Source organism: Flavobacterium stagni (assembly GCF_004122105.1).
Classification (GTDB): Bacteria; Bacteroidota; Bacteroidia; order Flavobacteriales; family Flavobacteriaceae; genus Flavobacterium; species Flavobacterium stagni.
Window position 1 is genome coordinate 115344 of sequence record NZ_SBKN01000006.1, and the last position, 115343, is coordinate 230686.

The window sequence follows — 115343 nt, forward strand, 5'->3', positions numbered from 1 at the left end:
TGACCTTCCTAGGTTTATTGATGATCAGCAAACCTGCGGTTACCGAAACCCGATTTTAATATTGGTTCGTAGCCAAAAGCACTAAGGTACAGGCTACCTCAACCTGAATTTGATGTTGGATTAACTGAGCATAAAACGCCGGATTTTCTGTTCCCGGATTGAAAATAACTCGCCGTGGCTGCAACCCAATAATGTAGTCGTAATAGGCTTGTTGATGTATCGGATTTAGGTATAAGGTTACTGTATCAACATCCTTCAACTCGGGCAAACCTGTTTGAATGGAAACTTCATGAACAACTTCTTCTTTACGCCCAAGGGCAACTACTTCATGCTGGTGTTTTTGCAAACGCAGTAACGCTTGGTAGCTGTAGCGATCGGGATTGGAGGACGCGCCTAGAATTAAGGTTTTCATAAGTAACGGTTAATTTTTTCATACAAAAATACAACTAAAAGATCGTTCCCTTACCTTTGTCCCATGAGCGAATTCATTTTCTTACTAGCGGCCTTATTTTCGGTACTTAACCCCATCGGGACCGTTCCTATTTTTGTGGCTTTGACCCAAGATTATACCAAGGGCGAGCGTTCTACAGTATCCATGTGGACCGCCATCAATGTCTTTTTGATTTTAATCATCTCCTTTTTTGTGGGGCAATATGTGCTTACTTTCTTTGGTATTACGATTCCGGCTTTACGCATTGCAGGCGGTATTATCATTGCAAGTTCGGGATTTGGTTTACTCAATGGTAAATTTAGTCGCAACAAAGGATTGGACAAAAAAGCCGAAGAAGAAGCGCAACAACGCGACAGCATTGCACTCACACCCTTGGCCATGCCGATGTTGGCTGGACCCGGTTCGATTTCATTACTCATTGCCTACTACCAAGAACACCATAGCACCAATGATATCATCTCTTCGTGCCTAGCCATCTTGGCGGTCGCACTTTTGATTTTTATTATTTTACGCAGTGCGCACTATCTGGCTAAATATTTAGGGGCTTCCGGAATTGTGGCAATTTCACGCATTGTCGGTTTTTTAACCATTGCCATCGGTATTCAATACATCATCAATGCTTTAAAGGCAATCATTGGTGATTTATTTTAAATAAAAAATCCCAACTTCATTAGAAATTGGGATTTTTTATTGTTGATTTTATCCATTAATTCTTTGGCAAAAACACTTCTGCCATCATACAGCGAGCACTTCCACCACCACAAGCTTCAATGGTATCCAAACTCGAATGTAGGATAGTAACATGCTGTTCAATCTGTGCAATCTGCTTTTTGGTCAAGGCTTGATAGGCCGATGAACTCATTACCAAATAGCGTTTACCATCTGCCCCTTTCACTTCAAGCATGTTTCCAGCAAAATTATTTACTTGTTCTTCGGTAATTAAAATGATGTCTTTCTCATCACTGCGCAACGAGTCCAAGACCATTTTACGTTCTTTTTTATCATCAATACAATCTGCACAAATTACGGCAAATGTATCGCCAATACACATCATCACATTGGTGTGGTAAATGAGTTTTCGTTCACCACCCACCGTTTGAAATGCCTCAAAAATCACAGGAGTGTATTCGAAATCTTCACAGAATTCAATCATTAATTCTTCATCAGCACGCGGAGACAACGCACAATAGGCTTTGCCGTTTTGGCGATCGAGCAACAAACTTCCGGTTCCTTCCAGAAAAATATTGTCTTCTTCCGCTGAAGTATAATCCATGATGTCGTTCACCACAAATCCTTTTTCTTCCAAGATATCCAAAATATCTTCACGGCGCTCGGCACGACGGTTTTCCGCAAACATCGGATACAAAACCACATCCCCCGTTTCATGAAAAGAAATCCAATTGTTCGGAAAAATACTATCGGGCGTATTGGGCTCTAGGGTATCCTCAACCACAATTACATCAACCCCAGCCATCCGCAATTTTTGCACAAAAGCATCAAATTCTTCCTGCGCTTTTGCATTCACCGTTTCGGGCGATAAGCCGTCCAAAACTTTTTGGTAATAATTGTTCACCGCCGTCTGTTCGTTCATTCGAAACGCAACAGGACGAATCATTACAATGGAGTTAGTCGTTTGATTCATAGTGTATATTTTAGGGCTTCCCCGGATTTAAATTTAGATTTTAGAGTTTAGATTTTAGATTTTAGAATTTAGCCCCGAAACTTTGGGAGGAATTTAAAATATTGTAATTTAAAATTTAAAATTTCTCTCGGGCGTGCCCTTCGGGCCGGGCTATCCGCGGTGCACGGCACCTTGCTTCTATCCCTCACGCAAAAGTGCACCGCAACTTAATCCCTAATTAAAGGCAGGGTTGAGCAACGCAACAAGCCTTCTTGCTTCGCGATTTCTGCATAAGGAATTTCCTCAACAGTAAATCCTTTGCTGCGCAACCAGGTATTCAATCGGGTGAAATTGCGTTCGGATACCACTACATCTTCCGCAATAGAAAACACATTCGAATTCATATGATACATTTCATCGCGTGTGATGTGGAATAAATTTTCTTTCCCAAACATTTTCAACAAAAAGACATAATCGGCTTCTTCACGAAACCCACTTTTGTAAATGATACCTTTGTCTTTCCCCACCGGTTGAAAACAACAATCCAAATGCAAGGCATTGTCGCGGGCTTCTAATTTGGATTTTACCAAATCAAAGGCTCTCACCTTTTTATTAGGAAACAGACTTTGAATATACTCAACACCTTGTAAGTTAGTACGAGCCGTGATATAATCTTTATAATCAGAGCCTTTGTACGTTCCGATAAAAATATAATCGTTCCAAGGCATCACATCGCCACCTTCAATATGCACTTCTTCGGGTGGACGTTTTACTTTATTGGGATCCATTTGATCGATTACGTATTGAATCGCATCCAATTCACGCTCCCGATCGGGTAAAATATTGGCTTTGATAAAGGTATCTTCAATCACAAAACCGATGTCACGGGAAAAAATTTGGTTGTAATTTTCTATGATTTCAGGACGGTATACTTGAACGCCATACTTTTGAAATACGGCATGAAACGCTTCCATTTCATTGACCATATCAGCCTCTACAGGATAGGTTCCGGCTAAAATATGTTCCAACGATTTGGGATCATAAGCTTCTTCGGCAGTCGGTGTTGGTCCGTTACTTTTTGCGGTTCCCAACACCACGGCCCTCAAGCGTGACGTTTCATTTTTAATATTTAATTGTAGCATAAATTTGTTGTTGGCTTTGGACAAATATAAAAAAGCTCCGCCGAACGGCGAAGCTTTGTTAGTAAGTAACGAATACGTTTAATTTTTTATTAACTTCTCGGAAATCACATCGCCGTTGGCAAGGCTTATCGAGATAATGTAAACGCCATTGACATAAGCGCTCACATCAACTTTATGGCGGGTTGTTTCCGTCATATTTTGTTGCATCACAATTTTTCCGTCTATAGTTGTAATTGTAAATCCATTAAATTCCCCTTCATCTACTGCAATCTCAACCTCATTGTGGGCAGGATTAGGCACCAAGGTGAATCCGTTGCCGATGCGCACTAAATTGATTTCTTCTGGAATTAAATCTAATGCTGTAGTTTCTTCTTCTGGTTTGGTTTCATAAGGTGATGTTTTATACAAATAATTACCACTACACCCTTCCGGATACGCTGCAAAATGCGAACCGGTCATGGCTTCAAAACCAGGCAACAATTCCACAAAGTTACCGGCATGGTACACCACACCATTTCCAACACCATTATTCCCTTGAGAAATTACATTAGATGCCCGAATCCAATCCGAACGCTCTTTATGTTTATTGGCTAAAGGTCCGTTATTGCTAGTATCATCTGCAGGAGAAACCAAAGTCAGTGTGGGCAAACAACAGTTTTGAAAAGTCACATCGGGTCCGACAGCTGCCGATTCATCAGTGATCGTATAATAAAACGTGCCGGCGGGACAATTCACGCTAAATGTCGCTTCAATATGAAACTCAAAATCGCCTTGTGGATTGGTTCCAAAAATATTGGGTGGCAAGGTAAAACAGAAATTTCCTCCTGATTGTGTGGTAGGCGCATTAACCGTTCCTACTACGGTGTTTCCTTGCATTACTTGCAATACCAAAGTACTTAACGTAGCGTTCATCGGTGGACTGTACGTTCCACAAACTTGAATAGGATCAGATGGAGTGCTTGTTGGACAATTCAATTGTATCGGATTAATGTTTAAAGCACCTAAGGTTGGCGCCCCACAAATAATACCACATACATTATCGATATAAACCGTACCAAAGTGTGCCGAAGGCTGGCAGTCACTCACTGACAATTCTAAAATACCGGGTTGTCCTAAAAGTTCCCCCACATTCAATCGCGCACACACCCATCCCGTATACAAAACGCGACGATTGGAACTCACATTAATGCGGTTGAACAAACAGTTATCGGGATTGGCGATGATACAAAATTCATCCACAATGTTTCCATTAACATCTTTCACTCGTGCCCGAAAATAGGGTTGAATTTCTTGTTCATGATCCGGTTTATTATCCATAATCAATGAAAAATTGAAATCCAATGTGGCTTCATTGATTACCGGAAAATAACGAGAAACCGTCGATAAATCGGACGAACCCATACCGCCAGTGTTGTTGATTTTTATACAACGTGTTCCACCGTTATTATTTAGTGTAGGCACATTGACTCCTAATCCCGCCAATACCGGATCAAATTGTTGGTAATTGGCAGCATTACTATCAATCAATGTCGCACGTGAATTAAAATTATTTACCGTTGGCGTCAACACATTGGTTGTGGTTAAAGCTGTAGGTGTAGCACAGGATTGGAAAAAAGCGGTACCCGATTGCGGCTGCGGATGTAAATCCGCCCAAAAAGTATACCCCGCAGTACCGTCTTCAAAATCCCCATTTACGCAGGTTTGTTGCGCGCTTACTGGAATACTTCCTGCGCGGAAATACGCAGTTTTTTCAGGAAATTTGGTAAAAAACAACTTGCGTAATTCGTTGCGTTTGGCAGCAATTAATGCTTTTTCGATTTCTGCATCGGTAAAATCCTCGTGCGTTCTGAGCTCTTGAATGGTTTGCTCCGAAGTGATTTTTGATAACCGATATTTGGTAAAATTGGCTTCTACAAATTGTTCTACCTCACGTTCAATGCTAGTAGCCATTTGTATTCTTTTATTTTCATCGTCCAAGTATTCTTGAACTTGTGCCCGTCCGTATGAAGATTTCAGCAGCAGGGCACCTATCCCGAGGAGATACAGTACCTTTTTCATCTTACTTCATTTTTTGGATTAGCAATTCCACTTGAGCTTTTAAGGTCTCAATTTCTTTTTGTTGTTGGTTTAAAGTAGCCTGTTGTGTTTCAATTTTTTTATCTTGATCAATAATATAAAGAGTTAACTCTTCAATTTTTTCCATGTGTTTTGCTTGCATAGCAGCTAGGTCCAAACCTTCAGCAGCTAATTGATCTGCAGAAGCAACACCAGGTAAATGTTTGTTTTTTTCAATAAAAGAAGCAACTTCTTTTAATGGCATTAATTTATAATCTTTAGCGAAAACATAATCTGCCCAGTTGTTTGAGCTACGTAATGCCACTTTTACTTTTTCAGTCAAAATACCTCCTTCAACATATAATCTGTAATTTCCAGTTGTTGTAGGATATAAAGTAGTATTTCCGATATAAATTTTCCCATTAACTGTACTAGTCGATGTATTGAACCAAATATTTCTACTGTTCATATTCACTACACGATTTGTACCTGTAGTTGTTGCTTGGTTGATGCTTCCATTAGCAGAATACAAGCTTGTATCCGTTGATGAAATTAAATATGGAGTGGCTGCTGAACCATTCCCTGAAACAGAGATATTGGGTCCGCCTTGAATTACCGTTTGCGGCAAAGTCACAGTATTACCATTAGATATTGCCAATACATTTCCAGTTAAAGAAAGAGTTTGTGCATCGGTATCCGTATCGGTTGGCAAAGTAAAAGAACCACCTCCATTGGAAAGTGTAACAACATTTCCGTTTTGGGTTAAGGTTTGTAGTTCATTATTTGGATTAGAATCTCCATCGGCTGGCAAAGTAACTGAGTTTCCATTTGAAATAGACAAAACATTACCTGCTAAAGCCAAGGTTTGTGCATCGGTATCCGTATCGGTTGGCAAAGTAAAAGAACCACCTCCATTGGAAAGTGTAACAACATTTCCGTTTTGGGTTAAGTTTTGTAATTCATTGGTCGGATTGGAGTCTCCATCAGCTGGTAATGTTACTGAGTTTCCATTTGAAATGGACAAAACATTCCCTGTTAATGCTAAGGATTGCGCATCAGAATCAGAAGGGATTGGAATCGTAACGGGTGTACTTGCCACTCCGTTAACTATAGTAGTTAATTGATTATTTTCTGCAAAAATAGTGGCTACTGAATTCACAATAGGTGCATTGGATGACACCCCGTTTACGGTACTGGTCAATGTATTTTGATCGGACAATAAGGAATTTGTTGTTCCTACATTCTCTAAAACTACATCTCCTGATGCGTTTACAGTTAGAAATTTACGACTAACACTTGTAGCAGCTGGAACAAAAGCATTCGTTAGATTAGTAAAACGCAACCCTGAAAACCCATTTGTACCTTGGGTAATTTCTACTTTATTTCCAGGAGTTGAAGTACCAATTCCTACTCTTCCTTCAACGAGTAGACCATTTGCAGGGGCTGTTAATCCTGCCATCGGACTAGCATTTGAAACAAAACTTTTACCGATTACTACTCCGCCATTTACTTCAAGTCGGTTGGAGGATAACACATTATTCCCTAATCCAATACCCACATTACCTGTATTTGAAATCGTCATGCGTTGTGCTCCATAACCATCCGCTAGAATGATTGTTTTATCCGCATCGTTTCCTATTTGAACCTGTGAGGTAGCAAAAGGATTTACAATCACTTTTCCTAAAAAGACATTTCCGCTACCTCTTTCAAGGTTAACAGCAGTTTCTGTTCCAATGAATATGTTATGATGTCCTGAAACTAAATGTCTGGGTGAAAAATATCCCAATGCGATATTTCCGTCACCAGCATTGATTTTTAATGCTGAATATCCTAAAGCTGTGTTCATATTCCCAGGCTCAGACAAATCTCCCATGGTTCTATGTCCAATAGCTACATTAAAACTACCTGTTAAATTGTTTTCTAGAGTACGGGTTCCAAAGGCTGAATTAAGCGAACCGGTATCGTTAAATTTCATTGAACTTGCACCAAAGGCAGCATTAAAACCGCCTTTCGGACTCATTAAAGCTTGAATACCGAAACCAGTATTACTATTACCCCCATTATTCATTAAGGTGTTTACACCAAATCCACAACTAAAATTCCCAGAGTTGTTAATCCCAGAATTTTGTCCATAAAATGTGTTGTTGAAAGTTTGTGTAGTCGTTGTTGTTTGTGCGAAAAACATAAAAGGAGCACCTAAGGTCAGGCACAACCATACTAAAGTAGTTTTTTTCGTTTTCATAGGCGATAGTTTAGATTTGGGGACGGGTTAAGTTTTTGTAATTTTTTACATCTTAATTTATTAATTGAGTTTGACTTATAATGTGTGTGTTTTGAGTATAACAAAGTAACACAAAAAAACCCTACCGCGCACGATTAAATACGTGTTAAAATCGATGTATTACATTCTTTTTTATTTTTTATATTATTTTTCTTACAAATAAGAACGTATACAAAAAAAACTCCCCGAAGGGAGTTTTGTGTAATAAATTATCTATTTTTTATCTTTTATTGATATCAACAAAGGAACGTAAAGGATACCCCGTATAGACTTGACGAGGACGTCCAATTGGTTCTTTATTCACACGCATTTCTTTCCATTGGGCAATCCAGCCAGGTAAACGACCTATGGCAAACATTACAGTAAACATTTCCGTTGGAATTCCTAATGCACGGTATATAATCCCTGAGTAAAAATCAACGTTTGGATATAGATTACGTGATTTAAAGTAGTCATCTTCCAAGGCAACTTGCTCTAACTGTTTTGCGATAGACAATAAAGGGTCATTTACCCCCAATTTTGTCAACACTTCATCAGCCGCTTTTTTGATGATTTTTGCACGTGGATCAAAGTTTTTATACACACGGTGACCGAATCCCATCAAACGGAATGGATCATCTTTGTCTTTTGCTTTTAAAACATATTTGGCTACATCACCACCATTATTGTTTATTTCTTCAAGCATTTCTAAAACTGCCTGGTTAGCTCCACCATGTAGAGGTCCCCATAATGCCGAAACTCCGGCAGAAACAGAAGCAAATAAACCGGCATGAGAAGAACCTACAATTCGCACAGTAGAAGTTGAACAGTTTTGCTCGTGATCGGCATGAAGGATAAACAATTTATCCAAAGCATCAACGATTACAGGATCCGTAACATAGGGTCCAGTTGGCAATTCAAACATCAATCGCATGAAGTTTTCTACATATCCTTTTGTATTATCGTAATAATTTAAAGGATAACCCATTGATTTACGATAGGTCCATGTAGCAATTACAATGAATTTCGCCATTGTTTTACACACTGCGATGTACATTTCTTTTTCATTGTGTGGGTCCACCGATTTTGGATTAAATGCTGTTAATGCACTGGTCAATGAAGCAAGTACTCCCATTGGGTGTGCTGTTTTTGGAAAACCATCGATGATATTTTTCATCTCTTCATTCACCAAAGTATACTTGCGAATATCTTCTTCGAACTGATTTAACTGAGCCTGTGTTGGCAATTCTCCAAAAATCAACAAATAAGAAACTTCCAAGAAGCTCGCTTTCTCAGCTAGTTCTTCAATGGAATACCCACGGTAACGAAGAATTCCTTCTTCACCATCCAAAAAGGTAATTTTACTTTCGCAGGAACCTGAATTTTTGTATCCAGGATCAATAGTAATTGCACCTGTTAAGGCACGTAACTTTTCAATGTCGATGGCTGTTTCATTTTCACTCCCAACAATTACGGGGAACTCATATTTTTGGCCATCCAACTCTAATATTGCAGTTTTTGACATGATATAAATAGGAAATTAAATCTGATAAATAATAATTTAACAAATTTAGAGAATTAACATCGAATTAAAAAAGAAAGATTCTAACGATTTCGTTAAAAAAACAATAAATTTTGCAAGATTGCTATAGTTAAAAATTAAAGTTTGTCTAAACACCTCGAAAGTCAATATTGAATCAAGGTGTTTAGCAACCTACTTTTTATTCTTTAACTACTTTTTTCACAACCATGCCTTCAGCTGTATATATTTTTAAGAAGTACGTTCCTACTTTATACGTTGAGAAATCTAATTGAACTGTTGGCAAAGAATCAAAATGAATCTGAATTAATCGCCCTTGCACATCAAAAACTTCTACTTTATCAATCAATTGAGTGGCAACAATAGTTAAACTATTTATAATTGGATTCGGACTTACAGTACAAGTTACCGATTCTAATGGATTTTCCACCTTTAAATCTTGATAAACCGTTTGTGATATTCCAGTATCTACTGGATTACTATAATCGAAAAAGATATCGGCTCTTCCATTTACAAAATCCCCATTATTCAGATTGTCCTTGGAGCGCACTTTCATCAATACATTGCCATGACCGCCCGTATCGACTTGTAAGTTGGGAAAAAATATTTCCACAATATTATCTTTTTGACGGGTATAACTCGTGGCGGATGTTTCTAAAAGCTGAACAGAATCTACAGCATACTCGGCAGGATTAATATTTAATCGAACGACTACCTGTTGTGCCGATTGTGAACCTGTATTTTCAAAATTAACCATGTAATGTAAATAAGAACCGACTGCACTTAATGGCAATTGATTCCCTTCCAAACAAATAATATTATTGGGCTCGTAAGTTGCTACCGCAGTTTCTGTAAAAACTAAGGCATTATCCTGTGGTTGTGCATCTGCACTGGGTGTCATCCCCACTTCAAATTGTAATGAATCCCCCACATTGACTGCAGGAACTTGATTTGGAGAATTGACGTACACTTCTAACTCCACTAATCGGGACTCAAAGGGTTGTAAATCGGTGTAAACCCAAACCCATTGCCCTTGGGTTTGATTAGTAGGCGGAACTGTTGATGATAATAGGGTTACTTTACCCCATTCATAATTTAAGTAAAAAAGTCCGTTAAGTATTTGATTCCCTTTATTGCGAATTAATAACCGCATCGTAGAAGTATAACCGGGGCGCAATCGTAATTCAGGGGCAATTGTAATTTCACCATCAGGAAAATTTCCATTGGCACTAATGCAAAAATCTTGAGTACTCACTTGTCCATTGGGCTGTGAAAAACTCAAAGTGGCCACATTCGGATTAATCGAAAAATAGGAAGGATTTTCTAATTGTGGGAGTAATTGAATTGGAGCATTTGTTCCTGTGGGATAAAAAGTATATCCATTACCAACAGCGCTAAATGTTGTGCCATTTTCGTTTGTATTTTGAAAATTAATTTTCACCAACGAAGCCAAACTGTCAGCACTATCGCAACCATTTTGATCGCCATCGTAACGGAATACTCCTGTGATAGTATTGTAATTCCCTCCCGGTTGAATCGTACAATAATCATTTACTTGCGCATTGCTCCCTCCTATGCTAACGGCTTGCTGGAATTCAGCAATGGTCGCTTGGTCGGTACAAACATATTGCAGTGACGAAAGACTTTGTAATGAGAGCATTTGATAGAATGTTCTACCATTTTTAGCATTGATAAATTGTAATTGCGGTGCATTACTAATTTCCAGATAACTGAGCGCTGGCAAATCATCGACATTAACACTTTGCAACACATTACAATTGTTCAATGTCAATGTGTTTAATATAGGCAATGCAGGCAACACCAATTGTTGAAAGTCATTTTCACTTAAATCTACCAACAATAAGTTGCTATTGGTTGACAAATTAATAGTGGTCAACCCCATTCCTTTGGCTAAAAGTGTTTTTAAATTCACTAAAGGATTTAAATTGGGAACAAAAGCATTATCGGATATTTTCAAATAAATCAAATCAGGCACTTGATTTAAATCCAACCCCGTCAACTGACAACTTTGTAGCGATAATGTCGATAAATTGGAAACAAACTCCAAATTCACATTTTGCAACGGATTGAAGTCGGCTTTTAGTGATTCTAACAAACCTACCGGTTGCAAGTCTAATGCAGTCATTTGATTATTAGAACAATCCAAATCTTTTAATAGTGGTACTCCTGATAAATTTAAACTAGCAATTGAATTTTGATTAACTTTTAACAGCTCAAGATTGGGAAGTGAAAAGTTAAAACTAGACAAAGCATTATAACCCACCTGCATTTCTCTCAAATTATCAAAAGCTTCAATCCCGGTTAAATCGGCAATCGAAGTCGCATTGGGAAAGGATGTATTGTTGATTTTTAAACGTAGAACAGCTTGTGCTTCTACGACTTGGATTTCTCCGTCATCATTAGTATCTGCATCACCGTCATAAATCCCGTCATTATTAAAGTCAGCACACAATGTACTGGTCAATTTATTTTTAAAAATAGCATCCGGAATCACCACATTTTGTGCCGTAGCCGTAAGTCCCCCCCATAGAACCCAGAAAAGTAAAAGTTGCTTCATACGCCTGGATTTATAATGTTTTTGTTATCAATTCTTGTAACCTTTCTTTATTGCGTTGTGAAATGGGCAAATGCGTTTGATCCGCCATAATCACATAGCCTCCGTTTTTTTTGACATAACTTTTCAAAAATGTCAGGTTGATCAAGTGCGACTGGTGAATACGCACAAAACCATGATCACGGAGTAATTCTTCAAATTCTTTTAATGTACGAGACACTAAAACAGGTTTGTTATTTCGAATGTAAAAGGTTGTATAATTATCTTCACTTTCACAACGAATAATATCGGCAATTTCAAACAAATGGATTCCGTCAGAATTAGTCAACGCAATTCGTTTGAAGCTGTTGGTTTGTCGTTTAATATTTTCCAACAACAATTCTACATGGGAAATACCTGTAGCATCGTCTTGTGATTTTTTTACTTTTTCTATTACCGAACGTAAATCATCCGGATCAACAGGTTTTAGTAAATAATCCAACGCACTAAAACGGAAAGCTTTCACGGCATATTGTTCGTGAGCGGTAATGAACACAACCTGACTTTCCAATCGGGTAGTACTTTGGGTAAAATGTTCGAGCACATCAAAGCCAGTACCGTCATTCAATTGAATATCCAAAAAGATAAGCTGCGGTTTCCACTTTTCAATTGCGGCAATTCCGGATTGCACATCTTCGGCTTCGGCCACAATTTCAACTTCAGGAGCAACCATGGATAAAAGCCCTTTCATTCCACTGCGTAGAATTGGGTCGTCGTCGATTAAAAGTGCGGATATTCTCATCTTATTGCTCTAAAAATTGTAACGGAATAGAAAGAACAACCTCAGTTCCTAAAACTTCTCCGTTTTGTGTTAATTCATTAATAGCTATTCCAGCGGATTTCCCCGTAGTTGAGGCAATTTTTTCCAAACGCATTCGAATAATTTCGATGGCCATGGATTTATGTACAGAAACCGATTTTTCCTTAATTTTTTGTGAGGCAGTAATCCCTATTCCATTATCCGTCACATAACATTTTAATTGGTCATCGACGACATCAAATTGAATGGAAATTACACCCGAATGTTTTTTGGGGACAATTCCATGTAAAATCGCATTTTCTACAAAGGGTTGAATCAATAAAGGAGGCAATCCCATATTGTCTTCAATCTCCTCAGATTTTTCTATTGTGAACGTAAAAACTGCATTAAAACGCAATTGTTCTAATTCCAAATAATTTTGTAATGCATCGATTTCTTTGTCAATTGAAATCAGGGATTCCTTCGAGAACTCAAGTGTGAGACGCATTAATTTAGAAAACTTAGCCAAGTATTTAACGGCCGATTCTTTTCCATTATTTACAATAAAACTTGAAATCGAACCCAAACAATTGAATACAAAATGCGGATTCATCTGTAAATGTAAGGCCTTTTGTTCATATTCTGCGAGTTCTTTTTGCAAAGTGAGCGTTTTTTTAATCTGTAAACGATTGTACCACAGGAATCCAAGACCGAACAACAACACGGCAATCAACACCGAATATATTAATTGCAAGCGATTTCTTTTCGCTGATTCTTGAATTAATAAGTCCTTTTTCAACAAGGCTTCTTTTTGCAACAAATTGCGTTTATCAAATTCAAAATTCAACTCGGCTTCTACTCCTCTTCGAATGGACGCTTCATTTTGAATACTGTCTTTGAGTTGGGTATAAGCTTTATAATGCCGATACGATTCGTTTACATTGCCCTCTTTTTCGGCCAATTCGCTCAGCAACTTCTCTACCAACATTTGTTGTTCCAACACTTGATTGGTTTTCGCAAGCGTCAAGGTTTTTTGAGCAAAGGAACGAGAATTCGCGGTATTCCCTTTTGTTTTCCAATATTCCGCCAAATAATAATAGGTATCGGACAAACCAAATGTTTCACCAAATGTCGTAAACTCTTGTTCCGCATTTCGCCAAGCTTGTAAAGCGGCGGTATCGTTATGCAACTTTTGATGGAGTAAACCAAGGTTATTGTAGAGTTCGCCCAATCCTCGCTTATCTTCATTTTTCTCTAAAATCGCATTAGCTTTGGTATAATAGCCTTGTGCTTTTTCAAGCTGTCCTAACCCCATGTAAGAATTTCCAATATTGGTATATGTGACACCGAGTATGGGATCTTGCTTTTTCTTTAAAATTTTCTCTGTCTTGGCAAAATAAGACAAGGCCTTGTAATAGGATTTTTGGGATTGGTATAAAACGCCAATATTATTGAAAAGCTTAGCACAACGATCTTGATCGCCAATAGCTTCATAAATCGTTACCGATTTCAGATAGAATTCGAGGGCCTTGGTGTAATTACTTTGTTCTGAAAAAATAATTCCCAAACTCCCTAAAGATTTGGCTAAACCAATTTTCACCTCGGGATCGGACTGATTTTCAGTTTCGAAAATTTCTTTTGCTTTTTGAAATAATGTCAAAGCTTTTCGGTAATCGGATTGTAAAACAAAAGAATTCCCCAGGTTAATATAGGCGTCACCTTGTCCTTTTTTATCATCAATCTTTTGAGACAATTCTAACGCTTGTTGGCCAAATTGCCGCATCTTTTCAGGCATGCTAGGCTTAAAGGCATCGCTTAAGGCGTTTAAAAGATGAACCCGATTCACTTCATTATGTTCGGACTTCAAAATTTTCTGAATACTATCTGCTGCTCGGTTTTGTGCACATGCACTTCCGAGTCCAAAAAACAAGAGTATCCATAAGTAGGTTCGCATCATGAAAAAAATCTGGAGAATCAAAGATAAATAAATCCTTTAATCAGCCGCGAGTTAATGAGCATTTGCGGTCGAAAACCGAGAATTTGACGCATAAAAAAACCCTACTTGTTGAAAAGCAGGGTTTTTGCTATAATTTATGAGCTAAATTATTTTTGTTTGAATGCTTTTTCAGCTGGGAAATAAGCTGTATCAGCTAGTTCCTCTTCAATACGAAGTAACTGATTGTATTTAGCCATACGGTCAGAGCGAGAAGCCGAACCGGTTTTTATTTGACCACAATTTAATGCAACAGCCAAATCAGCGATGGTCGTATCTTCTGTTTCTCCAGAACGGTGCGACATTACGGAAGTATAACCCGCATTGTGTGCCATAGAAACGGCAGCAATGGTTTCTGTCAAGGTTCCAATTTGGTTTACTTTAACCAAGATTGAATTAGCGATTCCTTTTTCGATACCTGTAGACAAACGACTCACATTCGTTACAAACAAATCGTCACCCACTAATTGAACACGATCGCCAATTTTATCGGTTAACAATTTCCAACCTTCCCAATCGTCTTCGTACATACCATCCTCGATGGAAACGATTGGATATTTTGTGGCCAATTCTGCCAAATAATCCGCTTGCTCTGCAGAGGTACGCACTTTACCTTGAGCCCCTTCAAACTTGGTATAATCGTATTTACCGTCTACATAAAATTCTGATGCCGCGCAATCCAAAGCTACTTTTACATCTTCTCCAAAAGTATAACCTGCTTTTTCAACAGCTAATTTGATAGAATCCAAAGCATCTTCTGTTCCTCCGGCAAGATTGGGAGCAAAACCTCCTTCATCACCCACAGCAGTGGATAAATTTCTATCGTGTAATACTTTCTTTAGGTTATGGAAAATCTCAGTTCCCATTTGCATAGCGTGGGTAAAAGATTTTGCTTTTACAGGCATAATCATGAATTCTTGAAAAGCAATAGGCGCATCAGAATGTGAACCTCCGTTGATAATATTCATCATCGGAACCGGCAACGTATTGGCTGAAACTCCTCCTACATAGCGATATAAAGGCAATCCTAATTCATTGGCGGCCGCTTTTGCTACCGCTAAAGAAACACCTAAAATAGCGTTAGCACCTAAATTGGACTTATTGGCTGTACCGTCCAATTCAATCATCGCTTTATCGATAGCATTTTGTTCAAACACGGAAGTTCCTATAATTTCTGGAGCAATTTTAGTATTTACGTTTTCAACCGCATTTAATACCCCTTTACCCATATAACTTTTGCCGCCATCACGCAATTCAACAGCTTCATGTTCGCCAGTTGAAGCGCCACTTGGAACTGCAGCACGTCCTAACACTCCATTTTCTGTGATAACATCAACTTCAACAGTTGGATTTCCACGGGAATCCAAGATTTGACGCGCATGTACTTTAATAATAATACTCATTTTGTATGAATTTAATAGTTATTCGTTGTTTATTTCACAAATTTAATTAATCGAAAGTGACTAATTTATCAATTCATTAAAAACTTATAAACTCAAACGTTTTAGCTAAAATTTGACGGTAAAAAGCTGCAAGAAGGGAAAAACAAAATGTTTCATTTTTTATATGTTTTTTCTTACTTTTTAACTTCTTTAAACATTTACACCGATATAATTAAACTTTTTATCGATATTTTATTTGGTAGATTAATTAAAAATGATGTATTTTTACTCAACCAAATCAAAATCAAACAATTCAAGGAATGAAAAACCTACTAAAAATCATCGTTTTTACATGGATACTCTTTTGCAGTTCCATCCTTTTTGCTCAAAATTACCGCAATGCCAAAGCCTATATTAATGATTTTGGCAAGAATGAATTGTTTGTCAAAGAGTCGTTAATGGAATATTCAAAATCGATTATCGACTTTACACCCGACTCCCGTGTAAATACAACTTTGGAGCGAATCTATTTAAAGTTAGAGGACATCAATGAAAACCTACTTCGCAATGACAGAGGTGTTGATGGCGATATGACTTTGCGTGATGCCTTTATTCGTTTGAACAACAAAACCATAGAATTACTGAAAAATAAATCGTTAAAACTGAACGATTATCAACTTCAAAGTGGTCTAGACTATTCCGAAATTTTTAAAAATTTCGCGCACAAAGAATTGGAAATTTCAAAATATTATGCTGAAATCTTGGCTTATGAAACGGCCAAAAAAGAATTTGGTTTAAAACATAAAATCATTATTCGCAGTTTTAACAAGCGTAATGTTTTTGAATACAATGCCTATCAGAACTTAATTTTCTACAAAATCAATGTTTTGGATGACAAATTGGTCCAATTACTGAAATACCGTGACACAGATAAAGTTATGGAATGCATCAATTTCATGAGTGGAATAGCTCAAGAATCCTTAGTAAAAACCGACCTACTTAAAGACGATTACGAGGATCAATCTATGGTAGAAGCCAATATTGAATTTGTCAATTATATCATTCAACAAAACGAAACACTGCTGCCTTTATTTCAAAAATACGTTACGGTTTATGAAGATTTTCAAAAAATAAAAAAGCAATTTTTGGAAAGTAATACTCCGATTAAAGTAGAAGATTACAATGCTGAAGTACGCCGTTATAATGAAATAAAAAACACTTTTTTTGACGCGCTTTATGTAAATCAGGTCAAAAAAAGTGATTTGATAAAACGTTGGTACATTACCAACAGTCAATTCTTAAAAAACAATATCGAGTTTGAAGATCTGTACGAGAAATTCACCAATGTCGATTAAACGTTTACTGCTTTTGTCTCGTGCATAGCCACTACAAAATCGTCAAACAAATACGATGAATCGTGTGGTCCCGGACTTGCTTCAGGATGGTATTGCACTGAAAAACAAGATTTTGATTTCATTCGCATACCGGCAACTGTTTGATCATTCAAATGATAATGAGTGATTTCCAAATCGGGATGTTGTTCCAATTCTTCGCGATTTACTGCAAATCCATGATTTTGAGAAGTAATCTCACCCTTACCCGTTTTAATATTCATTACTGGATGATTGATACCACGGTGACCGTTAAACATTTTGTAAGTGCTTATTCCATTGGCTAATGCAATAATTTGGTGACCAAGACAAATACCGAATACGGGTTTGTCTGAAGCAATCATTTGACGTGCGGTCTCTTGGACTTGCGTTAACGGGTCAGGATCGCCAGGACCATTGGACAAAAAATAACCATCGGGATTAATAGCAGCTAGTTTTTCAAATGGAGTATCGTAGGGAAATACTTGAATATAACAATTTCTTTTTGCCAAATTGCGCAGAATATTCTTTTTGATTCCTAAATCGAGTGCAGCTATTTTATACGACGCCTTTTCATCTCCGAACGAATACATTTCTTGAGTAGAGACTTTAGAAGCTAATTCCAATCCTTTCATGTCTGGAATTAGAGCCAATTGTTTTTTCAATTCTTCAATTGGGGTGCCATCAGAACAAATTACCGCATTTTGTGCACCGTGATCTCTAATATAGCTTACTAAAGCTCGGGTATCAACATCGGCAATGGCTACACGATTTTGTTGGATAAAATACGACAACAAATCACCTTCTGAATCGGGACGAGAATGCGTAAAACTAAAATTTTTACACACCAATCCAGCAATTCTAATTTGATCCGATTCCGTTTCTTGATTATTCACCCCATAATTACCAATATGTGCATTGGTGGTCACCATAATTTGACCAAAATAAGAAGGGTCTGTAAATACTTCTTGGTAACCGGTCATTCCGGTATTGAAGCAAACTTCACCAAAAGTAGTTCCTGAGATTCCAATGGATTTGCCATAAAAAATGGTTCCATCGGCCAATAATAAAAGTGCCTGAGGACGTGTAGTATATTTCATGAATGTTGTGTTGTTGGTTGCAAAATTAGGTTTTAGAATTTGGACTCAAAAATTCTTTTGTAAAACTTTATAAACAAAAAAAAAGGATAAACTCGAAAGCTTATCCTTTATATTTAAAGTGATGAATTCATTATTCTGCACTTTCAGTAGTTTCTTCAGAAGAAGTTTCAGGTGTTTCAGGAGCAGCCTCAGCAGCTGGAGCAGCAGTTTCCGCTTTTTTAGCTTTACCACCACGACGGCTTTTTGCTTTTTTCTCTTCTTTCTTACCACCGTTGTACAGTTCGTTGAAATCAACTAACTCGATCATTGCCATATCAGCGTTATCTCCCAAACGATTACCCAATTTAATAATACGAGTATATCCACCTGGACGATCACCTACTTTTGCAGCTACTTCTCTGAACAATTCAGAAACTGCATATTTATTTCTTAAGTAAGCGAAAACGATACGTCTGTTATGCGTAGAATCTTCTTTTGATTTAGTGATAAGAGGCTCTACAAATACTTTTAGAGCTTTAGCTTTAGCAACAGTAGTGTTAATACGTTTGTGCTCAATAAGAGAACAAGCCATATTTGCTAACATTGACTTTCTGTGTCCGCTCTGTCTGCTTAAGTGATTTACTTTTTTACCGTGTCTCATTTTAAAATCTTTTTATTCAATAAAGAAACTAGTCTTTATCTAATTTATACTTTGACAAATCCATTCCGAACGTAAGGTTTTTGTTAGCAACCAATTCGTCCAATTCGGTTAATGATTTTTTACCGAAGTTGCGGAATTTCATCAAATCGTGTTTGTTAAAAGAAACCAAATCGCCAAGTGTTTCCACTTCAGCTGCTTTTAAGCAGTTCAAGGCTCTCACAGATAAATCCATGTCAACCAATTTGGTTTTTAGCAACTGTCTCATATGAAGTGATTCTTCATCGTAGGTATCCGTTTGTGCAATTTCGTCTGCTTCAAGCGTGATTCTTTCGTCAGAGAAAAGCATAAAGTGGTGGATCAAAACTTTAGCTGCTTCAGTCAGAGCATCTTTAGGATTGATAGAGCCGTCGGTTTTGATTTCGAATACCAACTTTTCGTAGTCAGTTTTCTGTTCCACACGGAAGTTTTCGATGGCATATTTCACATTGATTACCGGAGTAAAGATGGAATCAATGTAGATCGTACCGAATGGAGCATTTTGTTTTTTATTCTCTTCAGCGGGAACGTAACCTCTACCTTTTTCAATAGTCAATTCAATGTTGAAGTTCACTTTTGAATCAAGGTTACAAATTACCAATTCAGGGTTCAATACTTGAAAACCTGAGATGAACTTTTGGAAGTCACCCGCAGTAATCTGATCTTTACCGGATAAAGAAACGGTTACTGATTCGTTATCAATTTCTTCGATTTGACGTTTGAAACGTACTTGTTTCAAATTCAAAACGATTTCAGTTACGTCTTCTACAACACCAGAGATAGTTGAAAACTCATGCTCAACACCCTCGATTCTTACAGAAGTAATTGCGTAACCTTCTAAAGCTGATAACATTACTCGACGTAACGCGTTACCAACGGTCAATCCATATCCGGGTTCTAAAGGTCTGAATTCAAACTTACCTTCAAAATCGGTTGAATCGATCATGATTACTTTGTCTGGTTTTTGAAAATTAAATAATGCCATAATTTCGACAGGTGTCAGTTATTATTTGTTGTACAACTCTACGATCAATTGTTCTTTGATATTTTCAGGAATTTGAATTCTGGCAGGGACAGAAACAAAAGTTCCTTCTTTTGTATCATTGTTCCAAGTAATCCACTCATAAACTGAAGATGAATTAGCTAAAGAACGCTCAATTGATTCTAGAGATTTTGATTTCTCACGAACGGCAATTTTATCGCCTGGTTTCAAATGGTAAGAAGGGACATTTACCACTTCACCATTAACGGTAATATGACGGTGAGATACGATTTGTCTAGCGGCTCTTCTTGAAGAAGCGATACCCATACGGTAAACCACGTTATCTAAACGTGCTTCACACAATTGTAAAAGGATTTCACCCGTTACTCCAGAAGCAGCAGATGCTTTTTCGTAAAGATTTCTAAATTGTTTTTCTAAGATACCGTACGTGTACTTCGCTTTTTGCTTTTCCATTAATTGTACTGCGTATTCTGATTTTTTACCTCTCTTTTTAGCCAAACCATGTTGTCCTGGAGGGTAATTTCTTTTTTCGAAGGCTTTATCGTCTCCGAAGATTGCTTCGCCGAATTTACGAGCGATTTTTGTTTTTGGACCAGTATATCTTGCCATTTTTGTTTTAATTTGGGATAGAGATTATGAATTCAGGTCAAATCCTCCGATAATCTGGAATCTATCCGAGTTATACTTTAAAATTATACGCGACGTCTTTTTGGAGGACGACAACCATTGTGAGGCATTGGAGTTACGTCAATGATTTCAGTAACTTCGATACCACCGTTATGAATTGAACGGATGGCAGATTCTCTACCGTTACCTGGACCTTTAACATACACCTTTACTTTCTTAAGTCCGGCTTCCAAAGCCACTTTTGAACAATCTTCAGCAGCCATCTGCGCAGCATAAGGAGTGTTCTTTTTAGAACCTCTGAATCCCATTTTACCTGCAGAAGACCAAGAGATTACTTCACCTTTCTTGTTAGTCAAAGAAATGATGATGTTGTTAAAAGTAGCATTAATATGAGCCTCACCAGAAGATTCAACAATAACTTTACGTTTTTTTGTATTTGCTTTAGCCATACTACTTATTATTTAGTTGCTTTTTTCTTGTTAGCAACAGTTTTTCTCTTACCTTTTCTAGTTCTTGAGTTGTTTTTTGTTCTTTGACCACGTAATGGAAGACCCGCTCTGTGACGGATACCACGGTAACAACCGATGTCCATTAAACGTTTGATGTTCAAAGAAGTTTCAGAACGTAATTCCCCTTCAATTTTGTAGTAAGATACTGCATCACGGATCGCTCCGATTTCAGTGTCATTCCACTCTTGAACTTTTTTATCTTCGCTAACGTTAGCTTTCGCTAAGATTTCGCTAGCTCTGCTTTTACCTACACCGTAGATGTAAGTTAAAGCAATTACCCCTCTTTTATTTTTAGGTATATCTACCCCTGCTATTCTTGCCATAATTATCCTTGTCTTTGTTTAAATCTAGGATTCTTTTTGTTAATAACGTATAATCTTCCTTTACGACGCACAATGATACATTCTGCGCTTCTTTTTTTAACTGATGCTCTTACTTTCATTTTTTAATAACTTTAGTATCTGTAAGTGATTCTTGCTTTAGACAAATCGTAAGGGCTCATTTCCAGTTTCACTTTGTCGCCAGGCAACAATTTGATGTAATGCATACGCATTTTTCCAGAGATATGAGCAATTACTACGTGCCCGTTTTCTAATTCCACACGGAACATCGCATTGGATAATGCTTCAATGATGGAACCGTCTTGTTCTATTGCTGATTGTTTTGCCATAAAAATTAAGCTACTGCTTTTCTATTTTTACCACTTTTCATCAAACTGTCATAATGTTGATTCAATAAATACGTATTGATTTGTTGAATCGTATCAATTGCAACACCCACCATGATGATCAACGAAGTACCTCCGTAAAACATCGCCCATGATTGTTGTACATCCACACTAACAACAATCGCAGGAAAAATAGCAATAAGTGCTAAGAATAACGAACCTGGGAAAGTTATTAATGACATGATTTTATCAAGGTAGTCTGAAGTTTCAACTCCGGGTTTAATTCCGGGAATGAATCCACCACTACGTTTTAAATCGTCTGCCATTTTGTTTGTTGGAACTGTAATTGCAGTATAGAAATAAGTAAAAATGATGATTAGTAATGCAAAAACAACATTATACCACAAACCAAAAATGTTACTGAAAGCACCAGCAATGGATTGTGACGTATCTGATTTTGACAAACCTGCCACAACACCAGGAATGAACATAATTGCCTGAGCAAAGATGATTGGCATAACTCCGGAAGCATTTAATTTTAAAGGAATCCATTGTCTGTTGCCACCTGTAGCATCCTGTTCAAATTCACCGGCAGTAGTTCTGCGAGCATATTGTACAGGAATTTTTCTAACAGCCATTACTAACAGTACACATGCAATGATTACCAATAACCAAACAACAATTTCGAAAACCAAAAGCATTGGTCCACCGTTGTTGTTTGTCACACGAGATGAAAACTCTTGGAAAAGAGCTTGAGGTAATCGGGCTAAAATTCCGACCATGATTAACAGGGAGATCCCGTTTCCAATACCTTTATCCGTAATTTTTTCTCCTAACCACATGGCAAAAATGGTACCTGTAGTTAAAATTAAAACGGATGAAAATAAGAATGCAAACGAATCAAAACCTAATAAAAAGGCACTTGAAGGAATGGTTTGGTATAGGTTATAAATGTAACCAGGACCTTGTAACAAGGTAATACCGATGGTTAACCAGCGGGTGATCTGATTTAATTTCTTCCTCCCGCTTTCTCCATCCTTCTGTAACTTTTGAAGATAAGGAATTGCAATCCCCATTAATTGAACTACAATCGAAGCAGAAATGTAAGGCATGATACCCAAAGCAAATACAGAAGCTTTTGAGAAGGCTCCACCTGTAAACATATCTAGGATTGAACCTAAACCTTTATCAGTTTGACCTGCTAAACTAGCTAATTGATTTGCGTCGATACCGGGAAGAGTTACGTGAGCGCCAAAACGATACACCAATAGTAAACCTAAAGTGAAAACGATTCGGTTTTTCAACTCTTCGATTCTCCAAACACTCTTAATTGATTCAATAAAATTCTTCATAAAGTCAGAATATTATAAAGTTACCGCTTCTCCACCAGCAGCTTCAATAGCCGCTTTTGCAGTTGCAGTAAATTTGTGTGCAGTTACTTTTAATTTTGCTTTCAATTCACCTCTACCTAAAACTTTTACAAGTTCGTTTTTAGTAGCTAAACGGTTTTCTACCAAAACTGTGAAATCTACAGTGTCAGTTACAAGTCCGTTGTCTACTAAAGCTTGAAGTGTATCAAGATTTACACCTTGATATTCTACTCTATTGATGTTTTTGAAACCAAACTTAGGAACACGTCTTTGAAGCGGCATCTGACCTCCTTCAAAACCAATTTTCTTAGAGTAACCTGAACGTGACTTAGCTCCTTTGTGACCTCTTGTAGAAGTACCTCCTTTTCCGGAACCTTCACCACGACCAACTCTTTTGTTTTGGTTATGCGTAGAACCTGCAGCAGGTTGTAAGTTACTTAAATTCATAACGTATCGTGTTATTTAACTTCCTCAACGGAAACTAAGTGTTTAACTTTATTTATCATTCCAAGGATAGCTGGGTTAGACTCATGCTCCACAACTTGTCCTATTCTACGAAGACCTAAAGCAACTAAACCTCTTTTTTGAGATTGAGGACAGTTGATCTGACTTCTTACTTGTTTTACTAATAACTTTGCCATAGCGGATTATCCTTTAAAAACTTTATCCAAAGATACTCCTCTTTGCTTAGCTACAGTAGCCGCGCTTCTCATTTGTAATAAAGCATCAAAAGTTGCTTTTACTACGTTATGAGGGTTGGATGATCCTTGGGACTTAGACAATACATCGTGAATTCCTACTGATTCTAATACGGCACGAACGGCACCACCGGCAATTACTCCGGTACCATGAGAAGCAGGCATTAAATAAACGCGAGCTCCACCAAATTTACCTTTTTGTTCGTGTGGTACAGATTGACCACTCAAAGGAATTCTAACTAAGTTTTTCTTTGCATCTTCAACTGCTTTCGCAATCGCTTCAGAAACATCTTTAGATTTTCCTAATCCGTGTCCTACCACGCCGTTTTCGTCACCAACTACTACGATAGCAGAGAAACCAAACGCTCTACCTCCTTTAGTAACTTTAGTTACACGATTAACACTTACCAAACGGTCTTTCAACTCTAGTCCGCTGGGTTTTACTAGTTCGATATTTTTGTACTTGTACATAAATTAGAATTTTAGTCCAGCAGCTCTAGCGCCTTCTGCCAATGATTTAACACGTCCATGGTATAAATAACCTCCACGATCGAAAGTTATCGTATCGATTCCGGCTTTCAACGCTTTTTCACCTACAAGTTTTCCAACTTGTTCTGCGATTTCAACGTTAGTACCTTTAAAATCTACTCCCTTATCTCTAGATGAAGCAGCTAATAAAGTAACACCATTTACATCGTCTATGAGCTGTGCATAGATTTCTTTATTACTTCTGAATACAGAAAGTCTTGGTTGGGTAGCAGTACCTTTCACAATCTTTCTGATTCTGAACTGAATTCTTTGTCTTCTTTCAGATTTTGATAATGACATAACCTTTATTTTTAAGCTGATTTACCTGCTTTTCTTCTTAATACTTCACCTACAAACTTGATACCTTTTCCTTTGTATGGTTCAGGCTTACGGAATCCTCGGATTTTCGCAGTTACCTGACCTAAAAGTTGTTTATCAAAAGAAGTAAGTTTTACGATAGGGTTTTTACCTTTTTCAGAGATTGTTTCAACAACTACTTCAGGAGCAATTTCTAAAACAATATTATGAGAGTAACCTAAAGCTAAGTCTAATTTTTGACCTGCGTTAGAAGCTCTGTATCCAACCCCTACTAGTTCCAATTCATTGGTAAAACCGGTTGACACACCTGTAACCATGTTACTGATTAACGCGCGGTATAAACCGTGTTTTGATCTTTGATCTTTGTAGTCAGATGATCTTTCAACTGTGATTTGATCACCTTCAACTTTTACAGTTACGTCCGAAAACTCCTGTGTAAGTTGACCTAATTTTCCTTTTACTGTAATCACACCTTCGCCTAGAGTTACCTCTACACCCGCTGGGATTGTAATTGGGCTTTTACCTATTCTTGACATCGTTTCCCCTTTTTATTAGTATACGTAACAAATAACTTCACCACCAACATTAAGCTGTCTTGCTTGTTTTCCGGTCATCAAACCTTTTGATGTAGAAACAATAGCAATACCTAAACCGTTTAAGATTCGAGGTAATTTAGCAGCACCGGCATATTTACGTAAACCTGGTTTACTAATTCTTTGGATATCTCTAATTACGGACTCTTTAGTGTCTTTGTCATACTTAAGAGCGATCTTGATGGTACCCTGAACGGTATTGTCCTCAAATTTGTAACTAAGGATATATCCTTGATCAAATAAAATTTTTGTGATTTCTTTCTTCATATTAGAAGCAGGAATTTCAACCACTTTGTGGTTGGCCTTTGCTGCATTTCTAATTCTCGTAAGAAAATCGGCAATTGGATCTGTATACATATTGATTTATTTGCGGTTATGGTTTTCGCAGAACCCTCAGTTCTGCGAACCTTTAACCAATTAAACTATTTTTTACCAACTAGCTTTTTTCACCCCTGGAATTAATCCTTGGTTGGCCATTTCACGGAATGTTACACGTGAAATACCGAATTGACGCATGTACCCTCTTGGACGTCCAGTTAATTTACAACGGTTGTGTAAACGAACAGGAGATGCATTTTTAGGTAACTTTTGCAATCCTTCATAATCGCCAGCTTCCAAAAGAGCTTTTCTTTTCTCAGCATATTTCGCAACGGTTTTTTGTCTTTTAACCTCGCGGGCTTTCATTGATTCTTTAGCCATATCTTAATTCTTTTTAAAAGGTAAACCTAATTCAGCTAATAATGATTTTGCTTCTTTATCTGTAGCAGCAGATGTTACAAAAGTAATATCCATTCCGGCAATTTTATTTACTTTATCAATATCAATTTCTGGGAAAATGATTTGTTCAGTAACACCTAAATTGTAATTACCTCTACCGTCGAATCCGTTAGCTTTGATTCCACCAAAGTCACGTACACGTGGTAATGCAGAAGTGATCAAACGATCTAAAAACTCATACATTTTTTCACCACGTAAAGTTACTTTAGCACCAATTGGCATTCCTTTTCTTAATTTAAAAGAAGCAACGTCTTTTTTAGACAAAGTTGCTAATGCCTTTTGACCTGTGATTTTAGTTAACTCTTCAACAGCGTGATCTACTAATTTTTTATCAGATACAGCTGCACCTACTCCACGGCTTACAACAATTTTTTCAAGTTTAGGAACTTGCATTACATTTTTGTATCCGAATTCTTCTTTAAGAGCAGCGACTACGCGACTCTTATATTCTTGCTTTAGTCTTGGAATATATGCCATAACTATAATACTTGATTAGATTTTTTTGAAAATCTTACTTTCTTATCTCCTTCAGCTTTGAATCCAACTTTAGTAGCTTCTTTTGATTTTGGATCAACTAAAGCTAAGTTAGAAATGTGAATAGGAGCTTCTTTCTTAACAATTCCGCCTTGAGGATTTTTAGCACTTGGTTTAGTGTGTTTGGAAACCATGTTCACACCTTCAACAATTGCTTTATTATCTTCACGGATAACACGTACCACTTTACCTTCAGCACCTTTATGGTCACCTGCGATAACTTTTACTACGTCTCCTGATTTAATTTTAATCTTTGTCATCATCAATCGAATTAAAGCACTTCAGGTGCCAATGATACAATTTTCATGAATTGCTTCTCACGAAGCTCTCTGGCAACCGGACCAAAAACACGCGTACCTCTCATCTCACCAGCAGCATTTAACAATACACATGCGTTATCGTCAAATCTGATGTAAGAACCATCGGCTCTGCGTACTTCTTTTTTGGTACGTACAACAACTGCAGTAGAAACCGCACCTTTTTTCACGTTTCCGTTTGGTGTGGCGTCTTTAATAGAAACTACAATTTTATCTCCAACAGAGGCATAACGACGTTTCGTTCCTCCTAACACGCGGATAGTTAGTACTTCTTTAGCACCTGTGTTATCCGCAACTTTTAATCTACTTTCCTGTTGTACCATGATTACTTCGCTCTTTCAATGATTTCAACTAATCTCCAACATTTGGTTTTACTTAATGGACGAGTCTCCATAATTCTTACTGTATCACCAATGTTACAGTCATTTTTCTCGTCGTGTGCAACATATTTCTTTGTTTTTAACACGAACTTACCATATAAAGGGTGTTTTACTTTTTTAGTTTCAGCAACAACAATGGATTTCGCCATTTTGTTACTAGTAACCACACCAACTCTTTCTTTTCTTAAATTTCTTTTTTCCATCGTTCAGCGGATATTACAATTATTGTAACTCTCTTTTGCTTAATTCAGTTGCCAATCGTGCCACTGCTCTTCTCATCGAACGGATTTGGAGCGGGTTTTGGATTGGAGAAATAGCGTGTGCTATTCTTAAATCAGCATAAGACTTTTTCAATTCACCAAGTTTTGCTTGCAACTCAGCTGTAGACAGATTGATAATTTCTGATTGTTTCATAATAAAATTACTTGATTATGCTTCGAAATCTCTTGCAACAACAAACTTAGTTTTCACAGGAAGTTTCTGAGCAGCTAAACGTAAAGCTTCTTTGGCTACTGACAGAGGCACCCCTCCTACTTCAAACATGATTCTGCCTGGTTTTACAACGGCAGCCCAGTATTCAACGGCACCTTTACCTTTACCCATACGTACTTCAAGTGGTTTTTTGGTAATTGGTTTATCCGGGAAGATCTTAATCCATAACTGTCCTTCACGCTTCATGTAACGGGTAGCAGCGATACGAGCAGCCTCGATTTGACGGGATGTTAAAAATGCTGAATCCATAGATTTGATACCAAACATTCCGTTAGAAAGTACGTGACCTCTTTGAGACACCCCTTTCATTTTACCTTTCTGTACCTTGCGGTATTTTGTTCTTTTAGGCTGTAACATTTTTCTTTAGTTTAAAAAATTACTTTCTTTTACGGGCACCTCCCGATTTACCTGATTTACCATTTCTTGGCGCATCACCTTTTCCTCCGGCAGCTTGTTTTTTGTCCATGCCTACTAATGGAGATAAATCGCGTTTTCCGTAAACTTCACCTTTCATGATCCATACTTTGATACCCATTCTACCGTAAGTAGTATGTGATTCTGCCAAAGCATAATCAATATCGGCTCTGAAAGTGGATAGAGGAATACGTCCTTCTTTGAAATTCTCAGAACGTGCCATTTCAGCACCATTCAAACGACCTGAAATCATAACTTTGATTCCTTCCGCGTTCATACGCATTGCAGCGGCAATAGCCATCTTGATCGCTCTACGGTATGAAATACGGCTCTCGATTTGACGAGCAATACTAGAAGCCACTAAAAAGGCATCTAATTCTGGTCTTTTGATTTCAAAGATGTTAATTTGAACCTCTTTGTCCGTAATTTTCTTAAGTTCTTCTTTTAACTTGTCTACCTCTTGACCGCCTTTACCAATGATGATACCTGGACGAGCCGTAGTGATAGTAACGGTTACAAGCTTCAAAGTTCTCTCGATGATTACTTTTGATACACTAGCTTTTGATAAACGAGCATGGATATACTTTCTGATTTTATAATCTTCAGCGATTTTATCGCCGTAATCATTTCCACCATACCAGTTTGAATCCCATCCTCTGATGATACCAAGGCGATTTCCAATTGGATTTGTCTTTTGTCCCATACTGTTTATTAATTACTTTGTGTGTTATCTACTTGTCCTAACACGATTGTTACGTGATTTGAACGTTTTCTGATTCTGTGTGCGCGACCTTGTGGAGCTGGACGTAATCTTTTTAACATTACACCACCGTCAACTTTGATCTCTTTTACAAATAAGCCTGCTTCAGCTACATTGCCTTCACTGTTTTTCTGCTCCCAGTTGTTGATTGCAGATAATAACAATTTTTCCAATTTTCTTGAAGCTTCTTTTGAGCTGAATCTTAGGATACTAAGTGCTCTTTCCACTTTCTGACCTCTTACCAAGTCTGCTACTAAGCGCATTTTTCTAGGTGAAGTAGGGCAGTTATTTAACTTAGCAAAAGCCAAAGACTTATTCGCCTCTTTTCTTGCGTCTGCTGTATTTCTTTTACGAACTCCCATTTCTTCTTATTTTTTACCTTTATTTTTAGCTCCAGCATGACCTCTAAAAGATCTTGTTGGTGAAAATTCTCCTAACTTATGACCTACCATGTTCTCAGTTACATATACTGGAACGAACTGGCGACCATTGTGAACTGCGATTGTTTGTCCAACGAAGTCTGGGGTAATCATTGAGGCTCTTGACCAAGTCTTCACCACATTTTTATTCCCGTTCTCAGCGTTTTCTAAAACTTTCTTTTCTAATTTATAGTGAACGTAAGGTCCTTTCTTTAATGAACGTGCCATGTCTATCTAATTATTTCTTTCTGCGTTCAACAATATACTTGTTACTTGGATTAACTAAAGAACGTGTTCTATATCCTTTAGCTGGTAGACCTTTTCTAGAACGTGGGTGACCTCCTGAAGAACGTCCTTCACCACCTCCCATTGGGTGATCAACTGGGTTCATCGCTACTGGTCTTGTTCTTGGTCTTCTACCTAACCATCTGCTTCTACCTGCTTTACCAGATACAATCAACTGGTGGTCAGAGTTAGAAACTGCTCCAATTGTAGCCATACAAGTCAACAAGATTAAACGTGTTTCACCAGAAGGCATTTTAATAGTAGCATATTTACCGTCTCTCGCCATTAATTGAGCGAAAGTACCTGCAGAACGAGCAATGATAGCTCCTTGACCTGGACGTAATTCAATACATGAAATTACAGTACCAAGTGGAATTTTACTTAACGGTAAAGTGTTTCCGATCTCAGGAGCAGCATTTTCTCCTGAAGTTACTGTCTGACCTACTTGAAGACCATTTTGAGCAATGATGTAGGTTTTCTCTCCATCTGCATAAGCTAATAATGCGATAAAGGCTGTTCTGTTTGGATCGTACTCAATCGACTTAACGGTTGCAGGGATACCAAACTTAGTTCTTTTGAAATCGATAATACGATATCTTTGCTTGTGACCACCGCCTGTATAACGCATGGTCATTTTTCCTTGACTATTTCTACCTCCTGAGCTTTTTTTCGGTGCGATCAACGAACGCTCCGGCTTATCAGTTGTGATGGCGTCAAAACCATTCACGACTCTAAAACGCTGGCCAGGGGTAATAGGTTTTAATTTTCTAACTGACATTGTTTAATTAGATATTAGAATAAAAATCAATTGTTTCACCTTCCTGTACTTGAACGATTGCTTTCTTATAAGAAGCAGTTTTTCCTTGGATCAATCCACTTTTTGTGTATTTAGTAGAACGATCAGGACGTACATTCATCGTATTTACTTCAACAACGGTAACGCCATAAGCAGCCTCAACAGCTTTCTTAATCTCAACTTTGTTGGCTTTCTTATCTACAACGAAACCAAAACGATTGAAAAGCTCACCATCTTTGGTCACTTTTTCGGTAATAATAGGTTTAATTATGATACTCATGGCTCTGTTATTTACTTAAATTTTCTACAATTCCCTCTACTGAACCCTCAGTAAGCACTAAACTATTAGCATTTAAAATGCTGTAAGTACTTAATTCTGAAGAAGTTACAACCTTAGAGGCTTTTAAATTGCGTGACGACAAATATACATTTTTATTTGAATCACCCAACACGAACAAGGATTTTTTACCCTCTAACCCTAAAGCATTCAATACACTAAGGAAATTTTTAGTGCTTGGTGCATCAAAGTTGAAATCCTCAACAACGATCAAATTCGACTCTTTTGCTTTCAAAGACAATGCTGATTTACGAGCTAATCTTTTTAAACCTTTGTTCAATTTGAACGAATAACTTCTTGGTCTTGGTCCGAAGATAGTTCCCCCTCCAACAAAAACTGGAGATTTAGCACTACCTGCACGAGCCGTACCGGTACCTTTTTGTTTTTTAATTTTGCGTGTACTTCCAGCAACCTCATTACGCTCTTTCGCTTTGTGAGTTCCCTGTCTTTGGTTAGCAAGGTATTGCTTAACATCAAGATATACCGCATGATTGTTTGGCTCAACACCAAATACAGCGTCAGAAAGTTGTACTTTTCTGCCTGTATCTTTTCCGTTAATATCTAAAACTTTTACTTCCATTACTTCTGAATGATTACATACGAGTTTTTGTGTCCAGGAATCGCACCTTTAACCACCAATAGGTTTTTGTCAGCTACGACTTTCAAAACTCTAAGATTTTGTACTTTAACATTTTGACCACCCATTCTTCCAGCCATACGCATTCCTTTGAAAACACGTGATGGATACGAAGATGCACCTACAGAACCTGGCGCTCTTAAACGGTTGTGCTGTCCGTGTGTAGACTGACCTACCCCACCGAATCCATGACGTTTTACAACCCCTTGGAATCCTTTTCCTTTAGACACTCCCTGTACATCCACAAACTCTCCTTCGCTGAATACATCAACAGTGATGTTGTCACCAAGTTTGTACTCTGTTTCGAAACCTTGGAATTCAACGACTTTTTTCTTAGCAGAAGTTCCCGCTTTTTTAAAGTGACCTACAGCCGCTTTAGTTGCGTGTTTTTCTGTTTTGTCATCGAAACCAAGTTGCAACGCTTCATACCCGTCAACCTCTTTGGTTCTGACTTGGGTAACGACACATGGTCCAGCTTCGATTACAGTACAAGGAATGTTTTTCCCGTTCTCGTCGAAGATGCTGGTCATGCCGATTTTTCTTCCAATTAACCCAGACATAAAATTTATTAATTAATTAAACATTTATTAGCAATGGCAACTAGCCATTTTTTTGAGCGTGCAAATATAGAGATTAGAATTCATCAATCAAAATAATCTAAGTAATTATTTTTCAGCAAGTAATCCACAATTTTTTATAGCTCAGAATTGATTATTAGTTAAAAACTCAATCAATCCCTAAAACCTAGTGATAGCAAGACTTTAGAGAAAAAACAATCTGTAATTTAAACAATTAGATAGCCTTGTTTTTTAAAAAAATAGTTATCAACAAAATGCAACTCAACCCTTTCATCAGTTTTTTTATCTCAAAAAAAAGCGCTAAGACTGTCTGATAAATACAAAAAAAATGACCGACTAAATAGCCGGTCATTCTATCTTTAAGAAGTGATCTATCACACTTTGATTTCAACTTCAACACCACTAGGCAATTCTAACTTCATTAAAGCATCAATCGTTTTTGAAGAAGAACTATAGATGTCTAATAAACGTTTGTAAGAACTAACCTCGAACTGCTCACGTGATTTTTTGTTTACGTGAGGAGAACGCAATACGGTGAAGATTTTCTTGTGTGTAGGAAGTGGAATTGGACCCGTTACTACAGCACCTGTGCTTTTCACTGTTTTTACGATCTTCTCAGCAGACTTGTCTACCAACATGTGATCGTAAGATTTCAATTTTATTCTGATTTTTTGACTCATTTTTTCTAAGATTAAGCGTTACCTTTTGCTTTTTTGATTACCTCTTCAGAGATGTTAGAAGGAGTTTGCTCGTAGTGAGAGAATTCCATAGTGGAAGTTGCTCTACCTGAAGACAATGTTCTCAAAGTGGTTACGTAACCAAACATTTCTGATAATGGCACGTGTGCTTTGATAACTTTAGATCCCGCACGGTCACCCATGTCGTTCACTTGTCCTCTTCTACGGTTAAGGTCACCTACGATATCCCCCATGTTTTCTTCTGGAGTAATCACTTCAATTTTCATGATCGGCTCAAGGATTACAGCACCTGCTGCTTTCGCAACTTCTTTGTAACCTAACTTAGCTGCCATTTCGAATGAAAGTGCATCCGAGTCAACAGGGTGGTATGAACCATCCAATAACGTTACTTTTAAGCTATCCACAGTATAACCTGCTAAAGGCCCTTGTTTCATTGCTTCTTTGAATCCTTTTTCAACAGCAGGAACATACTCTTTTGGTACGTTACCCCCTTTTACTTCGTTCACAAACTGAAGACCCACAAAACCTTCTTCGGCTGGCTCCAAACGGAAAACGATATCCCCGAATTTACCACGACCCCCTGATTGTTTCTTGTACACTTCACGGTGTTGAGCCGTTTTAGTGAAAGCTTCTTTGTACTCTACCTGAGGCTCACCTTGGTTTACTTCAACCTTGAACTCACGTTTCATACGGTCTACTAAGATATCCAAGTGCAACTCACCCATACCCGAGATAATCGTTTGTCCTGAAGCCTCGTCTGTACGTACAGTAAACGTTGGATCTTCTTCAGCCAATTTAGCTAAAGCCATACCCATTTTATCTACGTCCGCTTTTGTTTTAGGCTCAATAGCGATACCAATTACTGGATCAGGGAATTTCATCGATTCAAGGATGATTGGGTGTTTTTCATCACACATAGTGTCACCTGTTTTGATATCCTTGAAACCTACTGCCGCTCCAATATCACCTGCCTCGATATATTCGATTGGGTTTTGTTTGTTTGCGTGCATTTGGTAGATACGAGAAATACGCTCTTTATTACCTGAACGCGTGTTCAAAATATATGAACCTGCATCCAAACGACCTGAATACGCTCTAAAGAATGCCAAACGACCTACATAAGGATCGGTTGCAATTTTGAAAGCCAAAGCCGCGAATGGCTCCGTTACATCAGGACGACGTAAAATTTTTGTTTGCTCTTCTTCTGGAAGATCAGCATCATCAGGGTGGATACCTTGAATACCGTCTTTATCTACTGGAGAAGGTAAGTATTTACATACTGCATCCAACATGAATTGAACTCCTTTATTTTTGAAAGAAGAACCACACATCATTGGGATAATCGCCATATCGATGGTAGCTGCACGTAATGCATTGTTAATTTCTTCTTCAGTAATAGAAGTTTCATCTTCCATGTATTTATCAAGTAGATTTTCATCGTACTCAGCCACTGCCTCGATCAAAGTTGAACGGTACTGACGTACTTCATCAACCATATCAGCAGGAATATCAATGATATCAAAAGTAGCTCCTTGTGTATCCTCATGCCATACAATAGCTTGATTTTTCACTAAGTCAACTACTCCTTTGAAATCTGCTTCTTCACCGATTGGCAAAGTAATCGCTACTGCGTTTGATTTCAACATGTCGCGAACTTGCTGACAAACAGCCAAGAAGTTAGATCCTTGACGGTCCATTTTGTTCACGAATCCCATACGTGGAACACGGTACTGGTCTGCTAATCTCCAGTTGGTTTCTGACTGAGGCTCAACTCCGTCTACCGCTGAAAATAAGAAAACCAATCCGTCCAATACACGTAATGAACGGTTTACCTCTACGGTAAAGTCAACGTGTCCGGGAGTATCGATAATATTAAAGTGATACCCTTTCGTATCTGCTAAGTTCTTTCCTTGTTCTGTTGGGAAATTCCAAGTACAAGTAGTTGCTGCAGAAGTAATGGTAATACCACGCTCTTGCTCTTGTGCCATCCAGTCCATAGTTGCTGCACCGTCGTGTACCTCACCAATTTTGTGTGATTTACCGGTGTAGAACAAAATACGTTCTGTGGTTGTCGTCTTTCCAGCGTCAATGTGCGCTGCAATACCGATGTTTCTGGTGTATTTTAAATCTCTTGCCATCGCTTAAATATTAAAATCTAAAGTGAGAGAATGCTTTATTTGCTTCAGCCATTTTGTGAGTATCCATTCTCTTTTTCACTGCAGCACCTTCTTCTTTAGCCGCAGCTAAAATTTCAGACGCTAAACGTGCAGCCATGGATTTCTCATTTCTTTTACGGGCATAAAGAATTAACCATTTCATCGCCATAGAGATTTTACGGTCTGGACGAATTTGCATTGGGATTTGGAAGGTAGCACCACCTACACGACGAGAACGAACCTCAACGTGTGGCATAACATTCGTTAATGCATCTTTCCAAATTTCTAAAGCAGATTTCTCTGCATCTTGTTTCTTAGTTTCTACGATGTCTAAAGCAGCGTAAAAAACGTTGAAAGCAATTGATTTTTTACCATCCCACATTAAGTTGTTCACAAAACGTGTTACCAATTGATCATTGAATTTTGGATCTGGTAAAAGAGGTCTTTTTTTGGCCTGTCTTTTTCTCATTTCTTCTGATTAAAAGTTCTTAATTACTTTTTGTCTTTTGGGCGTTTAGCACCGTACTTAGATCTTCTTTGTAGACGACCGTTAACACCAGCCGTGTCTAATGCACCACGTACAATGTGGTATCTAACTCCCGGTAAATCTTTTACCCTTCCACCTCTCACTAATACTATCGAGTGCTCTTGTAGGTTGTGTCCTTCTCCAGGGATGTATGCATTCACCTCATTACCATTAGTCAAACGTACACGCGCAACTTTACGCATTGCAGAGTTTGGTTTTTTTGGTGTAGTGGTGTAAACACGCGTACAAACCCCTCTTCTTTGAGGACAAGAATCCAAAGCAGCCGATTTACTCTTCTTAGTGATTTTGGCTCTTCCAGTTCTTACTAATTGTTGAATTGTTGGCATAATTTAAATAATAAATTTACTTATGTTTACTTTTACCCGCATTTTACGGGGTTGCAAATGTACTAATTAATTTCAATAAAAAAAATGTTGATAAATTATTTTTTACAACCATTAATTTACTGACTGTTAACCGACTATCAACCCCTGTAATTTTCTTTTTTTTTCAACGTTGTACACCAGAGAAAAATCTCAAAATTTATTTTTTTCCGCTACTTTTACATCAAATCCATGTTATGAATAAGCTCTTTGCGCTACTATTTACACTTGCTTCTTTCCTTTCAAACGGACAAGAATGGCTATTAAACATGGAAGGGAGTGAACCCAACGACCGCCAACTCCTACTTAACTTTCCGTATAAAAAGACTTTTGAATCGGAAAAAGAGTTAGCAAAGTACACCCAACAATTTTTAACCACTTTACACCAAGCCGGATTTGCCTCGGCCTTTTATCAATCCATTCAAAAAAACAGCCCAAATAACTACACCTATCATATCCACTTCGGCAATGCCATTCGGCAACTATATATTAAGGAGTACAAATCATCCGCTACCACTACTTTTGCTTTTATACCTAAAGAAAATATAATTCCCTTCTCCAAAAGTGAGCAATACCTAAATCAACTCATACAAAACTTTGAAAAATCAGGCTATGCTTTTGCGAAAATTCAACTGACACAACTTCAAGTTCAACAAGACACCCTTTACACTACTCTTACCTATGAGCCCGGTGCCAAAAGAAATGTCAATGCAATTGTCATCAATGGTTATGACAAATTTCCGGATAGCCATAAAAAAGAATTGGAACGACTTTTTCGCAACAAAACCCTAAACCAAGAAACAATTGAAAAACTGCACAAGACAATCAATCAGTTTCGATTCGTTCGGTCTGTAAAATATCCCGAAATTCTATTTACTAAAGAAGCCACCCAAATTTTTACCTACATAGAAAAAATAAAAGCAAATACCTTTGACGGCTACATCGGATTTACCAACAACGAAAATGGAAAACTCATTTTTAACGGTTATGTTGATGGCAGCTTACTCAATGCGTTAAACAACGGAGAAAAAATTAATGTGTATTGGAAAAGCAACGGTCAATCCCAACGCACCTTCAATTTACTTTGGGAACAACCCTATATTTTTAAATCGCCCTTAGCCCTAAAGGCACAATTGAATATTTTTAAACAAGATAGCACCTTTCAAAACACCCAAACCAATTTTGACCTAGGGTATTGCCTTTCTTTTAATTCCCGAATTTACCTCGGGTATCAATCGGCCGAATCCAGTGACATCAAAAATGCAAATACCGCTAACTTAAAAGATTTTAAAAACAATTTTCTCACTGCCCAATGGAATTGGAATGTGAAAAATGACCAAGAAGATGCTTCTCTTTTTCCAGAACGGACACTTTTTAATTTCAAAATAGGAACAGGGAAAAGAAAAACGAGCACTTTAACCAATTCGCAATTCTTGGCACAACTCGCCATTCAACATCAATTTTACTTCAATCGGCGCAATAGTATCCAATTAAAAAACCAATCGTTCCTTCTCCAGAGCGAACACTACTTAACCAATGAATTGTTTCGTTTTGGCGGAATAAACTCAGTGCGCGGATTCAATGAAAACACATTACAAGCCAATTTCCTTTCTGTCTTATGCAGTGAATACCGCTACACTCTATCCGATAATTTATACCTACATAGCGTTATCGATTATGGCTATTTTCAAGACAAAACCACGCAAACTTCGGGTAACTTGCTCGGACTCGGATTCGGATTTGGATTATTGAACAAAAACGGATTACTCAATTTTGTGTATGCCAATGGTTCTACCAACAATCAAGCTGTTAAACTATCAAACTCTATTGTACAAATTAGCTTGAAAACTTCTTTTTAATAGAATTCCTATTAATTACGACACTAACAATTTGATTTACAGTCAACACAAAATAGTAAAGTTCAATCAAAACTCTTAAATACACATGAATTTTATCGAATAATCACCCAAATGTTTGTGGTATTGGTTTTTTTTTAAGAATTTTAACTTATTATTAACTATACCAAACAAAATAATGAAAAGAAAACTACACCATTTTCTGGTCCTATTTGCAGTATTTATGCTGCAAAGTGCATTTGCACAAAGGACGGTCAGCGGTACAATTACCGATGACAGTGGGCTCCCAATCCCAGGAGCCAATGTTTTGATTAAAGAAACCAAAGCGGGCGTTCAAACAGACGTGGATGGAAAATTTTCCATCAAAGCAGAGGCAAATCAAACATTAGTTGTGAGTTTCATCGGCTACATAACCAAAGAAGTAGCTGCCAGTGAAACCAATTTAAAAATCAAACTCAAATCAGATGCCGTTGGCCTTGATGAAGTTGTAGTTACCGCACAAGGGATCAAGCGCGACAAAAAATCGTTGGGTTATGCATCACAACAAATTGCTGGTGGCGACTTAAACGGCGGGGCAACTGATGCCAATGTTTCCAATTTACTTTCAGGTAAAATTGCAGGGGTAGAAATCCGACGCAACAATAACATGGGTGGTTCTACCAACGTTGTAATTCGCGGAAGCAAATCTTTAACAGGAAACAACCAAGCACTTTGGGTTATTGATGGTGTGCCAATTGACAATTCCAACACGAACTTTACCAGTCAACAACAAGGAAGTTCAGGGTACGACTATGGTAACACCGCTTCGGACATTAATCAGGAAGACATTGAAAGCATTAACGTATTAAAAGGTGCTGCTGCAACTGCATTATATGGATCGCGCGCAGCCAATGGTGTTGTTTTAATTACCACAAAAAAAGGCCGTAGTAAAGACAAAGGAATTGGCGTTACTTTCAATTCAAGCTATACTGTAGGCACAATTGACCGTTCTACTTTTCCAAAATACCAAGACAAATACGGAGCGGGTTACGGAATGTATTATGGAGACCCTTCAGGCTATTTCGATTATTTTGACGTAAACGGCGACGGTATCGATGATTTAGTGGCACCTACTTATGAAGATGCCTCATACGGAGCTCCCTTTCAAGGACAGTCGGTTTACCAATGGACTTCTTTCACACCCTATTCAAGCAATTATGGCCAACCTACTCCTTGGAGAGCCGCTGCTAACGGACCTATTTCATTTTTCAACAAATCCATCATTTCAAACAATAGCGTAACATTAGAAACAGCTAATGATAAAAGTTCGCTTTTAATGACGTTGACGAATTACGATGAAAAAGGGATTATGCCCAATAGTAATTTGAAGAAAAATCAAATCAGTAGCCGTTTTAGCCATAAAGTTACCGATAAATTTACCGTAAACTCTTATGCTTCTGTTACATTACAAAAAACAACAGGACGTAACTCAACCGGTTATAACGACAACATTATGTCCAATTTCCGTCAATGGTGGGAAACTAATGTGGACATCAAAGACTTGGAACAAGTCTACAATAATTCAGGAGGACAAAACATCACTTGGAACTTTGCTGATGTATCAAGCCCTGATGGATTAGTGCCTATTTTCTGGGATAATCCCTATTTTACGCGCTACAAAAACTACTCTAGTGACCGCAGAAATCGTTTAATCGGTTACATTTCTGGTACGTATGAAATTGCGAAATGGTTGAATGCTACTGGACGTATTTCTTTGGATACTTACAATCAATTACAAGAAGAACGCCGCGCTATTGGTTCTATTCCAACTGGTTTCGGACTTTCTCCAGTAGATGAAGGATCAGGTTACCAACGTTACACCAAAGGATTCACTGAAATCAATTACGATTTCATGTTGAATTTCAATAAAAAATTTGGACAAAACATTAGTCTTACCGGAGTACTAGGAACCAACGTACGTCGTCAAAATCTAGATGGTGTTTTGGCTTCTACAATCGGAGGCTTAGTTGTTCCTGAATTGTATGCTTTATCCAATTCAATGTATGAATTACCTTTCCCTGTGGAAACCAAATACCACTGGGGTGTTAACGGTATTTATGCGCAAGGAAGTTTAGGATATAAAGACACCTATTTTATGGAAGCTTCATTACGTAGAGATGCCTCTTCAACACTTCCTGTAGGACAAAATGTATATTATTATCCCGCCTTATCTGGTTCGGTTATTTTATCTAACTTATTAAAAGTTGATGCTTTGAATTTTGCCAAATTTAGAGCCAACTATGCGGAAGTAGGAAATGACGCTCCGCCATTAAGTTTGGTGAACACGTTCCAACGCGATTTGAATTTCCATGGGAATCCTGTATATACTTTACCAAACACCAACAAAAACCCACAATTAAAACCTGAAAGAACAAAATCATTTGAGCTTGGTTTAGAAGCGAGTTTCTTGAAAAAACGTTTAGGTTTTGATGTGAGTTTCTACAACAACCGCTCGGTTGACCAAATCGTATCTGGTGCAGTTTCATCAGCATCTGGTGTAACCAATGCCGTTGTGAATGGTGGAGAAATCCAAAATAGAGGTTTGGAATTACAATTAACAGGTACGCCAATTAAAACGGATGACTTCCAATGGAATGTTACCGTTAACTGGTCAAGAAACCGAAACAAAGTAATTTCATTACCTGCTGGATTAGAAAACTTACAACTAGGTAGTTTCCAAGGAGGGATTACCATCAACGCTGCTCCAGGCGAACCGTATGGAGCTATTAAAGGAACTGATTTTATTTATCATCCTAACGGACAACCCATCATTGATCAAAGTACAGGTCGTTATTTGGAAACTACAACTTCAGACAATATTATTGGTAATATCAACCCTGATTGGATTGGAGGTATTCGAAATAATATTTCCTATAAAAATTTGGCTTTGAGTTTCTTAATCGATATGCAAAAAGGCGGCGATATCTTCTCATTAGATATGTATTATGGTTTAGCCACAGGTCTATATCCTGAAACAGCTGATAATGGTGTTCGTGAAACTGGGGTAATTCTACCAGGTGTGGCACCAAACGGTAGTCCGAATACCGTGTATACTGTAGCACCAGAATATTATGGAAACAATTACGGTTACCGTCGTACTCCAGACAAAGCGTTTGTTTATGATGCTTCATTCATCAAATTACGTGAGGTTTCGTTAACGTACAATTTCAATAAAAAAATCTTGAAAAATGCATTTATTAAAGATGCTAAGGTGAGTTTAGTAGGAACCAACTTGTGGATTATTCACAAAAATCTTCCTTACGCAGATCCAGAAAGTGGTTTAACCTCAGGTAACCTTTCACGCGGTTACTCTGTTGGTTCATTACCCACCACTCGTAACATTGGTGTTAACTTAACTTTAAAATTCTAGCCATGAAAAAGATCTATTTATTTTTGGGGCTTTCCCTTATGCTGACATCCTGTTCCGACAATATGGAAACGTTGAACAATGATGACAAGAACCCTTCTGTAGTTCCAGCAAGTACTTTGTTTACAAGTGCAGAACGAACATTGAGCGATCAAATGATTAACTCAAACGTGAATCGAAATATTTTCCGTTTGCTTTCCCAACAATGGACAGAAACTACCTATACCGATGAATCCAACTATGATTTTGTTACTCGAAAAATCTCAGATAACCATTGGAACGAATTGTATGCAGGTGTTTTAGCCGATTTATACAAAGCAAAAGAATATGTGACTGCAGAGACAATCCCTGCAAATGACCCTGCTTTTGCTGAAAAAACAGCCATCAAGAACAATAAGTTAGCGCAAATTGATATACTGATTGTTTACACGTACCAAGTTTTGGTGGACACTTTTGGTGATATCCCCTACACACAAGCTTTGTTAGGAAATGCCAACTATCTTCCGAAATACGACAAAGCTATCGACATCTACAAAGATTTGATTACTCGAATTTCTAATGATGTCAATCTAATGGATAGTACCTATGCTGGTTTTGATAGCGCTGATGTGATGTACCATGGAAACATGGATAGCTGGATGTATTTCGCCAATTCAATCAAATTAAAATTAGGCGTAAATCTATTAGCATCTGGTCAAGAAAGTACAATTGCTACTAACGCCATTACTTCTGCAATCAATGATGGATTGATAACTTCGAATGCAGATAACGCAAAAGTACCTTATATGAGTGCTGTGCCGAACACCAACCCTATCTTTAATGATTTGGTAAACTCAGGACGTCACGACTTTGTGGTTACCAATGTGGTTGTAGATAAAATGTTGCCCTTAAATGACCCACGTTTCTTAATCTATACCAATGGAAATCCAGATGGTGGAATTGTAGGGGAATCTAACAGCTTCTCAGGAAGTACTCAAGTAGGCGATAAAATCCAAGAACCTGATTTCAGTGGAACTTTATTGGATGCTGCCGAAGTGGAATTCTTATTGGCTGAAGCTGCAGAACGCGGTGTGGCTGCTGCAGGTTCTGCTGAAACACATTACAACAATGCCATCTTAGCTTCTATGGATGACTGGGGCGTAAGCGCCATTGATGCAGCTGCCTATTTAGCACAACCTGCTGTTGCTTACAGTACAGCAGCTGGAACTTGGCAACAAAAAATTGGGGAACAAGCCTGGTTAGGTTTGTACAACCGCGGATTTGAGGCGTGGACTTCTTACCGTCGTCTTAACTATCCTGCTCTTGTAGCACCTCCAACAGCGGATGCAGCCGCTGAAGGTTTAGTACCTGTTCGTATGCAATACCCAATTCGCGAACAAACCTTAAACCCTACCAATTACAATGCAGCTGCAACAGCAATTGGTGGTGATAAATTAACAACCCGTTTATTCTGGGACGCGAATTAATCCAAACCATAATAAACAACCTTATAAAACCGTCACATCCGTGGCGGTTTTTTTTATCTTTGCCCCATGGAAAAAGAAAACCAAATCTTCGGCATCCGTGCCGTCATTGAGGCAATACATGCTGGTAAAGAAATCGATAAAATCTTCGTACATAAAGAAGCGCAAGGCGAATTGATGCGCGAACTCATGAAAACATTGAAGGCCAACAACCTTCCCTTCACCTATGTTCCCGTTGAAAAACTGAACCGCCTCACGCACCTCAACCACCAAGGTGTTGTAGCCACTATCGCACCCATCAAATTCCAATCCCTGGAAACATTGGTCGAAAATTTGTTGGAAAATGAGAAAAAACCGTTACTGCTTATTTTGGACCAACTCAGCGATGCCCGCAACTTTGGAGCCATCATCCGCACCGCCGAATGCACCGGAGTCGATGGTATAATTATTTCAAAAACAGGCGCTGCACCTGTAAATGGTGATACCGTAAAAACCTCTGCCGGAGCCGTTTTTAATGTGCCTATTTGCAAAGTTGACCATATCAAAGACGCTGTCTTTTACCTGCAAGGTAGCGGCATTAAAACTGTAGCCGCAACTGAAAAAACGGAGGATACGCTGTATGCCGTCGACTTTACCGAACCCGTGGCCATCATCATGGGAAGCGAAGACCGCGGTATCAATCCGTCCGTGTTGAAAATTGTAGATGAAAAAGCCAAACTCCCGCTGTTTGGAACCATCGGCTCGTTAAATGTATCCGTGGCTTGTGGCGCCTTTTTATACGAAGCAGTACGCCAACGTTCCTAACAATTGGGAGCATCATCCTTTTGCTTTCTCGGGAAATAATCACCCGCTTTCCGCTGTATCCCTTCACTTCGTTACGGGGATGCCGCTGCAATCGGGGCTAAAATAGACCGCTTATCGTTCCAAACAAAAACGCCGAAGTACTATTCTTCGGCGTTTTTGTAGATATAATTGATTTGGATGGGAAAAAAATGGGAACCCAATTCTTCTTCATAGTCCACCATAATTTCCTCGGGTTTCGGCGGATTCACAAATTGACCGTTTTCGTCAAAGCGCCGCATGAAGGGATCCAACTCAGGATCAAAGTCGGGACGCTCCCAGTCGTATCGGTATTCCGATACATAATCAGGAGTTTTAAACACAAAAGCAAATACCATCCCTGAAAGAAAGCCACCCAAATGCCCTTCCCATGAAATTTTAGGATCGACCTCGGGAAAAACATACCACACCATGCCACCATAGACTATCACCACGGCAAACGATAACGCCATCAAGCGGTAATACCCCGTGCGCAATCCTTTGAAGAAAATAAACGAAACCAACACATAAATCAATCCGCTTGCGCCAATGTGTACACTGGACCGACCCACAGCCCACGTAAACAATCCCGAAAGCAACACTCCATATACCAAAACTTTCAACGACAACTCCCGATAGAAATAAACCAACGCCATCGTCAAGACAAACAAAGGCACACTATTATTGGTTAAATGCTGCCAGTCGGCATGCAAAAACGGACTCAACACAACCCCCTGCAAACCCGAAAGCGTTCGCGGCACGATTCCATGATCATTCCCATGATAATGGCCATAAAGATTGATTAAAAAAGCACTCCAAATGGTAAGCAGCAAAAAGGTAGGCACCAACCATACCGATGGAGAATATTTAAAAATTTGTGCGTCTTTCATACTTCAAGCTACACAAATATATAACCAAAGTTGATTTTCTGCTAAAATGGCAGTAGTTGTTAAAAGTTTGAAAACTGTATCTTTTCACCTTCCCTCCTTTTTTTTACCTTTATCCCTCAAAACAATCCTCATGGAAGCACCCTTAGCCGAACGCGTTCGCCCGCATCAATTAGAAGATTACATCAGTCAGTTGCACTTGGTAGGACCGCACGGTTCGCTAACCCAGCAAATTGCCCGCGGTGTGATTCCTTCCATGATTTTTTGGGGTTCGCCAGGAACGGGTAAAACAACCTTGGCGCAAATCATTGCGCGTCAAAGCGAACGCCCGTTCTATGAATTAAGCGCGATCAATTCGGGGGTCAAAGATGTTCGGGAGGTGATTGACAAAGCCAAACAGAGCGGAGGAATTTTTACCGCTAAAAACCCCATTCTATTTATTGATGAGATCCATCGTTTTAGCAAATCCCAACAAGATTCACTGTTGGGTGCGGTTGAAAAAGGGTGGGTAACTTTAATCGGAGCCACTACTGAAAATCCGAGTTTTGAAGTCATCCCCGCGTTGTTGTCACGTTGTCAGGTTTATGTGCTCAATCCGTTTACCAAAGAAGATTTATTGGCCTTGCTGGATCGAGCAATGAAAATTGATCCGCAGCTGTCCCAACGAAAAATCACCATTGAAGAACACGAAGCCTTGTTGCGATTATCGGGTGGTGATGGCCGTAAATTATTGAATATTTTCGAACTTGTGGTCAACGCCACAGCGGGTGACGAAGTGGTGATTACCAATACCAAAGTTTTGGATTTGGTCCAACAAAATACCGTTTTATACGACAAAACGGGAGAACAACATTACGATATCATTTCGGCATTTATCAAATCCATTCGCGGTAGCGATCCCAATGGAGCGGTGTATTGGTTGGCGCGCATGTTGGAAGGTGGGGAAGATGTGAAATTTATTGCCCGCCGGATGCTTATTTTGGCCAGTGAAGACATTGGTAATGCCAACCCAACAGCCTTGATTATGGCCAACAATACCTTTCAAGCTGTCACGGCAATTGGCTATCCTGAGAGTCGGATTATCTTGAGTCAGTGTGCGATTTATTTGGCTACTTCAGCCAAAAGTAATGCGAGTTATATGGCCATTGGCGAAGCACAAGCTTTGGTTAAACAGACAGGCGACTTACCCATCCCGTTGCATTTGCGGAATGCTCCTACGAAATTGATGAAAGAATTGGGTTATGGAGAAGACTATGCCTACGCTCATAATTACACGAATAATTTCGTAGCACAAGAATACCTTCCTGAGGCGATTCAAGAAACCAAATTTTACGAACCGGGAAATAACGCTCGGGAAAACGAACTGCGTAAATTTTTACAAAACCGTTGGAAGGATAAATACGGGTATTGATTAGAGCCCTTTGATGAATTGTTCTCTTGAAATCAAACGGTTGTTTTCATAATATTCCCAAAACCACTTTTGATTTTGATACAGCAAAACTCCTGCTATTTTTCCGTTAACTTCTACAAGAAAACAGTCGCGCGAACTGGTTTTATACAGTACCATTTCAGGTGAAGTTGCTTTTTTCTTAAACAATCCTATTGAAGATTCCGTAAGGGTTTGTGCTTGTAAATAAACATCTTCTTCGGTAATCATTGCAGGCATTTCATCAACTGCAGTAGATTTTGAAGGAGATTCAATCGGTTTAAGTGCTGGATTTGCCTCGGTTTGCGAAACAGGCAATGTATGATTCTTAAAGGCTGAAAATTGATCTATTGCATTTCGTAAAGCGTTGATATAAGCCATACGCGTATTTTTATCGCGGTCACTCCCTTCGGGCGAACTGGCTACAATTGTACCATGACAATCGATAAATTGTACCGTGACTTTGGTGACAAACATATTGCTTTTAGTTGCTAATTTCACCCCCCATTCCTCACAATTTAAGGATTTCGAAAGAGCTTCTTCTTTCAAGCCCACTTTCAACTCGGATGCATAGTGGTATTTCTCCATAAACATTTTTAGAAGCGTTCCTAATTCATACTGATTAGGTTCGCGCATGAACGCAAATTGTTCTGGAATAATTATTTTTGGTTGATTTTGGCTAAAGCCTATTGTACAAACCAAAAGAAAAAGAAGGATTCGTTTCATTTTAAAAGTAATTTTTTAATTGTGATAAATGCGTCACAGCAGTAATTCCGTTGGGTACCTCCACCTCAAATTCGTTAAAAAAAATTGCGTTCATCCCTACCTCCAACGCGCCTTGCACATCGGCTTCCAGGCAATCGCCAATCATGATGGATTGTTCAGGCAAAGCGCCTGCCCGTTCCATCGCTTTTTCAAATATCAAGGGATGGGGTTTCTTCACGCCTGCAGTTTCCGAATTGGTCACCGTTTGAAAAAACTTCCCTATTCCTGAATTGTTCAATTTACCATCTTGCACGGATTGAAATCCGTTGGTAATAATATGCAAACGGTAGTTAGGTTGAAGATAGGTCAACAGCTCTATCGTGCCTTCATACAAATGATTGTTCAACGGTAATTCTTGAATATACTCTTCGGATAATCGATGAATAACTTCGTCAGAAACCGCATAGCCTAATCGATCAAAAGTATCTTTCAACCGACCGTAACGCAGAGTAGCTTGCGAGACCAAATCTTTACGGTATTGCTCCCAATACCATTTGTTCAACGGTACATAATGCTTTAAAAATTCGGGCAAAGCCACATCGATGTTATTTCGATGAAGCACCGATTCAAAAGCCAATGCCGAATTGCGCTCAAAATCCCAAAGCGTATGATCTAAATCAAAAAATATATCGGTTATCTGTTGCACTTTTTTTATAAAATTCCTTCGTCGGCAAAACTGAGGTAGCCCGTTTCGGTAATGATTACATGGTCCAAGACTAAAATATCCAACTGTTGTCCGGCTACTTTTAGGCGTTGGGTAATCTCTTTATCGGCATCACTGGCTTGCAATTTCCCTGAAGGATGATTGTGTGTCAAAATTAGGGAAGTTGCTTTGTATTCCAATGCCGATTTGAAAATTAAACGAATATCGACGATGGTTCCCGTCATACCCCCTTTGGACATGAGTTCTTTGTGCAGTATTTTATTGGAATTATTTAGAAACAACACCCAAAACTCTTCGTGCGGTAATTCTCCAATAATTGGCTGCATGATTTCAAAAACCGATTTGCTCGAACTGATCTTAAAGCGCTCTTGGACTTCTTCCTGTCGTCGTCGTCTCCCTAATTCAAGCGCAGCAACAATGGTAATCGCTTTGGCTTCGCCGATGCCTTTAAATTCCATAAGTTGTACAACGGTGCGTTTGCCGAGTTCGTTGAGATTTTGCTGGGATTGGGATAAAATGCGTTGAGCCAATTGCACGGCACTTTCATTGCGCGAACCCGAACCGAGTAAGATGGCTAATAATTCAGCATCGGATAATGCCGCTTTCCCTTTTAATAAAAATTTTTCACGTGGGCGGTCGTCTTCGGCCCATTGCGGAATTGGTGTATACATAATGACTTGGCTTATATTGAATTACGAAATAACTGCTTTTTTTTATTTCTTCAAAATAAACTAATTAACAATAGCGTTTCTCTGTAAAATCAACCGTATGCCTTACTTATTAATCGTTGCCTTACTTTTTATTTCTTGCCAACAAAAACCAGAGCAAACAGGTCATGTGCGCAATGAAGTCCAAGAAAAAAAGATCGAAATTACACCACTACCCCACCCTAAAAATTTTGGTGAACGTTTATCCAATGCTGCGCTTCAAGTGATTGATTCCACAGTAGTTTATACACCTGCTTATGTTTCCATTCCCTATCCTATGGGCGATGTGCCTGCCAAAACAGGAGTTTGCACCGATGTGGTGATTCGGGCGTACCGCAAATGCAATATAGATTTGCAAAAAGAAGTCCATGAAGACTTGAAAGCACATTTTAATCTTTATCCAAATTTGAAAAAATGGGGACTGAAAAATCCGGACAAAAACATTGACCACCGAAGAGTACCCAATTTGGAAGTGTTTTTTACTCGAAAAGGAAAAAAACTTCCCGTAACCCAAAACAGTGCCGATTATTTACCCGGTGATATTGTAACTTGGATGATCAATGATAAATTACCGCATATTGGAATTGTAACCCATCTCAAAGAAGACGGCACACCTCTCGTCGTGCACAATATCGGCGGTGGGCAAAACCTTGAAAATTTTCTTTTCAATTACCCTATTGTAGGGCACTTTCGGTACGGTGAAAACTAAAAATCTCCGATACTTGACCGGAGATTTTTACTTATTGAATTAAACTTTTTACTTCATCAAAATGGAGTCCGCCGTAATTCCCCGAACTCATGAGCAGCAAGGCGGTATTCTCGAGATTGTAATTGAACAAAAACGCTTTAAATTCCTCTGGATTCGTGTAAATGACTAAATCATTTCGTTGAAAGGATTGTGCAATTTGTTCGTAGGTAACTTCTTCCAATTGCTTGATTTTTACCGCATCGGGCGAATAAAAAACAACGGCAACATCAGCGGCATCGAGTGCTCCTTCGTATTCTTTCAAGAACTCGGCATTCAAACTGCTATAGGTATGCAATTCCAAACAAGCTACCAATTTTCGGTCGGGATATTGACTCTTCACGGCTTTGGTGGTAGCTGAAACTTTACTTGGAGAATGGGCGAAATCTTTGTAGGCTACTTTATTCGAACTCTCGGCAATTTTTTCCAAACGTTTGGAAGCGCCTTTAAAAGTGGCAATGGCTTCGTAGAAATCGGCTTCATCGACACCCATACACTGGCACACCCATTTGGCACCGGCTAAATTATTTAGGTTATGCGCCCCAAAAACTTCGATGGGCATAGCGCCTTCGGGGGTTTCTAATAATGTCGTTCCATTTTCAACTGTGTATGCAGCCGTTTGGTACGGAATTTTACGAATGGTATTTTCAGAAGCTTCTGCGACTTTTTTAACGGTTGCATCTTCTTCATTATAAATCAAAATACCGCCTTTGGTAATTTGGTTGACAAAGGTTTCAAATTGTTGTACATAATTTTCAAAGGTGGGAAACACGTTAATATGGTCCCAAGCAATACCCGACAACAAAGCAATATTGGGTTGGTACAAATGAAACTTGGGTCGGCGATCGATGGGTGACGACAAGTACTCATCACCTTCCAAAACGATAAAATCATTTTCTTCCGTAAGATGCACCATGGTATCAAATCCTTCCAATTGCGCGCCAACCATGTAATCTACTTGAACGTTGTGGTAATGCATTACGTGCAAAATCATGGACGTTATCGTGGTTTTTCCATGAGAACCACCGATGACCACACGGGTTTTATTTTTGGACTGTTCGTATAAAAATTCAGGATACGAATAAATTTGCAACCCTAATTCTTGGGCGCGCAAGAGTTCGGGATTATCGGCTTTGGCATGCATACCAAGAATTACAGCGTCAATATCGGCGGTAATTTTCTCAGGGAACCAACCCATTGTAGCGGGCAACAAGCCGTGTTTTTGCAAACGCGACAAAGACGGTTCAAAAATCGCATCATCGCTTCCTGTAACGTGATACCCTTTATGATGTAAGGCCAAAGCCAGATTGTGCATAGCAGCGCCGCCAATGGCGATAAAATGTGTTCGCATATTATGATTCTTTTCCTTCGAAAGCCTCTTTCAATTTACGGGCTTTCTCGGTATTTTTTAGTTTGATTGAATATAAAGTATACAACTTTTGATAGGTTGTTTTGGAATTTCCGATTTCGTGTGCTTTGATATAATGCACCTCAGCTTTGGCATAGCGTTTAAAATATTCGTCTATATATCCTTTGGACAAATAGCCATCGACTTTGGACAACACCATTAATTCGGTAGCATATTTCTGCGCTTTGGTTTCGCTACCGCCCAGAATTCCGGGTAATTCGAGATACAACATGACCAAGGCCCATCGGGTATCGATATGTTTGGGATCCAGTTGGGCGGCTTTTAAAAAGGCAGCTTCCACATCGTCAATTAATCCTAAAGCTTTGAATTTATTCACGGACTTGGCTTTCATACCCATGGCGCCACCGTATTTGTACCAATAATTGGCATTCCCATTTTGCAGCATTTTGAGTTGGCCATAGTATTTTATGGCTTCGTCCCAATTTTTCTGATGGCCGGCAATATCGCCCAAACATTCCAACACATAATTATTGTTGGGAGAAGTTTTTAAGCATTTCTCAAAGAGAACTTTAGCTTGTTCCCATCGTTGGGCTTTAAAATACTGTTCTGCTTTTTCCATATCGGATTGCGCCGATGCGGAAAAAGTGACTACCAACAGTAACATTACTATATGCTTCATTGCCCAAGATTAAGTTATCAAAAATAAAAAAACTCCGGCGATTGACCGGAGTTTTTAAAATAGATTATGATAAAATTATTTTACCAAAGTCATTTCATCCACAATGTGTTTGGCGCCTGAGAAATTCTCGATTACCCAAAGTACATAACGGATATCTACGTTGATGGTGCGTTGTAATTTTTTATCAAAGATTACATCTCCAGCCATCGCTTCAATATTTCCATCAAAAGCCAATCCGATTAATTCTCCTTTACCGTTTAATACCGGAGAACCCGAGTTACCACCCGTGATATCATTATCGGTTAAGAAGTTTACGTGTAACGAACCGTCTTTATCGGCATAACGACCGAAGTCTTTTTTGGCATTCATTTCTAATACACGTGCAGGTAAATCAAATTCATGATCGCCTTTTTTGTATTTTTTCACTTGACCTGCTAACGTAGTGTAGTTGTTGATTGCTACTTCATTACGTTTATCAGCAGGCAAAGAGCGAACTTTTCCGTAGGTCAAACGTAAGGTAGAGTTAGCATCAGGATATTTGATCGAACCGATTTTTGATTCGCGTAACCCTTCAACCAATAAACGGAAAGCGGCACCAAAATCATTTTGTGCTTTGGCCACTTCGTCTGATTTAGAATTCATGTGTGTAATCAAATCACTTGACAATGCATATAATGGATCGTTAGTCAATTGACCTTCAGAAGGCACCACTAAAAATGCTTTTACGCGCTCTGGTGAACTAAACATTGACAAGTCAAAAGCGGCATTTACATACCCAGCAAATTCATTGTTATTGGCCTCACCGATTTTTTTCACGGAAGGAGCAATGTTGTATCCCACCGATTTTGTAGCATACAATTTCAATTGAGCGGCTAAGATATCTTTCTCAGCTGGAATGTGCATTTCTTTGTACATTTCATCAATCATCTCAGTCAATTGAGGTAACATTTGTGCACGTTTAGCCGCGTCTGCTTTCGCATAAGCTTCCAATTGACGTCCTAAAGAACGAGAGATTGTACCCATCGCTGATGTGCGCAACAATTGTTGTAAGTAATTGTCATGACGCGATTTCTCGTTAGTCAATGCATAATACTTGTTGATGGTTTCAACTACAGTTCCGTATTTTGCTTTGTTTTCGGGTTTGTTCGCCCATTTGTTGAATTTGGCTTCTTGAGCGGCTTTGGCTTTAGAAGTTTCAAATTTGGTTAACGCATCAATCATCCCTTGACGGTTTTTCCAATAGTTTGCTGTAGAAGCATATTTAGAAGCATAAACCAAGTTCAAAGCATCACTTTGATCCATGTATTTCTTCATGTTGTCCATACCTGTTTTAGCTCCTTCAACCCAAGCTGGATAAGCAAATTTTACATTTTGCTCAATTCCGCCAGCGGGCATCCAACGGTTAGTACGACCTGGATAACCCAAGATCATTGCAAAATCATTTTCTTTTACACCACCTAAGTTTACAGGTAAGTAATGTTTTGGATGTAAAGGAACATTTTTATCGGAATAATCGGCTGGATTTCCGTTGGCATCTGCATAGATACGGAACATCGAGAAATCAGCGGTGTGACGTGGCCATTCCCAGTTATCGGTATCTCCACCAAATTTACCTAAGCTTTCTGGAGGCGTTCCTACCAAACGAACATCTTTATAATCTTGGTACACGAAATAGTAGTATTCATTTCCTTGGAAAAAGGAACGAACAGAAACTACATACTTCCCACCTTCGTTGTTTTCTTTTTCGATTTTAGCGATTTCAGCGTTGATGGCTTTTTCGCGTTCAGCTTCCGTCATTTTATCGTTCACTACCCCTAAAATGCGTTTTGAACAATCGTCCATACGCACGAAGAAACGTACAAATAAACTTGAGGGTTTTAATTCGCCTTTTTTATCGGCAGCCCAATAGCCATCTTTCAAATAATTTTTTTCGGCAGAAGACAATTCTGCGATGGCATCGTAACCACAGTGGTGGTTAGTTAATACCAAACCGTCTTTTGAAATTAACTCAGCGGTACATCCCCCATTGAATTGCACGATAGCATCTTTCAAGCTATGGTGGTTGATACTGTAAATTTCTTCTGCGGTCAATTGTAGACCCATTTTTTGCATGTCGCGGTGATTCAAACGTTCGATAAACATTAAGAACCACATCCCTTCATCGGCCTTCATGGTAAAAGGCATTAATAGCACTGCGGATACCAGTGTAATTACAATTTTTCTCATTGTTGTTTGCTTGTTTTAATCTATAAAAAAAGAATTGTAAATAAACGGATTTACTTACAATTCTTCTATTCTTTTAAGAAAATATTATTCTACAATTACTTTCTTTGTAACGATACCTTCTTGGGTGCGAAGTGTTACAAAATAAACACCTCTTTGAGCTGCTGGTAATTGAATATTTTTAACCAAGTCTTGGTTGTTTGCATTTTCCTCATCTACCAATACACGTCCTGTTGAATCGTATACTTGCATAGCGTAGTTGGAAACTGGGTTAGCAAATTGAATTGCAAATGACCCTTTATTTGGATTGGGAGCAATCGCAAATTGGTTTTTCAACACTTCTTCGTTTCCTAAGGTATTCATATTAAACTGTGAAGAAATGGAATTGTACCAGGCTTGCATACGTGTTGCCTGACCTGCTGTAAACATATACATACATGAATCTTGTACATAATCCATGTAGTTCATGGTCAATTGAGGACTACCCGTACAGTTACTGGCTACAGAACCTGCAGGATCACAATTGTAGTAGGCCGTACTAGTAGATTCTGTATCACAAACACGGTCACCTGAAGTGGCGCAATTGGCACCGTCACAAGCTTGGAAAGTATGATTTAAGTTAAAAAAGTGACCTAACTCGTGTGTCAATGTACGACCTAAATTATAAGGTGCACTTGGTGCATATCCTGAACATGTAGCAGGAGTAGTTGTCATGTTTTTACCGAAGGCATTGTTGTCGATTACAACCGTCATCCCAGCTGATGGTGATCCTCCTAGTGGGGAGTATCCTAAAATACCACCTGCAATATTACGCACAACCAAGTTCATATATCCAGCCCAAGTCGTATCTGTATCGGCATTACTTAAATAATCTGTTCCAAAAGTAACGGCCATATCTCCATTTACTAATCCTGTCCCTGAAGGGTGGTTTTGTGTAGCGATAATGAATTGAACATCCATCATCCCTGTATTTGTTCCAGGATAAAATTGTCCATCAGCCGCCCAGTTGGTAATATCAGCGTTAGTTCCGTTATAATCCGCATTCAAGATATTTACTTGTGTCTGCGCTAAAGAACGCAAACAATCTTTCAATGAAGCCGAAGATGATGAAGCTACAGATGGATAGTGTACTGCTACGGGAATACGAAGTGTAACATTAGGAGAAGCTGTAGTCGCTTGACCCGAACGCGCTTCCAACTGTGTTGTAACTAAACGACGTAATTCGTTTTCAAATTTTTCTTGTTGCTCCATGTATTGCTGCTTCATCAATGGATTTTCCATGATTTTTTCCATATACGCATCCACACCACAGGTTCTTTGTTGAGCCCAACCCAACTGAACAAGACATAAAGCGAAAAGTAATCGTAATTTCATAAAATGTTAATTTAGTTTTTTGTTTTTTCTAATTAATAGCGAATGGCAAATTTATTCTATTTTTCTTTAAATCAAAGTAATATGAACAAATGTTTACCAAATCTTTACGAATTTAACATCGACCACAAGCGATCTTTCAGTTCTTGAATTCCTTGCTGTGCGACCGATGAAATAAATAAATAAGAAATCCCTTTAAATTCTTTATCCAACAGCACTTTCATTTCAGCTTTTAATTCGTCATCCAGCATGTCACTTTTGGAAATGACTAAGAGACGATCTTTATCCAATAACTCCGGATTGTAGCGGCGCAATTCATCCAATAAAATATCGTATTCTTTTTTGATATCATCGGCATCGGCGGGCACTAAGAACAATAAGGTAGAGTTGCGCTCAATATGGCGCAAGAAATAATGTCCGAGCCCTTTTCCTTCGGCGGCACCTTCAATAATACCAGGGATATCGGCCATCACAAACGATTGAAAATCGCGGTATGACACGATTCCTAAATTGGGTTTTAATGTCGTAAATGGATAATCGGCAATTTTGGGTTTGGCCGAGGTCATTACTGACAACAAGGTTGATTTCCCTGCATTGGGAAAACCAACTAAACCGACATCTGCCAATACTTTTAATTCCAATATGACATCCACTTCTTCGGGTGGCATACCGGGTTGGGAATAGCGAGGTGTTTGGTTGGTGGCACTGCGAAAATGCCAGTTTCCTAAACCACCTTTACCGCCACGGGCAACGATTTTCTCTTCGCCGTGTTCGGTAATTTCGAACAAAACTTCTTCGGTTTCTTGGTCTTTCACTACAGTCCCAAGCGGCACTTCGATGATTTTATCTTCACCATCGTGGCCCGTACTGCGGCTGCTACCGCCGTCTCCACCGTGACCTGCTTTTACGTGTTTGGTAAATTTCAAATGAAAAAGCGTCCACAGGTTCTTGTTACCGCGAAGGATAACGTGACCGCCACGTCCACCGTCGCCGCCATCGGGTCCGCCTTTTTCAATAAATTTTTCGCGATGTAAATGCGTAGACCCTTTCCCTCCTTTTCCGGAGCATACATAAATCTTTACATAGTCTACAAAATTTCCTTCTGTCATGATTGTATTCTTTGGCAAGTTGCCTTGCACTAGTGTTTATTTTTTTTGCCGAATGTCTTTAAACATTGGCACTTTATTTTTAGCCCCGATAGAGCCGGTATCCCCGAATTTATGAGGGATAAAGGCGAAAGCGGGAAGGCACTTGTAAAGTACTCCTTACTTGTGCTCCTAATCTTCGTTCACATAAGGAGCCACCTTTACTTTTTCCACTTTGGCGCCTGCGGTTTCTAAAATGGTAAACAGCATTTTATTCCAAATGAGTTCCTCTCCTTGCTTCGGAATATACCCCATTTCAGTGGTAATCAAACCACTAACGGTGGTTACTTCGTAATCGCCGATCAAATCGTCCATATCGAAATAGGTCAGGAAATCGTGCAACGAATACTGGCCATCCACCGACCAAGACCCGTCGGCCTCCGCCACTAATTGGTATTCGTCTTCATCAAAGTCGGACGCATCCCCTACCAACGCTTCCAAAATATCATTCAAGGTAATAATTCCCTGAAAAATACCATGTTCGTCCACAATTAATGCTTGGTGATTTTTAGTGGTTTTAAAATTTTCCAACGCCTTGTAGGCTGATGTATGTTCGATTAAATAGGAGGCTTCGCGGGTGATTTCGTTCAATTTAAAATCTTTTTGTTCCAAGCCAACAAACAAATCTTTCAGTAAAACAATGCCCGTCACTTCGTCCAGATTGTCTTGACAAACGGGATAGACGGAATGCATTTCAGTTAAAATTTTCGCTTTGATTTCTTCAAACGAGTCGGCATGCGTGAGATAGACCACATCATTGCGGTGGGTCATTAAGGAATTGACTTTTCGGTCACCAATGTGAAATACGCGTTCAACGATATCTTGTTCGATTTCTTGGACTTCCCCAACTTCGGTACCTTCTTTGATAATCGCTTTGATTTCTTCTTCGGTGACTTTACCGTCGGCTGTGGGTTTGATTTGGAACAATTTCAACAAGCCTTCGGTGGAAGCGGTTAACAACCAAATGAACGGCATGGTGATTTTGGACACCAATTTCATGGGTACGGCCACAGCTTTGGCAATCCCTTCCGGAAAATTGAGTCCGATGCGCTTGGGCAACAATTCCCCCAACACCAACGAGAAAAACGTCAATACAACAACGACAATTCCAGTGGCTAATGAATCGGCATAGGGTTTTAAAACGGGAAAGCTAGCCACAAAATCTTGGACATCTTGGGTAACTTTTTCTCCGGAATAGATACCGGTTAAAATACCGATTAAGGTGATTCCGATTTGTACTGTTGATAAAAACTCATTGGGTGAATTGGCCAAATCCAAAGCGGCCTTTGCGTTGGCATTGCCTTTTTTGGCAGCGGTTTCCAAACGGTTTTTACGTGCGGATATCAGGGCGATTTCCGACATGGAAAACACGCCGTTGAGTAGAATCAAAAATAAAATAATCAGTATTTCCATGGTATAGTGTACAAAAAAAGAGCCCTCGTCCTATAGTCCGAAAATGCTCTTTTCTGGTGTGCAAATATCTTAAAAAATATTGAATACGCCTACTTTTCAGGCGTTTCCTTCTTAAAAAGTGTCCAATACAGCGCTTAAACGTGCGGTAACTTCTTCGATGGAACCTATTCCGTCCACGGCATAAAACTTCCCTTGTCCTTCATAATACGCCATTAAGGGAGCGGTTTTTTCATTGTATTCTTGGTAGCGGTTACGAATTTTCTCTTCGTCTTGATCGTCAGGACGACCAGAGGTCTTTCCGCGCTCCAACAAGCGGGCTACCAGAATTTCATCGTCCGCTTCTAAGGCTACTGTAGCACGAATGGATTCTCCTTTAGTGGCTAAAAAAGCATCCAAAGCTTCGGCTTGAGCGATGGTTCGTGGAAATCCGTCGAATAAGAATCCAGCTGAATCTTGATTTTTATCCACTTCACTTTGTAACATTTGAATGGTCACTTCATCCGGCACCAAATCCCCTTTATCCATATAGGTTTTGGCGAGTTTCCCTAATTCCGTTTCGTTTTTGATATTAAAGCGAAAAATATCACCGGTTGACAAATGCGTCAAATTGTATTTTGCTTTCAAAAATTCGGCTTGGGTTCCTTTCCCTGCTCCAGGTTTCCCAAAAAGAACGATGTTAATCATTACAAGAAGTTTAGATTTTAGAATTTAGATTTTAGAATTTAGACGTTAGACTTTAGTCGTTGGACATTAGTCACTAGATTATTGGGCTAATTGGTAGACATCGGGCAAGTTGCGTCCGAGTCCGTCGTAATCCAACCCATAACCTACAATAAATTTATTCGGAATGCGAATGCCTACATAATCAATTTTCACATCGTGTTGGTAGGCTTCGGGTTTGAAAAACAAGGTAGCAATTTTAAGGTGCTTGACCTTTTGTGCTTTCAACAATTGTTTTAACTCCACAATCGTATTTCCTGTATCGATGATGTCTTCCACGATCACTACAGTGCGGCCTTCCAAATTTTCGTTGATGCCAATCAAATGTTTGATTTCGTTGGTGGTTTGTGTACCTTCATAAGAAGCTACTTTGATAAAACTTACTTCACACATCCCGCGATAGGCTTTCATCAAATCGCCCATCACCATAAAGGAACCGTTAAGAACTCCAATAAAAATTGGGGTTTCGTCAAAAAAATCATCAGCCATTTGTTTGGCCATATATTGAATCGCAAAGTCAATTTCTTCAGAAGAAATAAACGGCTCAAAGGATTTGTCGTGAAGGTGAATCATGTGTTGTTGTGTTGGAAATAAAGGTGCAAATTTAACAACTAAAACCTATTAAAAATCAAGTCGTTCGGAAAATTTGCAAATTTGATATATTTACGACATGAATTCGGAACATTACACACAAATTGCAGGAATTAAGGCCTATCGAAAAACACGGGATTACTACAAAGACAAGGCGTTTTTGGAACCTCCTTTTCTAGAAAGTTTGGTTGCGGTAGGTTGTAATCCAACCGACAAAAACCATTACAAAGCCTTATGGATATTGGAGTTGGTTGCGGAAGAACAAATTACGTTGTTGTTTCCTTATTTGGATTCGTTTTGCAGCCAATTATCACACTTTCATTTGGACCCCGCGGTGCGACCTGCGGCCAAAATTTGTTTGTTTTTAGTTTCAAAAAAAGGTATTCAACTGAGTCCTTTTCAAGAAGAAAAAATCATGGAAGGTTGTTTGGATTTTATCATTCGGGAGGCCAAAGTAGCTACCGTTGCTTATGCATTACGGGCTTTGTTTCGATTGGGTAAAAAACATCCTTGGGTACATGATGAGTTGCGCTTGATCCTTTCGCGCGAATTGGACAACCCGTCACCGGGGATGAAATTTGTGGTGAAAGAGACGTTGATGCATTTGAAAAATGCGGATAACGGTAGTTCCTAAAAGAAACGCGCCCAACTCTTTCGAGAAAATTCTATCTTTGCGCCACAAACAACACAACCCATGAATTATTTCTCTTCTGATTTCCGTTTGGGAATTTTAGGCGGGGGTCAATTGGGCAAAATGCTCCTCACTGATACCCGCAAATTTGACATTCAAACTTTTGTTTTAGATCCAAGTACCGAAGCGCCATCGCGTTTTGGCTGTACCGCTTTTTACCAAGGAAGTTTGTTGGATTATGACACGGTGTACAAATTTGGTAAACTGGTGAATGTGTTGACCATCGAAATTGAGAATGTCAATTTGGAGGCATTAGAACAACTGGAATCCGAAGGATTACCTGTTTATCCGTCACCTAAAACCTTACGTTTGATTCAAAACAAAGGAAAACAGAAAGATTTTTATGTCCAACATGGGATTCCGACCTCAACGCATCAACGCTTTGTCGGAATGGATGCTGTACACCAAGCACTTGCAGACGATTCGTTAAATTTTCCTTTTGTGTGGAAAGCGGCTACCGGCGGCTATGACGGCAACGGCGTGAAAGTGTGTCGCTCCACTATGGATTTGCAAAACCTTCCCGATGTAGAATGTGTGGCTGAAGCGATGGTGGATTTTAAAAATGAATTGGCGGTCATTGTTAGTCGATCGGTATCTGGGGAAATCCGCACGTATCCAGTAGTGGAAATGGAATTTCACCCCGAAGCCAACCAAGTGGAATATGTGATTTGTCCGGCGCGTATCGATGCCACTGTAGCACAAAAAGCGCAAGATGTCGCCTTGAAAGTATCGGAAGCGTTTGACCATGTAGGTTTGCTTGCAGTGGAAATGTTTCAAACCCAAGACGACCAGATTTTGGTCAATGAAGTCGCACCTCGCCCGCACAACTCCGGACACTACAGCATTGAAGCGAGTTACACTTCTCAATTTGAAAACCATTTGCGTGCGATTTTGAATTTACCTTTGGGAAATACTGAGAGTAAAGTTGCAGGCATCATGGTGAATTTAGTCGGCGCAGAAGGCCATTCGGGTCAAGTCGTCTATGAAAACATCGAAAAAATCATGGCGATTGATGGGGTAACCCCGCATATTTATGGCAAACGCGAAACCCGTCCGTTCCGAAAAATGGGTCATGTGACCATTGTCAATGCAAATATGGCAGAGGCACGTCGGGTGGCAGAAGAAGTGAAGAATAGTATACGGGTTATCAGTGATCAGTGATTAGTAATCAGTGGGACTTTATTCAAAAAACTAAACAACAAATCCATACCTTTTTCGTTACAAAATCCATGAAGAAAATTATTTGCCTATTCACTTTTCTAGTCATTGAAATCATTTTTGCTCAAGAAAAAACCTTTATCCCTGAGGGACAAATTGCATTGGATCGAACTACGTATTTTGAATTTGTTCAAAAAAAAAGACCTAAAACCCAAATCTTCCTTCCGGATGGAAAAGAATTGCCTTCGAAAAAATTGGACTCATTGAATAAAACGACACACGACCAACCGTTTACCATCCTTTTTTATGCCGACACCATTCAAAACAAAGCCTCTTTAGTTCTGAAATATCTTTCAAAAGAAGACGTAAAATTGCGCAATGAGGAATTTCGGAAACAGCAAAAAGACTTTGAAAAAAACCGTAGAAAGTTAATTGGCTCGACCCTTACCGAATTGTCTTTAACCGATATGGAAGGGAAAACGTACACGTTGGAAGACTTAAAAGGGAAAGCCATTTTCCTTAATTTTTGGTTTACCCAATGTAAACCCTGCATTGAAGAAATGCCCGATTTGAACAAACTGAAAGAAAAATACAACGATCAAAATGTTGTTTTCTTTGCGGTAACCTATAATGAAAAGAAATTGATTGTAGATTTTTTAAAACGAACGGATTTGGAATTGACAATCATTCCCAACGACCGCAAAACCATAGACCAATTTCACGTCTCTTTTTACCCCACCAACATTTTAATTGATCCGAATGGGAAAGTTCTTTTCATCAACGAACTCCTAGGTGGCAACGGTTTGAAGGAAATCAAGAAGTTGTTGGATAAAATGTTTCCGGAATAGACCAACCTTGACTTCAGTGTTTGGCTAATAAATTGTACCTTCGTATTCGATTATTTAAAATGTAAAATTTACAATTTATAACAACATGAAAGTAGCCATCGTCATGGGAAGTAAAAGCGACTTGCCCGTTATGCAAGAAGCCATTGATATTCTACAATCCTTCGGAATTTCGACTGAAGTTGATATTGTTTCGGCACACCGAACACCTGAAAAATTAGTGGATTTTAGTTCGAACGCCCACCTCCGCGGCATTAATGTCATCATAGCAGGTGCCGGTGGCGCAGCCCACTTACCCGGAATGGTGGCGTCTATGAGTCCGCTACCCGTTATTGGTGTTCCCGTTAAATCCAGTAATTCCATTGACGGATGGGATTCAGTACTTTCCATCTTACAAATGCCGGGTGGCGTTCCTGTTGCAACAGTGGCTTTGAATGGTGCTAAAAACGCCGGGATATTGGCCGCACAAATTTTGGGCAGTCAACATCCAGAAATCCTTCAGAAAATTGTCGATTACAAAAACGAATTGAAGGACGTGGTTTTGAAAGCCGCTGAGACACTTAAAGGGTAAAGAATCTCATTTCTTTTAAAATTTCATAAAAAATCATAACGTTATTGCTCCGTTACTGAATTCAGTTCGGACGCCTTAATTTTTAGTAAAAAAATGTTTACAGAAAAATTCAACACTCCCTATACCGCAGCTCCTTTTCGTCAAATACAACTCGACGATTATATACCTGCTTTTGATCAAACGATTGCCCAAGCCCGCGCTGAAGTGGATGCCATTATCAGTAATCCCGAAGCACCTACTTTTGAAAACACCATTGAAGCTTTAGAGTTTTCGGGACAAGCTTTGGATCGTCTATCGTCGATTTTCTTTAATTTAAATTCGGCCGAGACCAACGACACCATGCAACAGATTGCACAGGAAGTCTCCCCAAAATTGACGGCCTTTGGCAATGACATTGCTTTAAACGAAAACCTATTTCAACGGGTAAAAACAGTCTATGACCAACGTGAGACTTTATCCCTTACTCCAGAACAATTGATGTTATTGGAAAAGAAATACAAAGGATTCAGTCGGAACGGTGCTTTGTTAAATGAAGAGAAAAAGAACCGCTTGCGCGAAATCGACACAGATTTGGCCAAACTCAAATTAACTTTTGGCGAAAATGTATTGGCCGAAACAAACAGCTATTTCAAGCATATTACCAATGCCGAAGATTTGGCAGGTTTACCCGAAGGTGCCCAAGAAGCGGCTGCCGCTTTAGCACAATCCAAAGGACTTGAAGGTTGGGTATTTACTTTGGACTTCCCGAGTTATATGCCGTTGATTACTTATGCCGACAACCGTGAATTGCGTAAAGAGTTGGCCATTGCCTTTGGAAAAAAAGCCTTTCAAGACAATGCCCATAACAATACCGAAATTTTGAAAAAAATTGTGGCATTGCGTCATGAACGCGCCCAACTATTGGGTTACGATTCCCATGCGCATTTTGTTTTGGAAGAACGTATGGCACAACATCCCGAAACAGTAAAAACGTTTTTGAATGATTTATTAGCCAAAGCCAAACCGGCTGCCCAACGTGAATTTGCGCAGTTATCGGCTTTCGCCAAAGAAAAAGACGGATTGGACCATTTGGAAAAATGGGATGGTGCCTATTATTCAGAAAAATTAAAACAAGAATTGTTTGATTTGGACGACGAACTCTTGAAACCCTATTTCCAATTGGAGAAGGTTTTGAAAGGTGCTTTTACGGTGGCTGAGAAGTTGTTCGGACTTACTTTTCATGAAATCGATACGGTTGACAAATACCATCCTGATGTGCAAACCTATGAAGTACGTGGCGAGGCTAATGAATTTGTGGCATTATTTTATGCCGATTTCTTTCCACGCGCAGGCAAACGTCCCGGTGCTTGGATGACCTCGTTCAAACCGCAATACATTCAAAACGGAGTCAATGATCGCCCACATGTATCGATTGTGTGCAACTTCACGCCGCCAACAGCTTCTAAACCGTCGTTGTTGACGTTTAACGAAGTGACCACGTTGTTCCATGAATTTGGACATGCGCTTCATGGCATGTTGGCGAATACCACTTACCCGAGTTTATCGGGCACTTCTGTGTATTGGGATTTTGTCGAATTACCGAGTCAGGTCATGGAAAACTGGTGTTACGAACCCGAGGCATTGGCATTATTTGCTCATCATTATGAAACTGGAGAAGTGATTCCACAAACCTATGTGGATAAAATCAAAGAAAGCGCGAGTTTCTTGGAAGGCATGGCTACGGTGCGCCAATTGAGTTTTGGCTTGTTGGATATGGCGTATCATGCACAAGTCCCTACAATTGACGATGTAAAAGCCTTTGAAGTGGCGGCGACACGCGAAACTGCTTTATACCCAGATGTTGCTGAGAATTGTGTGAGTCCGGCCTTTTCACACATTTTCCAAGGCGGTTATTCGTCGGGATATTACAGTTACAAATGGGCCGAAGTTTTGGATGCCGATGCGTTTGCTTATTTCCAAGAAAAAGGAATTTTCAATAAAGAAGTAGGAACCCAATTTAAAGAATACGTACTTTCTAAAGGTGGTACAGCCTTACCGATGGAATTGTATAAAAAATTCCGCGGACAAGAACCTAAACCTGAAGCGTTATTGAAACGTGCCGGGCTATTGTAGTATTGAATTAAGAATGACAATGCTGTTAGCAGCTTTTATTTAATAAACAAAAAACCGCCTGATTACTCAGACGGTTTTTTTTATGACTATTGTAGAAAGAATCTTAGTTCTTAACCACTTTTAATGTTTTAGAAGCAGCATCCACTGTAACTTTTACGAAATACGTTCCAGTAGGTAAAGCTCCCATATCAACGGTAGCATTTACTTGATTTACTTCTTGATTGACTACCATTTGACCCAAAGCGTTGTAAATAGCAATACTCGTTAAGGGTTGTGTATTTTCAACCGTTAATTTATTGGTCACAGGATTTGGATAGTAACGCAATCCGTTGAATTCAAAATTTTCATTAGCTAAGTTAATGGTCACGGTTACAGCTAAAGCCGTTAAACTACGACATCCTAGTGCATTGGTTTGAATTGCATAATATGTTGTACCACTTACTGCATCCATAAATGGATCCAATGGATTCACATAGTTTAAAGCATCTGCTTCAGAGGCGAACCATTCGATTTCTGTACCATTAACCACAAGATCCATTAAAACTACTTGTGAATTGAATGTTTGAACGGCATCACCTGTAGGAGCAGCTGGCGCAGGATTTACAGTAACTGTTACCGTTCTTTCTGAGAAACATCCTGTTCCTGTATTGGTTGCACGAACAGTATATGTTGTAGTCGTAGTTGGATAAACTGTTACATTCGCTCCCGATAAATTCCCAGGCGTCCATACGTATTGATAGTTACCTGCACCGTAAGTTACCACTTCTCCTCCGAAAACCACATTCAAACGATTTAAAGAAGCGGTTGGAGTTACTGTTCCAGCTGTTACTAAATTTTGAATTGTATTGGTTGCAGCAGTTGTACTAGTTGTGGCTGATAAGGTCATATTTGCAGCAGTTGCTGTATAATAAGTAATCGCATTATTAGTGGCATCGGCACCATTATGACGAATATCTACAATAATATTAGACACACCATCCCAATAGAAAGGAGAGTTAAACGTAAATGTGTTTGTACCAATTACATGTGAGTAGGTTGCAATGTTGTATACTTGTGTTAAAGCAGTCGTATCGAACGCAGAAATTGTTGATTGAGTGGTCGTTCCCATACGAATTTGATAATTGGAAACACTAGTACCATCACCTAAAGTGGTAATCGCAAATTGCAATGAAGTAATTGGTCCAGCTCGTAAACCTGCCGCTTGTAATTCAGCTGCCGTATAAATCGTTTGGTTCCAATATTGTGCCCAACGGTTACAGAATGCTGTAGGTTGAGAAGTAGCTGCTGTTAATGTTGTTGCACTTCCTAAAGTGATTGTACCTGCTTGAGACAATTCAGAATAAGCGCCTAGGTTGGCTTCTGTTCCCGCACACACCGTTGATGGATCTGCAAAGGCACTCAATACTGGACCTTGTTGAACATTTACATATAATGGCACTGAAATTTGGCAAAACGCACCTGTTGTTTGAACAGCTGTCAAAATATATTCTGTACTAACGGTAGGATTAAATGTCCAACCTGTTGAAGGATTACCTGTAACTCCTGTTGAAGGAGACCAAGAATAGGAATTGTAATTATTTACAGGAGAAGTCAACGTGATTAAACCTGTAGAAGAACCTGCACAAATTGCAGCGGGTTGCGAATTGCTTAATGTTACTGCTGGTGGTGAAGTAACGGTCGCTACTACTTCAGTTCGTGGAGAAGAACAAATTGATGCATATTTCACATCATAGAAATAGTAATAGTTTGCGGTTGTCGTTCCACCCCATTCTGATGCAACCACATTTAAGGTTCCATCCGTTCCATTGTAAGGGAATGTAATACCCGAATCACGAACTAAAACAGCACCATTAGAAGCTTTCACAAGGATTCGGAAACCAGTTCCTGATGGCACTACAAAATTGATTGGAATGATGGTTGGTGTAGTTGTTCCGCCTGCTGTTACATTCACATTCCCAGTTGCATATAATTCAGTTAATGCTGAATCTGTGATTTTAATATCAACTGTACCACCTGTTGTTGCATAAACTGATACACTTTGTAATTGTACAGACTGCGTTGTATTGAATACAATACCCCAGTTGGTAAAAGTACTTCCAGTTGAAGTAGCCAAAGGAGCTGGACGACCAGAAGTTTGTGTTGCACCAAACTGTTGTGCTTCTGCATAATAAGAAGTTGCAGATGAAATTACTGGAGTGGTAAATGAATTGCCATTTGCGATAGCGTTTCCACCTTGAGCTGTTGCATACCAAGCAATAGAACCAACATTAGAAGTGGCTGATAAAGTAGTAGAACCTTGTCCACAAACACTTCCTGGAGTTGTTGCTGTAATTACTGGTGGATTACAAGAGGTGTTAAATGTTACAGCTGTTGAAGTCCAATCACTTGTACCTGAAGCACAATTGCTACGAACCCATACATAATAGGTTGTAGAAGGCTGTAAATTAATTAAATCTGCTGATGTAACACCTGCACCCACTGTTCCACTTGGTATTGTATTGGCATTTGGAGCTGTATTGGTTGTTGAAAAATAATACGCATATCCATTAGCAGGAGGCGTTACAGAAGCAGTCCACGTGATATACCCAGAGAAAGCACCTGTAGCTGAAGCCATCAATCCAGATGGAGCAATACAATTTGCAGGAGTAATTACTGAAAACTTATAATCTTCTGCTTCTGTACGTAAATTTGTAGACGCACAAGGATCTGGTGCAATAGCATTATAATCAATACGCACACGCATACGATAATCTCCAACGGCGGCACTCGCAGGTACCGTAAAACTACCTGTTTGGTTATCACCATACGCTGTAGTGACAAACATACGTTCTGAATTTTCAAACACTAAATTGTTATTCCAATCCACCCAAATTGCTGTTCCAACAGTTCCTCCATTAATTTCACAATTAAAATTAACGGTTCCTGTTGCATATTGACTCACGGTTGCCGTAGCATAATTGTTTTGATATCCACCAGCAGTATACCCCGACGCTAAATTGGAAATATTGGTTGTTCCACCCGTTGTTGAAAAACTATTAATATACGAAGCATTAGACGTTGAGGACGGCTGGCAATATCCTGTAAAAAAAGGAGTATTAATCCATGCACTATTATCCGAACCGCCACATTGTGCACGCACATAAAGTGTATAATTTGTATTGGCACTCAACGCATTCAAAGACAAGGTTGTGGATGCTGTTGTTCCAGAAGTTACTAATCCTGTTGCACCACTTCCAGCTGCCCCAGAAGTACGTAATTCATAGGCATATCCATTTGTAGGTGCATTTGTAGGTGCAGTCCATGAAAATGAAGCTGAATTCGCTGTAAAATTGGTAACCGACAAAGCAGTTGGCGCACTACATGAAAATACATTCAATGCTACATTATCTATTGATGCCGGCGGATTTACACCGTCTGCGGCATCGTTTTTCCAAACAAACACTAAACGTTTTGTAGATCCTGAGGCATAGGCCAATTGGGCTGCTGTAAAATTATAGCTCACAGACGTAGTTGTTGTAGGGTTGGTAGTACCATTTCGCTGCAATAAATAATAACCTGTAGTACCATTGGTGTAACCTGGCCAGCCCGTTGTGGTTGTATTGGTAGCTGTTGGTCCTGCTGCTGAGGGCACAACGGCAGTATCCACTAAATAAACCAATAAGTTATCCCAATCTCCATCGTTTCCGTTGGCACGAAAATCAAAGGTCAAAGTTGCCGCTGCTAATCCAGCAGGAAAAGTAACATCCTTGTAAATGGATGCTCGATTTGCAGTGGTTGTGGTGTAGGCCCAAGAAGTTCCTGCATCATTAGAAATGTAGGCGCCTCGTGCACCAGTAAACCAACCGGGCACATTCCCAGTGTTCCATGAAAGGTTGGTACCAAAAACGGCACTCCAACCGTTGGCAGTAAAAGAGGTTCCTAGTTCAAAACCTCCGTCACCATTCGGGTTAATCAATTGTGTTTGCGCTGTTGCAACTTGCTGAGCAAATAGCAATCCCAATAACGCTCCCACTACTCCACATGTATGAAAAGCCTTGAATGCTTTTGATACACATGTAACAAAAGTAAGTTTGTTCATGTTTATAAATAATTTGGTTTCTATAAAGTAAATATAATAGGAAAGAAAGCTAGCCAAGAACCAAACAACCTATTTAACCTGACAACTAAATATTTTTCATTTTTTATACAAAATTTTAAAATTAATGCAGATAAATCTGTTAAAATTAACAAACCTAAATTTCACCATCTACTCCATAAAATGAAAAGGAACTATATGCAGGAAAAAGATCTTACCGATGGTAAAACAAAAATATCTTTCATTTTTTTTTGAAAGTTTAGAAATTAATAGTAACTTTGACCTATCAAAATGATTCTTCTACCATGGAATACCGTGATGCCAAATCAAAATTTATTCAAACCTGGGGCGCCTTAGGGAGTCAGTGGGGGATTAATAAAACGATGGCACAAATTCATGCCCTTTTGATGGTGGCACCCGAAGCCATTTCGATGGAAGAAATCATGGAAGAATTACAAATTTCCCGCGGGAATGCAAGCATGAACTTGCGTGCTTTAATGGACTGGGGAATTGTGTATAAGGAACTCAAACCCGGGGAACGTCGGGAGTTTTTTACTGCAGAAAAAGACTTGGACGAGTTGGCTGTCAAAATATCACGGGAACGCAGCCGTCGCGAAATCAAACCCGCTTTAAAAGTATTAAAAGAAGTTTCCTCCATAGAAGGCGGGACTTCATCGGAAGAAAAACACTTTATTGATCAAACCACAAAATTGTACGATTTTGTACTTAAAGCCGATAATGTCTTGGAAAAAATTACCGAATACAAAGACAACTGGCTGACTCAATTACTAATGAAATTCATGAAATAATTTTTTTCATTAAAATGTTTCATTTTTTTCTGAAACTTTAAAAATTATAATATTATGAAACGACTTGTTCACTATGGCAATGCTGTACTAACACTTCTTACTATTGGTGCAGTTATTTTACTCGGAGAAGATGCAATAGGATTTTATATGCTATTAGCAGCATTCCAATTGTTTATCGGATTTATCTACATTTTCTATACCCTATTCAAAACTCCTGAATATGTACCTAAAATTTTCCTTTATTGGTTTGCGGTTATTGCCTACATCACATTGGTTAACTATTTTCATCCCCCTACATTTATCTTTCTAACGTTACCCTTGTTTATTGCGAGTTATCATTGTTATCTCACATACCTAATTAGTGATCAACCCAGCGTTTTGACCAATTGGTTCCAACGAAAATTTGCCCACTCATGAACCTCAACATCCTTGGTTATCTCATCTACCTCGTCCTTACGGCTTGGATCATTCTTCGAGTAGGTCACCAATTGTACCGCAACGGAATTGTATTTGTCAATCATTTGTATCCCAATCACGAAACCCTTTGTTTGCAAACCAACAAAATTCTATTAACGGGCTATTATTTAGTGAATTTAGGCTATGCAACCCTCACCCTTTCCCAATGGGAAACCATAGTCAACAGCACCCAACTTGTCGAAACAATAGCCTTCCGCACAGCCATCATCTTAAGTATACTGACGGTTTTGCACTACGGCAACCTTATCATGTTAACCCTTTATTTTAAAAAAACAATCCTTTAAAAAATAGAAATTATGAACACAACACATGTATTAATCGCTTATAGTATTTATTTACCCATTGCTTTATTGCTCACCTATTATGTTTCTCGAACCTTGTTCAAAAACAGTTTGATCTACATGATGGACATTTTCAAAAAAAGAGAAGAAATCGCATTGGCGACCAACACCTTATTTGAAACCGGATTCTATCTTTTGAATCTTGGGTATGCCCTACTCATCTTGAGAATTGACACGGAAATCATTACAGCACAAGAACTCATCGAAGTCCTCAGTAAAAAAATTGGTGGCTTTGCCATTTACCTCGGCATTATGCTTTTCTTGAACTTATATTTATTCTTTAGAGGCAAAAGAAAAGCGGCAACTCCTCCTCAACTAACCGTCACTGAATAAAAATTGTGACTATGAAAATCATCGATATATTCATTATTATCAGCGGAATAGGCCAAATCTTTACAGCTTTGGTCTATCCGTTTATTCGCCATCGCGTTTTTGATTGGTACAATGATGTAAAAAAACTCAAACCCTTAAACCAAGAAATTGCAAAAACCTACGGACGGTATATTCAAGGGCTGAATTTTGGATTTGGAAGTATTGCATTAACATGCACTACTGAACTGCAAAACGGTAGTCGGTTAGCTATCGCACTCACCGGACTCATGGCGGCCTATTGGGTTGGAAAAGTAGCTACGCAAATCGCCTATTATCCCATGTATGACATTCCGAAAAATGCGTTATTTAAATGGGGCGGTTACGGAATGAATTTGTTATTTGTTTGGTTTGCTGTAACCAATACGGGACTGGTACTTTTGAATATTTTTTATCGATAAAACAATCGCAAAAAATCGAATCCATTCAAGAAAACCATCCAAAGAATTGGTAGTGCTTCCACCCAAAAGGACGTATACCACCGACTTTGATTGGTTTGGGTACAATAAATGGCAACTAGTGTGATGAGTGCTATTCCACAATTCCCGATATAAAAATCGGAAGGAACCCAATAAAACTGAAACAAAATAAAAAGCAAAATCCCCAAATAACCCAATTGTTTGGCGCGTGGGATTCCCACTTTTTGAGGTAAAGTTCCCAGCTGAATTCCGTCGCGAACACTATCGTAAATCTCAAACGGAATCATTAGCACACTAATGAAAACCCACTGTAAAAGGGCAATCTTTAGTGTGTTTTCATGAATGCATTCATCATAATTCGGCAAAATAACGGTGGTATACGTAACAACAGCACTCACCCAAAACAATTTGATGATTCCGAAGCGACGCACGAGCGGATATATTCCAACAGCCATCATGCCCAGAAGCCAAAGTACCATTAAGCGCTTGGGTAATTCCCAAAAAGCAAACCCGAAAGCGAGAGCAGACACGAATGCCATACCCATAATCAAGTAAAGTTTGCCACTCTTAATTCGGTTGCCCAACAGCAATGCCCCGTATTTCAAAACAGAATAAGCTACGACAGTTCCCGTAAAAATCAATAGTACCATTTCAGTTTGCAGCTTACGTCGCAAGAGGGTTTGGGCCACCCCATACAGCGCAACCACAGCACAACCGACATGGATAGATGCCTCAACGTACAACTCAAAAAGGGAACGAAAAATCGTGCGAAAGTAGGCTGTCATGAATTTGTTTCTTCGGCGAAACTTACAAAAAAAAGGAGTCTTGTTTCCAACACTCCTTTTTTTTAACGCTATTTTTTTATGATCTTTTTCACTTCGGTTCGACCCTCCGCTTCCAATTGCAATAAATAGATTCCTGCAGGTAATTCGGTCAGTGCTACTTGATGATCATTTACCCGACCCGATTGCAATACCCTTCCGTCTAAAGCGAAGATTGTGTAGTTGATTTCGGCAACATCATAATCAATATTGACTACAGAAGTGGTTGGATTGGGATACACAATAAAGGTAGATGAATGCACTTCTGGAGCATCCAAAGTAATCGGCGTTCCCAATAAACTAAAGTTATTAAAAGTTACACGATTGCCTAAATCTTGCGTCAAATTTGGCCCATAAAATCGAATACGCACTTTGAAATTGGGATTATTACTCACACCCGGAATGGACCCAAAATTCAGCGTGAATAGTTGGAAATCCAATGTCAACGGTAGCGTTGCATTACTTAAACCTTGTGTAGTCCAAGTGGAACCATTAAGTGTATATTCAACAAGTAAACCGTCAACTGCATTCTCATTTTTGGCCGCAAAAGCAAACTGAATATCTTTATAACCCATCGTGGATAGGTTAAACACCATTTTATTTTCTTGACCTTGGGCTTGAAAAGGTTGTTTTATTTGTAAGCCCAACATATTGGCGGTTGCAAATGGAACATTATTGTTGGCTTCTGGAATGTAATTTAATGGGGTCGGACTGTTACGACGTTCCATGGAAGCTTTTCTCCAACTCGGATGCGCACTCGTAAAGGGGTAACCTACCAAACATGAAGTATAATTAATGATACCTTCTGTAGCTACTTCATACGTAGAATTCATCGCCGTGAGTGGTGTATTATTGGGCAAATTGCTATCCATCATCCAAAAATAAAGTGGTGTCGTGGGCTGACCTTGCGTAGTGGACACGAAATGCGCTACGGCTGTAAAATCAGCAGTGGGTGTGTATGTAATTTCTGGATTTGTCCCCGAAACATCCCCACTCCAATGACTAAACACATAACCTGCAAGAGGGACTGCCTTTAGAGTTACGGGAATATTATGAAAATAAATTCCTTGCCAAGGATACGGATTTGTTGACACACCTGGGGTAGCGGCCGTGATATCTATGGTATTGATTTTTACATAACCGTGCGTGGCATCATCAACATCCAAAGTGGCATTCACATCAGAAGCAATTCCAAATTTTAGACGAATATGTTCCCGTTGATAGGCGGGACGCTCATTGGCAAAACTCCCAATAACATCTTGACTATGTACCCACCAAGCATAATCAAATGGTGCGTGCCAACGGGCAATTTGCTCACTAATCTCCGGTTCGATTCCCATTGCAAACTGACTCGATAACCCAACTACTCGGCTTGGCAGAAAGTAGGTATTCATCATGTCGGCAAATCGGTTGATAAAACTTAATTTAAACGAATCGTTCTCTAGTAAACGGCGTAAAATTAGTGTTGACCATTCAGGATTGGGCCAATCAGGACCCCCTAAGGCCGTTGCGAATTCCAACGTATTGTGGTCATTAACATCGAGCATCAAACTAAATCCTGCGTCGGTATCTTTGATCGCCGTGCGCCACCTTCCGTCATTTCCATAAGGGGCATTAGGTGTAAATGTTGTACTTTTTCTCCAGAAATAAGTGTTCCAACCCGGCCAATCGGTATTTTGAATAAAAATATTTGTAATAAAATAATCCCTGAAATTATCTACATCCATTTGGGTTTTGATGTAATCATAATTCGAAGTTGGCGTTAAAGAATTATTTTGAAAATAGGAAAATAACGCTTGAAAATGGGCATCAGACCCCGTATCTACATAATAGCCATCACCGATGATTTCAATTTCATTTTCGGCAATGCCGTAGCGTTGGTTAAAATAATGCCAATCGTAGCGCGGACGAATATTTAATAATCCCCAATACTCTCCATTCAACAACACTATGGAAGGTTGATAGGCTTGTGTATCTAAACCAGTACCTCGAACTAATTCATGGGTAAAAGCATCTTTGTAATAGGTGTTGACATAATCACTCCCAGAATTACGCAAGATCAAACGTTCATAACTGGTATAACTTTCTGTGGGGAAAAAAGAATAATTGAATGCACTTGAACCGTATTCTGAGCGGGCATACAACTTCAATGATTTATTAGGAAATTGTCGTGTTCCACCACCATTGATTCGAATACCCAATTGTTGGTTCATCACTTCGGTTCCATTCACAAAATAATTTACATGTCCGACTTGTTCATATTGATCACCGGTACGATCATAATTTGCCGCAAATGAATAGGGTGCTTCCAAGGTGGGATTATTTGTTCGCCATGTATCAAAATCAACTCCGGCCACATAAATACCGTCATTATAATCGAAAAATTTATTTTCACTCACACTCAAAGACATCACGGGTATCGAAAATCGGTTTTGTCCTTGCGGAGAAACAATGTAAGTTTGGGTAACAATTTTACTGGCCCAAGCTCCTGCTTTAAAAGCCCGAGCACGCACAACAGTTCCTTTAAAAATAGAAAAATTGGGCAGATAATACGAAGGATCGCTATCGTAAGTGGACGAAATCATGGAAATATCATTGCTCGCACTCGTTCGGTTGACAATATTCAACGGACTAGAATAGGCCGATGAAGTAAATGAATTGCTAAAAAAGGTGGGCGATGGCAATGTTCCAGGATCAAAAGGATAGGTATTTTTATACGAATACGTTGTCCCTCCTAAATTGGTAATATCAGGATCTGACCCATCAGTTGTGTACACTATGGTTACCCCAGGATCGGGATGGCTTAAGGTTAATGAAAAGGGATTTGTAAAAAAACCTCCCGCCACAGAGAAGGTGGGCGGATTCAATATTTCTGAAAAACCTTGAACGGTATTGTTGGGATCACCAGGTGTCGCGGTTTGAAAAAATACTTTCGCGGCAGCGCCATCCGATTGCCGTCCGTAGGAGAAATCAGTGGGGATGATAATGGCCAAATATTGATCTTGAATTGTCCCATCGGGTCGTGTTAAAGTTATCGTTTCTCCACTCGAACTCAATTTAAAATTGGTATGCAAGGGATAATTGATATCCGTTCTATTTTTCCCCGAACACCACAGCAACAAATGATCACCCGGTTCGATCCAATATTCGGGAAAAACCCATTGATAAGGATTGGAAGGCAAATCGGATAGACCATAACCTTCAAGATTAAAGGCTATCGAACCAGTGTAATAAATTTCGATCCAATCTTCATAACTATCATCGTCATCAGCAATGGTTGAGGCATTGGACGTCATCACCTCATTAATAAAAATATTTTGCGCCTGACTATTGCCTATAATCAAACAAAAAAATAGGAGTAAAAATCGTTTCACAATCTGTTGGTTTTAATGTGTAGAGTGGGTCAAGTTTACGGCAAACGGTATCACATTCAAAACAAAGTCGTTGTACCGCATTGTAATGCCGTTGAAACGAGAACATTTATCGATAGAATTCATTTCGCCGTCTAGTGTTTAAATTGTTGATAAACCCTCTTTTCAGTTGAAAAATTCTCAAAATATTAGCAAATGTGCGTTATAAAAATAGAAGTTTAATAAGTACTTTTGTTTGCGATTTCGAATTTGAAAAAAATTCAACACAACGCAACAAAACAGACTAATTTACCCAACTTTAATGAGAACAGATTTATTTGCATCACGTCACATTGGGCCGCGCGAATCCGACCTACAGCACATGTACCAAACCATCGGGGTGGCCGACATGGATCAATTAATTTATGAAACGATTCCAGATGATATTCGATTGAAACAACCGTTACAATTGGATGCTGCTTTGTCTGAATATGAATACCTAACCCATATCACTGAATTGGGTAAAAAAAATAAAGTATTCCAATCCTATATTGGTTTGGGCTACCACCCTACAGTCATTCCTGCGGTTATTCAACGTAATATTTTTGAAAACCCAGGATGGTATACCGCGTACACACCCTATCAAGCTGAAATTGCACAAGGTCGTTTGGAAGCGATTTTAAATTTCCAAACTACAGTAATTGAACTAACGGGAATGGAAATTGCCAATGCCTCACTTCTTGATGAAGGAACAGCTGCTGCTGAAGCGATGGCACTTCTCTTTGATGTACGAACTCGTGATCAAAAGAAAAACAATGCCAACAAATTCTTTGTTTCAGAAGATATACTACCACAAACGTTATCGGTTTTACAAACACGTTCGACTCCTATTGGTGTTGAATTAGTTGTGGGTAATCACGAAACAATAGAATTGACCGCTGATTTCTTTGGTGCAATTGTACAATACCCTGGCAAATACGGTCAGATTTATGATTACACAGGATTTATTGCCAATGCCAAAACAATGGACATCAAAGTAGCTGTAGCTGCTGACATTTTATCATTAGCAAAATTAACGCCTCCCGGAGAAATGGGTGCGGATGTTGTAGTAGGAACTACCCAACGTTTTGGTATTCCTATGGGATATGGCGGACCACATGCTGGATTTTTTGCTACGAAAGAAGAATACAAACGTTCGATGCCCGGACGTATCATTGGGGTAACTATTGACGCGAATGGGAACCGTGCTTTACGTATGGCTTTACAAACACGCGAACAACATATTAAACGCGAAAAAGCGACATCCAACATTTGTACTGCTCAGGTATTGTTGGCCGTTATGGCCGGAATGTATGCGGTGTACCATGGCCCAAAAGGGTTACAATACATCGCCAATAAAGTGCATGCTTCTGCAGTAACCTTAACCGACGCATTGAATCAGCTAGGTGTTTATCAAACCAATACGGCCTTTTTTGACACCATCATGGTGAAAGCGGATGCTGCAAAAATTCGCCCAATCGCAGAACAACACGAAATCAACTTCTATTATATTGATGGGGAAACCATTTCGATTGCGTTAAACGAAACGACTTCTATTGCGCATTTGAACCAAATCGTAAACGTATTCGCAACGGCTTTAGGCAAAGCACCTGTGACTGTTACTGAATTGAGTGCACAATCGCAAGTTCCAGCCCAACTTGAGCGTCAATCGGCGTTTTTACAACATGAGGTTTTCAATAGTCACCATTCGGAAAGTCAGTTAATGCGTTATATCAAAAAATTAGAGCGCAAAGACTTATCCTTGAATCACTCGATGATTTCATTGGGTTCATGTACGATGAAATTGAATGCTGCCGCAGAAATGTTGCCTTTATCCATGCCTAATTGGAATAGCATTCACCCGTTTGCTCCAATTGAACAAGCGGAAGGTTATCAAATCATGTTGAAACAATTGGAACACCAATTGAATATTGTGACCGGATTTACAGGCACAACTTTACAACCCAACTCAGGTGCTCAAGGAGAATATGCTGGATTGATGGCGATTCGCGCCTACCATTTATCAAGAGGCGACAATCACCGTACAGTGTGTTTGATTCCGTCTTCTGCCCACGGAACGAATCCAGCTTCTGCAGCGATGGCTGGGATGGATATCATTGTTACCAAAACAACCCCTGAAGGAAATATCGACGTAGAAGATTTGCGTGCACGTGCCATCGAATACAAAGATCGTTTGTCGTGTTTGATGGTGACGTATCCTTCTACGCATGGTGTGTTTGAGAGTTCGATTATCGAAATCACCAATATTATTCATGAAAATGGCGGTTTAGTCTATATGGATGGCGCCAACATGAATGCTCAAGTAGGTCTAACCAATCCAGCGACCATTGGAGCGGATGTGTGCCACTTGAACTTACACAAAACCTTCTCCATTCCTCACGGTGGTGGTGGACCGGGTGTAGGCCCCATTTGTGTGAATGAAAAATTGGTTCCGTTCCTACCAACGAATCCGATTATCCCAACGGGTGGTGACCAAGCGATTACCGCTATTTCGGCAGCCCCTTACGGATCGGCTTTAGTTTGCTTAATTTCCTATGGTTACATCATGATGATGGGTTCAGAAGGTTTGACCAATGCTACAAAATATGCGATTTTGAATGCCAATTATATGAAAGCGCGTTTAGAAAACCACTACCCTGTATTGTATTCAGGAGAATGTGGACGTGCGGCTCACGAGATGATTTTGGATTGTCGTGAGTTCAAACAAAAAGGCATTGAGGTTACCGATATCGCCAAACGTTTGATGGACTATGGTTTCCACGCACCAACGGTTTCCTTCCCTGTTGCAGGAACGTTAATGGTGGAACCTACAGAATCTGAAGACTTAGCCGAATTGGATCGTTTTTGTGATGCCATGATTGCCATTCGCAAAGAAATTGAAACGGCAACCGCTGAAGATGCGAATAATGTTTTGAAAAATGCTCCACACACCTTAGCTATGTTAACGGCTAACGATTGGAACTTCCCGTATTCGCGTGAAGCAGCAGCTTTCCCGTTGGAGTATTTGAGTGAAAACAAATTCTGGCCTAGCGTTCGTCGTGTAGATGATGCGTATGGTGACCGTAATTTGGTTTGTTCATGTGCACCGATTGAGGCGTATATGTAATTGAGTGACTAGTGATTAGTGATTAGTCTTAAAACTTTAGAAATTAAAAAAACCGCTTTTAATTAGCGGTTTTTTTATGGGTTTACTTTAATTGCAAGGAATCAAAATAACCTTTCAATTCATCTAGGGTCGCTTTATCAACTAAATTGGTATCAATTACAATAGTTGTATCTTTTGAAGTGACTGTATGATCGCCGGCAAAATATTTATAAGCAGTTATTTCATCCACGTGAATTGTTTTCTTTTTAAAAAGTCCGTTGTAGACAATGAAATCCGGTGTGAGTTCGACCATCACCCTATTTTTGGTATAAAAATATTGAACGATATAGACCAATCCTAGTCCGCCGAGCCCTACCAAATACTGACTAGCGGTTGTAAATAATGAACCAAAACCGATGATTACATTTGCGATTCCGATATACAATGCCCGCTTTAACTGACTTTGATTGTGTAATATTTTCATAACGTATAGGTATCTTTTATTTCAACCGCTCTAACTTTCCTTTGCGTTTTACAATATTTTTATAATCCCACTGAATGATTTGTGCCTTTTGCAACCAACGCGCGAGGGCAACGGTATCGATTTGGGTAACATCCGTATAAAAAATCGAAGCATCTTTAAATTTTTCTCCACAAATAGTTAAATCCGGTTCGTCAAAATCTTGCCCACTCCAAAACATTAAACGAATACCGCGTTTCTGTTTACTATACCCAACAATTGGATTCCCTTCAATAAACCAAACAGGATGCGCATGCCATATTTTTGACTCAGCTCCCGACAATTGGGACTGAATAATCGTACTGAGCTGCTCACAAATTAAGGAGTAATCTTCCTCTTGTAATTGGTTGTAAGCAATGATTGAATCGTGTACCATTTCCTTTTTTAAAAAAATAAAGGTAAGAAAATAGTTGTGATATTTCTTTTTATCGTAATATTGCAATATAATTATACATCAAGAACAATGGGAGTTACCAAAACTGAACATTTTACCGATACTCAAAATGAAATGGCAATTCTAATTAAAGCCCTTGCTCACCCGGCAAGGATTGCCATCATGGAATATTTGTGCGAAGTCAATTCTTGTATTTGTGGAGAAATCGTCAACGAATTACCCTTATCCCAACCAACGATTTCACAACATTTGAAAGAATTGAAAAACGCCGGACTCATCAAAGGAACAGTAGAAGGCACTTCGATTTGTTATTGTATTGATGAAAAAGGAATCGCAAAATTGCAGACTTATTTCAATCAATTTGCAACGCAATTTCTTGATAAAAAACAATGTTGTTAACTAAAAATACCTACTCATGAAACTTTCTGAATTACAAAACCAATTAAAATCGCTCTCAAGCATCCAACTTCAATTACCTGACGGACAATGGGTACCAAAGCATTTTCACATAACCGAAGCGGGTTTAACAACCAAACGCTTTATCGATTGTGGCGGAACCTTTCGCACAGAAAAAACAATCAACATGCAAGTTTGGGTCGCGGAAGATGTGGATCACCGACTGACTCCTACGAAACTTTTGGGGATTTTGAAAAAAGCCGAACCCTTGTATCAAGAAGAAGATTTGGAGGTAGAAGTTGAATACCAAGGCACGACAATTAGTCGCTATGGATTGACCTTTGAGAATGGAGTTTTTCGCTTCGAACCCAAATTCACGGATTGTTTAGCAAAAGACCATTGTGGTATACCAGAAAATCAGATGCCTCAAAAGAGAGAAACTTCAGTAACGGCTTCTTGCACCCCTGGAGGAGGTTGTTGTTAATTTTTCGACTGATGAAAAACGAACTTTTTCCCGACTTACGCCACTACCTCGAAGGGAGTGATTTTGAAAGTATAACACCTGAACGCTTGTCATTGCTTGAACCTATAATAGCTTTAGGACGCGAGGAATTAAATGCTGGACGATCTCTTGTTTTGAATTGCATTTGTACCCACAACTCGCGACGCAGCCACCTTACACAGGTTTGGGCACAAGCTGCAGCCGATTATTATGGCATTCCGGTCACCGCGTATTCAGGAGGGACAGAGGCTACTGCGCTTTATCCCGCAATTCTCGAAACAATCCAAGCCGCCGGAATTCAGAGTCAGACCTTATCGACAGATGAAAATCCAGTTTACGCCTTACGAACGGGTCCAAACAACATCCCCATAATTGGATTTTCAAAACGTTACGAGCATCCGTTCAATCCCCAAGCTGGATTTATCGCTTTGATGACCTGTTCGAGTGCCGATGAAGGCTGTCCTATTGTTCTTGGAGCTAAGGCCCGTTTCCCACTTCGATACATCGATCCGAAACAAGCCGACGGAACACTGGAACAAGCAGCAGTGTATGCTGAAAGTAGCCGATATATTGCCACTGAAATGATGTATATAATGAGTCAAATTCAAACAACAATATAATGAGTGCTCAAGATTGTACCCCTGTCGTCAACCGAAAACGGCTGTCCTTTTTAGACCGTTACCTAACGCTTTGGATTTTTCTAGCCATGGCTTTAGGGGTGAGTTTGGGTCATTTTTACCCCTCTGTGAGTGAAGACATAGAAAACTTATCCCATGGCACGACCAATATTCCATTGGCTATTGGTTTGATTCTCATGATGTATCCTCCCTTGGCAAAAGTGAATTATAGCAAAATGAGACCCGTTTTTAGAAACATCAAAGTACTTTCGGCTTCCTTAATTCTGAATTGGATTGTAGGGCCTATCCTTATGTTTGCTTTGGCGTTGCTATTACTGCCGGATTATCCAGAATACCGTAATGGCTTAATTTTAATCGGCTTAGCACGATGCATTGCCATGGTGGTTGTTTGGAATGATTTGGCCGAAGGAGACCGCGAATATGGAGCCGGACTCATTGCTTTGAACAGTATTTTTCAAGTCCTTTTTTACAGTGTCTATGCCTATCTCTTTTTGGGCGTTTTACCTCCCTATTTTGGATTAACCGGAATAGAAATAAATTTATCTATAGGTGTCATCGCAGAAAGTGTGGGTATTTATTTGGGAATTCCATTTTTACTTGGTATTACTTCACGCTATGTTTTGATCCATCAAAAAGGGGAAACTTGGTTTCAAGAACGGTTTGTTCCGTTGATATCACCCATTACTTTAATTGCTTTGTTAGCAACAATTGTATTGATGTTTAGTTTAAAAGGGCAACTCATTCTTGAAATTCCTTGGGATGTAGTGCGTATTGCAGTGCCTTTGGTAGTCTATTTTGCCATCATGTTTGTGCTCAGTTTTATCTTGGGTCGTAACTTTGGTGCCAACTATGCCCAATCGACTGCAGTGGCTTTCACGGCAACGGGGAACAATTTTGAATTGGCGATTGCGGTTGCCATTGGTGTATTTGGATTACACAGTGGAGAGGCTTTTGCGGGTGTTATCGGACCTTTGGTAGAAGTCCCCGCATTGATTGCACTAGTTCATTTAGCTTTTTGGTTTCGTAAACAATGGAGCATGAATTAGCAATACATTAGACAACTTTACATTTTTCAATTACAATAAAAAAATATGACAGACATACAAACTCAAGATGACATCTATCGCATAGTCGCTGAATTTTATAAAAAACTTTTTGCTGACGAACGCATCAGTTATATTTTCACCGATGTGATTCCGGTTCATGAAAAACTGGAAGAGCATTTGCAGATTTTGGTCAAATTTTGGTCGCAATCGCTTTTGGGAACAGGCGGTTATTTCAACAATCTTACTCAAATCCATTTGGATGTAGACACCCTTTCTGCACTTACTAAAGATCATTTTGACATTTGGTTGTCACACTTCGAAACAGCAATTGATGAGAACTTTGAGGGTTTCACTTGTGAACGTATGAAGAATATGGCCCACAATTTATCCACGATTATGCAAATTAAAATCAAACAGAAGAACGGATGATTATTTAGAAATTCTAAATTTTAAATGCAGTCTATTGAAAATTCAATAATTCGTATTGAATTCTCGCACCCAAGAATTTCTCTTTTTAGATTTATCACTAACTTCGTTGTAAATCAATAGGATTATGCAGATTAAAATCACCGGTTCGGGCTGTTACATACCCTCAGAAGTTGTCACCAATCTTGACTTTGCCCGACATGAATTTTTGAACGAAGATGGCTCGCCATTTCCGTATTCCAATGAAGTTGTAGCTGAAAAATTTTTAGAAATTACAGGAATCCAAGAAAGGCGTTACGCCACTGAAAATTTACTGACTTCTGATATTGCAACCATTGCGGCACAACGCGCGATAGAAGATTCGGGTATTGACCCAGAAACATTAGACTATATTATTTTCGCTCACAATTTTGGTAATGTCAAACAAGGAGCGATTCAATCAGACATCTTACCGAGTTTGGCCACCCGTGTCAAATATGATTTGAAAATCAAAAACCCAAAATGTGTCGCCTACGACATTCTCTTTGGCTGTCCGGGTTGGGTAGAAGGTGTCATTCAAGCCTATGCATTTATTAAAGCGGGAATGGCCAAAAAATGTTTGGTGATTGGCGCTGAAACCCTTTCACGGGTCGTTGACATTCATGACCGTGATTCCATGATTTATTCCGATGGAGCTGGCGCTACTATCATTGAAGCAACGGATGCACCGGGTGGAATTTTGGCCCATGAGTCGGCTACATTCGCCCATGATGAAGCCTATTACTTATATTTTGGAAATTCCTTTAATAAGGACCATGACCCTAACGTGCGCTACATCAAAATGTATGGTCGCAAAATTTATGAGTTTGCGCTGAGCAATGTCCCCAAAGCGATGGCCGCTTGTTTGGAAAAAAGTGGCATAGACATCAGTCAAGTGAAAAAAGTGTTGATTCATCAAGCCAATGAAAAAATGGATGAAGCGATTATTCATCGTTTTTTCAAACTTTACAAACAAACGCCTCCCGAAGGCATTATGCCCATGAGTATTCATAAACTGGGCAATAGTAGTGTAGCAACTGTACCGACTTTATATGATTTGTTGGTAAAAGGTCAAATTGAAAATCAAGCTTTGCATCCGGGCGATGTCGTATTATTTGCCTCAGTAGGGGCGGGAATGAATATTAATGCTTTTGTATATAAAATGTAAAACGAGGACCAAAATCCTCGTTTTTTCTAACTTAAAATAAAATAACCTGCGGTAAATAAACCGGCATAGAGAATGAAAAGCGTTATTTCTAATTTGTATTTTGAAATCATGTTTATTTGTTTTGGTAGTTCAAGGTAGTGAAATTGTTTTTTCTAAAATAGTTAAAATTCATAAACACAGGTTTTGTGTACATGAACACCACAATTGAGTGAGTATTTGTGTCAAAAGTGGGCCTCGCAACCCACATTCAACACAACATTTAGAAACTACTACTTACTTTTTAATAAATCGTTGAACGGTTACAATTCCTTCCGTATTGGTTATTCGAACCAAATACACTCCAGAATGAAGATGTTCTACAACAAAACTCCCCGTAAATCCTGTCATCACCTTTTGCCCTTGTAAATTAAATACCTCAACTTTATCTACTACTGTACCCACAACATTAAGAACAGTCGTAGCTGGATTGGGATAAATTGTTATTAAAGATTCATTTTCAATTGTTTCCATTCCTAAAATTGGTGCAGTAGTATTATCACGAACAGCTACTATTTCAGTTTGTTCTAAAGCGCGGTTGTAGATGTAAAATTCGTCAATATACCCTTTAAAATATTTAGAGGCCATTCCCCCGCCGCCAATCACAAAATTAGAATTGAATTTATATAGCTGTGGCACATTAGCAATTGGAGCAAATCCAGCTTGCAATACACCATTTACATAAACATAAAACTCTTTATTATTTATTGCACCTGACTTATGCACTACCGCAATGTGCTTCCAAGCTCCATTTAAATTTGAAACAGCATTTCCGCCGGTTCTAAAAACCGTAGCACTAGTAGCATAACCATGATTTACAGCTCCATAACCATTACTTTGATTCTGTCTTATAAAACCCGACCCAAACATCTCAAAATGGGTTGGAAAACTAAGCGCTGTTGAATTGGCTTGGGAATTCACCCAATAACAAATGGTAAACTCTGTTCCATCAAGTGCCGTACTCAAACTACTTGTATTGGTTAATTCTTGTTGAAAAGCAGATTCAAAGCGGGCTCCCAATCCAACTTTACCACCCACAGCATCCAAAATAGGAGCTGAAACCGATGGTGTCAAATTATGCAAACCATTATGACTGTTGAAATTATCAAAACTGTAATAAGCAATCAAACCATTAGCAATCACATTGGGATCTGCCGTAGTTGTAAAAGAATACACTGTTGGCGTTGTAGTTGTCCCTGCACTGTTGGAGGATTCAATCTGATAAAAATACGTTGTAGAGGCGGTCAATCCTGTTAATGTTTCATTGAAAACCGAAGAACTTGTTGTACTAGGGCAATTGTAGGTTTGCGTCAACGCATTGGCAGCTGTACCATAACGAATTACCGTAGTGGCATTAGCTCCATTGGCAGAAATACCAAAATTAACCACTGCTGAAAAAGCTGTAATTGCTGATGTTGATACAGCATTTATCGTGGGTGCTGTTACAACTGGCTGCGAACCGCTATTATAAAGTGCTGCTACTTGCGCATCGGTCAACGCTGAATTGAAAATTTTCAAGTCATCTAAGGCACCATTCATTTGTGCATTGGATGAACCAGGTATTGCACCAATAGAAAAGTCATTCAATGTTATATTACGATTTCCGGCAGGTTCGTTTCGAATTAGTATTCCATCACGATAAATCTTCAAACTTCCGGCAGATGAACCCACTATAGGTGTATAACAAACTGCATAATGATACCATTGGTTAGCTAGAGTATAATGATTAGCCGTATGACTTAGAAAAATGGTCCCACCAGAGCCGGTGATAAAATTGGAGGTCACAGTTGTTGAATTTTGAACGCTCTCACGAATTGATAAGGCCTGATTGTTCAAATTAGTTCCATAGTAGAGCATTGTATTTGTACTTGCAGCATTATATTTTACCCAAAATGAAACCGAAAAAGGATTACTTCCTGAGGGCAAATTGGTTAAACCAGTACTCCATAAATAATTAGTGTTGGAAAATTGAATTGCTCCATTAACTGTACCATTTCGGTCTGAAGTAAAACTCGCCGTTGTACCTGCATTGTTTAGGGTTGTGGAAGCATCAACGGTGGAAATAGAATTATCAAATGGAAAATGATAGATTGGAGTTTGAGCTTGGAGCACCATAGACCCCAATGAAAGACTTAGTAGGAATAGTTTTTTCATCATATTTTTAAAAATTTTATACAAAAGTCAGTCACAACACAATTCCCACAAACCGTCAATTCATTAATGGGCCTTTTGACTTCATAAACAACAAAAGCGGAACCCTTTCGGAATTCCGCTTTTTAACCTAATCAAATGAACTATGTACTACTTTTTACTTACTTTTTGGATGCCTTTTGCCCCAGAGTTGGTACTAATTTGCACCAAATACAAACCGGTATTTAAGTCTGAGATATCTACTTGCTTTGTAGTAACTTCTTTCACTAACTGTCCTTGCAGTGTGAAAATTGCTACCGATTCTACGATTTCCTCCGTTTGAATTTCAAATGTATCTTGTATAGGATTTGGCGCAATTGTAAACGCTAAGCTGGTTGAAAAATCAGCTTGACTTAACTGACTGTTGAACGATTGAATTTGAGAGGGTGTTAATGCAACGTTGAATATTTTTAAGTCATCGATAATCGCTTGACTAAAGTTACCTCCGCCAGCTAGTGCTGCCTCACCCATTTTAAACAATGTTCCTTGTGTGTTTAATGTCAAGCTTGGGGATGTGGCTATTAAATTCCCATCAACATAAGCTTTGGCATTCACACAATCATAGGTAAAAGCAAAATTATACCACGTTCCCCCTGCAATATTTGCAGCAACGGTTAAGTCAGAAGAACCCCAGAAATAATTTAAGTTATCTGTATTGCTCAAACTGGCCATGTATCCATAAGCTTGTAAAGACTGTCCCGACCCCCAAGTGAAAATTTGATGACGCGTCGATGGATTAGAAGCTGCTGGAATTTGAGCGCGAACTAAAACCGTACGCGGAGTATTTCCTTGTGGTAAATTCGGCAATGTAGCTTGTAAATCACTGTTACCATTGGCACTAAATAGAACCGCATTATTAGCAGTAACACCATTTGAAGTATAGGTAACCGGCGATCCTCCTATATCTTGTAATGAAACCAAATTGTCTACACTATTAATCGAACCATTGAATGGAAAATGATAGATTGGCTGTGCCGAACCTGCAAATTGAGTGGTAAAACTACTGTTAACTTCTTGATAAATGGAGCCACCATCACCTGCAACACCAATACGGAACGAATAGGTTGTATTGGGTGTCAAACCGCTCAATGTTACTGGTAGAATTCCATTTTGTGTTGCTGGAAAAAGTCCGCTATATCCCATCACTGCTGTATTTGAATCAAAGGTTGTCCCCGCATTATAGTAAACTTCCATTACACCAGAATACCCATTTGCATTTAAATTCACATCAATGGTTCCAGACGTTGAAGTCACGTTGGAGGGCAAATAACTATTCAACACATAAGAATCTTGTAAGCTTACCAAACCTGCATTGGTATTTACTACACCACCTGCACTGGTAGCACGAACTCGGTACCAAACATCTGCACCTGGGGGAAGCCCTGTAATATCTACAAAACAGGCATTGGTTGCTGTTCCTGTAGCATTACAACCGGTAACCGACCCATCTGGATTGGTTATAAATCCTGTTCCATACTCAACTAAAGTTGAAGTAGCGGATCCATTTGCATTAACATCATAATTCAATCGAAATGAAGTTATGCCCACATTTGAAGTAAATAAATTAGACACAGTAGGTGGTGTCCCAGGATTACCTTGTGTGGTAAAACTTTGCACAGGACTTGCAGTTGAACCTACTGTATTTGTTGCTTCAACTTTGTAATAATAGGTAGTATTGGGCTGCAAACTTGTCATATTAAACGACTTGTTAATGGTCGTTGCACTATGATTATCCGTAGCACTTGATGGCAAATAAGTCGCTAAAGAGGTCGGACTAGTACCAAAAAGCATTGCGCTATCAACAGTTGCTCCTGTTACTGCATTGGAATTGACTCCATAACTAATTGTAGCAGTGCCATTAGTAATCGCGGTTGCTGTTAAATTTGAAATACTAGGTAAAGTATAACCAGCCAAAACTGCAATCTGAGAATTATTTAAGGCTGTTCCATAGACCCTTAAGTCATCCATATAAAAAGAACTAAAGCCACCTGCGATGTCTCCCGCATAACGACCTAGACATAATTTATTCACCCCTCCTGGCGCTACTGTATTAATTGCCAAAGTTTGCGAAGACAATAGAATCCCATTAAAATAACGTTTTAAGGTTGTACCATCATAGGTAAAAGCGATGTGAACCCATTGGGTTGTGGATGGCGATGCTGAAAACTGATAATCGTTAGCTGTACCCCAAGTGTAATAATTTATTGCGGTAGCAGTAGGCATGTCAATTCCAAAAGCTTGAGCGGCTGCATTGTTTCCCCATGCAACTACACGTGTTTGGATCGGTTGATTAGATGCTCCGGGAAAACGCACCCAAAATGCCAAAGTTCGTGCAGCATTTCCTAAAGGTAAATTTGGACAAACCGCAGCGGAAAGTCCACCTGTTGCTTGACCATTTAAAGCGCCATTAGCCACGCCATTGCGGTCTGCCACATAGGTCGAGCTGGAACTGAATGGAGTGGTCACCGAACCCGTACCTGTGTTGTTGACATTTCCATCAAAATTAAATTGATACAATGGTGTCTGTGCAAGCAACATACTGCACGACAATAGTAAAAGAGATAGTAAAATTCGTTTCATATTTTCAAAATTTTGGGCAAACTTACCTATGAAAAAAGCACTATCCTTGGGTCATTCCAAGAACGGTGCTTCTCACTTCATAAACGGTAATTTTTGAATTTTACTTCTTTACTTTCGAACAATCCACGGCACGAATTCCCATATTTCCACTTACGAAAACGCCATTTCCTGTAAACTTTTCATCAATAGTTCCTGCAGTATAGGTATTGGGTTGTTCCAAAGTCATTTCTTCATAATAGCATTTCCCGTTCACCTTTTTGTATACTACTACGAAATTCATTCTGCGGTTGGTCAAAGTGCGTAACACCACATTCCCGTTCCAAATATTTTCATACCTATTCACCCAAGCGGAGGTGGGATAAACATAATCAATGGTTTCGGCATATTTATAGTGTGTAGCACGTTCTTGTGCCGCTTTCAAAATTGCCGCATTAGAAGGCTCTTCTTTGCTCCCCGTAACTTTATTAGGCATTACATTTTTTGCTAAGGCATCGGCTAAGAAAAACTCACAACGTTTTAATGCTTGTTCAAAAATGCGCTGCTTGATTTTTTCGGTTGTCCATTTACTGATATCTGCACCTGCTTTATACACTAAATTAAATTGCTGTTCCCCATAAAATTCGGTATTGATAAACGAAGGCCCTTCACAGGCTTTCAAGCTTTTCGCTAGGGTTGTCGAAGTATGCAACACTAAAACTCCCGGCTCTAACCAAGTAAGCTGTACTCGATCCATTTGAAAAGGCTGCCATGCTGCTTTTTCACCAGAATTCATTTTCATTAAATCCAAGTAATGGTAACGCATGTTTTCCTGGGATGATGATCCGTTGAGTCCGCTAATGATATTCGCCTTGGCCAAATCTTTTACCCAAGATTCATCACCCATGGAGAACAACAATTTGCCAAAAAGTCCCTCTTCCCATTTACGGGTGCGCATCCAAATCCAACCTTTGTCGGCATCGGCTTCAATGAGTACTTTTTTGAACATTGTTTTTTTAGGTCCAAATCCACTATCGTTTCCTTCGTGAATTAATGGTTTTTGGAAATAATAGATTCCCCCAATATTGTTACGATCTTGCTTAATGGTTATTTTTTCCAAATCTTGGGCTAGACTGTCTTTTTCTGTCTCTTTATTTCCCGAACTTGAATTGGATTTCCCCGTTGCTTTATCTTTTAATTTACCCAAAAAACCTTGTGCTTGGCTGGATTGGAATGAGAGACAACCTATCAAAGCTGCCATGAGTAAAACTTTATGTTTCATCGTGTTTTTTTTGAATTTAAAACAAAACTACACGTACCTGAAAAAGGCAAGTAGGATGAATCCATGAAGCGTAACTTTAACTCCATTAATGGATAAACAACTAGGGATGCGCTGACAAAATAATCAACAATTCACTTGTTAGGAATCCCTATTGAAAAACAAAAAAAGCACAGTCAATTACTGTGCTTTAAACTTTTTTGAACTTATGAAAATGGACTATATTATACAGCCTATTTTTGTATCACTAGTTTCTCTTGACCTTCAGCTCCAGATACATTTACTACTTTCACACTATAAATTCCAGTTTCAAGTGCTGAAACATCAATTGAAGTTGTGGATTGTTGGAGCACCAATTGACCTTGTAAATTATAAATACCTACCCATGCCAATTCATTTGAAGGCATATTTAGGACAACAGTATTTTTAGCTGGATTAGGCACCAAACGAATTAACATTGCAGATTGAAGTGAGTTAGTATCTAATGAATTGGTTAACTGAGTAACTTCTGTCGCGGTTAAAGCTTCATTATAGATACGTAAATCGTCTATACTTCCGTTGAAATAACCGCCCAATCCAGTGGTGGTTCTTCCTATTCGGAATGTAGTACCAATTGTATTAGGAACTACCGTATTTAAACCAATTTGAACTCCATCACGATATACTTTACAATCGGTTCCATCAAAAACAAAAACTAATGTATAAAATGTTCCAACATTTAATGGATTTGAAAAGGAAATATCATTTGCCCAATAGTAAAAGGTAGCAAGATTCGAAGAATTTTGGGTGTACCCAAACGATTGACTTTGTGAAGCTGAACCATAACTAAACACTTGGTTTTCTTGCGCTAAAGCACCCGATTCAAAACGAAGACGGATAGCAACGGTACGTGGACGATTTGCTTGTGGCAAAAAAGGAAGCACAATAGATTGCACATTATTGTTTAGTCGAATAGCTGTGTCATTATTGATGTAACCAGAATTTGGATTGGTAAAAGCTACACTTGGATCATTGCTATCTTGTCCATTTCCGTTAAATTCAAAATGGTATACAGGTGTTTTGTTTTGATTGGTATCTCGTGTACAAAACACTTGGGTTGTTGTAGCCATTGAAGTTCCAGTACTATTGGATGCTTGTAAATAATAGCTGTAACAGGTACCCGGAGATAAACCATTAATGGTAAATGTTTGCTGTTGAGCTGTCGAACCGGTTACAGCTGGCGGATTGTAAACTGCGCCAATTCCTTGACCAAAAGCAGTGACTACAATATCGGTTTGTGTTGAAGCACCACCAGGATTAAGGGTATACGAAAGAGTTACTGCATCAGAAGAGGTCGAACTCAACGAGACATTACTGAGTGTGGGTGCCGAACCAGATGCAGCGGGATTGTATAAATTCTGAATTTGAGCCGCAGTTAACGCTGTATTATAAATACGTAAATCATCTAAGTGAATCGCATCTCCACTACCACTACTTGAATTCACCAATCGGTTAAGATATAGGGTCGAGCCAATAGTTGAAAGCGTTCGATTGTAGGATCCTACATCCACACCATTGTAATAAATGGTAAGTGTACTACCTGAATGTGTCATTGCAATATGAACCCATCCATTGTTATTCGCTTGTTGTTGTGCATTCGTTTGCGGAATATTATAATCATTTCCTGCTCCCCAAGTGTAATACGAATTTTGTACACCATTGCGCCAAAAGCCAAATGCATTTGCCGTAGTATTGGTCCCCCAGCCCACTACTGGATAGGTTTTGTTATCGGTATCGTTTATAAATTTAACCCAAAAACTTAGCGTTCTCGCAGCATTCCCACCTGGTATAGCATTGGCTACTGCACTAAAGTTAATGGTATTGGGTAAGTTGATTGCTTTATTGGGCTGTCCTGCCCGATCGGTTACATACGAAATGGCACCTGTTCCTGCTGACTGCCAAGGTCCAAAAACCGTTTCTGAACCGGTGTTATTCATTGTGCCATCGAAAGCAAATTGATAAATAGGATTTTGAGCAAAAAGAAATTGTCCAAAAAATCCAACTAAAAGAAGTAATTGTTGTTTCATACTTTTTATATTTTCAGGCAAAACTAGTCAGCCCTTTAAAGTCACTTACTGTTAAATTCATTAAGTCCCTTTTTCAGTTTGTGTAATCTACAAATCCGTAGGGCATCTTTTGCAACTGTTTTTTTGACACATTCAACACAAACAAAAACTACCACTACATAAATTGAATCAACAAAACAATTTAACTCCATGAATGGTAGTTTTCACTTTATAAATGGTAAAAACAGTAGGTGTAAAATGTTTCTAAAAAGATTATTTTTGAAAGCTAAATCAAACCCATGAAAGCCCTAATCGTTGATGATGAAATAAAAGCTCGATCGATGCTGCGCAACCTCATCGCCGAATACTGTACTGGTATCGAAATTATAGAAGAAGCTGGGAGCGTATCTGAAGCGGTAAAAAGCATTAATAAAAAGCAACCCGATTTGGTATTTCTAGATATCGAAATGCCTATTGAAAATGGATTTGCACTATTTGATTACTTTGACAAACCACCTTTTGAAACGATTTTTTGTACAGCCTATTCTGAATATGCTTTACAAGCTTTTGAAGTTTCAGCAGTAGACTATCTTTTAAAGCCCGTAAGCATTTCAAAACTACAACAAGCCGTAGAAAAAGCGATTAAAACCCACGGTCAAAATCAAATCATAGAGAGAGTTGCTGTACTAAAGGACAATATTTCGGTGAATCAATTGCAAAAAATTGCTTTACCCTTGAATGATGGATTGCATTTTGTTCGCTTAGAAGATATTCTCTATTTTGAAGCCGATGGTTCTTACACCCATGTTATTACGACCAAAGAAAAATATTTGGTCTGCAAAAAAGTGAAAGAATTTGATGAGCTATTAAGTAATGATTCTCGTTTCTATAGAGTACATCGCTCTTTTTTGGTTAATGTTTTAAGAGTGAACAAATACAGCAAAAAAGAAGGGGCCACATTAATTTTTGAAAACCAAAAAGTAATACCTGTGGCGCGTGAAAAGAAATCGGATTTTGATGAATTTATTGGAGGGATTAGTGTATGAGATTACTTTTTTTGCTGTTATTGAGTTATTGCTGTGTTGCTCAAAAACAACCCATAACGTTGCAATCCATAGCTAACTACAAAAAGGAAGATACTACAAAAGTCGAAATGATGATTGACTATTGTGTCAACAATGTATTTTCGAACGACACAACAAATAAAAGCACCGCTCAAAAAGCATTATTGCTATCTCAAAAAATCAACTATCGCTTGGGAAAAATCAGAGCATTGAATTGCTTAGGAAATTATTATTACCAACAAGCAATTTATGATAAAGGGTTGTTTTATTATACTAAAGCTCTGGCGGCCGCAGAAAAAGACAAAGATGATAAAAACATCATCATTGGTAAAAGTAATGTGGCCAGCATTTATACCCGTACCAACCGGGCACGTCAAGCCCTTCAATTGTTTAAAGAGGCCGATCAATTGCTCCAAAAAACCGGCGCTAAAGTTTCACAAAATCGTGCGGCAATTTTAACTAATATGGGAATGACCTATTCCTCATTGGGTAATCACAAAGCTGCAATTCAAGTGCATTTACAAACATTAGACATTTGCAAAAAGTTAAATATAGCGTTTGGTATTGCTCTGTCAGAGAGTAATATTGGTGAAGAATTGATTCGAGACCATCAACAGAATGAAGCATTGCCGTATCTTCTATCTTCAATGCAGCTATCTGAAAAAAATGGTTTTACCAATTTTTTAGGTCAGATTTACAAAAATATTGGCGAAATCTATTGGCTCCAAAAAAATACTGTAAAAGCAATACAATTTATGGAAAAAGCAGTGGCCATTTGTAAAAAAATAAATGATCAAAACTCTTTGCTTCATAGTACTCAATTGCTCCATACCTATTTGGGCAAAACAGGATCCTATGTAAAAGCTTACAATACTGCACTTGACTTTATTGCTGTTAATGATAGTGTAAACAATGCCGAAAAACAGAAAACTATTACCGAAATAAGTACTCAATATGAAACTGAGAAAAAAGAAGCGCGAATTAGAGCACTTACCCAACAACAAAAAATCACCGATTTAGAAAACCAACGCAATAAATCTTTAGTTTGGTTTTTAATTATTGGAATTATCACGTTGATTACAGTTGCTTATTTGTTGTTCAAACGCTACAAGGTGAAAAAGCAAAATGAGTTGTTACAAATCTCCCTAGAAGAAACCCAAAAAACATTACTCGCCGAGAAAAAAGCTTCTGAAAGCGAATTGAAAGCATTGAAAAGTCAGATGAATCCACATTTCATATTCAATGCGCTCAATTCAATTCAAGAACAATTTATGTTTGGCGATAAAAAAATAGCCAATGAACAAATGGGGAATTTCACGTATCTGACCCGTCAAATTTTGAGCATTTCAGGTAAAAAGAAAATCCCCTTGTCTACAGAGGTTGAAGTGTTAACCAAATACCTCGAACTTGAAAAAATGCGTTTTGACAGTGATTTTGAATATACGATTACTGTTGAAGAAAATATAGACGAAGAATACACAGAACTCCCACCCATGCTCATTCAACCCTTTGTTGAAAACAGCATCAAACATGGTCTTTTGCATCAAAAAGGGTTGAAAAAAGTAGTCATTGATTTTGCCCTAAATGAAGAAGAAACCATTTTACAATGTACCATTGAGGACAATGGCATTGGGCGTGAAGCCGCTGCAAAAATTAAAAACAAAAACAACCATAACTCGTATTCCACCAATTCCATTGCCCAGCGTTTAGAATTGTTAGCCAATGGAAATACTACAAAGCCGTTGTTGGAATACATTGATTTAATGGATGAACTAGGAAACCCAAAGGGAACACGTGCCATTATACAAATTTATTTATAATTTTGTCCCGCTTCAAAATAAATCCTGAAGCTTCATTTCATGTACGAGAAAACATACCCTTCCAAACGATTCCGCATTACATTGGAATTTTTAAAAAAACATATTGGTACCCACGAACGCATTTTTGATTTGGGTGTACCCAATCCGTTTTCTAAAATCATGGAAGAACAGGGATATTTGGTACAAAACACTACAGGTGAAGACATCGATAACGATACAAGCGCATTGAAAAATAACGAATACGATGTGTTTACTGCTTTTGAAATCTTCGAGCATTTATTAAACCCATACACGGTTTTGCAAAATGTAAAGGCAGACAAAGTATTGATTTCAATTCCACTTCGTTTATGGTTCTCACCTGCTTACCGCAGTAAAACGGATATGTGGGACCGCCATTATCACGAATTCGAAGATTGGCAATTGGATTGGTTATTAGAAAAAACAGGATTCAAAATTGTAGACCGTATCCAATTTACTCATCCTGTAAAAAAAATTGGGATACGCCCATTATTGCGTTGGATTACTCCGCGCTATTATTTGGTGTATGCTGAACGAATTAAATAATTAAAAGTGCTTACTAAATCATCCTTCGGGATGATTTTTTTATTCAAAAGAGTCATTTCTCCTTTTTAAAAGCAATCAAGAATCTTAAATTCTTACATTTTTATCAATTTTTCTTACAATTTATCCGATCTGATTATTTTATCTCCAAAATCTTAACGGAATCCATTTGTTTATTGCAATAGCTGTTTTGTAATCTTTTACTTGCTTTTTAGGTCATTTTTGGGCAATTTTATGCATTTCATCGATTTTTTTTGTCACTTTGTCGAGCGTTGCCGTATGTTTGACCCGAAGTTAAACTCAACTCTAAATCTACTATTAATTATGAAAAAATTAGTTACCCTAACATTGACTATGGCAGTATCAACTGCATTTGCACAAAAATTATTCATTGTTAAATCCGATGAAAAATTTGGTATCATCAGTGAAACCGGAATTGAAATTGTTCCACCAAAGTACACTTCTATTGAAGAATACGATAAACTTCATGTGAATTGGGCCAAAATTGAATCCAACGGACTTTTCGGATTCGTGGATAAAAATGGTAAAATCGTGGTGGAAACCAAATACCAATCGGTTGGCAACTATGATGTTTACAATCAAGGATGGTCATTAATTGAAAAAGATGGCAAATTTGGATTCATGAACGCTGCAGGAAAAGAAGTGGTTCCCCCAATCTATGACAAAATTGGTTCTTTTGGTGAATTCTCCAAAGAGTGGGCCATGGTTGAAGCACAAGGCTTGAAAGGCTTTATCGACCGTGATGGAAACATTGTAGTTCCTGTGAAATATGTGGATGTTGCCAAATTTGACGATGTTCGTAAAAACTGGGCTTTGGTGAAAGACCGCAAAGAAAAATTAGGTTTCATCGACAAAACAGGAAAAGAAGTTATCCCTGTAGTATACGACAACATCGAAGCTTTTGAAAAAAAGAAAACATCGCAAATCGCTGATGCCGATTAATTCAGTAACCCCTTAAACTAGTCTATATCTTTAAAGGATTTCCCAAAAGGAAATCCTTTTTTTTATATTGAAATGTTACTTTTGTAAACCAATAGTTATCCATGAAATATTCTATCATTATTCCGACCTACAATGAAGAGGCATTCATTCGGCTCACTCTAGACTCTTTGGTGAATCAAACGGTGACGCCCACCCAAATTATTGTAGTGAATGACAATTCGACCGATCAAACCGGAAAAATTGTAGATGAATTTGTGGCCAATTATCCGTATATAAGTCAAGTACATAAGCAATCGGATGCCATCCATTTACCGGGCAGTAAAGTCATTCAAGCGTTTCACGAAGGCGAAAAATACTGTATTTCCGATTATGACATATTGGTGAAAGTAGATGCCGATCTGATTTTTCCCTCTAATTATTTTGAAAAAATAATCGGTCATTTTAAATCCGACTCAACCATTGGCATGGCGGGCGGATTTTGTTACATCGAAAAAAACGGGGAATGGGTACTTGAAAATTTAACCGACAAAGACCATATTCGCGGCGCGCTCAAAGCTTATCGAAAAGAAGCCTATTTTCAAATTGGTGGATTGCGGCCTCACATGGGTTGGGATACGGTGGACGAACTGTTGTGCCAATTTTATGGATGGAAAATCAAAACAGACCCTTCATTAAAAGTAAAACATTTAAAACCAACCGGCGCGAGTTACAATCAAGCGGCACGCTATAAGCAAGGAGAAGCATTTTATACATTGGGCTATGGATTTTGGATTACCGCCATTGCTTCGCTCAAATTGGCAATGCGCAAAAAGAAACCCTTGCTCCTATTGGATTATTTAAACGGATTTTGGAAAGCGAAACGCGAACAAAAAGCGCTTTTAGTGACTCCTGAACAAGCCCGATTCATCCGCAATTACCGTTGGCAAAAAATGAAAGCCAAATTGTTTTCCTAAGATCCATTGCGTGATTGTTGGAATGTTAATGCATTGCTGTATTCAAAAATAAGCCCTACTTTTGCGCATATTCTTTATTATGATTTTACTGCGCTATCTTACCCATATCGGTCGCTACTTTTTGATGATACGAGAAGTATTCGTAAAACCTACCAAATGGTCGGTGATGCGCGGATTAATTTTTAAAGAAATCGATGACTTAGTTATTGATTCGTTGGGCATTGTTTGCTTTATTTCCTTTTTTGTGGGAGGTGTAGTTTCCATCCAAACGGCCCTTAATTTAACCAATCCTCTTATTCCAAAATACCTTATTGGTTTTGCTACCCGTCAATCGGTAATTTTAGAATTTGCACCCACCTTTATCTCCATTATCATGGCGGGTAAAATGGGGTCATTTATTACTTCAAGTATTGGAACAATGCGGGTTACCGAGCAAATTGATGCCTTAGAAGTAATGGGGGTGAATTCACTAAACTACTTGGTTTTTCCTAAAATGGTCGCCTTAATCCTGTATCCTTTTGTTATTGGTATTTCTATGTTTCTGGGAATTCTTGGCGGTTGGATGGGCGGCGTTTATGGCGGATTTACAACCAGTGCGCAGTTCATTCAAGGAATTCAAACCGAATTTATACCGTTTCATATTGCGTATGCGTTTATAAAAACAATCATGTTTGCCTTTTTATTAGCAACTATTCCCTCCTACCATGGCTATTATATGAAAGGTGGCGCATTAGAAGTGGGTAAGGCAAGTACCGTTTCGTTTGTTTGGACATCAGTAGTGGTGATTTTATCCAATTATATTTTAACCCAATTACTTTTGGCATGATCGAAGTTCGCAACGTTGAAAAATCATTTGGCACTGCCAAAGTATTAAAAGGGATTACGACCACTTTTGATACAGGAAAAACCAATTTAATTATTGGACAAAGCGGTTCGGGGAAAACGGTATTATTAAAATCTTTATTGGGAATACACACCCCTGATTCTGGCATAATCTCTTTTGATGGTCGGGTTTTATCTCAAATGGATTCGGACGAACGCCGGGAATTACGAACCGAAATCGGAATGGTTTTTCAAGGAAGTGCTTTATTTGACAGCATGACGGTTGAAGAAAATGTGGCCTTTCCCTTGAAAATGTTTACCCAAAAAACACCAGCCGAAATTAAGGAGCGCGTTGATTTTGTAATTGATCGTGTCAATCTTGTTAATGCACACCATAAAAAACCCTCCGAACTTTCGGGAGGGATGCAAAAACGGGTCGCTATAGCCCGAGCGATAGTAAACAATCCGCGGTATTTGTTTTGTGACGAACCCAATTCAGGATTGGACCCTAAAACTTCGATTGTTATTGATAATTTGATTCATGAAATTACTGTTGAATACAACATTACGACCGTAATTAATACACACGACATGAATTCCGTTATGGAAATTGGGGATAAAATTGTATTTCTTAAAGAAGGGATTTTAGCTTGGGAAGGGACTAAAAAAGATATTTTTAAAACGGATAATGAGGCCGTTACCGATTTTGTGTACTCGTCAAATTTGTTTAAAAAAATCAGAAAATCTCAGAATAAAGAAGATATCTAATTTCCTCTATTTACCATCACCCATCCGTTTTTACTTTGCCCATCCCGTAATGTAATCAAGTAATAATAGACACCATCAGGTAAAGTTCCGCCTTGTTGATTTTGTCCTTGCCACTCATTTAAGTAATTTGATTTATCATATACCTTACGACCCCATCGGTTGTAAATTTCGAGTAACTTCACATCAAATCCCGTCAAATCAAAAGTATCGTTATTTCCATCGTTATTGGGCGTGATTATATTGGGAAAATCACACATTGTAGACGTGATTTCAAATGGCAAATTTGCGGTGCATCCGTTATTATCCGTTACCGTCACCGAATAATTTCCTGCAGGTTGTTGTTGCAAGAAAATTGGATTATCTGTTGAGGAAAAACCTGTTGGACCTGTCCAATTGTAGTTGGCCGTAGTCGGATCAAACGAATTATTAAGCGGTAGCAATTCCACTTTGTATTGTCCACCAAAACAGCCTTGAACTAACGTAAATTCGGGCAAAGCATGAACGACCAATTCAACGGATGTTGTTTTTTGACAACCATTTCGCGTAACTACTAATTGATATATTCCCGAATCTAAAGGTGAAGTCGTCGAAAAACTGGGTTCTTGAACTACTGATGAAAATCCATTGGGACCCGTCCATAGGTAATTAGCGTTGGGTACTGCTGTCATTGTAAATGCAACGGGGGTACCTGAACAGACTTCGATAAAATCGGTTCCAACTAAATCCGGTATAGGTTCTTTGAGAATTAGTGTTAGTTGCGCTTCATCTAAGGTATTACAAACGCCTGCAACCTGATAGGTAAAAACATACGTCCCATGAGTTACTCCAGTAGCATCCCAATTTGCACCTGTCAAATTACCGCCTGGCACCACTTGATTCCAATTTCCACCGGCATCGTAATTACCTTGCAAAAGCGTTGCTAAATCAAGTGTTGTTACAGCATCACAAAATTCTACTACGGTATCATTACCTGCATATGGCAATATGATAGGATTTACAACATAGGTAAATTGCTGCGCTGTACAGGTGTTTGGGACGGTGGTATTTAATTCAACAACATAGGTCCCAGGTGTGGTTGCGTTGGTAAACGGATTTAAATTTAAGACATGAGACGTACTCAATATGTTAGAGGGATCCGTTGTTTTCCACCATTTGTAGGTATAAAAACTCAACAGGTCAATACTCAATTGAGCGGCCTGACCTTCACACAAATTTTGAGCCGTTATCGATGGAGGATTCAATTGAGTGATGTCATAATCCCTGTTCACAATATTTCCACAGCTATCTTCCACCGTGAAATTATAAATTCCGGGTTGCAATCCGACAAACTCATTATTGGTCCCATTACTAAAAACAAAAGGAGTCCCATTAAATGAAGTAATCGAATACTCAAGTGGAGGAATGCCTTGTGCAAAAATTTTCACTACAGAATTGGCATTCAAACAATTTACTCCGATAGCATTTATAATAAATAATTCATCCGTATAATCAAACTCTTTGACAGTTTGGTAGCATTTCTTATTCGAGATTACTCCAAAATTATAATATTCAAAAACGGAAACCACACGAAAATGGCCTTCTGACATAATATTGGGATTTAATCCAAAAACCAATGCAAGCGAATTAATAGACGTAGGATTTGTTCCAGTAGTATAGACAACACCTGTCAACGGATGAGTCCATTGTCCAAGAGTAGGATTCCATTTCTGTAACCAATAATGATGCGGTGTTGGATTATTATCAGTGACTTGCAATACCAATGAAAATGAGTTGCATTGCGGAATAATTACGCATTGTTCATTATAATGATAGCCAATAAAGTGAAAATTTTCTTCTCGTAAAATTCCGCATTGATCAACAGTTCTTATGATGTAATCACCTTCTGGAATGTCATTTAAATAAATCGTTCCACTTGATGCAATACCCGCATTTAAATTGTGTGGCAATGGAAAAGTGTAAGTACTAGGAGCAACTACAATTTCGCAAGAAACATATTGAATGTTTGGCGTAGACAACTTAACAGATACATAACCTTCACCACAACCCGTTAACTCTGTATGTAATGAAGGCCCCGTATAAACCGCTGTACTTAAAGTTACAATCCTTGTTGTACTATTCCCACAATTATCTGTAATGATAAAGGTATACGTTCCAAAAGGCACATCATCAATTTGTGCGATTATCGCATCGGGAAGTTGAATTGTAGAGGAATAATCAAAAGGTAATGGATTTGGGTAATTTGGTGGCGCACTAACCAATTGGATGGTTTGTAGTGTGGCACTGGGTTCAATCGTTATTTTTACATCACCAATTCCTTGACTCCCACATCCGTTTAAATTCAAAGGAAAAGCGCCAACACTTGGAATTATAGTTGAAATTTGAAATGAAAATGAAAAAGAGACCCCACAACTATTAACTCCTGTAAATGTATATTCTCCAGCCGGTAAACTGGCATTCAAATAGCCCCCAACAATAAATGCCGATAAATCCAAAGGCAATGTTGGAGTAAATGCTGGCGGAGCTACTGTTACTATAACAGTTCCGCCCGGAGCGTTGGTTCCCAAATCCAAGTTAAAATCTGCCATTGTTTGACAGTTTACCACATTAAGGGTATTGGTAAAGGAGGGAACAATATAATGCACGTTTAATGACTTAATATCTACCCGACCACAGGCGTCTGTCACACGAATGGTATAATCCCCTAAAGGAATATTATTCGAAGTATTAGAAGCATAAACCACACTTGAATCTGTAAAAGGACCTGGATGAGTACTGTTAAATAAAACAGGATTAAAACCCGCAGGTGCTTGCAAAAACTCAAGGGTATAAGGGGGTTTAAAATTACACACGTTAACACTTAAAGAAGGGGAACAGCCATCAAAGACTTGGGCAAATGTTGCCGTTAACTTGGTGTTTAAAATATAATTTACCGATTGATGTACTATACCACAAGCGTCTGTAATTACAAATGAATATTGGTAGGCTTGATTATTGTAAAACGGCATCTGAATGGGTATAAACAAATCATGATCATCCCCAGTGGCAACGGTTGTTGTGGTTGTAATTGTAGTTCCATTGTTAGGATCCAAAACAATTGTTTCTACAGTCAAAGGATAACGAAAAAAATCTAAATCCGTCAAAGTTTCAACATGCAGTTGACCTGAAATCACATCGCAAGTCACCAACTCACATTCAGTCGTAAAACTTAAAAATTTAATATTGGGTGGATTTTCAAAATTAATGGTAAATGACTGAACCAATCCTTCGCCACAATTATCGACTACACGTACATTATACACACCCGGAGGTAAATTAATAAAACTATTGGAAGTTTGAGGAGGAATAGTTAGTGGCCCTGAAATTAACTCATACGTTACAGGTGCTCCAGAGGTAACATTCACCGTTACATCACCATTGAAACAACCATTTCTATTGATCTGCAATGTATAAGCAAGGGGATTTAATTGATTCCCAATAGTTGTAAACACCTGTTGTGTATTGGATAAATTGCCAAAAATTTGTGTAGCCACAACCAAATAGCTTCCAGCTGCAAGTCCGGTAAAATTACTCTGTCCCGTTACCGCTATTGGAGTAGTTGTATTGGGTAATTGATAAATCGCAAATGAAAAAGTAGCTCCCGCAGTGGTATTACTCACAACAAACTCCATTGAGCCATTACCTGAACAGGTTTCAGAAATTGTATTTACCGTAAACACAAAAGTTGTCAACTGGCTATTTCCTTTGTTCCAAAACAATAAAAAACAAACCATGACTAAATAATTATGTAAACGTTGGGGCATATACAGATTTTTTATACTCAAATATACGAATAAAATAAGTAAAAGTTAACTTATTTGTAAATAATAACTTACATTGTCTTTTTCAAAAAATAACAATCTTTAGTTTCCTATAACTGCAATCCAACCCTTCTTGTTTTGCCCATCTCGGAATTCTAAAAGATAATAATAAACACCATCGGGCAACAATTCTCCCTGCTGATTTTGCCCATGCCATTCGTTAATGTAATCCGCTTTATCATAAACTTTCCTTCCCCATCGATTGAATATTTCAAGTCGATTGACCTCAAATCCAACCAAATCAAAACTATCATTGGCGCCATCTTGATTGGGAGTAATTACATTAGGAATATCACAAATAATGGCAGAAAGTGGCACCGACAAATTCGTCACACAACCCGAAGCATCTTCAACCGATATTGTATACAATCCTGGTGAAACTTGGGCCAACAACAATGGATTTACTGCTGCTGAAAATCCTGAAGGTCCTGACCATTGATAGGTTACGGCCATAGGATCAAAGGAATTATTGATCGGGATAACTTCAATTTTATAGCGTCCTCCGTTACATCCTTGTTCGATGGTAAATTCAGGCAAAGCATTAACTTGCAACTGTATTGTACCTGTTTTTTGACAACCTTCCCGAATCACTGTTAACACATACATTCCCGAATCATTTACAGAAACAGCAGGGAAAATTGGTTCTTGCAAAGATGAAGTAAATCCATTGGGGCCAGTCCAAGAATAAGTCGCATTAGAAATAAAGGGGGCGTTCAATTGTACGGCAGTATTCGAACACACTTCCATTATATTCATCAAATTTAAATCGGGAATCGGTGCTTTAAGTTCGATACTTACTTGCGCAGTATCAAAAGCCCCACACAATCCATCCACGCGATATTCAAACACATAAATTCCAAACGGCGCATTGGTTGCATCCCATAAATTCCCCGTCAATACTCCCGAAGTGGATGTGGTTGTCCATTGGCCATTGGTCGTAAAGTTACCCTGTAAGATGGAAAACAAATCGATTGTTCCCACGGCAGTACAGTAGGCAATTTGTCCATCATCGCCAGCATCGGGATTCGGATTGGACGGAATTACATAGGAATATTGAAGATTGGTACAAGACGAGCCAGTATTGGCTTGCATTTGCACAATATAGGTTCCGGGTGAAGTACTACTCGAAAAAGGTGAAAACGTCAATACATTAGATGTACTTAAAATCACACTCGGGTTGGCTGCATTCCACCATTGATAGGTATATGAATTTACAAGATCAATTGACAATTGTCCCACTTGCCCCTCACAAAAAGATTGCCCTGTAATACTCGGTTGTGTCAGTAACCCAATATCAAAATCGCGATTGACCACATTTCCACAATTATCAACGACCGTAAAATTGTATAAGCCTTGTGCTAAACCACTAAAAACATTATCTGTCCCGTTATCTATTACAACTGGATTACCATTAATAGCGGTGATTGAATAATGCAATGGCGGAATACCATTAGCGATAACTACAACTTGTGTCCCTGCATTTGGACAAACAATAGAAAAAGCAGTATCTATGGAGACTACATCAGAAAAATCAAATTCTTTTATCGGTTGAACACAAAGTAAATTAACAAAACTGGATGGATTAAAGGTTTCATAAACGGTTAAAATTCGGAAATGCCCTTCACTAGCAATGTTATTATTTATACCCATAGTCAATAAATAGGAATTCAAAACATCTGGAATATTCCCATTTACATAATCAAATCCCGTAATCGGATGTTCCCAAACCGATGTTTGCGGATTCCATTTTTGTAGCCAAAATTTGTGAACGGAGTAATTATTGTCCGTATACACTAGATCCAATGAAAACGAATTACAAGCAGGTAGCACTTGGATTTGTTCTTGAAAATGAAAACCTAGAACTGGTATATCTTCTATTCGTTCTACACCACAGGCATCCACAGTCTGAATTGTATAAAGTCCCTCGGGTAAATTATTAACCACTATTCGCCCACTCAAATCAATGGCCGAATTTAAACTATAGGGCAACGGGAAATTAAAACTGGATGGTGCCGCTGTTATCGAAGCTGAAGTAATGATTCCATTAGGAGAAACCAACTTTATAGAACCGAATCCTACACCACAACCGGACAACTGAAACAAATTATTCGGACTAGTATCAATCGCCAAATTTAAATCAACTACACGTTGATAGGTATTTCCACAGGTATCCGTAACCGTAAATGTATAACTACCAAAAGGCATTGAAAACAACAAAGCACTAGTCCCAGGTGGTTGAACAATAGAATTCGAAAAATCAAAAGGCAAAGGATTCGGAAAATTCGAAGTAGTACTCGTTAAAATTATGGATTGCAATTGGGTGCCTTGCGCTAAAAAACGAATCGTACCAATACCCGTATTTCCACAACCGCTTAAGTTAATCGGATCGACAGTTACATTCGGACTAATAGGAGGAATAAAAAAGGAATACGAAAACGGATTCCCACAAACATCTGTTCCAGTTATAGTGTAATTACCACTGGGCAAAGCCAAATTAATGGAACCCGACACAATTTGTGAACTGACATTTAGCGGCAAATTGGTGGAATAGGCCGGCGGGGCATTGACTACAATAACTTGAGCCACTTGTGTCCCATTTCCCAATGGCATTGTATAATTATAAACCGAGGCACAATCTTGAGTACTGGGAGACAATAAAAACCCCGGCTCTGCCGACAAAACATTCGTTGTAACTGTACTCACTCTCCCACAAGCATCTGTGATTTGAATGGTATAGGCACCAACCGGCAAACTATTCGATGCAGTTGAAGTATAGGATATGGTAGAAGTCATGAACGGTCCAGGATGTGTCGCGTTGAAATTCGTCGGATTAAAACCCGTTGGAGCCGATAAAAAGGCTACTTGTAAAGGCAGTTTATAGGTGCAAGCCTCTAATTTTAAATTTCGTAAACACCCCACATTATTTGTTGTAACACTTACTGTAAAAGATTGATTTAAAAATGCAGTCGAACTCGTATACACATTTCCACAAGCATCCGTTATGGAAAAGGAATAGTTGTAACTCTGACCGTGATAAAAAGGGACTTGAACAGCAATATTCCCATCAAAAGCTCCTCCACTTGTTATGGTTTGGCTATAGGTTACGGGATTGCCCCCACCGGGTGGAATAGCAATGGATTGAACTACCAATGGATAGCGGATAGCGGAATTTGGGATGGAAGAAAAAATGTGTAAATCTCCTTGAATGCGATTACATACAGTAAGCTCACAACTGGGTGTAAACTGACCAATATTTAAGTTAGGTGGATTGGAATAATTGACCGTATAGGTTTGTGAAACGCCGTCTCCACAAGCATCATTCACGCGAATGGTGTAAGTGCCTGGCCCTAAATTGGGGAAATAATTTGACGCTTGAGGTGGAAAAATTTGGGGTCCTGAAATAATTTCATAACTCACAGGAGTACCGGTAATTACCTGAACTGTCAAATTCGCATTGACACAATTTACTTGCTGTCCATTTAATTGATAAGTAATCGTAGTAATCAAACTGTTTATTTGAACTAATGCACTTTGGGTATTCGATAACAATCCGAGTGTTTGTGTAGCGATTACTTGATAATTCCCCGCACTTAATCCGCCATAGGTGGGTAAACTTGTTGTTGCAATGGGTGTTGTACTGTTGGGCAGTAAATAGATCGCATAGGTAATTGTAGCGCCTGCAGTTGTATTGGCTACTGAAAAAGCGAGCGAACCATTACCCGTACAGGTTTCATTGGTCGGAGTCACTGAGAATGTAAAATTCGTAAGCTGCCCTTTGACTGTAAAAAAACAGAAGAAAAAAAATAGTACTAATCCGCGTTGATATTTTTTGAATGGCATTGACGTTCTTTATTTTAAGATTCTAAAAATAAAGAATTAAATTCAATTTATCCCCTCAAATACTCATTGAAATGTTTAAATCACAAACTAAAAAAACGCAACAAAACAATTTTATAAATTCTGAGCTATCGAAGTAATACGCTTGATATCTTGTTCCTTACCTTTTGGATAAATCAACAACACATCGTCTTTATCGACAATGATAAAATCGTCCAAGCCATCAACAATAACCAATTTCTTACCTTCAGCACGAATAATATTATTGGATGCATTTTCCAAAATCACTGTAGCATTCACAACGGCATTATTTTGATCGTCTTTATCCAATTTTTCATGCAACGAGCCCCACGTACCTAAGTCATTCCAGTCAAAAGTGGCTGGCAAAACATATACATTACTTGCCTTTTCTAAAATGGCATAATCAATAGAAATATTTTCAGCTTGGGGATAATTTTCTTGAATAAAAGAGGCTTCCCCAGAGGTATTGTATATCGATTCACCTTGTAAAAACAAGGCATTCATAGCGGGTTGAAAATGTTCAAATGCAACTGTAATCGCTTGCACACTCCAAATAAAAATTCCGCCATTCCACAAGAAATTCCCTTGTTCTAAAAAATGCTTTGCCGTCTCATAGTCGGGTTTTTCGCGAAATTGATTCACTTTTTTAACCGCATTTGAATCTGCTTTATTGTACTCAATATACCCAAAACCGGTATTCGGGAATGTTGGCTGAATTCCCAATGTCATCAATGCATTTTCTTTTTCGCAAAAATCAAAACACTGTTGCAAATTTTGGGTAAACGCATGTTCATCTTCAATCCAATGATCGCTTGGTGCCACCACCATAACTGCATTCGGATTTTGCTTCTGAATCTTTAAAGAAGCATACAAAATACAAGGCGCCGTGTTACGCATCGCTGGCTCCAAAACAACTTGTTCCGGTTTTACTTGTGGCAACTGTTCCAACACTATGTGATTGTAACGCTCATTGGTCAAAATCAAAATATTCTCTTCCGGAATTAATTTTGACAAACGACTAAAGGTTTTTTGAATCAACGTCTCCCCCGACCCTAACATGTCGTGAAACTGCTTTGGAAAATCGGAAGTACTCACCGGCCAAAAGCGCGAACCTACTCCGCCAGCCATTAATATTGCGTAATAATTGGAATTCATGTAAAAAAATATGCTACTGTCCTACTTGGACCATGACTGCAAATATATTTAATCCCAGTAGGATATGTATAAATAAGATTATAAAAAGATGAAATAATAGTAGGATTTATCCGCCCGGTACTATTTCGACCTCAGCATTAGCATTAAACAAAAACAATTTACCCGATGCGACTTCTTGGCAAATGTAGCGCTTGACACGTAACCCTTGTTTTTGAAACACTTTGCCATTTTTTATTCTAAAATAAGCACCATTGGGAACTTCATGGATGAAATACACATCCGACTTCCGTTCGTCAAATTGTTTTAAGGCAAAGGCTAATCGGGCATCGGTATCACTGGATGCGGTAGGATTTCGAAAATGTTGGGCCACCAAAGGCAACACCGAATGTGGAAAAATTTCTGGACGAATAAACGGCACCATCAACCGCTGAAACGTCATTTTCCACTCCACTCCATGGGGTTTAATCTGCCTCCCATATTGCTCAAACGCCACCAAATGGGCAATCTCATGCACAAGCGTAATCAAAAAACGGTATTTATTCAAACTCGCATTTACCGTAATTTCATGCTTACCATTCAACGCTTTTCGGTAATCGCCATGCCGCGTTTGCCGTTCATTCACGATTTTCAAATGCACCGCATTGGCTTTGATTAACTCAAAACAAGGCATCACAGCGTGTTCGGGGAGGTATTTAGCGAGGACTTCCAAGAATAAAATTATGAATTATGAGTTATGAATTGTACGTTGAGTCGAGTTTCAAATTTCGTCTTGTTGTTAAAATAATGCTTCGCAATATCCGAAAAACTTCTTCACAATCCTTATTTAAACAATCAAATTGAACTTCAGTTATACGTTGAGTTGCTACCATTAATTCTAACCAATATTGCGTTTCTGCACATTCTTTTTGAGCAATATGAAGCTTATGAATAAAATCTAATTTCGACTGAGCATTTTGGGCTTCTCGCACATTAGCACCAACAGAAGTAATCGACCTCAAAAACTGTCGCTCCGTTACAAAATCTCTATTAGTTTGTAATACTTGTTGATAAAACTGTACGCCTTTCAAGGCTAACTGAAAGCTTTTTTCTGCAATTACACTATTCTTCATGGCTTATATATTAATTTCATTTTTAACAACTGTACATTCAACTCATAATTCATCACTCATATCTCATCACTCAATTTAGGGAGTAGAGGACGAAACCTGTATAATCTTCCCGTTATGAAAAGCATTCCCTTTTAAGGTAAAATCGTAAATATAATCGGCCATTTGAGTGGCAGTAACAGGGGCTTGATACCCCGGAAAAGCTTCTTCCAACATTTCGGTTTGTACCGCGCCCAAAGCCAACACATTAAAAGCAATGCCGCGCTCTTTGTATTCTTCTGCTAATAATTCTGATAAGGTGATTATGGCGCCTTTGCTCGAACTGTATGCCGCCAATCCAGGAAACTTCATACTGCCTTGAATGCCGCCCATCGAACTCACACTCACTACATGGCTGCCCGCTTGCATGTAGGGCAAACAAACTTGTGTCAATAAAGCTACACCAAAAACATTCACTTTATAAACGCGTTCAAAATCATCCAAACGCAATTGCTCAAAAGGTTTGTTGACCAAACTTCCGGCATTGTGTACGATACGATCAACGTGTTTCCAAGTGGAAGCCAAAAATTCAGCCACTTGATTCAGATCATCTTCAATCGTTAAATCCAAAGCGAAACAAGTAACATTTGGGTTTTCCATTAACTCTTGCGGAACTTTTCGCGACAAAGCCAATACCTGATGGCCGTTATTGGCACATTGCAATGCTAATTGTAACCCAATTCCGCGCGAAGTTCCTGTGATGATGATGTTCATAGTTTTTTTTAGACAAATATAGCCAAAAACACAAGTTCAGCTAAACAGAACGCATCCGGTACAAACGAATCACTTGAAAAATCGCTAAGCCACAAAAAAGTAGCGGCATTACTATTTTAGATAAATAATACTGAAGTGAATCGAGTGTAGCAACTGCATGATTAAGCAAAAAAATCAAAGAAATCATCCCTAAAAAAGTTCCTATTCCACAACCCGCTATATAACTAAAGGTAAACTTCCCTTGTAGTTGAATTCTTTCCGAGGCAAGTAAATTCAAATTCCATCCCGTCCAAAACGGAATTTGTGCCACATTTAAGGCACTGCAAACCAACCCTGTGAGCAATGGCGAACCATAAATAATTAAAGGAACTGTTCTTTTTTCTAATGTACTGAAAAAGAAAAGCAAGGCCATTCCTAGCATAAAAAGCATTGCGAAGAAAGCAATTCTTTTCATTAAACGTTGATTTTGAGCCAATACATTGACAAACATTAGGGTAACATAAATTACAATTAACTCAATCCCTAGTACGCCCATCAAATACTGAATGGTCGCCAACCAACCCTCGTGCAGTAAAAATTGGAATCCCAACAAATTGAGATAACCCAACGGAAGTGACCCCACAAAACTCACCCCGAAACCAATCATGCCGTGCTTTAGGACTTGTTTCAAGATGCAAATATTTTCAAACTATGTTGTTGATGGAGTCGATACTGTTCCATTCCTTTTTTAAAACTCAAAAAAGAATGACCTTTTTTATGATTTAATCGACTGATTTCAAACATCATTTTTTGATGACGAAACAATTCTTTCCAAGCAAAAAAGAGCGAATGCCGGGGATCATAAATATGCGTGGGCTCACTCGCCGCGCCGTTTAACTCAACGATTTTAAACTGTTGTCCTTTTGCTAAATCTATCCAATTATCAAACATGATGTCCAATCGACCAAAATAAAAACCATCGATTTGACGACAAATCCCATCAAAAGTTTGTGTCAATTCTGGCGTGATGCGATCGCTATAATCCAAAAACTTTGCCCCTCGCGCATGATTGCCAATGGGAACCAATGTTTGTGATTCACCCAAAGGTAAAATAGCATCCAATTGGCTTCCGTATTCTTTTTGCAAAACAGGTAATTGAATCGCAAATCTTGGATTTTGGGCTAACAATGTAGCGATACTGGATTTCCCATCACCTACAATGGATAAAAACTCTTTGGCAACTATGCCTGTTATTCGTCCTTGCTTTTCTTGGGGATACCGAACATAAAAAAGTCCAATCTCATTTTCGTAAGGAATACATTCTTGCAATAAAAAATCAAAGTTTGCCTTTTCGTGATAGGATTTTAATTCTTGACAATTTAAAATTTTCTTTACCGAAGCTCCCCGTAACCCAATATCAGGTTTGGCAATTAATGGAAATTGCAGGGGCGAATTTTTAAATTTGATTTCGAGGTTCTCCCAAGAAGTATTCTCTGAAATTAATACAGTTTGGGGATAATATTGGCTAGGAATTAAATCATAAATCGATTTTTTACTCTCCATAAAAAAACCACCATTTTGCAAAGAAGGATTACACGCATTGAAATAAAAAAAAGAGCGCGAACGAAAAGCAAAATACAACCATTGAAAATAAACAGGAATATAGAGGACTTGAAACGGCCAATATTCCCAATGGAAAAGCTTATGTAGAAATAGTCGCATGAATTTATAGGTTTAAATCGAAATGAAATTATGATGATTAACGGTATCCGTGATTAAATCGGCATATTCCATTTGCACTCTGTTTTTATCTAAAACGACTTGTGTAATACTCACCGTTTTATAGTTTTCTTCCCGATTAATGACCAATCCATGATGGTTGTTATCAGGCTCAGTAAACCGATGGAAATGGAATAAATCTTCCGGTTCAAATGCTTCTTGAGTGCTTAGATAATTGGCAAACCATTGTTTACGCAAGTCTCGAATCTCGTTAGAATATAAAGTAGCCGAGGACCAAATATGAGGTTGTGTCGGATCTAATTCCGTTGTCGACTTTTGAATGCCATCCCATTGCAGTTGAAACAATTGCTGTTTTTCGTACAAAACAAAAGTGAAGGGCTCGATTGCATTTAATTCGATTACTTCCCATTGCGCCAATGGGGATATTCCAATCATGATATCCAACACAATCAACCCCCTACTTTTTCGATAATTCCCCAAACTTTCATGTTGCTGTTGGGCACCGTTTAAAAGTACGCCCACATTCGAATGAGCATCGACCACAAACCACGTCCCTCCTGCTTTTGCATCTTTTGGGAAGAATAATTTTTTCTGTTGCAACAAATAATGTTGCGGAGGAATCGCTAGTTCGCGAATGGTTTTCTCATCACGATTTGAGGTAATGACCACTTTTCCTTGAGAGTAAAAAAAACTTACTGTGCACATTGTTTACGATAGGCTATTGTGGAACGGGCAACACCAAACGAATCATCAACTTCAACCGCTTGAAATTCTAAAAGGGCTACTTTTATAAGCGCCTCGTGATGAATACAATGTTCTAAATTGTATAACAATTCGCGGTGAAAATTAGTGGCTATTGAAAGCGCTTTACCTTCGAAGGTTTGTTTCAAAAGTAAGGATTTATTGGGTAAACCTAGCTGATTGGCTATTTCTTGAAGACTCCATTGCGCCATTTCCAATTCCGTTTGAATGCGAAGATCTCGTTTTCGCAAATCATAATCCACTACACCAGAAGGATAGTGGTCAATCAAACATTGAAACATTTCAATGATATGACGCGTATGTGCTCCAATGGTTGACTGACTCAGCGCAGCACAGGGTTGCACATAAATTGAATTATCCAATTGGCCTAAAACATTTTGCAAATCAGATAAGGTATCTTTAATGGTTTGAATTAGCATTTAAACAAGTATTAAGTTCGAAAAGTGGTAGCGAGTAAAGACAGCCATTTATGTCGTTCTACAAACAACACAATCACACTACACAGCAAGGTTATTATTGCCAAAATAAATAGTGTTCCTCCATCATTTTGCACTTCAATCCCTAATATAAATAGATGTGACACTACAGCTCCAACCATAGTCATTGAAGCCATAATTGCTCCAATCCAAGCTTTTTTGGGAAACAACAACAACACGCCTGCAATGAGTTCGATAACCCCTGAACCAATTCGTCCAAAGGGTTCGACCCCCAAGGTTTTAAAGATAAAAACACTCTCTGCAGCTCCAGAAAATTTAAAAAAAAGGGTTTGAAGTAAAATCCCTGCTGCCGTTAGTTTTACTAACCAATACATCCAATGATTATTCATAAAGTCTCTATTAATTGATAAACTTTTTCCAGTTGGCATCGGCTTTTTTGTTCAAATTGACCTCATCTTTGTTCCATGATTTCAAGGTATTATTGAAAAAAGCATTGTAAAAAAGAAACAGTTTCCCATTCACGATTTTAAAGGTTTCAGGGTCTACTTCAACTTTTTCACCATTGGCACCCATAGCATATGCACACCAACCACCATATTGGGGTTCATAAGCACTCGGATTTTTCACAAAAAGTTCTTTATCCGCATTGGAGGCGAAATAATAGAGCACCCCTTCATGAACTACAGAAAGTTCTTTTTTCCCTTTTACTGCCTTTTTTTGGGTAAAATAAGCCACGGGATCATAACCTTGTATAGCCAATTTATTTTCAAGATTAAATTCTTTGATGCGCTTAGCTTGTGTTTGCGCTTGACCAATTTGTACTACAAAAAAAAGGAGTAGTACTGTAATTATTTTTTTCATTTTTTTAATTTTTTTAATTAGGTAGGTACAAAGTAAAATAACCTACAACCACTTGTTTGTCTGCTACTTTACATTTGCAAGTAATTTGTTATTTGGTTTGCAGTGATTTCCAATTTTCTTCTGCTTTTTGAATGCGTTCCTCTTTATCTTTTACCCAAGTTGAACGAACCTCCAGATTGTAATTGAGGTATAATTTGTTGTTGAAAATGGTGAATGCTTCGGGTTGAACAGCGGCTTTATACCCCTTGGACATACCATAAGCACAATATCCACCAAATTGTGGTTCATAATAGGATGGATTTTTCTCAAAAGTGACTTTATGCGCTTCTGAAGTAAAATAATACCAAGCGCCATTGTACTGTACTTTATAGGCTTCACTACCCTTTTCTGCAGCTAAATTTTCAAAATACGACACGGGATCATAGCCTTGCAAAGCAATACCATTTTTTACATTGCTTTGTGCCATACCGATTACAGCAATAAAAAAGGCGAGTAGACTTAATTTGAGTTTCATAGGATAATTTATTAAAATGAATAATTGTATTGAAGGGCAACAACCAGGCTTCGGGTTAAACCATCGGGACGAACATCACGCACAGCGAAGGGAGTCGCCAAAGTGAACTCAATTTGTTGGTTTTTTTGAAAGGAATACACTCCATTTATGACCCCATTTACGGTCAATCCCGAAGAACCTTCAAGAGCTACTTGTTGATTAAAAATATTCGTATAGGAATCTTCCCCCAAATGATACACGGCCAAAAGACTAGGATTGAGACTGAATTTTTGAGGAGTGATGGTATAGCGGTACCCAACCTTTAGCAAGGCATCCGGTTGCCGTTGGAATAAATTGGTGGAGGGAAAATCAGTTGTTCCACTGTACTCAGAGAAATACGAATTTTTATTTAAATTGACGAATGGGACTTGTACTATACCTTCTACATTCCAATTTTTGTACCGCCAATTTCCCCCGAAAAACCCATCGATTGTTCCCAAACTCGATTGATAATCCAAAGGAAGTGAGTAGCCATTAATTTTTAAATTGGACGCTGTAAATGGAAATTTCAAGCCTAAAATTGTTCCCCATTGCGACTTCTTTTTCGTTTTAAAAAGATAATTTCCCACTAAGAAAGCATCCCCAAATTGGGTACGCGTTCCGAAACTTCCTTTTGCTGTAGACAAGGTAACTTTGGCAGTAAAGGACAGTTGCGGATTCCATTGTTTGGTATACGCTAAAAAATGGGCAACATAAAACACATCTGCTTCCCCTTTTCCATACGACACAGAATAGGCTAATGTATTTTTAAAAATATCTTCCTCCTTACTATTTAAGGAATTTACCGTGCAAACACCCGCATCACTGCAGCCTTGTGCCTTTAAATTGAAAACACAGCAAACAAAACAGATTACAATTAAATAGACTCTCATGGTTGCGGAATTAATTGGCCATGCGCAAACAAATGATTGTACTGCTGGCAGTGAATTAGAACATAGTTGTAGGTTGAAAAACTTACATTTTCAGGGATAAGATAAATTTGCGAGGGTTCGAGATTCCCTAAATTGATAAAATTATTGGGAACATCGGATTGGGAGAGGTATACCTTTAAATCGGGTCCCTCTTGAATGGTGTAATCGACCAATTTTAATTTGTAGCGGCCTTCGTCCAAATAAATGGCAACTTTTCCAGCTCCTGAAATAAAATCCGTTGTGGTAAAATTGGCTTGATACCGCAATAGTGCATTGGGAGTGAGATCTGCCCCAACGGGACGACGCTGTGTTAGTACCCCTTCTTCTTGACAAGACATCAAAAGAAGGGATAAAAACAAAACAATAGTTTTAGAGTGCTTTTTCATACTTTTTTTATTCAAAATTAGTATGACCCCAAGAAGGGAAATGTCAAGAAGCCGACATTCGCACTATATTTCTTTTAATTTTTGAAGATTTTCAATAATTATTTCTTTCCGACTGTAATAAATCAAGCCTTTATTCTCTAATTCAGTAAGGAGTTGAACGGCGGTTTGTCGTGAAGTACAAATGATTTGAGCGATATCGTTTTGAGTCAGATAATTTTCAAAATGAATGCGTCCTTCGATTTCCGTGCCTTCGCGCTCAGCCCATTCAGTAAAAAATGAAACCAATCGGGATTTTGCATCTTTAGAAATCAAATTATTGTAATTGTTTCGCAATCGCTTCATTTTCAATCCGACGAATTTCGTGTAGGACAATGCCAAATCAGGATGTTTCAACATGAGTTGTTCAAAATCGGATTGTAAAAAGCTGCAAATAGAAACTTCAGGTGTCAACGCTTTGGCATATTCATTTCCTTCATCGCCTTCATCCAATTCTAAATGACCAAACAAATCGCCCTTTTGAATAACGTCTTTTACAATCTCATTGCCTTCATCATCCAAAGAAACGATTTTGATACTCCCTTTTTTTAGCAAATAAATTCGAGGCATTTCACTGGTCCCAAAGTAAATCACATCGCCTTTTTGTGCTTTTTTGAATCCTGTTATGATACACAACTGCCGAATTTGGGACATACTCAATGTCCTAAACAACTTATGATCACGCAAATACCAATATTTAAGTTCGTCAAACATACCGCTAAGGTATAAACTTTTTGATACAAAAAAACCTCCACTAAGGGAGGTCTTTTCAATATACATATAAAAATTAAGTAATGAGTCCGCGTGAAATAACAATACGCTGGATTTCAGAAGTTCCCTCATAAATTTGGGTAATCTTCGAATCGCGCATCATACGCTCTACATGGTATTCGGCTACATAACCGTTACCGCCGTGAATTTGTACTGCCTCATTAGCCACTTCTAAAGCTACTTCAGAAGCATATAATTTAGCCATCGCACCACTATGTGCAATATCTTTTCCTTCATCTTTTTCAACGGCAGCTTTCATCACTAACAGTTTTGCAGCTGTTGTTTTTACATACATATCCGCTAATTTGAAAGCAATTGCTTGGTGTTTGAAGATTTCTTTTCCAAAGGCTTTGCGCTCTTGGGAGTATTTCAATGCCAATTCATACGCTCCATAAGCAATTCCTAAAGCTTGTGAAGCAATACCAATACGGCCGCCATTCAAGACATTCATTGCAAAAGAGAATCCAAATCCGTCAGCACCAATACGGTTTTCTTTCGGAACTTTCACATCGGTAAACATTAATGAATGCGTATCCGATCCACGAATCCCCATTTTCTTTTCTTTAGGTCCGATTTCAAAACCTTCCCATCCGCGTTCCACAATAAACGCATTGATTCCTTTATGCCCTTTTTCAACATCGGTTTGCGCAATAACTAGATAAGTAGAAGCTGTCGAACCGTTGGTGATCCAGTTTTTAGTACCATTCAACAGGTAGTAATCCCCCATATCAATGGCAGTCGTTTTTTGAGACGTTGCATCAGAACCCGCTTCAGGTTCAGATAAACAAAATGCCCCAATCACTTCCCCTTTGGCTAAAGGCACCAAATATTTCATT

General features: G+C 38.7%; 114 protein-coding genes (2 of these 114 cut by a window edge). 33 read left to right on the forward strand and 81 right to left on the reverse strand.

All coding sequences use genetic code 11. From position 1 onward, the window contains the following. Positions 1-59 carry the 3' end of a sodium:solute symporter gene (locus tag EQG61_RS10475; RefSeq protein ID WP_129461873.1) on the forward strand. The gene continues 1444 nt to the left of window position 1, outside the view, so 59 of the gene's 1503 nt are visible here — the last part of the coding sequence; the start codon falls outside the window, past its left edge; the stop codon is at positions 57-59. On the opposite strand, the gene EQG61_RS10480 is transcribed toward EQG61_RS10475, so the two are convergent. Next, positions 56-412, reverse strand: a complete 357-nt coding sequence (locus EQG61_RS10480) for a CoA-binding protein (protein ID WP_129461874.1) — start codon at positions 410-412, stop codon at positions 56-58. The two genes, EQG61_RS10475 and EQG61_RS10480, sit on opposite strands and share 4 nt — an antisense overlap. A gap of 63 nt (positions 413-475) precedes the next feature. Here EQG61_RS10480 and EQG61_RS10485 point away from each other — a divergent pair, with 63 nt between their 5' ends. Then, a complete protein-coding gene (locus tag EQG61_RS10485; protein WP_129461875.1) occupies positions 476-1102 on the forward strand; it encodes a MarC family NAAT transporter in 627 nt (208 codons plus the stop codon). Positions 1103-1157: 55 nt separating this feature from the next. Here the strand turns inward: EQG61_RS10485 and ctlX are convergent, their stop codons facing one another. The 9 genes from ctlX to eno all read right to left on the reverse strand — a co-directional run bounded on the left by ctlX (position 1158) and on the right by eno (position 15818). Then, a complete protein-coding gene (gene ctlX, locus EQG61_RS10490) occupies positions 1158-2093 on the reverse strand; it encodes a citrulline utilization hydrolase CtlX (protein WP_129461876.1) in 936 nt (311 codons plus the stop codon). Positions 2094-2299: 206 nt separating this feature from the next. After that, positions 2300-3214, reverse strand: coding sequence for a dimethylarginine dimethylaminohydrolase family protein (locus tag EQG61_RS10495; RefSeq protein WP_129461877.1), 915 nt, complete (start codon positions 3212-3214; stop codon positions 2300-2302). Positions 3215-3292: 78 nt separating this feature from the next. Continuing rightward, a complete protein-coding gene (locus tag EQG61_RS10500; protein WP_129461878.1) occupies positions 3293-5272 on the reverse strand; it encodes a 3-coathanger stack domain-containing protein in 1980 nt (659 codons plus the stop codon). A gap of 1 nt (position 5273) precedes the next feature. Continuing rightward, positions 5274-7511, reverse strand: a complete 2238-nt coding sequence (locus EQG61_RS10505; protein WP_129461879.1) for a SlyX family protein — start codon at positions 7509-7511, stop codon at positions 5274-5276. Positions 7512-7770: 259 nt separating this feature from the next. After that, entirely contained in the window at positions 7771-9054 is a 1284-nt protein-coding gene (locus tag EQG61_RS10510; protein ID WP_129461880.1) for a citrate synthase, read from the reverse strand. 196 nt (positions 9055-9250) lie between these two features. After that, a complete protein-coding gene (locus EQG61_RS10515; RefSeq protein WP_129461881.1) occupies positions 9251-11647 on the reverse strand; it encodes a DUF7619 domain-containing protein in 2397 nt (798 codons plus the stop codon). Between the two features lie 10 nt (positions 11648-11657). Further along, positions 11658-12425, reverse strand: a complete 768-nt coding sequence (locus tag EQG61_RS10520; RefSeq protein ID WP_129461882.1) for a LytR/AlgR family response regulator transcription factor — start codon at positions 12423-12425, stop codon at positions 11658-11660. Position 12426: 1 nt separating this feature from the next. Next, positions 12427-14379: a tetratricopeptide repeat protein gene (locus EQG61_RS10525; RefSeq protein WP_129461883.1), complete on the reverse strand. Its 1953-nt coding sequence runs from the start codon at positions 14377-14379 to the stop codon at positions 12427-12429. Between the two features lie 146 nt (positions 14380-14525). Beyond that, the gene (eno, locus tag EQG61_RS10530; protein ID WP_129461884.1) at positions 14526-15818 is read right to left on the reverse strand and encodes a phosphopyruvate hydratase; all 1293 of its coding nucleotides are present in this window, start codon (positions 15816-15818) and stop codon (positions 14526-14528) included. Positions 15819-16117: 299 nt separating this feature from the next. Here eno and EQG61_RS10535 point away from each other — a divergent pair, with 299 nt between their 5' ends. Further along, positions 16118-17152, forward strand: a complete 1035-nt coding sequence (locus EQG61_RS10535; RefSeq protein ID WP_129461885.1) for a hypothetical protein — start codon at positions 16118-16120, stop codon at positions 17150-17152. Here the strand turns inward: EQG61_RS10535 and carA are convergent. From carA to rpsL, 33 genes are all read right to left on the reverse strand, one after another. After that, the gene (gene carA / locus EQG61_RS10540; RefSeq protein WP_129461886.1) at positions 17149-18267 is read right to left on the reverse strand and encodes a glutamine-hydrolyzing carbamoyl-phosphate synthase small subunit; all 1119 of its coding nucleotides are present in this window, start codon (positions 18265-18267) and stop codon (positions 17149-17151) included. The genes EQG61_RS10535 and carA overlap by 4 nt on opposite strands. 130 nt (positions 18268-18397) lie before the next feature. After that, positions 18398-18907: a 50S ribosomal protein L17 gene (rplQ, locus tag EQG61_RS10545; RefSeq protein ID WP_129461887.1), complete on the reverse strand. Its 510-nt coding sequence runs from the start codon at positions 18905-18907 to the stop codon at positions 18398-18400. Positions 18908-18935: 28 nt separating this feature from the next. Beyond that, positions 18936-19928, reverse strand: coding sequence for a DNA-directed RNA polymerase subunit alpha (locus tag EQG61_RS10550; RefSeq protein WP_129461888.1), 993 nt, complete (start codon positions 19926-19928; stop codon positions 18936-18938). 21 nt (positions 19929-19949) lie between these two features. Continuing rightward, a complete protein-coding gene (rpsD, locus tag EQG61_RS10555) occupies positions 19950-20555 on the reverse strand; it encodes a 30S ribosomal protein S4 (RefSeq protein WP_129461889.1) in 606 nt (201 codons plus the stop codon). An 83-nt stretch (positions 20556-20638) separates the two neighbouring features. Further along, complete coding sequence (gene rpsK / locus EQG61_RS10560) at positions 20639-21022, reverse strand: 30S ribosomal protein S11 (protein WP_073361281.1); 384 nt, start codon at positions 21020-21022, stop codon at positions 20639-20641. 8 nt (positions 21023-21030) lie between these two features. Beyond that, positions 21031-21405 carry a 30S ribosomal protein S13 gene (gene rpsM, locus EQG61_RS10565; protein WP_129461890.1) on the reverse strand — a complete coding sequence of 125 codons (375 nt, stop codon included), beginning with the start codon at positions 21403-21405 and terminating at the stop codon, positions 21031-21033. A gap of 2 nt (positions 21406-21407) precedes the next feature. Further along, a complete protein-coding gene (gene ykgO, locus EQG61_RS10570; protein WP_002987490.1) occupies positions 21408-21524 on the reverse strand; it encodes a type B 50S ribosomal protein L36 in 117 nt (38 codons plus the stop codon). 12 nt (positions 21525-21536) lie between these two features. After that, the gene (gene infA, locus EQG61_RS10575) at positions 21537-21752 is read right to left on the reverse strand and encodes a translation initiation factor IF-1 (protein ID WP_026714631.1); all 216 of its coding nucleotides are present in this window, start codon (positions 21750-21752) and stop codon (positions 21537-21539) included. A gap of 5 nt (positions 21753-21757) precedes the next feature. Continuing rightward, complete coding sequence (gene secY / locus EQG61_RS10580) at positions 21758-23101, reverse strand: preprotein translocase subunit SecY (protein WP_129461891.1); 1344 nt, start codon at positions 23099-23101, stop codon at positions 21758-21760. 12 nt (positions 23102-23113) lie between these two features. Continuing rightward, positions 23114-23566, reverse strand: a complete 453-nt coding sequence (rplO, locus tag EQG61_RS10585) for a 50S ribosomal protein L15 (protein ID WP_129461892.1) — start codon at positions 23564-23566, stop codon at positions 23114-23116. 11 nt (positions 23567-23577) lie between these two features. Next, complete coding sequence (gene rpmD / locus EQG61_RS10590; protein ID WP_129461893.1) at positions 23578-23760, reverse strand: 50S ribosomal protein L30; 183 nt, start codon at positions 23758-23760, stop codon at positions 23578-23580. A 6-nt stretch (positions 23761-23766) separates the two neighbouring features. After that, on the reverse strand, positions 23767-24288 hold the full coding sequence (gene rpsE, locus EQG61_RS10595) for a 30S ribosomal protein S5 (RefSeq protein ID WP_129461894.1): 522 nt from the start codon (positions 24286-24288) through the stop codon (positions 23767-23769). Positions 24289-24291: 3 nt separating this feature from the next. Next, positions 24292-24645, reverse strand: a complete 354-nt coding sequence (gene rplR / locus EQG61_RS10600; protein WP_129461895.1) for a 50S ribosomal protein L18 — start codon at positions 24643-24645, stop codon at positions 24292-24294. An 11-nt stretch (positions 24646-24656) separates the two neighbouring features. Continuing rightward, entirely contained in the window at positions 24657-25199 is a 543-nt protein-coding gene (rplF, locus tag EQG61_RS10605) for a 50S ribosomal protein L6 (protein WP_129461896.1), read from the reverse strand. Positions 25200-25214: 15 nt separating this feature from the next. Then, the gene (rpsH, locus tag EQG61_RS10610) at positions 25215-25613 is read right to left on the reverse strand and encodes a 30S ribosomal protein S8 (RefSeq protein WP_129461897.1); all 399 of its coding nucleotides are present in this window, start codon (positions 25611-25613) and stop codon (positions 25215-25217) included. Between the two features lie 72 nt (positions 25614-25685). After that, complete coding sequence (gene rpsN / locus EQG61_RS10615) at positions 25686-25955, reverse strand: 30S ribosomal protein S14 (protein WP_073361301.1); 270 nt, start codon at positions 25953-25955, stop codon at positions 25686-25688. Between the two features lie 3 nt (positions 25956-25958). After that, the gene (rplE, locus tag EQG61_RS10620; RefSeq protein WP_129461898.1) at positions 25959-26510 is read right to left on the reverse strand and encodes a 50S ribosomal protein L5; all 552 of its coding nucleotides are present in this window, start codon (positions 26508-26510) and stop codon (positions 25959-25961) included. A gap of 2 nt (positions 26511-26512) precedes the next feature. Next, a complete protein-coding gene (rplX, locus tag EQG61_RS10625; RefSeq protein WP_129461899.1) occupies positions 26513-26827 on the reverse strand; it encodes a 50S ribosomal protein L24 in 315 nt (104 codons plus the stop codon). A gap of 11 nt (positions 26828-26838) precedes the next feature. Next, a complete protein-coding gene (rplN, locus tag EQG61_RS10630; RefSeq protein WP_007803649.1) occupies positions 26839-27207 on the reverse strand; it encodes a 50S ribosomal protein L14 in 369 nt (122 codons plus the stop codon). Positions 27208-27209: 2 nt separating this feature from the next. After that, positions 27210-27467 (reverse strand): 30S ribosomal protein S17, encoded by a 258-nt coding sequence (gene rpsQ / locus EQG61_RS10635; protein WP_129461900.1) that lies wholly within the window; start codon positions 27465-27467, stop codon positions 27210-27212. A 19-nt stretch (positions 27468-27486) separates the two neighbouring features. Further along, positions 27487-27678, reverse strand: a complete 192-nt coding sequence (gene rpmC, locus EQG61_RS10640; RefSeq protein ID WP_129461901.1) for a 50S ribosomal protein L29 — start codon at positions 27676-27678, stop codon at positions 27487-27489. A 15-nt stretch (positions 27679-27693) separates the two neighbouring features. Further along, positions 27694-28113: a 50S ribosomal protein L16 gene (gene rplP, locus EQG61_RS10645; RefSeq protein ID WP_129461902.1), complete on the reverse strand. Its 420-nt coding sequence runs from the start codon at positions 28111-28113 to the stop codon at positions 27694-27696. Between the two features lie 19 nt (positions 28114-28132). After that, on the reverse strand, positions 28133-28873 hold the full coding sequence (gene rpsC, locus EQG61_RS10650) for a 30S ribosomal protein S3 (RefSeq protein ID WP_129461903.1): 741 nt from the start codon (positions 28871-28873) through the stop codon (positions 28133-28135). An 8-nt stretch (positions 28874-28881) separates the two neighbouring features. Then, the gene (rplV, locus tag EQG61_RS10655; RefSeq protein WP_073361313.1) at positions 28882-29292 is read right to left on the reverse strand and encodes a 50S ribosomal protein L22; all 411 of its coding nucleotides are present in this window, start codon (positions 29290-29292) and stop codon (positions 28882-28884) included. Positions 29293-29298: 6 nt separating this feature from the next. Then, the gene (gene rpsS / locus EQG61_RS10660; RefSeq protein WP_073361315.1) at positions 29299-29577 is read right to left on the reverse strand and encodes a 30S ribosomal protein S19; all 279 of its coding nucleotides are present in this window, start codon (positions 29575-29577) and stop codon (positions 29299-29301) included. 10 nt (positions 29578-29587) lie between these two features. Further along, complete coding sequence (rplB, locus tag EQG61_RS10665; RefSeq protein ID WP_129461904.1) at positions 29588-30412, reverse strand: 50S ribosomal protein L2; 825 nt, start codon at positions 30410-30412, stop codon at positions 29588-29590. Positions 30413-30419: 7 nt separating this feature from the next. Continuing rightward, on the reverse strand, positions 30420-30710 hold the full coding sequence (gene rplW, locus EQG61_RS10670; RefSeq protein ID WP_129461905.1) for a 50S ribosomal protein L23: 291 nt from the start codon (positions 30708-30710) through the stop codon (positions 30420-30422). 7 nt (positions 30711-30717) lie between these two features. Then, complete coding sequence (gene rplD / locus EQG61_RS10675; protein ID WP_129461906.1) at positions 30718-31347, reverse strand: 50S ribosomal protein L4; 630 nt, start codon at positions 31345-31347, stop codon at positions 30718-30720. Further along, positions 31347-31964, reverse strand: a complete 618-nt coding sequence (gene rplC, locus EQG61_RS10680; protein WP_129461907.1) for a 50S ribosomal protein L3 — start codon at positions 31962-31964, stop codon at positions 31347-31349. Before rplC ends, rplD begins: the two co-directional genes overlap by 1 nt. A 392-nt stretch (positions 31965-32356) precedes the next feature. After that, entirely contained in the window at positions 32357-32662 is a 306-nt protein-coding gene (rpsJ, locus tag EQG61_RS10685; RefSeq protein ID WP_023579610.1) for a 30S ribosomal protein S10, read from the reverse strand. 11 nt (positions 32663-32673) lie between these two features. Then, positions 32674-34818: an elongation factor G gene (gene fusA / locus EQG61_RS10690; protein ID WP_129461908.1), complete on the reverse strand. Its 2145-nt coding sequence runs from the start codon at positions 34816-34818 to the stop codon at positions 32674-32676. Positions 34819-34828: 10 nt separating this feature from the next. Next, positions 34829-35305 (reverse strand): 30S ribosomal protein S7, encoded by a 477-nt coding sequence (gene rpsG, locus EQG61_RS10695; protein WP_129461909.1) that lies wholly within the window; start codon positions 35303-35305, stop codon positions 34829-34831. A gap of 23 nt (positions 35306-35328) precedes the next feature. Further along, entirely contained in the window at positions 35329-35709 is a 381-nt protein-coding gene (gene rpsL, locus EQG61_RS10700) for a 30S ribosomal protein S12 (RefSeq protein ID WP_072781281.1), read from the reverse strand. 233 nt (positions 35710-35942) lie between these two features. Here rpsL and EQG61_RS10705 point away from each other — a divergent pair, with 233 nt between their 5' ends. The 4 genes from EQG61_RS10705 to rlmB all read left to right on the forward strand — a co-directional run bounded on the left by EQG61_RS10705 (position 35943) and on the right by rlmB (position 43274). Then, complete coding sequence (locus EQG61_RS10705) at positions 35943-37604, forward strand: ShlB/FhaC/HecB family hemolysin secretion/activation protein (protein ID WP_129461910.1); 1662 nt, start codon at positions 35943-35945, stop codon at positions 37602-37604. Positions 37605-37779: 175 nt separating this feature from the next. Next, positions 37780-41010, forward strand: coding sequence for a SusC/RagA family TonB-linked outer membrane protein (locus tag EQG61_RS10710; RefSeq protein ID WP_129461911.1), 3231 nt, complete (start codon positions 37780-37782; stop codon positions 41008-41010). Between the two features lie 2 nt (positions 41011-41012). After that, on the forward strand, positions 41013-42473 hold the full coding sequence (locus EQG61_RS10715; RefSeq protein ID WP_129461913.1) for a SusD/RagB family nutrient-binding outer membrane lipoprotein: 1461 nt from the start codon (positions 41013-41015) through the stop codon (positions 42471-42473). 66 nt (positions 42474-42539) lie between these two features. Then, positions 42540-43274 carry a 23S rRNA (guanosine(2251)-2'-O)-methyltransferase RlmB gene (gene rlmB, locus EQG61_RS10720; RefSeq protein WP_129461914.1) on the forward strand — a complete coding sequence of 245 codons (735 nt, stop codon included), beginning with the start codon at positions 42540-42542 and terminating at the stop codon, positions 43272-43274. A 140-nt stretch (positions 43275-43414) separates the two neighbouring features. On the opposite strand, the gene EQG61_RS10725 is transcribed toward rlmB, so the two are convergent. After that, the gene (locus EQG61_RS10725; protein WP_129461915.1) at positions 43415-44179 is read right to left on the reverse strand and encodes a rhomboid family intramembrane serine protease; all 765 of its coding nucleotides are present in this window, start codon (positions 44177-44179) and stop codon (positions 43415-43417) included. A gap of 130 nt (positions 44180-44309) precedes the next feature. On the opposite strand from EQG61_RS10725, the gene EQG61_RS10730 reads away from it, so the two are divergent. After that, a complete protein-coding gene (locus tag EQG61_RS10730; protein WP_129461917.1) occupies positions 44310-45587 on the forward strand; it encodes a replication-associated recombination protein A in 1278 nt (425 codons plus the stop codon). On the opposite strand, the gene EQG61_RS10735 is transcribed toward EQG61_RS10730, so the two are convergent. Genes EQG61_RS10735 through radC form a run of 3 tightly spaced genes read right to left on the reverse strand, consistent with a single transcriptional unit; the run spans position 45588 to position 47702 of the window. Next, on the reverse strand, positions 45588-46328 hold the full coding sequence (locus EQG61_RS10735) for a hypothetical protein (RefSeq protein ID WP_129461918.1): 741 nt from the start codon (positions 46326-46328) through the stop codon (positions 45588-45590). Position 46329: 1 nt separating this feature from the next. Further along, complete coding sequence (locus tag EQG61_RS10740; RefSeq protein ID WP_129461920.1) at positions 46330-47013, reverse strand: YjjG family noncanonical pyrimidine nucleotidase; 684 nt, start codon at positions 47011-47013, stop codon at positions 46330-46332. Positions 47014-47018: 5 nt separating this feature from the next. After that, positions 47019-47702: a RadC family protein gene (gene radC / locus EQG61_RS10745; protein ID WP_129461921.1), complete on the reverse strand. Its 684-nt coding sequence runs from the start codon at positions 47700-47702 to the stop codon at positions 47019-47021. A gap of 97 nt (positions 47703-47799) precedes the next feature. Between radC and EQG61_RS10750 the strand changes: the two genes are divergently transcribed. After that, positions 47800-48447, forward strand: a complete 648-nt coding sequence (locus EQG61_RS10750; protein WP_129461923.1) for a DUF1287 domain-containing protein — start codon at positions 47800-47802, stop codon at positions 48445-48447. 31 nt (positions 48448-48478) lie between these two features. On the opposite strand, the gene EQG61_RS10755 is transcribed toward EQG61_RS10750, so the two are convergent. From EQG61_RS10755 to hpt, 8 genes are all read right to left on the reverse strand, one after another. Next, positions 48479-49834, reverse strand: a complete 1356-nt coding sequence (locus tag EQG61_RS10755) for a UDP-N-acetylmuramate--L-alanine ligase (protein WP_129461924.1) — start codon at positions 49832-49834, stop codon at positions 48479-48481. 1 nt (position 49835) lies between these two features. Continuing rightward, positions 49836-50531 (reverse strand): tetratricopeptide repeat protein, encoded by a 696-nt coding sequence (locus tag EQG61_RS10760; RefSeq protein ID WP_129461926.1) that lies wholly within the window; start codon positions 50529-50531, stop codon positions 49836-49838. Positions 50532-50606: 75 nt separating this feature from the next. Continuing rightward, a complete protein-coding gene (locus EQG61_RS10765; RefSeq protein ID WP_129461927.1) occupies positions 50607-52757 on the reverse strand; it encodes a S46 family peptidase in 2151 nt (716 codons plus the stop codon). An 84-nt stretch (positions 52758-52841) separates the two neighbouring features. Continuing rightward, the gene (locus tag EQG61_RS10770) at positions 52842-54128 is read right to left on the reverse strand and encodes a zinc-dependent metalloprotease (protein ID WP_129461928.1); all 1287 of its coding nucleotides are present in this window, start codon (positions 54126-54128) and stop codon (positions 52842-52844) included. 104 nt (positions 54129-54232) lie between these two features. Then, positions 54233-55234, reverse strand: coding sequence for a GTPase ObgE (gene obgE, locus EQG61_RS10775; protein WP_129461930.1), 1002 nt, complete (start codon positions 55232-55234; stop codon positions 54233-54235). 168 nt (positions 55235-55402) lie between these two features. Next, complete coding sequence (locus tag EQG61_RS10780) at positions 55403-56683, reverse strand: hemolysin family protein (RefSeq protein ID WP_129461931.1); 1281 nt, start codon at positions 56681-56683, stop codon at positions 55403-55405. Between the two features lie 111 nt (positions 56684-56794). Next, the gene (locus tag EQG61_RS13890) at positions 56795-57367 is read right to left on the reverse strand and encodes an adenylate kinase (protein WP_235829055.1); all 573 of its coding nucleotides are present in this window, start codon (positions 57365-57367) and stop codon (positions 56795-56797) included. Positions 57368-57445: 78 nt separating this feature from the next. Further along, positions 57446-57976, reverse strand: a complete 531-nt coding sequence (gene hpt / locus EQG61_RS13895) for a hypoxanthine phosphoribosyltransferase (protein WP_235829056.1) — start codon at positions 57974-57976, stop codon at positions 57446-57448. A gap of 97 nt (positions 57977-58073) precedes the next feature. Between hpt and EQG61_RS10790 the strand changes: the two genes are divergently transcribed. The 5 genes from EQG61_RS10790 (at position 58074) to EQG61_RS10810 (ending at position 63371) form a co-directional block, all read left to right on the forward strand. Continuing rightward, entirely contained in the window at positions 58074-58628 is a 555-nt protein-coding gene (locus tag EQG61_RS10790; protein WP_129461932.1) for a hypothetical protein, read from the forward strand. A 60-nt stretch (positions 58629-58688) separates the two neighbouring features. After that, positions 58689-59846 (forward strand): 5-(carboxyamino)imidazole ribonucleotide synthase, encoded by a 1158-nt coding sequence (locus EQG61_RS10795; protein WP_129461934.1) that lies wholly within the window; start codon positions 58689-58691, stop codon positions 59844-59846. Between the two features lie 68 nt (positions 59847-59914). Continuing rightward, positions 59915-60691 (forward strand): TlpA family protein disulfide reductase, encoded by a 777-nt coding sequence (locus tag EQG61_RS10800; RefSeq protein ID WP_129461935.1) that lies wholly within the window; start codon positions 59915-59917, stop codon positions 60689-60691. Between the two features lie 85 nt (positions 60692-60776). Beyond that, positions 60777-61259, forward strand: a complete 483-nt coding sequence (gene purE, locus EQG61_RS10805) for a 5-(carboxyamino)imidazole ribonucleotide mutase (protein WP_073361370.1) — start codon at positions 60777-60779, stop codon at positions 61257-61259. Between the two features lie 93 nt (positions 61260-61352). After that, the gene (locus tag EQG61_RS10810; protein ID WP_129461937.1) at positions 61353-63371 is read left to right on the forward strand and encodes a M3 family metallopeptidase; all 2019 of its coding nucleotides are present in this window, start codon (positions 61353-61355) and stop codon (positions 63369-63371) included. A gap of 103 nt (positions 63372-63474) precedes the next feature. Here EQG61_RS10810 and EQG61_RS10815 read toward each other — a convergent pair whose 3' ends face one another. Beyond that, positions 63475-67449: a GEVED domain-containing protein gene (locus EQG61_RS10815; protein ID WP_129461938.1), complete on the reverse strand. Its 3975-nt coding sequence runs from the start codon at positions 67447-67449 to the stop codon at positions 63475-63477. 302 nt (positions 67450-67751) lie between these two features. Here EQG61_RS10815 and EQG61_RS10820 point away from each other — a divergent pair, with 302 nt between their 5' ends. Genes EQG61_RS10820 through EQG61_RS10840 form a run of 5 tightly spaced genes read left to right on the forward strand, consistent with a single transcriptional unit; the run spans position 67752 to position 69843 of the window. Further along, on the forward strand, positions 67752-68255 hold the full coding sequence (locus tag EQG61_RS10820) for a GbsR/MarR family transcriptional regulator (protein WP_129462021.1): 504 nt from the start codon (positions 67752-67754) through the stop codon (positions 68253-68255). A gap of 54 nt (positions 68256-68309) precedes the next feature. Then, positions 68310-68672 (forward strand): hypothetical protein, encoded by a 363-nt coding sequence (locus EQG61_RS10825; RefSeq protein ID WP_129461940.1) that lies wholly within the window; start codon positions 68310-68312, stop codon positions 68670-68672. Continuing rightward, the gene (locus tag EQG61_RS10830) at positions 68669-69016 is read left to right on the forward strand and encodes a hypothetical protein (protein ID WP_129461942.1); all 348 of its coding nucleotides are present in this window, start codon (positions 68669-68671) and stop codon (positions 69014-69016) included. The genes EQG61_RS10825 and EQG61_RS10830 overlap by 4 nt, the downstream gene beginning before the upstream one ends. Positions 69017-69028: 12 nt before the next feature. Next, positions 69029-69406 carry a hypothetical protein gene (locus EQG61_RS10835; protein WP_129461944.1) on the forward strand — a complete coding sequence of 126 codons (378 nt, stop codon included), beginning with the start codon at positions 69029-69031 and terminating at the stop codon, positions 69404-69406. Between the two features lie 11 nt (positions 69407-69417). After that, positions 69418-69843, forward strand: coding sequence for a hypothetical protein (locus tag EQG61_RS10840; RefSeq protein ID WP_129461946.1), 426 nt, complete (start codon positions 69418-69420; stop codon positions 69841-69843). Here EQG61_RS10840 and EQG61_RS10845 read toward each other — a convergent pair. Together EQG61_RS10845 and EQG61_RS10850 are read right to left on the reverse strand one after the other, a co-directional pair. Next, positions 69834-70646: a hypothetical protein gene (locus EQG61_RS10845; protein ID WP_129461948.1), complete on the reverse strand. Its 813-nt coding sequence runs from the start codon at positions 70644-70646 to the stop codon at positions 69834-69836. The genes EQG61_RS10840 and EQG61_RS10845 overlap by 10 nt on opposite strands. Positions 70647-70714: 68 nt before the next feature. Next, positions 70715-74056 (reverse strand): CotH kinase family protein, encoded by a 3342-nt coding sequence (locus tag EQG61_RS10850; protein ID WP_129461950.1) that lies wholly within the window; start codon positions 74054-74056, stop codon positions 70715-70717. A gap of 298 nt (positions 74057-74354) precedes the next feature. Here EQG61_RS10850 and gcvP point away from each other — a divergent pair, with 298 nt between their 5' ends. Next, positions 74355-77198: an aminomethyl-transferring glycine dehydrogenase gene (gcvP, locus tag EQG61_RS10855; RefSeq protein WP_129461952.1), complete on the forward strand. Its 2844-nt coding sequence runs from the start codon at positions 74355-74357 to the stop codon at positions 77196-77198. 82 nt (positions 77199-77280) lie between these two features. On the opposite strand, the gene EQG61_RS10860 is transcribed toward gcvP, so the two are convergent. Further along, positions 77281-77661: a hypothetical protein gene (locus EQG61_RS10860; RefSeq protein ID WP_129461954.1), complete on the reverse strand. Its 381-nt coding sequence runs from the start codon at positions 77659-77661 to the stop codon at positions 77281-77283. Between the two features lie 16 nt (positions 77662-77677). Beyond that, a complete protein-coding gene (locus EQG61_RS10865; protein ID WP_129461956.1) occupies positions 77678-78073 on the reverse strand; it encodes a DUF1801 domain-containing protein in 396 nt (131 codons plus the stop codon). 87 nt (positions 78074-78160) lie between these two features. Between EQG61_RS10865 and EQG61_RS10870 the strand changes: the two genes are divergently transcribed. The 6 genes from EQG61_RS10870 (at position 78161) to EQG61_RS10895 (ending at position 82285) form a co-directional block, all read left to right on the forward strand. After that, complete coding sequence (locus EQG61_RS10870) at positions 78161-78490, forward strand: ArsR/SmtB family transcription factor (RefSeq protein ID WP_129461958.1); 330 nt, start codon at positions 78161-78163, stop codon at positions 78488-78490. Positions 78491-78506: 16 nt separating this feature from the next. After that, on the forward strand, positions 78507-78971 hold the full coding sequence (locus EQG61_RS10875; RefSeq protein WP_129461960.1) for a DUF6428 family protein: 465 nt from the start codon (positions 78507-78509) through the stop codon (positions 78969-78971). A gap of 11 nt (positions 78972-78982) precedes the next feature. After that, the gene (locus EQG61_RS10880; protein ID WP_129461962.1) at positions 78983-79609 is read left to right on the forward strand and encodes a low molecular weight phosphatase family protein; all 627 of its coding nucleotides are present in this window, start codon (positions 78983-78985) and stop codon (positions 79607-79609) included. Beyond that, entirely contained in the window at positions 79609-80673 is a 1065-nt protein-coding gene (gene arsB / locus EQG61_RS10885; protein ID WP_129461964.1) for an ACR3 family arsenite efflux transporter, read from the forward strand. The genes EQG61_RS10880 and arsB overlap by 1 nt, the downstream gene beginning before the upstream one ends. A gap of 45 nt (positions 80674-80718) precedes the next feature. Then, a complete protein-coding gene (locus EQG61_RS10890) occupies positions 80719-81102 on the forward strand; it encodes a group III truncated hemoglobin (RefSeq protein ID WP_129461966.1) in 384 nt (127 codons plus the stop codon). Between the two features lie 124 nt (positions 81103-81226). Then, positions 81227-82285 carry a 3-oxoacyl-ACP synthase III family protein gene (locus tag EQG61_RS10895; protein ID WP_129461968.1) on the forward strand — a complete coding sequence of 353 codons (1059 nt, stop codon included), beginning with the start codon at positions 81227-81229 and terminating at the stop codon, positions 82283-82285. A gap of 273 nt (positions 82286-82558) precedes the next feature. On the opposite strand, the gene EQG61_RS10900 is transcribed toward EQG61_RS10895, so the two are convergent. From EQG61_RS10900 to EQG61_RS10915, 4 genes are all read right to left on the reverse strand, one after another. Next, a complete protein-coding gene (locus EQG61_RS10900) occupies positions 82559-84478 on the reverse strand; it encodes a LamG-like jellyroll fold domain-containing protein (protein ID WP_129461970.1) in 1920 nt (639 codons plus the stop codon). A gap of 144 nt (positions 84479-84622) precedes the next feature. Further along, positions 84623-87091, reverse strand: coding sequence for a LamG-like jellyroll fold domain-containing protein (locus EQG61_RS10905; RefSeq protein WP_129461972.1), 2469 nt, complete (start codon positions 87089-87091; stop codon positions 84623-84625). Between the two features lie 100 nt (positions 87092-87191). Beyond that, positions 87192-88349 (reverse strand): hypothetical protein, encoded by a 1158-nt coding sequence (locus EQG61_RS10910; protein ID WP_129461973.1) that lies wholly within the window; start codon positions 88347-88349, stop codon positions 87192-87194. Positions 88350-88579: 230 nt separating this feature from the next. Next, complete coding sequence (locus tag EQG61_RS10915; RefSeq protein ID WP_129461974.1) at positions 88580-90412, reverse strand: LamG-like jellyroll fold domain-containing protein; 1833 nt, start codon at positions 90410-90412, stop codon at positions 88580-88582. Positions 90413-90690: 278 nt separating this feature from the next. Between EQG61_RS10915 and EQG61_RS10920 the strand changes: the two genes are divergently transcribed. The 7 genes from EQG61_RS10920 (at position 90691) to EQG61_RS10950 (ending at position 97342) form a co-directional block, all read left to right on the forward strand. Beyond that, positions 90691-91437 carry a LytR/AlgR family response regulator transcription factor gene (locus EQG61_RS10920; protein WP_129461975.1) on the forward strand — a complete coding sequence of 249 codons (747 nt, stop codon included), beginning with the start codon at positions 90691-90693 and terminating at the stop codon, positions 91435-91437. After that, positions 91434-93275 (forward strand): tetratricopeptide repeat-containing sensor histidine kinase, encoded by a 1842-nt coding sequence (locus tag EQG61_RS10925; protein ID WP_129461976.1) that lies wholly within the window; start codon positions 91434-91436, stop codon positions 93273-93275. The genes EQG61_RS10920 and EQG61_RS10925 overlap by 4 nt, the downstream gene beginning before the upstream one ends. A gap of 39 nt (positions 93276-93314) precedes the next feature. After that, positions 93315-93839 (forward strand): class I SAM-dependent methyltransferase, encoded by a 525-nt coding sequence (locus EQG61_RS10930; protein WP_129461977.1) that lies wholly within the window; start codon positions 93315-93317, stop codon positions 93837-93839. A 321-nt stretch (positions 93840-94160) separates the two neighbouring features. Then, positions 94161-94799, forward strand: coding sequence for a WG repeat-containing protein (locus EQG61_RS10935; protein ID WP_164974928.1), 639 nt, complete (start codon positions 94161-94163; stop codon positions 94797-94799). 101 nt (positions 94800-94900) lie between these two features. After that, positions 94901-95752 (forward strand): glycosyltransferase, encoded by an 852-nt coding sequence (locus tag EQG61_RS10940; protein ID WP_129461979.1) that lies wholly within the window; start codon positions 94901-94903, stop codon positions 95750-95752. A gap of 79 nt (positions 95753-95831) precedes the next feature. Further along, positions 95832-96578, forward strand: coding sequence for an MlaE family ABC transporter permease (locus EQG61_RS10945; RefSeq protein ID WP_129461980.1), 747 nt, complete (start codon positions 95832-95834; stop codon positions 96576-96578). Continuing rightward, on the forward strand, positions 96575-97342 hold the full coding sequence (locus EQG61_RS10950) for an ABC transporter ATP-binding protein (RefSeq protein WP_129461981.1): 768 nt from the start codon (positions 96575-96577) through the stop codon (positions 97340-97342). The genes EQG61_RS10945 and EQG61_RS10950 overlap by 4 nt, the downstream gene beginning before the upstream one ends. Here EQG61_RS10950 and EQG61_RS10955 read toward each other — a convergent pair. The 17 genes from EQG61_RS10955 to EQG61_RS11035 all read right to left on the reverse strand — a co-directional run. Continuing rightward, entirely contained in the window at positions 97339-101142 is a 3804-nt protein-coding gene (locus EQG61_RS10955) for a gliding motility-associated C-terminal domain-containing protein (protein WP_129461982.1), read from the reverse strand. The two genes, EQG61_RS10950 and EQG61_RS10955, sit on opposite strands and share 4 nt — an antisense overlap. 99 nt (positions 101143-101241) lie before the next feature. Then, on the reverse strand, positions 101242-105039 hold the full coding sequence (locus EQG61_RS10960) for a gliding motility-associated C-terminal domain-containing protein (RefSeq protein WP_129461983.1): 3798 nt from the start codon (positions 105037-105039) through the stop codon (positions 101242-101244). Between the two features lie 111 nt (positions 105040-105150). Continuing rightward, entirely contained in the window at positions 105151-106212 is a 1062-nt protein-coding gene (locus tag EQG61_RS10965) for a mannose-1-phosphate guanylyltransferase (RefSeq protein WP_129461984.1), read from the reverse strand. Positions 106213-106318: 106 nt separating this feature from the next. Beyond that, positions 106319-106882: a SprT-like domain-containing protein gene (locus EQG61_RS10970; RefSeq protein ID WP_129462022.1), complete on the reverse strand. Its 564-nt coding sequence runs from the start codon at positions 106880-106882 to the stop codon at positions 106319-106321. A 61-nt stretch (positions 106883-106943) separates the two neighbouring features. Then, positions 106944-107321 carry a four helix bundle protein gene (locus tag EQG61_RS10975; protein WP_129461985.1) on the reverse strand — a complete coding sequence of 126 codons (378 nt, stop codon included), beginning with the start codon at positions 107319-107321 and terminating at the stop codon, positions 106944-106946. A 75-nt stretch (positions 107322-107396) separates the two neighbouring features. After that, positions 107397-108071, reverse strand: coding sequence for an SDR family NAD(P)-dependent oxidoreductase (locus tag EQG61_RS10980; RefSeq protein WP_129461986.1), 675 nt, complete (start codon positions 108069-108071; stop codon positions 107397-107399). 40 nt (positions 108072-108111) lie between these two features. Then, positions 108112-108741: a hypothetical protein gene (locus EQG61_RS10985; protein WP_129461987.1), complete on the reverse strand. Its 630-nt coding sequence runs from the start codon at positions 108739-108741 to the stop codon at positions 108112-108114. Continuing rightward, positions 108738-109772 (reverse strand): ATP-grasp domain-containing protein, encoded by a 1035-nt coding sequence (locus EQG61_RS10990; protein WP_129461988.1) that lies wholly within the window; start codon positions 109770-109772, stop codon positions 108738-108740. Before EQG61_RS10990 ends, EQG61_RS10985 begins: the two co-directional genes overlap by 4 nt. Before the next feature lie 12 nt (positions 109773-109784). Continuing rightward, entirely contained in the window at positions 109785-110495 is a 711-nt protein-coding gene (locus EQG61_RS10995) for an NRDE family protein (RefSeq protein ID WP_129461989.1), read from the reverse strand. After that, entirely contained in the window at positions 110483-110971 is a 489-nt protein-coding gene (locus tag EQG61_RS11000; protein WP_129461990.1) for a DinB family protein, read from the reverse strand. Before EQG61_RS11000 ends, EQG61_RS10995 begins: the two co-directional genes overlap by 13 nt. An 11-nt stretch (positions 110972-110982) precedes the next feature. After that, a complete protein-coding gene (locus EQG61_RS11005; RefSeq protein ID WP_129461991.1) occupies positions 110983-111378 on the reverse strand; it encodes a DoxX family protein in 396 nt (131 codons plus the stop codon). Between the two features lie 10 nt (positions 111379-111388). Further along, the gene (locus EQG61_RS11010; RefSeq protein WP_129461992.1) at positions 111389-111850 is read right to left on the reverse strand and encodes a YHS domain-containing (seleno)protein; all 462 of its coding nucleotides are present in this window, start codon (positions 111848-111850) and stop codon (positions 111389-111391) included. A gap of 88 nt (positions 111851-111938) precedes the next feature. Then, a complete protein-coding gene (locus EQG61_RS11015) occupies positions 111939-112364 on the reverse strand; it encodes a YHS domain-containing (seleno)protein (protein WP_129461993.1) in 426 nt (141 codons plus the stop codon). 11 nt (positions 112365-112375) lie between these two features. Then, a complete protein-coding gene (locus EQG61_RS11020; protein WP_129461994.1) occupies positions 112376-113275 on the reverse strand; it encodes a hypothetical protein in 900 nt (299 codons plus the stop codon). Continuing rightward, positions 113272-113700, reverse strand: coding sequence for a DM13 domain-containing protein (locus tag EQG61_RS11025; RefSeq protein WP_129461995.1), 429 nt, complete (start codon positions 113698-113700; stop codon positions 113272-113274). Before EQG61_RS11025 ends, EQG61_RS11020 begins: the two co-directional genes overlap by 4 nt. Before the next feature lie 63 nt (positions 113701-113763). Next, positions 113764-114450 carry a Crp/Fnr family transcriptional regulator gene (locus EQG61_RS11030; RefSeq protein ID WP_129461996.1) on the reverse strand — a complete coding sequence of 229 codons (687 nt, stop codon included), beginning with the start codon at positions 114448-114450 and terminating at the stop codon, positions 113764-113766. A gap of 73 nt (positions 114451-114523) precedes the next feature. Beyond that, positions 114524-115343, reverse strand: partial view of an acyl-CoA dehydrogenase family protein gene (locus EQG61_RS11035; RefSeq protein WP_129461997.1) — the 3' portion only. It continues 320 nt past the right edge of the window; only the last 820 of its 1140 coding nucleotides appear in the window; its start codon lies off the right edge, out of view — the gene reads right to left on this strand; the stop codon is at positions 114524-114526.

What these genes read in the sequence shown, in the direction of transcription:
- EQG61_RS10480 (WP_129461874.1), bottom strand. Translation starts at nt 412, where the DNA reads ATGAAAACCTTAATTCTAGGCGCGTCCTCCAATCCCGATCGCTACAGC.
- EQG61_RS10485 (WP_129461875.1), top strand. Translation starts at nt 476, where the DNA reads ATGAGCGAATTCATTTTCTTACTAGCGGCCTTATTTTCGGTACTTAAC.
- ctlX (WP_129461876.1), bottom strand. Translation starts at nt 2,093, where the DNA reads ATGAATCAAACGACTAACTCCATTGTAATGATTCGTCCTGTTGCGTTT.
- EQG61_RS10495 (WP_129461877.1), bottom strand. Translation starts at nt 3,214, where the DNA reads ATGCTACAATTAAATATTAAAAATGAAACGTCACGCTTGAGGGCCGTG.
- EQG61_RS10500 (WP_129461878.1), bottom strand. Translation starts at nt 5,272, where the DNA reads ATGAAAAAGGTACTGTATCTCCTCGGGATAGGTGCCCTGCTGCTGAAA.
- EQG61_RS10505 (WP_129461879.1), bottom strand. Translation starts at nt 7,511, where the DNA reads ATGAAAACGAAAAAAACTACTTTAGTATGGTTGTGCCTGACCTTAGGT.
- EQG61_RS10510 (WP_129461880.1), bottom strand. Translation starts at nt 9,054, where the DNA reads ATGTCAAAAACTGCAATATTAGAGTTGGATGGCCAAAAATATGAGTTC.
- EQG61_RS10515 (WP_129461881.1), bottom strand. Translation starts at nt 11,647, where the DNA reads ATGAAGCAACTTTTACTTTTCTGGGTTCTATGGGGGGGACTTACGGCT.
- EQG61_RS10520 (WP_129461882.1), bottom strand. Translation starts at nt 12,425, where the DNA reads ATGAGAATATCCGCACTTTTAATCGACGACGACCCAATTCTACGCAGT.
- EQG61_RS10525 (WP_129461883.1), bottom strand. Translation starts at nt 14,379, where the DNA reads ATGATGCGAACCTACTTATGGATACTCTTGTTTTTTGGACTCGGAAGT.
- eno (WP_129461884.1), bottom strand. Translation starts at nt 15,818, where the DNA reads ATGAGTATTATTATTAAAGTACATGCGCGTCAAATCTTGGATTCCCGT.
- EQG61_RS10535 (WP_129461885.1), top strand. Translation starts at nt 16,118, where the DNA reads ATGAAAAACCTACTAAAAATCATCGTTTTTACATGGATACTCTTTTGC.
- carA (WP_129461886.1), bottom strand. Translation starts at nt 18,267, where the DNA reads ATGAAATATACTACACGTCCTCAGGCACTTTTATTATTGGCCGATGGA.
- rplQ (WP_129461887.1), bottom strand. Translation starts at nt 18,907, where the DNA reads ATGAGACACGGTAAAAAAGTAAATCACTTAAGCAGACAGAGCGGACAC.
- EQG61_RS10550 (WP_129461888.1), bottom strand. Translation starts at nt 19,928, where the DNA reads ATGGCATTATTTAATTTTCAAAAACCAGACAAAGTAATCATGATCGAT.
- rpsD (WP_129461889.1), bottom strand. Translation starts at nt 20,555, where the DNA reads ATGGCAAGATATACTGGTCCAAAAACAAAAATCGCTCGTAAATTCGGC.
- rpsK (WP_073361281.1), bottom strand. Translation starts at nt 21,022, where the DNA reads ATGGCTAAAGCAAATACAAAAAAACGTAAAGTTATTGTTGAATCTTCT.
- rpsM (WP_129461890.1), bottom strand. Translation starts at nt 21,405, where the DNA reads ATGGCAAGAATAGCAGGGGTAGATATACCTAAAAATAAAAGAGGGGTA.
- ykgO (WP_002987490.1), bottom strand. Translation starts at nt 21,524, where the DNA reads ATGAAAGTAAGAGCATCAGTTAAAAAAAGAAGCGCAGAATGTATCATT.
- infA (WP_026714631.1), bottom strand. Translation starts at nt 21,752, where the DNA reads ATGGCAAAACAATCAGCAATAGAACAAGACGGTTCCATCATTGAAGCA.
- secY (WP_129461891.1), bottom strand. Translation starts at nt 23,101, where the DNA reads ATGAAGAATTTTATTGAATCAATTAAGAGTGTTTGGAGAATCGAAGAG.
- rplO (WP_129461892.1), bottom strand. Translation starts at nt 23,566, where the DNA reads ATGAATTTAAGTAACTTACAACCTGCTGCAGGTTCTACGCATAACCAA.
- rpmD (WP_129461893.1), bottom strand. Translation starts at nt 23,760, where the DNA reads ATGGCAAAGTTATTAGTAAAACAAGTAAGAAGTCAGATCAACTGTCCT.
- rpsE (WP_129461894.1), bottom strand. Translation starts at nt 24,288, where the DNA reads ATGTACAAGTACAAAAATATCGAACTAGTAAAACCCAGCGGACTAGAG.
- rplR (WP_129461895.1), bottom strand. Translation starts at nt 24,645, where the DNA reads ATGTCATTATCAAAATCTGAAAGAAGACAAAGAATTCAGTTCAGAATC.
- rplF (WP_129461896.1), bottom strand. Translation starts at nt 25,199, where the DNA reads ATGTCAAGAATAGGTAAAAGCCCAATTACAATCCCAGCGGGTGTAGAG.
- rpsH (WP_129461897.1), bottom strand. Translation starts at nt 25,613, where the DNA reads ATGTATACAGATCCAATTGCCGATTTTCTTACGAGAATTAGAAATGCA.
- rpsN (WP_073361301.1), bottom strand. Translation starts at nt 25,955, where the DNA reads ATGGCTAAAGAATCAATGAAAGCCCGCGAGGTTAAAAGACAAAAAACC.
- rplE (WP_129461898.1), bottom strand. Translation starts at nt 26,510, where the DNA reads ATGGCATATATTCCAAGACTAAAGCAAGAATATAAGAGTCGCGTAGTC.
- rplX (WP_129461899.1), bottom strand. Translation starts at nt 26,827, where the DNA reads ATGACAAAGATTAAAATTAAATCAGGAGACGTAGTAAAAGTTATCGCA.
- rplN (WP_007803649.1), bottom strand. Translation starts at nt 27,207, where the DNA reads ATGGTACAACAGGAAAGTAGATTAAAAGTTGCGGATAACACAGGTGCT.
- rpsQ (WP_129461900.1), bottom strand. Translation starts at nt 27,467, where the DNA reads ATGGAAAAAAGAAATTTAAGAAAAGAAAGAGTTGGTGTGGTTACTAGT.
- rpmC (WP_129461901.1), bottom strand. Translation starts at nt 27,678, where the DNA reads ATGAAACAATCAGAAATTATCAATCTGTCTACAGCTGAGTTGCAAGCA.
- rplP (WP_129461902.1), bottom strand. Translation starts at nt 28,113, where the DNA reads ATGTTACAGCCTAAAAGAACAAAATACCGCAAGGTACAGAAAGGTAAA.
- rpsC (WP_129461903.1), bottom strand. Translation starts at nt 28,873, where the DNA reads ATGGGACAAAAGACAAATCCAATTGGAAATCGCCTTGGTATCATCAGA.
- rplV (WP_073361313.1), bottom strand. Translation starts at nt 29,292, where the DNA reads ATGGGAGTTCGTAAAAGAAATACAGCAGACGCAAGAAAAGAGGCGAAT.
- rpsS (WP_073361315.1), bottom strand. Translation starts at nt 29,577, where the DNA reads ATGGCACGTTCATTAAAGAAAGGACCTTACGTTCACTATAAATTAGAA.
- rplB (WP_129461904.1), bottom strand. Translation starts at nt 30,412, where the DNA reads ATGTCAGTTAGAAAATTAAAACCTATTACCCCTGGCCAGCGTTTTAGA.
- rplW (WP_129461905.1), bottom strand. Translation starts at nt 30,710, where the DNA reads ATGAGTATCATAATTAAACCTATTATTACCGAAAAAGTGACCAAAGAT.
- rplD (WP_129461906.1), bottom strand. Translation starts at nt 31,347, where the DNA reads ATGGAAGTAAAAGTTTTAGATATTAACGGAAAAGATACAGGCAGAAAA.
- rplC (WP_129461907.1), bottom strand. Translation starts at nt 31,964, where the DNA reads ATGTCTGGGTTAATTGGAAGAAAAATCGGCATGACCAGCATCTTCGAC.
- rpsJ (WP_023579610.1), bottom strand. Translation starts at nt 32,662, where the DNA reads ATGAGTCAAAAAATCAGAATAAAATTGAAATCTTACGATCACATGTTG.
- fusA (WP_129461908.1), bottom strand. Translation starts at nt 34,818, where the DNA reads ATGGCAAGAGATTTAAAATACACCAGAAACATCGGTATTGCAGCGCAC.
- rpsG (WP_129461909.1), bottom strand. Translation starts at nt 35,305, where the DNA reads ATGAGAAAAAGACAGGCCAAAAAAAGACCTCTTTTACCAGATCCAAAA.
- rpsL (WP_072781281.1), bottom strand. Translation starts at nt 35,709, where the DNA reads ATGCCAACAATTCAACAATTAGTAAGAACTGGAAGAGCCAAAATCACT.
- EQG61_RS10705 (WP_129461910.1), top strand. Translation starts at nt 35,943, where the DNA reads ATGAATAAGCTCTTTGCGCTACTATTTACACTTGCTTCTTTCCTTTCA.
- EQG61_RS10710 (WP_129461911.1), top strand. Translation starts at nt 37,780, where the DNA reads ATGAAAAGAAAACTACACCATTTTCTGGTCCTATTTGCAGTATTTATG.
- EQG61_RS10715 (WP_129461913.1), top strand. Translation starts at nt 41,013, where the DNA reads ATGAAAAAGATCTATTTATTTTTGGGGCTTTCCCTTATGCTGACATCC.
- rlmB (WP_129461914.1), top strand. Translation starts at nt 42,540, where the DNA reads ATGGAAAAAGAAAACCAAATCTTCGGCATCCGTGCCGTCATTGAGGCA.
- EQG61_RS10725 (WP_129461915.1), bottom strand. Translation starts at nt 44,179, where the DNA reads ATGAAAGACGCACAAATTTTTAAATATTCTCCATCGGTATGGTTGGTG.
- EQG61_RS10730 (WP_129461917.1), top strand. Translation starts at nt 44,310, where the DNA reads ATGGAAGCACCCTTAGCCGAACGCGTTCGCCCGCATCAATTAGAAGAT.
- EQG61_RS10735 (WP_129461918.1), bottom strand. Translation starts at nt 46,328, where the DNA reads ATGAAACGAATCCTTCTTTTTCTTTTGGTTTGTACAATAGGCTTTAGC.
- radC (WP_129461921.1), bottom strand. Translation starts at nt 47,702, where the DNA reads ATGTATACACCAATTCCGCAATGGGCCGAAGACGACCGCCCACGTGAA.
- EQG61_RS10750 (WP_129461923.1), top strand. Translation starts at nt 47,800, where the DNA reads ATGCCTTACTTATTAATCGTTGCCTTACTTTTTATTTCTTGCCAACAA.
- EQG61_RS10755 (WP_129461924.1), bottom strand. Translation starts at nt 49,834, where the DNA reads ATGCGAACACATTTTATCGCCATTGGCGGCGCTGCTATGCACAATCTG.
- EQG61_RS10760 (WP_129461926.1), bottom strand. Translation starts at nt 50,531, where the DNA reads ATGAAGCATATAGTAATGTTACTGTTGGTAGTCACTTTTTCCGCATCG.
- EQG61_RS10765 (WP_129461927.1), bottom strand. Translation starts at nt 52,757, where the DNA reads ATGAGAAAAATTGTAATTACACTGGTATCCGCAGTGCTATTAATGCCT.
- EQG61_RS10770 (WP_129461928.1), bottom strand. Translation starts at nt 54,128, where the DNA reads ATGAAATTACGATTACTTTTCGCTTTATGTCTTGTTCAGTTGGGTTGG.
- obgE (WP_129461930.1), bottom strand. Translation starts at nt 55,234, where the DNA reads ATGACAGAAGGAAATTTTGTAGACTATGTAAAGATTTATGTATGCTCC.
- EQG61_RS10780 (WP_129461931.1), bottom strand. Translation starts at nt 56,683, where the DNA reads ATGGAAATACTGATTATTTTATTTTTGATTCTACTCAACGGCGTGTTT.
- EQG61_RS13890 (WP_235829055.1), bottom strand. Translation starts at nt 57,367, where the DNA reads ATGATTAACATCGTTCTTTTTGGGAAACCTGGAGCAGGGAAAGGAACC.
- hpt (WP_235829056.1), bottom strand. Translation starts at nt 57,976, where the DNA reads ATGATTCACCTTCACGACAAATCCTTTGAGCCGTTTATTTCTTCTGAA.
- EQG61_RS10790 (WP_129461932.1), top strand. Translation starts at nt 58,074, where the DNA reads ATGAATTCGGAACATTACACACAAATTGCAGGAATTAAGGCCTATCGA.
- EQG61_RS10795 (WP_129461934.1), top strand. Translation starts at nt 58,689, where the DNA reads ATGAATTATTTCTCTTCTGATTTCCGTTTGGGAATTTTAGGCGGGGGT.
- EQG61_RS10800 (WP_129461935.1), top strand. Translation starts at nt 59,915, where the DNA reads ATGAAGAAAATTATTTGCCTATTCACTTTTCTAGTCATTGAAATCATT.
- purE (WP_073361370.1), top strand. Translation starts at nt 60,777, where the DNA reads ATGAAAGTAGCCATCGTCATGGGAAGTAAAAGCGACTTGCCCGTTATG.
- EQG61_RS10810 (WP_129461937.1), top strand. Translation starts at nt 61,353, where the DNA reads ATGTTTACAGAAAAATTCAACACTCCCTATACCGCAGCTCCTTTTCGT.
- EQG61_RS10815 (WP_129461938.1), bottom strand. Translation starts at nt 67,449, where the DNA reads ATGAACAAACTTACTTTTGTTACATGTGTATCAAAAGCATTCAAGGCT.
- EQG61_RS10820 (WP_129462021.1), top strand. Translation starts at nt 67,752, where the DNA reads ATGGAATACCGTGATGCCAAATCAAAATTTATTCAAACCTGGGGCGCC.
- EQG61_RS10825 (WP_129461940.1), top strand. Translation starts at nt 68,310, where the DNA reads ATGAAACGACTTGTTCACTATGGCAATGCTGTACTAACACTTCTTACT.
- EQG61_RS10830 (WP_129461942.1), top strand. Translation starts at nt 68,669, where the DNA reads ATGAACCTCAACATCCTTGGTTATCTCATCTACCTCGTCCTTACGGCT.
- EQG61_RS10835 (WP_129461944.1), top strand. Translation starts at nt 69,029, where the DNA reads ATGAACACAACACATGTATTAATCGCTTATAGTATTTATTTACCCATT.
- EQG61_RS10840 (WP_129461946.1), top strand. Translation starts at nt 69,418, where the DNA reads ATGAAAATCATCGATATATTCATTATTATCAGCGGAATAGGCCAAATC.
- EQG61_RS10845 (WP_129461948.1), bottom strand. Translation starts at nt 70,646, where the DNA reads ATGACAGCCTACTTTCGCACGATTTTTCGTTCCCTTTTTGAGTTGTAC.
- gcvP (WP_129461952.1), top strand. Translation starts at nt 74,355, where the DNA reads ATGAGAACAGATTTATTTGCATCACGTCACATTGGGCCGCGCGAATCC.
- EQG61_RS10860 (WP_129461954.1), bottom strand. Translation starts at nt 77,661, where the DNA reads ATGAAAATATTACACAATCAAAGTCAGTTAAAGCGGGCATTGTATATC.
- EQG61_RS10865 (WP_129461956.1), bottom strand. Translation starts at nt 78,073, where the DNA reads ATGGTACACGATTCAATCATTGCTTACAACCAATTACAAGAGGAAGAT.
- EQG61_RS10870 (WP_129461958.1), top strand. Translation starts at nt 78,161, where the DNA reads ATGGGAGTTACCAAAACTGAACATTTTACCGATACTCAAAATGAAATG.
- EQG61_RS10875 (WP_129461960.1), top strand. Translation starts at nt 78,507, where the DNA reads ATGAAACTTTCTGAATTACAAAACCAATTAAAATCGCTCTCAAGCATC.
- EQG61_RS10880 (WP_129461962.1), top strand. Translation starts at nt 78,983, where the DNA reads ATGAAAAACGAACTTTTTCCCGACTTACGCCACTACCTCGAAGGGAGT.
- arsB (WP_129461964.1), top strand. Translation starts at nt 79,609, where the DNA reads ATGAGTGCTCAAGATTGTACCCCTGTCGTCAACCGAAAACGGCTGTCC.
- EQG61_RS10890 (WP_129461966.1), top strand. Translation starts at nt 80,719, where the DNA reads ATGACAGACATACAAACTCAAGATGACATCTATCGCATAGTCGCTGAA.
- EQG61_RS10895 (WP_129461968.1), top strand. Translation starts at nt 81,227, where the DNA reads ATGCAGATTAAAATCACCGGTTCGGGCTGTTACATACCCTCAGAAGTT.
- EQG61_RS10900 (WP_129461970.1), bottom strand. Translation starts at nt 84,478, where the DNA reads ATGATGAAAAAACTATTCCTACTAAGTCTTTCATTGGGGTCTATGGTG.
- EQG61_RS10905 (WP_129461972.1), bottom strand. Translation starts at nt 87,091, where the DNA reads ATGAAACGAATTTTACTATCTCTTTTACTATTGTCGTGCAGTATGTTG.
- EQG61_RS10910 (WP_129461973.1), bottom strand. Translation starts at nt 88,349, where the DNA reads ATGAAACATAAAGTTTTACTCATGGCAGCTTTGATAGGTTGTCTCTCA.
- EQG61_RS10915 (WP_129461974.1), bottom strand. Translation starts at nt 90,412, where the DNA reads ATGAAACAACAATTACTTCTTTTAGTTGGATTTTTTGGACAATTTCTT.
- EQG61_RS10920 (WP_129461975.1), top strand. Translation starts at nt 90,691, where the DNA reads ATGAAAGCCCTAATCGTTGATGATGAAATAAAAGCTCGATCGATGCTG.
- EQG61_RS10925 (WP_129461976.1), top strand. Translation starts at nt 91,434, where the DNA reads ATGAGATTACTTTTTTTGCTGTTATTGAGTTATTGCTGTGTTGCTCAA.
- EQG61_RS10930 (WP_129461977.1), top strand. Translation starts at nt 93,315, where the DNA reads ATGTACGAGAAAACATACCCTTCCAAACGATTCCGCATTACATTGGAA.
- EQG61_RS10935 (WP_164974928.1), top strand. Translation starts at nt 94,161, where the DNA reads ATGAAAAAATTAGTTACCCTAACATTGACTATGGCAGTATCAACTGCA.
- EQG61_RS10940 (WP_129461979.1), top strand. Translation starts at nt 94,901, where the DNA reads ATGAAATATTCTATCATTATTCCGACCTACAATGAAGAGGCATTCATT.
- EQG61_RS10945 (WP_129461980.1), top strand. Translation starts at nt 95,832, where the DNA reads ATGATTTTACTGCGCTATCTTACCCATATCGGTCGCTACTTTTTGATG.
- EQG61_RS10950 (WP_129461981.1), top strand. Translation starts at nt 96,575, where the DNA reads ATGATCGAAGTTCGCAACGTTGAAAAATCATTTGGCACTGCCAAAGTA.
- EQG61_RS10955 (WP_129461982.1), bottom strand. Translation starts at nt 101,142, where the DNA reads ATGCCCCAACGTTTACATAATTATTTAGTCATGGTTTGTTTTTTATTG.
- EQG61_RS10960 (WP_129461983.1), bottom strand. Translation starts at nt 105,039, where the DNA reads ATGCCATTCAAAAAATATCAACGCGGATTAGTACTATTTTTTTTCTTC.
- EQG61_RS10965 (WP_129461984.1), bottom strand. Translation starts at nt 106,212, where the DNA reads ATGAATTCCAATTATTACGCAATATTAATGGCTGGCGGAGTAGGTTCG.
- EQG61_RS10970 (WP_129462022.1), bottom strand. Translation starts at nt 106,882, where the DNA reads ATGCCTTGTTTTGAGTTAATCAAAGCCAATGCGGTGCATTTGAAAATC.
- EQG61_RS10975 (WP_129461985.1), bottom strand. Translation starts at nt 107,321, where the DNA reads ATGAAGAATAGTGTAATTGCAGAAAAAAGCTTTCAGTTAGCCTTGAAA.
- EQG61_RS10980 (WP_129461986.1), bottom strand. Translation starts at nt 108,071, where the DNA reads ATGAACATCATCATCACAGGAACTTCGCGCGGAATTGGGTTACAATTA.
- EQG61_RS10990 (WP_129461988.1), bottom strand. Translation starts at nt 109,772, where the DNA reads ATGCGACTATTTCTACATAAGCTTTTCCATTGGGAATATTGGCCGTTT.
- EQG61_RS10995 (WP_129461989.1), bottom strand. Translation starts at nt 110,495, where the DNA reads ATGTGCACAGTAAGTTTTTTTTACTCTCAAGGAAAAGTGGTCATTACC.
- EQG61_RS11000 (WP_129461990.1), bottom strand. Translation starts at nt 110,971, where the DNA reads ATGCTAATTCAAACCATTAAAGATACCTTATCTGATTTGCAAAATGTT.
- EQG61_RS11005 (WP_129461991.1), bottom strand. Translation starts at nt 111,378, where the DNA reads ATGAATAATCATTGGATGTATTGGTTAGTAAAACTAACGGCAGCAGGG.
- EQG61_RS11010 (WP_129461992.1), bottom strand. Translation starts at nt 111,850, where the DNA reads ATGAAAAAAATAATTACAGTACTACTCCTTTTTTTTGTAGTACAAATT.
- EQG61_RS11015 (WP_129461993.1), bottom strand. Translation starts at nt 112,364, where the DNA reads ATGAAACTCAAATTAAGTCTACTCGCCTTTTTTATTGCTGTAATCGGT.
- EQG61_RS11020 (WP_129461994.1), bottom strand. Translation starts at nt 113,275, where the DNA reads ATGAGAGTCTATTTAATTGTAATCTGTTTTGTTTGCTGTGTTTTCAAT.
- EQG61_RS11025 (WP_129461995.1), bottom strand. Translation starts at nt 113,700, where the DNA reads ATGAAAAAGCACTCTAAAACTATTGTTTTGTTTTTATCCCTTCTTTTG.
- EQG61_RS11030 (WP_129461996.1), bottom strand. Translation starts at nt 114,450, where the DNA reads ATGTTTGACGAACTTAAATATTGGTATTTGCGTGATCATAAGTTGTTT.